The 91324-nt window shown below is 70.4% G+C and carries 88 protein-coding genes, 2 pseudogenes, 1 CRISPR repeat array and 1 riboswitch (1 of these 92 running past the window's edge); of the genes and pseudogenes, 21 read left to right on the plus strand and 69 right to left on the minus strand.

Annotated features, from left to right (window positions below; genetic code table 11):
- A protein-coding gene (locus LX15_RS04145) for an LLM class flavin-dependent oxidoreductase (RefSeq protein ID WP_253668121.1) crosses the window boundary here: on the minus strand, nt 1–1048 show its 5' portion. 113 nt of this gene lie to the left of the window's left edge; the window shows 1048 of its 1161 coding nt (coding positions 1–1048); it begins with the start codon at nt 1046–1048; its stop codon lies beyond the left edge, outside the window.
- Nucleotides 1049–1496: 448 nt separating this feature from the next.
- Here LX15_RS04145 and LX15_RS33435 point away from each other — a divergent pair, with 448 nt between their 5' ends.
- Entirely contained in the window at nt 1497–1826 is a 330-nt protein-coding gene (locus tag LX15_RS33435) for a transcriptional regulator (RefSeq protein ID WP_372502315.1), read from the plus strand.
- A gap of 37 nt (nt 1827–1863) precedes the next feature.
- Here the strand turns inward: LX15_RS33435 and LX15_RS04150 are convergent, their stop codons facing one another.
- From LX15_RS04150 to LX15_RS04160, 3 genes are all read right to left on the minus strand, one after another.
- A complete protein-coding gene (locus LX15_RS04150; protein ID WP_253668122.1) occupies nt 1864–4554 on the minus strand; it encodes an RNA repair domain-containing protein in 2691 nt (896 codons plus the stop codon).
- Nucleotides 4554–6248: an RNA ligase family protein gene (locus LX15_RS04155; RefSeq protein ID WP_253668123.1), complete on the minus strand. Its 1695-nt coding sequence runs from the start codon at nt 6246–6248 to the stop codon at nt 4554–4556. The genes LX15_RS04150 and LX15_RS04155 overlap by 1 nt, the downstream gene beginning before the upstream one ends.
- Nucleotides 6249–6406: 158 nt before the next feature.
- A complete protein-coding gene (locus LX15_RS04160) occupies nt 6407–7171 on the minus strand; it encodes an AraC family transcriptional regulator (protein WP_253668124.1) in 765 nt (254 codons plus the stop codon).
- 94 nt (nt 7172–7265) lie between these two features.
- Here LX15_RS04160 and LX15_RS04165 point away from each other — a divergent pair, with 94 nt between their 5' ends.
- Nucleotides 7266–8069, plus strand: coding sequence for a sulfite exporter TauE/SafE family protein (locus LX15_RS04165; RefSeq protein ID WP_253668125.1), 804 nt, complete (start codon nt 7266–7268; stop codon nt 8067–8069).
- Between the two features lie 355 nt (nt 8070–8424).
- On the opposite strand, the gene LX15_RS04170 is transcribed toward LX15_RS04165, so the two are convergent.
- The 3 genes from LX15_RS04170 to LX15_RS04180 form a co-directional block, all read right to left on the minus strand.
- Nucleotides 8425–9048, minus strand: a complete 624-nt coding sequence (locus LX15_RS04170; protein WP_253668126.1) for a choice-of-anchor C family protein — start codon at nt 9046–9048, stop codon at nt 8425–8427.
- A 406-nt stretch (nt 9049–9454) separates the two neighbouring features.
- On the minus strand, nt 9455–10063 hold the full coding sequence (locus LX15_RS04175; RefSeq protein ID WP_253668127.1) for a DUF1989 domain-containing protein: 609 nt from the start codon (nt 10061–10063) through the stop codon (nt 9455–9457).
- A 294-nt stretch (nt 10064–10357) separates the two neighbouring features.
- The gene (locus LX15_RS04180) at nt 10358–11683 is read right to left on the minus strand and encodes an erythromycin esterase family protein (protein WP_253668128.1); all 1326 of its coding nucleotides are present in this window, start codon (nt 11681–11683) and stop codon (nt 10358–10360) included.
- Nucleotides 11684–11746: 63 nt separating this feature from the next.
- Between LX15_RS04180 and LX15_RS04185 the strand changes: the two genes are divergently transcribed.
- On the plus strand, nt 11747–12295 hold the full coding sequence (locus LX15_RS04185; protein WP_253668129.1) for a helix-turn-helix domain-containing protein: 549 nt from the start codon (nt 11747–11749) through the stop codon (nt 12293–12295).
- Between the two features lie 334 nt (nt 12296–12629).
- Here LX15_RS04185 and LX15_RS04190 read toward each other — a convergent pair whose 3' ends face one another.
- The 31 genes from LX15_RS04190 to LX15_RS04340 all read right to left on the minus strand — a co-directional run bounded on the left by LX15_RS04190 (nt 12630) and on the right by LX15_RS04340 (nt 45908).
- Nucleotides 12630–15071: an eCIS core domain-containing protein gene (locus LX15_RS04190; RefSeq protein WP_301303990.1), complete on the minus strand. Its 2442-nt coding sequence runs from the start codon at nt 15069–15071 to the stop codon at nt 12630–12632.
- Between the two features lie 41 nt (nt 15072–15112).
- On the minus strand, nt 15113–15940 hold the full coding sequence (locus tag LX15_RS04195; protein WP_253668131.1) for a hypothetical protein: 828 nt from the start codon (nt 15938–15940) through the stop codon (nt 15113–15115).
- Nucleotides 15941–15968: 28 nt separating this feature from the next.
- Nucleotides 15969–16292 carry a hypothetical protein gene (locus tag LX15_RS04200; protein ID WP_253668132.1) on the minus strand — a complete coding sequence of 108 codons (324 nt, stop codon included), beginning with the start codon at nt 16290–16292 and terminating at the stop codon, nt 15969–15971.
- 6 nt (nt 16293–16298) lie between these two features.
- Complete coding sequence (locus LX15_RS04205; RefSeq protein ID WP_253668133.1) at nt 16299–18473, minus strand: AAA family ATPase; 2175 nt, start codon at nt 18471–18473, stop codon at nt 16299–16301.
- On the minus strand, nt 18470–19546 hold the full coding sequence (locus LX15_RS04210; RefSeq protein WP_253668134.1) for a hypothetical protein: 1077 nt from the start codon (nt 19544–19546) through the stop codon (nt 18470–18472). Before LX15_RS04210 ends, LX15_RS04205 begins: the two co-directional genes overlap by 4 nt.
- Before the next feature lie 905 nt (nt 19547–20451).
- Nucleotides 20452–20655 (minus strand): hypothetical protein, encoded by a 204-nt coding sequence (locus LX15_RS04215; protein WP_253668135.1) that lies wholly within the window; start codon nt 20653–20655, stop codon nt 20452–20454.
- Nucleotides 20656–21736: 1081 nt separating this feature from the next.
- Complete coding sequence (locus LX15_RS04220) at nt 21737–23023, minus strand: single stranded DNA-binding domain-containing protein (RefSeq protein ID WP_253668136.1); 1287 nt, start codon at nt 23021–23023, stop codon at nt 21737–21739.
- Nucleotides 23024–23052: 29 nt separating this feature from the next.
- Nucleotides 23053–23976, minus strand: a complete 924-nt coding sequence (locus LX15_RS04225; protein WP_253668137.1) for a hypothetical protein — start codon at nt 23974–23976, stop codon at nt 23053–23055.
- 55 nt (nt 23977–24031) lie between these two features.
- Nucleotides 24032–25267, minus strand: a complete 1236-nt coding sequence (locus LX15_RS04230) for a hypothetical protein (protein WP_253668138.1) — start codon at nt 25265–25267, stop codon at nt 24032–24034.
- Nucleotides 25264–26301 (minus strand): hypothetical protein, encoded by a 1038-nt coding sequence (locus LX15_RS04235; RefSeq protein ID WP_253668139.1) that lies wholly within the window; start codon nt 26299–26301, stop codon nt 25264–25266. The genes LX15_RS04230 and LX15_RS04235 overlap by 4 nt, the downstream gene beginning before the upstream one ends.
- A 9-nt stretch (nt 26302–26310) precedes the next feature.
- A complete protein-coding gene (locus tag LX15_RS32960) occupies nt 26311–27654 on the minus strand; it encodes a phage tail protein (RefSeq protein ID WP_253668140.1) in 1344 nt (447 codons plus the stop codon).
- 59 nt (nt 27655–27713) lie between these two features.
- A complete protein-coding gene (locus LX15_RS04245; RefSeq protein ID WP_253668141.1) occupies nt 27714–29678 on the minus strand; it encodes a putative baseplate assembly protein in 1965 nt (654 codons plus the stop codon).
- Entirely contained in the window at nt 29675–30097 is a 423-nt protein-coding gene (locus LX15_RS04250) for a GPW/gp25 family protein (protein WP_253668142.1), read from the minus strand. The genes LX15_RS04245 and LX15_RS04250 overlap by 4 nt, the downstream gene beginning before the upstream one ends.
- A gap of 6 nt (nt 30098–30103) precedes the next feature.
- Nucleotides 30104–30493: a PAAR domain-containing protein gene (locus LX15_RS04255; protein WP_253668143.1), complete on the minus strand. Its 390-nt coding sequence runs from the start codon at nt 30491–30493 to the stop codon at nt 30104–30106.
- Nucleotides 30494–30584: 91 nt separating this feature from the next.
- Entirely contained in the window at nt 30585–31232 is a 648-nt protein-coding gene (locus tag LX15_RS04260; RefSeq protein ID WP_253668144.1) for a phage baseplate assembly protein V, read from the minus strand.
- 11 nt (nt 31233–31243) lie between these two features.
- On the minus strand, nt 31244–32329 hold the full coding sequence (locus LX15_RS04265; RefSeq protein ID WP_253668145.1) for a phage late control D family protein: 1086 nt from the start codon (nt 32327–32329) through the stop codon (nt 31244–31246).
- Nucleotides 32326–33006, minus strand: coding sequence for a CIS tube protein (locus LX15_RS04270; RefSeq protein ID WP_253668146.1), 681 nt, complete (start codon nt 33004–33006; stop codon nt 32326–32328). The genes LX15_RS04265 and LX15_RS04270 overlap by 4 nt, the downstream gene beginning before the upstream one ends.
- 7 nt (nt 33007–33013) lie before the next feature.
- A complete protein-coding gene (locus LX15_RS04275) occupies nt 33014–33208 on the minus strand; it encodes a hypothetical protein (protein WP_253668147.1) in 195 nt (64 codons plus the stop codon).
- Between the two features lie 6 nt (nt 33209–33214).
- A complete protein-coding gene (locus LX15_RS04280; RefSeq protein WP_253668148.1) occupies nt 33215–33655 on the minus strand; it encodes a phage tail protein in 441 nt (146 codons plus the stop codon).
- On the minus strand, nt 33648–35330 hold the full coding sequence (locus tag LX15_RS04285) for a phage tail sheath family protein (protein WP_253668149.1): 1683 nt from the start codon (nt 35328–35330) through the stop codon (nt 33648–33650). The genes LX15_RS04280 and LX15_RS04285 overlap by 8 nt, the downstream gene beginning before the upstream one ends.
- A complete protein-coding gene (locus tag LX15_RS04290; protein ID WP_253668150.1) occupies nt 35327–35776 on the minus strand; it encodes a phage tail protein in 450 nt (149 codons plus the stop codon). Before LX15_RS04290 ends, LX15_RS04285 begins: the two co-directional genes overlap by 4 nt.
- A gap of 28 nt (nt 35777–35804) precedes the next feature.
- Entirely contained in the window at nt 35805–37391 is a 1587-nt protein-coding gene (locus LX15_RS04295) for a phage tail sheath family protein (protein ID WP_253668151.1), read from the minus strand.
- 183 nt (nt 37392–37574) lie between these two features.
- Nucleotides 37575–38189, minus strand: a complete 615-nt coding sequence (locus LX15_RS04300) for a Pvc16 family protein (protein ID WP_253668152.1) — start codon at nt 38187–38189, stop codon at nt 37575–37577.
- The gene (locus LX15_RS04305) at nt 38186–39379 is read right to left on the minus strand and encodes a hypothetical protein (RefSeq protein WP_253668153.1); all 1194 of its coding nucleotides are present in this window, start codon (nt 39377–39379) and stop codon (nt 38186–38188) included. The genes LX15_RS04300 and LX15_RS04305 overlap by 4 nt, the downstream gene beginning before the upstream one ends.
- Nucleotides 39380–39732: 353 nt before the next feature.
- Complete coding sequence (locus LX15_RS04310; protein ID WP_253668154.1) at nt 39733–40401, minus strand: LuxR C-terminal-related transcriptional regulator; 669 nt, start codon at nt 40399–40401, stop codon at nt 39733–39735.
- A gap of 238 nt (nt 40402–40639) precedes the next feature.
- A complete protein-coding gene (locus tag LX15_RS04315; protein WP_253668155.1) occupies nt 40640–40954 on the minus strand; it encodes a DMT family transporter in 315 nt (104 codons plus the stop codon).
- 29 nt (nt 40955–40983) lie between these two features.
- Nucleotides 40984–41047: riboswitch (guanidine-III (ykkC-III) riboswitch) on the minus strand.
- A 90-nt stretch (nt 41048–41137) separates the two neighbouring features.
- Nucleotides 41138–41437 carry an Imm1 family immunity protein gene (locus LX15_RS04320; protein ID WP_253668156.1) on the minus strand — a complete coding sequence of 100 codons (300 nt, stop codon included), beginning with the start codon at nt 41435–41437 and terminating at the stop codon, nt 41138–41140.
- A complete protein-coding gene (locus LX15_RS04325; RefSeq protein ID WP_253668157.1) occupies nt 41428–41649 on the minus strand; it encodes a hypothetical protein in 222 nt (73 codons plus the stop codon). The genes LX15_RS04320 and LX15_RS04325 overlap by 10 nt, the downstream gene beginning before the upstream one ends.
- Nucleotides 41650–42074: 425 nt before the next feature.
- Nucleotides 42075–43538: a M60 family metallopeptidase gene (locus tag LX15_RS04330; RefSeq protein WP_253668158.1), complete on the minus strand. Its 1464-nt coding sequence runs from the start codon at nt 43536–43538 to the stop codon at nt 42075–42077.
- A gap of 367 nt (nt 43539–43905) precedes the next feature.
- Entirely contained in the window at nt 43906–44244 is a 339-nt protein-coding gene (locus LX15_RS04335; RefSeq protein WP_253668159.1) for a hypothetical protein, read from the minus strand.
- 467 nt (nt 44245–44711) lie between these two features.
- A complete protein-coding gene (locus tag LX15_RS04340; RefSeq protein WP_253668160.1) occupies nt 44712–45908 on the minus strand; it encodes an MFS transporter in 1197 nt (398 codons plus the stop codon).
- 139 nt (nt 45909–46047) lie between these two features.
- Between LX15_RS04340 and LX15_RS04345 the strand changes: the two genes are divergently transcribed.
- The gene (locus tag LX15_RS04345; RefSeq protein WP_253668161.1) at nt 46048–46503 is read left to right on the plus strand and encodes a MarR family winged helix-turn-helix transcriptional regulator; all 456 of its coding nucleotides are present in this window, start codon (nt 46048–46050) and stop codon (nt 46501–46503) included.
- A gap of 119 nt (nt 46504–46622) precedes the next feature.
- Here the strand turns inward: LX15_RS04345 and LX15_RS04350 are convergent, their stop codons facing one another.
- The 3 genes from LX15_RS04350 to LX15_RS04360 form a co-directional block, all read right to left on the minus strand.
- Nucleotides 46623–47258, minus strand: a complete 636-nt coding sequence (locus LX15_RS04350) for a response regulator (RefSeq protein ID WP_253668162.1) — start codon at nt 47256–47258, stop codon at nt 46623–46625.
- 246 nt (nt 47259–47504) lie between these two features.
- A complete protein-coding gene (locus tag LX15_RS04355; protein WP_253668163.1) occupies nt 47505–47675 on the minus strand; it encodes a hypothetical protein in 171 nt (56 codons plus the stop codon).
- A gap of 141 nt (nt 47676–47816) precedes the next feature.
- Nucleotides 47817–48527, minus strand: coding sequence for a nucleotidyltransferase family protein (locus tag LX15_RS04360; RefSeq protein ID WP_253668164.1), 711 nt, complete (start codon nt 48525–48527; stop codon nt 47817–47819).
- Between the two features lie 150 nt (nt 48528–48677).
- Between LX15_RS04360 and LX15_RS04365 the strand changes: the two genes are divergently transcribed.
- Complete coding sequence (locus tag LX15_RS04365; protein WP_253668165.1) at nt 48678–49001, plus strand: hypothetical protein; 324 nt, start codon at nt 48678–48680, stop codon at nt 48999–49001.
- Here the strand turns inward: LX15_RS04365 and lysX are convergent.
- Nucleotides 48982–50484, minus strand: coding sequence for a bifunctional lysylphosphatidylglycerol synthetase/lysine--tRNA ligase LysX (lysX, locus tag LX15_RS04370; RefSeq protein WP_253668166.1), 1503 nt, complete (start codon nt 50482–50484; stop codon nt 48982–48984). The two genes, LX15_RS04365 and lysX, sit on opposite strands and share 20 nt — an antisense overlap.
- A 132-nt stretch (nt 50485–50616) precedes the next feature.
- On the minus strand, nt 50617–51177 hold the full coding sequence (locus LX15_RS04375; RefSeq protein WP_253668167.1) for a CGNR zinc finger domain-containing protein: 561 nt from the start codon (nt 51175–51177) through the stop codon (nt 50617–50619).
- Between the two features lie 84 nt (nt 51178–51261).
- Between LX15_RS04375 and LX15_RS04380 the strand changes: the two genes are divergently transcribed.
- Complete coding sequence (locus tag LX15_RS04380) at nt 51262–52134, plus strand: alpha/beta fold hydrolase (RefSeq protein ID WP_253668168.1); 873 nt, start codon at nt 51262–51264, stop codon at nt 52132–52134.
- A 104-nt stretch (nt 52135–52238) separates the two neighbouring features.
- Here the strand turns inward: LX15_RS04380 and LX15_RS04385 are convergent, their stop codons facing one another.
- The 4 genes from LX15_RS04385 to LX15_RS04400 all read right to left on the minus strand — a co-directional run bounded on the left by LX15_RS04385 (nt 52239) and on the right by LX15_RS04400 (nt 57808).
- Nucleotides 52239–53489, minus strand: coding sequence for a siderophore-interacting protein (locus tag LX15_RS04385; RefSeq protein ID WP_253668169.1), 1251 nt, complete (start codon nt 53487–53489; stop codon nt 52239–52241).
- A complete protein-coding gene (locus LX15_RS04390; RefSeq protein WP_253668170.1) occupies nt 53486–54346 on the minus strand; it encodes an ABC transporter substrate-binding protein in 861 nt (286 codons plus the stop codon). Before LX15_RS04390 ends, LX15_RS04385 begins: the two co-directional genes overlap by 4 nt.
- A 348-nt stretch (nt 54347–54694) precedes the next feature.
- Nucleotides 54695–56186: direct repeats of the CRISPR family, unit length 28 nt; unit sequence GTCGGCCCCGCCCACGCGGGGATGGCTC.
- A 129-nt stretch (nt 56187–56315) separates the two neighbouring features.
- Nucleotides 56316–56927, minus strand: a complete 612-nt coding sequence (locus LX15_RS04395; protein WP_253668171.1) for a TetR/AcrR family transcriptional regulator — start codon at nt 56925–56927, stop codon at nt 56316–56318.
- 11 nt (nt 56928–56938) lie between these two features.
- Nucleotides 56939–57808, minus strand: coding sequence for a 3-hydroxyacyl-CoA dehydrogenase family protein (locus tag LX15_RS04400; protein WP_253668172.1), 870 nt, complete (start codon nt 57806–57808; stop codon nt 56939–56941).
- Nucleotides 57809–57977: 169 nt separating this feature from the next.
- On the opposite strand from LX15_RS04400, the gene LX15_RS04405 reads away from it, so the two are divergent.
- The gene (locus LX15_RS04405; protein WP_253668173.1) at nt 57978–58712 is read left to right on the plus strand and encodes an acetoacetate decarboxylase; all 735 of its coding nucleotides are present in this window, start codon (nt 57978–57980) and stop codon (nt 58710–58712) included.
- Nucleotides 58713–58866: 154 nt separating this feature from the next.
- Nucleotides 58867–60024 carry an alkaline phosphatase family protein gene (locus tag LX15_RS04410; protein WP_253668174.1) on the plus strand — a complete coding sequence of 386 codons (1158 nt, stop codon included), beginning with the start codon at nt 58867–58869 and terminating at the stop codon, nt 60022–60024.
- Nucleotides 60025–60181: 157 nt separating this feature from the next.
- Here LX15_RS04410 and LX15_RS04415 read toward each other — a convergent pair whose 3' ends face one another.
- From LX15_RS04415 to LX15_RS04425, 3 genes are all read right to left on the minus strand, one after another.
- A complete protein-coding gene (locus LX15_RS04415) occupies nt 60182–60589 on the minus strand; it encodes an arsenate reductase ArsC (RefSeq protein WP_253668175.1) in 408 nt (135 codons plus the stop codon).
- A 74-nt stretch (nt 60590–60663) separates the two neighbouring features.
- Complete coding sequence (gene arsB, locus LX15_RS04420; protein WP_253668176.1) at nt 60664–61782, minus strand: ACR3 family arsenite efflux transporter; 1119 nt, start codon at nt 61780–61782, stop codon at nt 60664–60666.
- Nucleotides 61779–62165 (minus strand): ArsR/SmtB family transcription factor, encoded by a 387-nt coding sequence (locus LX15_RS04425; RefSeq protein WP_253668177.1) that lies wholly within the window; start codon nt 62163–62165, stop codon nt 61779–61781. Before LX15_RS04425 ends, arsB begins: the two co-directional genes overlap by 4 nt.
- A gap of 230 nt (nt 62166–62395) precedes the next feature.
- Between LX15_RS04425 and LX15_RS33440 the strand changes: the two genes are divergently transcribed.
- Nucleotides 62396–62941: a GNAT family N-acetyltransferase gene (locus LX15_RS33440; RefSeq protein ID WP_372502262.1), complete on the plus strand. Its 546-nt coding sequence runs from the start codon at nt 62396–62398 to the stop codon at nt 62939–62941.
- 102 nt (nt 62942–63043) lie between these two features.
- Here the strand turns inward: LX15_RS33440 and LX15_RS04440 are convergent, their stop codons facing one another.
- Nucleotides 63044–63247: a hypothetical protein gene (locus tag LX15_RS04440; protein ID WP_253668180.1), complete on the minus strand. Its 204-nt coding sequence runs from the start codon at nt 63245–63247 to the stop codon at nt 63044–63046.
- A 34-nt stretch (nt 63248–63281) separates the two neighbouring features.
- On the opposite strand from LX15_RS04440, the gene LX15_RS04445 reads away from it, so the two are divergent.
- The 3 genes from LX15_RS04445 (at nt 63282) to LX15_RS04455 (ending at nt 67268) form a co-directional block, all read left to right on the plus strand.
- Nucleotides 63282–66182 carry a M48 family metallopeptidase gene (locus tag LX15_RS04445; RefSeq protein ID WP_253668181.1) on the plus strand — a complete coding sequence of 967 codons (2901 nt, stop codon included), beginning with the start codon at nt 63282–63284 and terminating at the stop codon, nt 66180–66182.
- Between the two features lie 256 nt (nt 66183–66438).
- Nucleotides 66439–67035, plus strand: coding sequence for a glycosyltransferase family protein (locus tag LX15_RS04450; protein ID WP_253668182.1), 597 nt, complete (start codon nt 66439–66441; stop codon nt 67033–67035).
- Nucleotides 67032–67268 (plus strand): hypothetical protein, encoded by a 237-nt coding sequence (locus tag LX15_RS04455; protein WP_253668183.1) that lies wholly within the window; start codon nt 67032–67034, stop codon nt 67266–67268. The genes LX15_RS04450 and LX15_RS04455 overlap by 4 nt, the downstream gene beginning before the upstream one ends.
- Nucleotides 67269–67307: 39 nt before the next feature.
- Here the strand turns inward: LX15_RS04455 and LX15_RS04460 are convergent, their stop codons facing one another.
- Nucleotides 67308–67952, minus strand: coding sequence for a phosphoribosylanthranilate isomerase (locus LX15_RS04460; protein ID WP_253668184.1), 645 nt, complete (start codon nt 67950–67952; stop codon nt 67308–67310).
- A gap of 192 nt (nt 67953–68144) precedes the next feature.
- Here LX15_RS04460 and LX15_RS04465 point away from each other — a divergent pair, with 192 nt between their 5' ends.
- Complete coding sequence (locus tag LX15_RS04465) at nt 68145–68756, plus strand: LysE family translocator (RefSeq protein WP_253668185.1); 612 nt, start codon at nt 68145–68147, stop codon at nt 68754–68756.
- A 51-nt stretch (nt 68757–68807) separates the two neighbouring features.
- Complete coding sequence (locus LX15_RS04470) at nt 68808–69500, plus strand: B3/B4 domain-containing protein (protein ID WP_253668186.1); 693 nt, start codon at nt 68808–68810, stop codon at nt 69498–69500.
- Nucleotides 69501–69579: 79 nt separating this feature from the next.
- Here the strand turns inward: LX15_RS04470 and LX15_RS04475 are convergent, their stop codons facing one another.
- The 5 genes from LX15_RS04475 to LX15_RS04495 all read right to left on the minus strand — a co-directional run bounded on the left by LX15_RS04475 (nt 69580) and on the right by LX15_RS04495 (nt 73173).
- On the minus strand, nt 69580–69909 hold the full coding sequence (locus tag LX15_RS04475; protein ID WP_253668187.1) for a hypothetical protein: 330 nt from the start codon (nt 69907–69909) through the stop codon (nt 69580–69582).
- A gap of 315 nt (nt 69910–70224) precedes the next feature.
- On the minus strand, nt 70225–71046 hold the full coding sequence (locus LX15_RS04480) for a glycoside hydrolase family protein (RefSeq protein WP_253668188.1): 822 nt from the start codon (nt 71044–71046) through the stop codon (nt 70225–70227).
- 179 nt (nt 71047–71225) lie between these two features.
- Complete coding sequence (locus tag LX15_RS04485; RefSeq protein WP_253668189.1) at nt 71226–71660, minus strand: VOC family protein; 435 nt, start codon at nt 71658–71660, stop codon at nt 71226–71228.
- A gap of 502 nt (nt 71661–72162) precedes the next feature.
- The gene (locus LX15_RS04490) at nt 72163–72375 is read right to left on the minus strand and encodes a DUF397 domain-containing protein (RefSeq protein WP_253668190.1); all 213 of its coding nucleotides are present in this window, start codon (nt 72373–72375) and stop codon (nt 72163–72165) included.
- A gap of 108 nt (nt 72376–72483) precedes the next feature.
- Nucleotides 72484–73173 carry an NsdA family TPR-like regulatory protein gene (locus tag LX15_RS04495; RefSeq protein ID WP_253668191.1) on the minus strand — a complete coding sequence of 230 codons (690 nt, stop codon included), beginning with the start codon at nt 73171–73173 and terminating at the stop codon, nt 72484–72486.
- A gap of 313 nt (nt 73174–73486) precedes the next feature.
- Here LX15_RS04495 and LX15_RS04500 point away from each other — a divergent pair.
- A pseudogene (locus LX15_RS04500) lies at nt 73487–73663 on the plus strand (aldo/keto reductase); the annotation flags it as partial.
- 256 nt (nt 73664–73919) lie between these two features.
- On the opposite strand, the gene LX15_RS04505 reads toward LX15_RS04500, so the two are convergent.
- Together LX15_RS04505 and LX15_RS04510 are read right to left on the minus strand one after the other, a co-directional pair.
- A complete protein-coding gene (locus LX15_RS04505) occupies nt 73920–75116 on the minus strand; it encodes a tetratricopeptide repeat protein (RefSeq protein WP_504977394.1) in 1197 nt (398 codons plus the stop codon).
- A gap of 169 nt (nt 75117–75285) precedes the next feature.
- Nucleotides 75286–76644, minus strand: a complete 1359-nt coding sequence (locus LX15_RS04510; protein ID WP_253668193.1) for an NsdA family TPR-like regulatory protein — start codon at nt 76642–76644, stop codon at nt 75286–75288.
- 249 nt (nt 76645–76893) lie between these two features.
- Here LX15_RS04510 and LX15_RS04515 point away from each other — a divergent pair, with 249 nt between their 5' ends.
- The 5 genes from LX15_RS04515 (at nt 76894) to LX15_RS04535 (ending at nt 83403) form a co-directional block, all read left to right on the plus strand.
- A complete protein-coding gene (locus tag LX15_RS04515) occupies nt 76894–77073 on the plus strand; it encodes an FxLD family lanthipeptide (protein WP_253668194.1) in 180 nt (59 codons plus the stop codon).
- A 65-nt stretch (nt 77074–77138) separates the two neighbouring features.
- Nucleotides 77139–79193, plus strand: a complete 2055-nt coding sequence (locus LX15_RS04520; protein WP_253668195.1) for a lantibiotic dehydratase family protein — start codon at nt 77139–77141, stop codon at nt 79191–79193.
- On the plus strand, nt 79190–80263 hold the full coding sequence (locus tag LX15_RS04525; RefSeq protein ID WP_253668196.1) for a lanthionine synthetase C family protein: 1074 nt from the start codon (nt 79190–79192) through the stop codon (nt 80261–80263). The genes LX15_RS04520 and LX15_RS04525 overlap by 4 nt, the downstream gene beginning before the upstream one ends.
- Nucleotides 80264–80305: 42 nt before the next feature.
- Nucleotides 80306–82354 carry a methyltransferase, FxLD system gene (gene fxlM / locus LX15_RS04530; protein ID WP_253668197.1) on the plus strand — a complete coding sequence of 683 codons (2049 nt, stop codon included), beginning with the start codon at nt 80306–80308 and terminating at the stop codon, nt 82352–82354.
- 140 nt (nt 82355–82494) lie between these two features.
- A complete protein-coding gene (locus tag LX15_RS04535) occupies nt 82495–83403 on the plus strand; it encodes a hypothetical protein (protein ID WP_253668198.1) in 909 nt (302 codons plus the stop codon).
- Between the two features lie 274 nt (nt 83404–83677).
- Here the strand turns inward: LX15_RS04535 and LX15_RS33445 are convergent.
- Both LX15_RS33445 and LX15_RS04540 read right to left on the minus strand, forming a co-directional pair.
- Nucleotides 83678–84193 (minus strand): annotated as a pseudogene (locus LX15_RS33445) (sugar phosphate isomerase/epimerase family protein); the annotation flags it as partial.
- A gap of 414 nt (nt 84194–84607) precedes the next feature.
- On the minus strand, nt 84608–85003 hold the full coding sequence (locus LX15_RS04540) for a hypothetical protein (protein WP_253668199.1): 396 nt from the start codon (nt 85001–85003) through the stop codon (nt 84608–84610).
- A gap of 347 nt (nt 85004–85350) precedes the next feature.
- Between LX15_RS04540 and LX15_RS04545 the strand changes: the two genes are divergently transcribed.
- Entirely contained in the window at nt 85351–86682 is a 1332-nt protein-coding gene (locus LX15_RS04545) for a helix-turn-helix domain-containing protein (RefSeq protein ID WP_253668200.1), read from the plus strand.
- Nucleotides 86683–86783: 101 nt separating this feature from the next.
- Here the strand turns inward: LX15_RS04545 and LX15_RS04550 are convergent, their stop codons facing one another.
- The 8 genes from LX15_RS04550 to LX15_RS04585 form a co-directional block, all read right to left on the minus strand.
- Nucleotides 86784–87089, minus strand: coding sequence for a MazG nucleotide pyrophosphohydrolase domain-containing protein (locus tag LX15_RS04550; RefSeq protein ID WP_253668201.1), 306 nt, complete (start codon nt 87087–87089; stop codon nt 86784–86786).
- A gap of 78 nt (nt 87090–87167) precedes the next feature.
- Complete coding sequence (locus LX15_RS04555) at nt 87168–87668, minus strand: nucleoside/nucleotide kinase family protein (protein WP_253668202.1); 501 nt, start codon at nt 87666–87668, stop codon at nt 87168–87170.
- A complete protein-coding gene (locus LX15_RS04560) occupies nt 87665–88321 on the minus strand; it encodes a hypothetical protein (protein WP_253668203.1) in 657 nt (218 codons plus the stop codon). The genes LX15_RS04555 and LX15_RS04560 overlap by 4 nt, the downstream gene beginning before the upstream one ends.
- Nucleotides 88318–88482, minus strand: coding sequence for a DddA-like double-stranded DNA deaminase toxin (locus LX15_RS33450; protein ID WP_372502270.1), 165 nt, complete (start codon nt 88480–88482; stop codon nt 88318–88320). Before LX15_RS33450 ends, LX15_RS04560 begins: the two co-directional genes overlap by 4 nt.
- Before the next feature lie 187 nt (nt 88483–88669).
- Complete coding sequence (locus tag LX15_RS04570; RefSeq protein WP_253668205.1) at nt 88670–88885, minus strand: DUF397 domain-containing protein; 216 nt, start codon at nt 88883–88885, stop codon at nt 88670–88672.
- A gap of 303 nt (nt 88886–89188) precedes the next feature.
- Nucleotides 89189–89452: a DUF397 domain-containing protein gene (locus LX15_RS04575; protein ID WP_253667637.1), complete on the minus strand. Its 264-nt coding sequence runs from the start codon at nt 89450–89452 to the stop codon at nt 89189–89191.
- A gap of 97 nt (nt 89453–89549) precedes the next feature.
- On the minus strand, nt 89550–89756 hold the full coding sequence (locus tag LX15_RS04580; RefSeq protein ID WP_253668206.1) for a DUF397 domain-containing protein: 207 nt from the start codon (nt 89754–89756) through the stop codon (nt 89550–89552).
- Entirely contained in the window at nt 89749–90591 is an 843-nt protein-coding gene (locus LX15_RS04585; protein ID WP_253668207.1) for a helix-turn-helix domain-containing protein, read from the minus strand. Before LX15_RS04585 ends, LX15_RS04580 begins: the two co-directional genes overlap by 8 nt.
- Nucleotides 90592–91324 lie beyond the last annotated feature (733 nt).

Genomic DNA, 91324 nt, shown 5'->3' on the forward strand with positions numbered 1-91324 from the left:
CGTGCGTCGGGGCGTCCGGCACGTGCGCCGGCTTGAGGGCGGCGAACTCCTTGCGCAGCACGGGAACGACCTCCTCGCCGAGGATGTCGAGCTGTTCGAGCACCGTCTTCAGTGGCAGCCCGGCGTGGTCGATGAGGAATAGCTGACGCTGGTAGTCGCCGACGTAGTCGCGGAAACCCAGCGTCCGCTCGATGACCTGCTGCGGGCTCCCGACCGTCAGCGGCGTCTCCCGGCTGAACTCCTCCAGCGACGGGCCGTGGCCGTAGACCGGCGCGTTGTCGAAGTACGGCCGGAACTCGTTCACGGCGTCCTGGCTGTTCTTGCGCATGAACACCTGCCCGCCCAGGCCCACGATGGCCTGGTCGGCCGAGCCGTGGCCGTAGTGCTCGAACCGGCGGCGGTAGAACTCCACCATTCGCTGGGTGTGCTCCGGCGGCCAGAAGATGTGGTTGTGGAAGAAGCCGTCGCCGTAGTAGGCGGCCTGCTCGGCGATCTGCGGGGAGCGGATCGAGCCGTGCCACACGAACGGCGGGACGCCGTCGAGCGGCCGCGGCGTCGAGGTGAAGCCCTGGAGCGACGTCCGGAACTGCCCGGACCAGTCGACGACCTCCTCGTCCCACAGCCGGCGCAGCAGCGCGTAGTTCTCGATCGCGAGCTGGATGCCGTTGCGGATGTCCTGCCCGAACCAGGGGTAGACCGGGCCGGTGTTGCCCCGGCCCATCATCAGGTCCACCCGGCCGTCGGCCAGGTGTTGCAGCATCGCGTAGTCCTCGGCGATCTTCACCGGGTCGTTGGTGGTGATCAGGGTCGTCGACGTCGACAACTGGATCCGCGTCGTCCGCGCGGCGATGTAGGCCAGCGTGGTGGTCGGCGAGGACGAGAAGAACGGCGGGTTGTGGTGCTCGCCGAGGGCGAAGACGTCGAGCCCGACCTCCTCGGCCTTCTGCGCGATCGCCACGATCGCCTTGATCCGCTCCGCCTCGGTGGGCGTGCGGCCGGTGGTGGGGTCGGTGGTGATGTCACTGACCGAGAAGACGCCGAACTGCATCTCGCCCTCCGAGTGGATGACCTGTCATGTACACCCCCCAACCTACATGACACGTCATCTATTCCAGGCCGGGGAGTCCCCCACGGCCACCTGCGGAAACCCACGCTCAGCTACTACCTACCGTCACTGCCGATGCACACAGTGACGACGCTCAACGCCGTCGCGGCTGGTCTTCCCTGTCATGCGGAGTCGCGGAGTCTGATTCGCCGCTGGCCCCTCCCCCTGAGGCCCGGACGCGGCACCACTCCCGCCCCGACGCGAGTCAGGCGGTCTCCGTGGGCGTCGGGTCGGGCCAGCGACGCCCGGTCACGTCTTCGCGCCCGTGCCGCCAGGGCACGCCGCGGTGCGGCTCTCCAGGTTCGCCTTCTCGTCCATGAGCGTGTACGGCATCGTCGGGTCATCCGGCTTCCCCTGGGCATGGCGGTCGTCGGGACCAGCGCGAGGCATCATGATCAGGCCCCGCTTCGACGAGCTGATTCATGCCCCGAACCGCCTCCAGGTCTGCGCGGTGCTCGCCGCGGTCGGTTCAGCGGAGTTCGCGACCGTCCGTGACACTGTCGGCCTCAGCGACTCGGCGCTGAGCAAGCACGTGAAGCTCCTCCAGGAGGCGAAACGGGCACGTCCCCCAGGTCAACCCTTCCCACGCTGCGGCAGCGGCCGGCGCGCTGAGTCTGGCGACCATCGCCACCACGACGAGCACCCGTGCGAACACGCTCCGAACGCTCTGGCCGCCATGGTGGTTGGCACATCAGGCGTTCCGGGAGAACGAACCTGGTGATGACCCGGCGGCACCCAGGGACGACCCAGGTTCCGTCTCACCGCAGGGTTGGCACCGCACCGCCGTCCGCCCAGTCGACGGTCACTCCGGGCAGACCTCCTGCCCAGCCCCGCACGAGGTCGCGCAGTCGCGCCCGGTCGGGCGGAGTCCGGCCGAGACCGACCGCGTAGCGCACGAACCCGTCGCCGATCTCGGCTGGGCGGGGCCAGGCGTGCGCGTCGCGCACCCCGCCCGCCTCCAACGCCGTGAGCAGCGCACGCATCCGGCCACGCACCCGCCCCTTCACCGCGTCGAGGTCGTCGCCCCGCACGTCCACCACGGCCCATGCGGCGTGCCGGCGGTGGAGCGGAGGCGACGCCGTCCACGGCTCGCCACCGGCCTGAACGATCTCCCAAGCGTCGTACAGCTCCTGGGTCAGCAGGTCCCGCATGCCCTCGCCGACCTGCTCGGTGCACAGCCGGAACGGCGCGGACGGCGTCACGACCGACACCGCCGATGACGCGTCCACAGTGGACGAAAGAGTGATCTGGTCGCGCCAGTCCCACACCGCCCAGGTGCCGAAGAAGTGGGCCAGCAGGTCGCGTCCGGCCAGGCTGGGCGCGTCCACGACCGTCAACGCGGACAGCACCGACCACGCCAGGCCCGGCAGCCCGCCGTGTGGTGCGGAGTCCAGCCCCCGCGCGCGAGCCCACGCCTTCACGCGCAAGGCCAACCACGCGAACTCCTCCCACCGCTGGCCCACGAACGCCAGGACCGCTTCGGCGTCGCTCACCGCGCTCAACGCCACGGCGGCAGCCGGCTCCAACTCGGCGCGCCGGGCCACGGCCTCAGCCGGATCGATTCGGGTGCTGACCACCGCGAGGTCGACGTCCGTTCCACCGACCCGGAAGCGCACGCCGGGAACCCGCGCGCCGAGCACGGGCCGCATCCCCGTCGCCCCCGGCACCGCGATCCGGTCCAGCTCGACCTCGCCCGGCACCACCGCGACGAGGTCCAGGTCCGCGCCCGCGAGCGCGCACCCCATCCGCCGCGATCCCACAACGTGCACGACACCGTCCGGGAGGGCGGACGACACCAGGCGGACCACCTCGGAGTCCTCCTTGGCGGGGTGCGGCTCCACGCCCGGCGACGTGTGCCACCGCACCTCTCCGGAGCCCAGCGTGATCGTGGCACGCGGACGCATCGGCTCGTCTCCCCGACGCGAGAGCACCACCACCTCACCGACCTCGGCGTCGAAGGGCCCCACACCGCCGGGGTTGACGCCGCGACCCACCGTGAGGTGCGGTGTGAAGCCTCGACCTCGACAGCCTGGGAACCGCCGCGCCAGCGCGTCCCACAACGCCACCCACGGCGCGGAACCACCCGCGGCCGGGTCGAGCCACACCGTGCCGTGCTCGAACGACCGCACCCCGTCCAGGCGCGCGGTGAACGGACGAATCCCGGCGGCCTCCTCCGCGAGCAGTGTGACCGCCCGGTCGAACTCCGCCTCCGGCACGAACCCGAACACCAGGTTGACGTGGGCGGGCCACCGGTCGAACGCCGGGTCGTGTCGCCGCCGGACCTCGTCGACAGCGTCGGCGACCGCGGGTGGGGGCAGCCAGGCCACGGCGGTGCGGTGGGTCGGCGGAACGTCGAGCACCTCGCCCGACGCCTCCTCCCCCAGCACGAGGTCCACCTCCACTCCGTAGTGGTCCGACACGAGCGCCGTCGTGCCGCGCAGCACCGCCCGCCGCGCTCGCAACCCGTCGCCGCGCAGGAAGACCCGGTCCAGCCGTGCGGCCTGGCCGGACAACGACGAGACCGCCGCCAGGGGGTTCACCCGAGGGTCGAACGTCGGCGTGTCGTCCTCGGCTCCGTGGACCTCCGCCCACGCGTCCCGCACGCCCAGCACCCGGACGGGCAGGTCGGTGCCGTCGTTGAAGTCCCCGAGCAGGACGAGTGGACAGTCCATATCGGACAGACCTTCGGCGAGGTCCGCCAGCTCCGCCGACCTGCGCGCGCCGCCTCCGGTGTGGTCGCTGGTCAGGTGCGTGCACGCCACCGCCACCGGCCCGGACGCGGTGTCCACCACCAGCGCCGCGACCGCCTTGTGCGGCCCGAGCACGTGTCGGCCCGCCTCCAGCACGGGGACCCGGCTGAGCAGCACCAGACCGTGGTCGTCCACGTCCCGTCCGGACGGGTGGACGTCGACCGCGTAGCGCGCCCGCACCCACGGCTCGGCCAGCAGCATCGTCACCAGGTCGCGTTCGACCTCCTGCAACGCGATCACGTCCGCGTCGGCGCGCGCCAGGTCCGCCAGCAGCAGGGGACGGCGGCGCGCCGTGTCGATCCGCTCGCGGTCGTACCGGTCCCACAACGTGTTCCACGTCAGCACCCGCAGCCGCTGTGGTGGCACACCGCCGGAACCACCCGGAGTCCACGCCGTGCCGTCCCACGAAAAGTGCCGCGCGGAGGTGAAGAACGGCGCGCGCAGGCGGCGCGGCGCGCGTGCTCGCCCGGCCGTCGAGGAGTCGATCCGGTCCACGCCCGTGGCCCGGTCCCAGACCAGTTCGCCGTCGGCCTCCACGAACAGCACCCGGTGCCACGGCACGTCGCCGCCCGGCACGAACGACGGCAGCGGCACCCGTTGCGGCTCCGCGCCGCGCGCGGCGATCCCGAGCACGAATCGGGCCGGGTCGAACCGGGGGTCCCAGCGCACCCGGTGGTAGATCTGTTCGCTGGTTCGCATCACGACTCCTCGTCCAACGACCCGGCCACGTCGGCGACGATCCCGTCACGGTCGACGTACCAGGTGCGGTGTGCCTCGCCCGGGTACGGCGGCGAGAACCGCGCCAGTTGCGCGGCGACCACCTCCGCCGGCACCGCGTGCAATCGTTCGGCGTTGCGCCGCATGACTTCTTCTTCGTCGACGACCATCACCGCGAGCGTGACGAGCGCGCCGTGCCGGTCCGCCACGTCGCGCACCACCTGGCGCTGATGCCGGTTCAACGACGTGGCGTCCCACACCGCCGTTCCCCCGCGCGCCAGCGCCGCGTCGAGCCGCCGCAACCCGGCGCGCAGGACGTCGCCGTTGGCCCGTTGGTCGGACCGTGAGCCTCGGGCCTCGCGCAGGTCGTCCAACGAGATCACGTCGACGTCCTTGAGGGTGCGGACGAACGTGCTCTTGCCGGCGCCCGCCGGTCCGGTCATCGCGACCAACCGGGGAAAGCTCCCCGCACGCCACCGCCAGGTCAGCGCGACCGCCTCCTCCGCTGTGGTCAGCCGGCCGGCGGCGAACGCCTCCCGGGCGTGGGCCCAGCATCGGTCCGCCACGTCGGCATCGTGGTCCCGCAACGCCTCAAGCAGCCCGGATCGCACATGCGCCAACGGGTCCTCGCCCAGCAATCCGGCGTCTTCGGCGTGCAGGGCGGACCAGGCGACCTGGTCTCGCGCGTCGGCATCGGGCGCCGTGGCTGCCGCGACCGCGTGCAGAACACCCAGATCGGCCGCCGCGCTCAACCGCACGAGACCCGCGCGCCGCTCGGCGTCCGGAAATACCCGGTGCAACACGGAGTGCAGCCCGACAAGATCGGCGACCCGACGCGCCAACCGCATGCCCACGGTTCCACTCAACCTCGGCAGCAGGCGTGGCCGAGGCACGTCGTGCAACAGAGCGGCGAGGATCCCTGCCAGCCTCGCGTCACCGGTGCGGCCCAGCAGGTCCAGCCGCGCCAACACCTCGTCGGAGCCTTCGGTGAAGCCGACCGCGGCGAGCACGGTTCGCGCGTCCACGGGCAACCCCGCTCGCACGTCCCACAGCGCACCCGCAGCACCACGCCCGTTGGGCACGACCGGTCCCGACATCCAGTGCTCGTCCGTGCGCACGTGATCGCGACGCACCCACTTGGCCACGCACCGGGCGAACTCCGCGCGGTCGAAGCCGTCGACCGTGCGCACCACGTATCCCTCCTGGCGCGTGAGGTCGAGCCGCAACGCGCGCAGGGCGCGCTCGTCGAACACGCCCCGCCACAGCACACGAGGCACCGGAACACCGAGACGGCGGGCGAACCGCACTGTCTCGTCCCATCCCAGACAGCGATCCCCGTCCCACACCGAGAAGGCGTAGAACCAGCTCTCCAGGTCGCGGTACTCAATGGAGTGCCGGGCGTACAGGTTCTCCCCGCACACCCGCCAGCCTGGTGGAATTCCCGCCGCCACGGCGCCGTGCAACGCCTTCACCCACGCCCGCGACGGGTGGTGCGCCGAGTCGAGCGACCGGGCGTGCAGCCCGTCGCGGTAGAGCGTGGTGTTCTCGCCGTCGAGCTTCTCGGTCACCACGACCTCGCGCCCCGCGAACCCGCCGAGGTCGGCGAGCCGCACGTCGTCCGCCGTCGCACCCGGCGACCACGGCAGGTGCGACGTTCGCGGATAGCGCACCCACATGATCCCGTTCCTCCCGACGACGCGACGGGATCGTAGGAACACGTCGGGCACCGTCACCAGTCAATATCGTCACAGACCTGCGCTAAGGAGGGGATTACGAAGAGGCGTTCGTGGTGCGCGCACCCGAGTTCTGTCCTGTGTGGACGATCGCTGAGTCGCTACCCGGGCCGGAAGGAACTTGGCGTGGTGCCGGTCTGCTTGCGGAACATGGCGGAGAAGGCGGCGGGTGTGTCATACCCCAGCGCTGTCGCGACCTGCGTGACTGTCTGGCCCTCGGACAGCAGGCGGATGGCGTGCAGCACACAGGCGCGCTGCCGCCACCGCTGGAAGCTCAGCCCTGTCTGGGTGCGGAACATCCGGTTGAACGTGCGGGTGCTGACGCGCAGGGCGGCGGCCCAGGAGGCCGGCTCCTCCCGGAGGTTCGGCGCGAGCTGGAACGCCTCGCACCGCTCGCGCAGCTCCGCCCGCGGCGGCAGGGGGAGGTCGAAGGGCAGCGGCGTCAGGGCGCGCAGCTCGTGCAGGATCAGCTCGATCAGCGTGCCGTCCCGGCCGTGCCGGTCGTACTCGGCGGGCAGGTCCACGGCGGCGAGCAGCAGCTCACGCAGCAGCGGCGAGACCTCCACCACCTGACAGCGCGTCGGGAACCACGGCACGGCGGAGGGTTCGAGGTAGAGGCTGCGGGTGCTGACCCGCTCCATCAGCACCTGGTGGTCGGTGGTGGGCGGGATGAGCACGGCCCGGTGCGGCGGGACCGTCCAGCTCCCGTCGGCCGTCTCGACGCGCATGATCCCGGTCGCGCCGTAGAGCAACTGCGCGCGGCGGTGCTGGTGCACCGGCAGCAGGTGCCGCGGCGGGTAGTCGGTGCCGATCGCCAGCACGGCGCGGTCGATGTTGTCGACCTCGTCCACCACCAGGTTCCGCACGGGCTCGACACTACGCGCGCTCCTGGCGCGAACTCGATGGGGACTGGCAGATCATCGAATGCGCGCCACCCGCCGCCGACCCTACGTTGGTCGCGTGTTCGCCCTGATCCTGCTCGGTTCCGGCTGTCTGACCGGCGTGACCACGGTGTTGTTCGGCTTCGGCGGCGGCTTCATCACGGTGCCGGTCGTGTTCGCCGTCGTCGCCGCCACCACCGGCGCCGACGCGATGCACACCGCTGTGGCGACCTCCACCGCGGTGATGGTCGTCAACGCGTCCTGGGCGACGGTGACCCAGATCCGGTCCGGCCGGCTGCGTCGCGAGTATCTGCACCCGCTGATCACGTTCATCGCCGTGGGCTCCGCGCTCGGCGCGCTCGCGGCGAACTCGGCGTCCGACACCGTACTGCACGTGCTGTTCATCGCCTACCTCGCGGTGACCGTTGTCGACAGCGTCGTGCGCCGCGGTTTCACCGACGACCGGAGCCGCTCCGAGGAGGTGCGCCCGCTGAGCCGGTTCGCGTCCACGGCGGGCGGCGTCGGGATCGGGGCGGTCGCGAGTTTCCTGGGCGTCGGCGGGAGCGTCATGACGGTGCCGCTGCTGCGCCGGCGCGGGCTGCCGATGGCCGAGGCGGCGGCGATGGCCAACCCGCTCAGCGTTCCCGTCGCCCTCGTCGGCACCCTGGTGTACGCGCTGGGGGCGCGGCCGGAGGCGCATCACCCCGGCCAGGTCGGCTACGTCAACCTGGTCGCGGCGGCGGCCCTGCTCTGCGGCTCGCTGCCCACCATCGCGATCACCCGGCGCGTGGCGGGGCGGGTGCCCGACCGGGTGCACGCGATCGCCTACGTCGGCTTCCTGGTGCTCGTGCTGGTCGCGATGACCATCACCGCGGTCGTCTGAACCCAGCGACTGATCGACGTGTGGACCCGCGCTCGTGATCCGCAGTCTGACCAGCGGTATCCCCATCGGCGGAACCCGCCGCCCACGGATCCGATCGTCATCCGAGCCGTACGACCACCGCGACGACCCACCTCCGCGACCTCACCGTGCTACCCGGCCTGGGTTTCAGTGGCTGATCAACCCGGAGCACGCGCCGTCCGGCGACGACGGGCGAGCCGGGTAGGCACCGCTCGCGAGACGAAGATGAATGAGGGGCCGAGGCGTCCGCGAGTCAACGCGACGCCTCGGCCCCTTTTGTCAAGCGTGAATTCACCGAATTACCGGCGGCCGGGCGAACTGAGCGCCAGAATGCGCCTCAGCCGCAGTTCGGGCACGGCGTGCAGGCCCGCACCCTGACGTCGTCGACGACGGGCCCGTGTGCGCTGTTGGGCGTGGTGCTGGCGAATGCCAGCGTGGTGGAGGAACCGCGCGCCACGAAGGTGAACTGCCGGGTCACGTAGCCCATGTTCGCGGCCGTCTTGCCGGTGATGTCGAAGGAGAAGTCCTGGAAGTTCTGCCCGTCGACGAGCGCCCTGCCCGTCTTGAGCGGCACACCGCCGGGGTTCCCGGCGAGCGAGTACGTCACCGTGTACGTGGTCCCGGGAACCGTGGTGAAGGTCTGGGACACCGTGCCGGGGCCCTGGCCGTTGAGGTCGACGGACTGGTCCCCTTCCGCGGCCTGCCAGAACCCGGCGCCGATCAGGTCGACGCTGCCGCTGGCGACCTTCCACGGGCCGATGGACTGGCCGCTCGTCAGGTACTGGAAGGTGCCCGGATTGACCTTGGGCGTCTCGAAGCTGCCATCGTCGAAGTGGCTGAGGGCTCTCGGCGAGGCGGCGAGCGCGGTTTCGGCGGCGTTGGCGGGGACGGCGACGGCGGACGCGCCCGCGAGAACGACACCCACGGCGACGACGGCGGCGAAGAAACGATGAGAGGCCATTAACCTTCCTCAGGTAATGGCGCCGAGTGGCGCGCGATCAATTTCGAGGGCGACGATACTGACGCGGGACAATTCCCGAGTATCCGCCAGGAGCGGGATACACGATCGGGTGACAGCGCGGGTCCACGGTCAGATTGTGGCGTTTTCGTTGGGCCATGAGGGGGATTTCACCCTCCTCGGACGGACGTCCGGAATGTGGTGACTACCGGCACCCTCGTTCTTTCCGCCGAGAAACCGACCCAACACTCCCGCGCACGAGAAAGTCGACGTCAACCGGCGCGGAGCCGGACACATCACCGGCTCACGGCCACGGCCCTGACACCGGCACCTGTGTCCAATGAGGACAGTAACGGCGCGTCACGGGGAACCCGGCGCGACGGGCGGGCCGGCAACGGACAGGAGCAGCTCAGCCGGCGGTGACGCGGTAGTGGACCTCGGTGGGGGTGAGCTGCCGACCGTTGACCGGGAGCACGTCCTGCGGGCAGGCCGACAACACGACGACGAGGTCGACCTCGGCGCGGAACCGGACGTGGTCGCCGGGCCGGGCCGGCGGGGCCTCGAACGACAACTCGCCGTCCTGGCTCCACGGCACGTTCATGAACAGGTTCAGCGGGGCCGGCAACGCCGACGGCGGCGCCAGGTCGATCTCGCGCAACGCGCGGTGGAAGTTGTCGTGACAGTTGTCGTGGTGGCCGACGCAGCCCAGGAGGCGGTATCGCTCCGCGTCGCAGGCGGCGATGAGGGTGTCGTGCACCCCGGGACTGGTGTCCTCCAGCAGGGTCAGCAGCGGCCGGCGGCGGTTGCTGACCAGGGCGTCCCCCGGCCGGGCGGACAGTCGGCCCAGCGCGGTGCGGGTGTGTTCCATCGACAGGTGTTCGTCGAGGTCGGGCGGGCACAGCGCCCAGGTGTCGACGACCTGGTCGCCGGTCGGGGTGATGACGTCCAGGACCGCTCCGGCGGCCAGGCGCACGGCACGGCCGGAACGGGCGGGCACGACGTGGACGGGTGCGCTCATCACGGTCCTCCCCGCACCGCGGTCCGGTGCACGCGCTCGAAGCCCTGTCTTGATCATGAACACCCGGCGGCCGACGCGCAACGCACGCGGTTCGGCGCCCCGTCCCTCCCCCGGTGCCCCCAAGACGGGCCGAACGCGGGTTCACCACGGCGTTCGGCCTCGGTGGCAGCGCGCAGCGGTGGGATCGCCCTCGCACACGACGAAGGCGATCCCACCGGAGGATGAGGCGAACGTTCTCCGCTCAGCCGAGCCCGCTGATCGCGGAGGCAGGACACTCCCCCGCCGGCGCGGACGTCACCGCCGCCGCCACAGGGCGAACGCCTCCCGCACGTCCTCGGGCGAGTGGGCGAGGGCGTCGTCGTCGGGGTCGGCCGCGGTGACGTGAGGGAGGTGGATCACGGCGTCGTAGGCGTCCAGCGGGCTGATCTCGCAGTAGAAGGTGCTCAGACGCTGTTCGGAGACGGCCAGGACGGTGGCGGCGTCGGCCGGTGACAGTCGGCGGAGGTCGGTCGCGAAGAGTCCGTCGTGGCTGGCGGCCATGAGCGCGTCGAGGCTGCCGGGTCGGGGTGGCTCCAGCTCGGTGAAGAACCTGCCCTCGGCGAACCCGGTGTCGCTGAGGCTCTGGCCGGTTCCCGAGGTCGTGCCGATGACCCGGTAGTCCTCGCCCAGCCGGTCGGCCAGGTGCATGCCCATGGGCGTCACCGGTGGCATGCCGGGCAGGGTGGCGGGCCAGCGCTGGACGTGCCCGTTGTGGGCGGCCAGCACGATCCGGTCCTCCCGGCGCAGGATCCACTCCACGGTGTCCGCCATCGCGGCGTCACGGTTGAGGAACGCCACCTGCTGGTCACCACGCGCCATGCCACGGAACAACGAGTCCACGGTGACCGCGAGCCGCAGTGAGCGGAGCGCGCGGTCGAAGTCCTCCGCCGAGGTCCGGCGCACGTAGTCCAAGCGGCGTGCGGTCATCCGCGCGGTGAGGTCGGCGAGGCTGGCGGTGAGCGCGTCCCGCCTCTCGACCGCGAGGTTTCCGTAGGCGGAGAACGCGGTGGGGATGGCGAACGCGGAGGAGGCGGCGAAGGAGGCCGCGGTCTCCCGGACACCGGGGTCGAGTGCGAACTCGGGATCGGCCCGCTCCAGGTAGGCGGTCGCGGCGTCCAGGGCCGGCAGCGGGGACGCGTTGGAACCGCCCAGGTCGATGCCGTAGAAGCCGACCGGGTGCTCGGCATCGTGGTTGTGCCGTCGCAGCCACTCCAGTTGGTCACGCATCTGGGTCCACAGCCCCATCAACGACGTGAGGCCGTTGGCCAGGACGTGGCCGAGCTGGTCGTCCTGCCCGCCGCGCACCCACCGGTCGGTGGTCCAGCCCTCGGGGAAGCCGCTCTCCATCGCGTAGGCGCCGAACCCGTGCCGCTCGACCAGGTAGCGCAGCAGGCGGTGACGGAGTTGGTAGAACTCGCCGTTGTAGTGCGAACTCTCGCCGATCGCCACCACGCGCGCGTCGCCGATCACCTCGTCCAGCCAGCCGAGGTCGTCCAGCGGCCCTGCCGGGTCGAGTGTGGACAGCGGGATCACCGCGTCCTCGCCGAGCCGGGCGGAGCCGGTCGGGGTGTTCCTGGTCATCGCAAGCCCCCTCGCTGATGTTCCCAACTTTGGGAACAGTACCAAAGATGGGAAAATCGGGAGGTGGACACGCTCGACCTGCTCCTGCACCCGATCCGGTTGCGCATCGTCTCGGCCATGTCCGGCGGGCACGTGCGCACCACCTCCGACCTGTGCGCGAGCCTGCCCGACGTCCCCAAGACGAGCCTGTACCGCCACGTCGGCCTGTTGGCCGAGGCAGGGGTGCTGGAGGTTGCCGACGAGCGGCGGGTGCGCGGCGTCGTCGAACGCCGCTACCGGCTGCGCCAGGACCGTGCCGTGATCGACGCCGACCGGGCCGCGTCGATGTCCCTCGACGACCACCGGCACGGGTTCGCGGCGGCCATGGCCGCCCTGCTCGCCGAGTTCAACGCCTACCTCGACCGACCAGGGGCCGACCCGACCGCCGACTCCGTGGGCTACCGGCAGGGCACCCTGTGGCTCAGCCAGGAGGAACTGGCCGAGATGATCCACGAGTGGGGTGCGGCCCTCGCCGCACGCGCCAGGAACCGGCCCACGCCGGAGCGCCGGCCCCACCTGGTGAGCGCCATCTTCTTCCCGACCGGGGAACCGCCGACCACGTCCTCGTCCTGACCCGAAGGACCCGGACCGCGACCTGTCCACGCCGGCCGGAGACTCCAGGGAGGGAGTCCAGCTCGGTGGGGTCATCCAGCGCCGGACCGACGTAGATCTTCTTGAACGCGGGCACCGGATCAGTGCGTCGCCGGGGACGGATCTCGGGCTGTCCGCCAGCGAGTGGGAGCGGGTGGGTCGGGAGAGCTGGACCTCAGCGGGGTCGTAGTCGGGCTCTGGTGACCGCCGGAGGGGGCGGAACTCCGGCGAAGACCACGGTGCCAGAGCCGCCCCTGTCCGGGGTCCCGCACGGGAGCCGGTCAGCATCGGGGACGACAGACGCGTCGGGCTCGTCCTATAGCCGGAGGATGTGGGTGGCCACGGTTCCGAACTTCTCCAGCAGGGGAACCACTTCGGCGGCGTAGTCCGGCGCGTCGATGGTCACCTCGTAGTGGTGGTCCTCCCCCGGCGTCTTGAAGAGGTAGTTTGCCGTGACGCTCCGGGTCCCCACGAACCGGAGTTCCACTCCCGCCGGCCAGTCACTGCCCTGGAAGAGCGGCCGGTAGGGCTCGCACCACGAGGGCAGGATCAGCGTCGTGAAGCCCCCCTCGCCTGGTGGAAGGACGTCCGAGGGCACACGGGACTCGTACAGGGAACTCCTTTCCCCGGACATCGCCACACGCTCGGCCGGCTCGGTCACCACCGCCATCGCCGTGTTCCGCACCCGGGCTTCCAGCTCGTGTCGACGGCTGCGCAACAGCTCCTCCCTGGCCCTGTCGGTGAGTTCCCGCAGGATTTGCGCGCGCATGGCGGCGACCAGAGACGGGTCCTCCTCCAGCTTGGGCGCGCTCAGCTCCGGCAGTTCGGGCAGCCCTTCCAATCCGGGCAGCGCCTCCAGTTCCGGCAGTTCCGGCAGCTCGGGCAGCCCTTCCAGTTCTGGCAGTCCCTCCAGTTCGGACAGCTCTTCCAGCGAGGAGAGCCCCGCAGGCTCCTTCGCACCGCCCAGGTCCCTCAGCCGCCGCTCCAGCTCGTCCAGCTCGTTCTTCTCCTGGGCCCTGGCCCCTTCCTCCAGCCTGGCCCGTACCGCCTGCTCCAGCTCCTGCTCGCTGATCGACAACGCGGAACCTTGCAGGAGTTCCGCCAGCCGATCACGGCCCTTCTGCTCCATGGCGACGCTGAAGCTCCCGTGCATCGGCACGGTCAGCGACTGCTCCACGACCTCGCGAGCGGCCTTCGCGCGGTTCTCGGCCGCCGCGACGTCGAGGACGTTGACCGCGAGAGCGGTCTCCTCCCCCGTGTCCACCGACCCCTTGTAGCCGATGTTCCGCGCCGCCAACGTCTTCCGACCGAGAATTCCCTCCCGGCAGATCCCCTGGACGAGGTCGACCATGGCGGCGACCTGCTCGACCTGACGTTGGAGGTCGGCCGCGTCGGTCGCGCTCAGGACCGCGCCCTGTCCCTGCCGGACGAGGAAGTCCAGGACGGCGCGACCCCGGTCGGTCAACGTCGCCGGGTCGGGGAGATGCGCGATCGGGTCCGTCACCTCCTGGCCACCCACCTCGACCAGGCGTTGGACTCGTGGCGCCGTGGCTGGCGCCCTCGCGGTCCCCTTCCCGGAGCCTCGTCCACGCTTCGCCGGGGGCTGCCCTTCGGTTTCCTTCGCGGCGCGCTTCTGGCCGGTCGGAAGTCCGACACCGAGCGCGCAATTGATGTCCACCACACCGGAGGGAAGCTTTCCTTGCAGCCTGGCCGGCAGCGGTTCGTCCGGGGCGTTGGGAACGCGGTCCCGGGAGACCAGTTCCGCCCGGGCCTTCACCTGCTTCCCCACCGCCTTCAGCGCCTTGTCCTTCTCCGCCGGCCACGTCTGCCCCTCCACCTCGACCTGGTAGTGGACTCCCCACAGCTTGTTGTGCCGGAAACCGCCCTGGGGAGCGGTCTCGGCGGCCAGGGAGTCCGCCGCGTCGATGGTGTCCTTGACCGGTTTCTCGAACCTGTTCTTCATGTCCATGTTCGCGTTGTGGCTCAGCGGTGTCAGGTTCTTCGACTCCCCCGGGCCGCCGACGTTGTCGTTGAGCAGATGCCCCTTGATCCACAGGTGGGAGTCGCCGTAGAGCGTGCTGAGATCCTCGACCGCCGTACACTCGCCCCGGCGCGGTGGGGAGCCCAGACCGGACTTTCCGGCGCCCGGTCCGAGCTGGACGTCGACGCTGGTTCCGCCCTTGAACGTCGACTGGGGCCTGCCGTAGACGGGTCCCGCCCAGAAGACGTGGTCGGCCGGGGTGTACCGGGGCACCCGCTCCCGGGTCGACTGCCGAACCCGCTGCACGACCGGCACTTCCGGGCTCACGTCCGGCGCGCCAGCCGCGCGGCCCGCAACCCCGTGCTCCGTGTCGGAAGCCATGGCGTGGGCCGCGCGCTCCCCCGCGTCGCCGGGATCGCTGATCACGAGCCCGTCGGCGGTGGGGGTTCCGGGGACCGGCCCCTCGCGTTGCTGGAGCACGTGGCTGAGTTCATGCCGGAGCACGGCGTGGTTGGTCATGTCGACGCCGGAGCCGAGCACGACGTGCGACCCGGACGTGTAGGCGAGGGCGTCGACCGCCCTGGCCGACTGGTGCGCCAGCGAGTCCGAGTGGACCCGCACGTCGGACAAGTCCGCGCCGAACCGGCTTTCCATGTCATCACGAACATGTGCGGGGAGAGGGCTGCCCGACTGTTGGAGCACGTCCCGCACCAACCCGCCTCGATCACGCACGGACGAACCGTCCTGTCCGGACTGCCGCTTCCCCGCCTTGTCCATGTCCGTCGTCTCCCGTCGGTGCTGGGCCGGAGGTGGTGGGATCAGGGGTTCACGTAGACGCAGTACAGCTTGTCCTTCAGGGGGGCCAGTCCGGCCGCCGTCTTCGACACGAGCCCGGTCCACTGGTCCTGGCTCCACCCGTCGCCCCGCGACGTGCTCCACACCAACGACGTGCCGTCGGTGTCGACGTGGAAGCAGTGGAGCAGTCCGGAGTAGACACAGAGCGCCGGTTGCGAGCCGTCGACGTACTGGGGGAAGTCCTGCTGGAGACGCCACGACGGCTCCACGTACGTGCTCCAGTTCAGGCTGGAACCCTCCTCCCTCCCCGGGTAGGCACACCACAGGCGCGCCTGGTACGCCGCGAGCGTGGGTGATCCCTTCACCTCGCCGCTCATGGGCTTTTCGGTGTCTTTCCACTGTTTCCCGTCATTCACCCACAGCGCGACCTCGGCGTCCGTCTTCTGGTAGGCGCAGTAGACGTTGCCCCTGTACGCCGTGAGGCCGGGACCGAGGGGCGAGGACGCTCCGCTGATCTCGATCCTCTCGGACTCCCACGTGTTGTTGCTGAACGTCACCGAGTACAGCTTGGTGTCACTGGCCCCTCGGTGGACGCAGTACAACTTGTCGTGTGCGACGGCGAGGGCAGGTGCTTCGCCAGACGTGAAGGTGGAGATCGGCGTTGCCGGCGACCAATTGCTCCCGTCCCACCTCGTCCAGTACAGGGCCTTGTTCTTCCCGGTGAACACACAGAACAGCACGTCCTTGTAGACGGCCAGGGCGGGCGCGTGCGATGTCGTGGCGTTGCCGATCTGTCCCTTCCGGGGCCAGACGTTGCCGTCGAACTCTGCCCAGTACAACTCGTCGCTCACGGCGTTGTCCTCCTCCTGTTCCGGCAGGTCATTCGAGTGAGAATCCGACGGCGACGAAGCTGAAACCCCTGGCCAGGGGATGCCCGTTGGGAGCGCCGGTCTGGATGCGGAACCTGTCTTTGGTCACACCCAGGATGACCAGGTTCGCCAGCGTGTTCACGATGGTGGTGCTGGTGGGGTCGTCCGGGTAGAGCTGGGTGGCGACGACAGCCGGAGGTTCGAGGAAGTGCGCGCCGTTCACGAACAGAACGTCGAACATTCCGGTGTGCTTCTCGACCTTCTGGACGAAGAACCCCTCGCCGCGTGGCTCGCCCTGCGCCGTGACGGACCCGAAGATGATCTGCTGCCCCATGGCCACCTACTCTGTTTCGTCCGGGTTGAGACTGCTGTGGAGAGCGGCGCTCGTGTGCGGCTCGCCGTCCGGTTCCGGTCCGCCGTGGAGAAGAAGCTCGCGCTCGACCCAGCCGTAGAAGCGCTGTCCGAACTCGCCTGGAGTGATCGGGAGCCCGAACTTCTGGTACTCCCGCCCCATCGAGACGACCAGGTCGTGGGTGCTGACCGTCCTGGCGCTCGGGTCCGCGCCCAACGCGCGGAACGTGCCGGCGAGCACGACATTGCGGATCAACCCGCCGGCGACCGCGAATCTCGTGGCCAGTTCGGTCAGGTCGTCGTCAGGCGGTGGGGCCAGGGACGCCGGGAACAGGCCACGCCAGATGCGGAGCCGGGCGTCCGCGTCCGGGACGGGGAAGTCGACGAGTGCGTCGAGTCGCCGCAGGAAGGCGGAGTCGATGTTCTGCCGCAGGTTGGTGGCGAGGACGAGGACGCCCTCGAACTCCTCCACGCGCTGGAGGAGATAGGACACCTCCAGGTTGGCCCAGCGGTCACGGGCCTCGCGCACCGTGCCTCGGCGGCCGAACAACGCGTCGGCCTCGTCGAAGAACAGGATGGCGTTGCCGTGCTCGGCGTCGGTGAAGACGCGGTCGAGGTTCTTCTCGGTCTCCCCCACGTACTTGCTGGCGATCGCCGCGATGTTGACCTTGTGCAGGTCGGTGCCCTGATGCCGGGCGAGCAGCTCGGCGGCCGTGGTCTTGCCGGTGCCCGAGGCGCCGGTGAACAGGGCGACGACGCCACGGCCGAGGGCGAGCCGCCGCCCGAAGCCGAGCGAGTGGTGCACCTGGCCGTGCAGGCTGACGCGTTGGACCAGCTCGTCCAGTTGGCGACGGCTCGCGGCCGGCAGCACCAGGTCGTCGAGGGTGAGTTCGCTCCTCGGCTCGATGCGCCGCGCGTAGGCGACGGAGTGCCCGCACTGGCGTCGACATCCTTCGTCCAGGTCCTCGCGGCGCAGGCGCGGCACGGCGGGCTCCCGGAGCGTGGCGATCGTGAGCGCGGCGTCGCACGCGTCCCGTGTCTGCCCCGGCGTGAGCCGGAAGGTGTTGGCCAGTCGGGTGGCCACCTGGTCGCGGTCGGGGCTCGGCTCCTCCCAGGCGTCGCACGGCGGCAGGGTGGCCAACCACAGGCGACGGCGTTGCTCGAAGTCAGGAAGGCCGAGGGTGACGTGGAGGAAGCGACTGCCGCGCCACGTCACCTCCGGGGCGTCGGCCGTGGTCAGCAGGGTGAGTCCGGGGAAGTCCTCCGCCGCCGTGACGAGGTCCGTCCACAGTTCACCCCGCCCGGGGCCGTGCAGGAGGTCGATTCCGACCCAACACAGCGCGGCGCCCCGCAGTCGCGCCTCCCGGTAGCAGCGGCGCACGACCTCGGGCCACTCCCGACGCAGCGCGAGGCCGACGTCGGCGCGCAGCAGGGGGATGCCGGCGTCGGCGCAGAGCGCGGCGGCGACGGACCGACGCCCGGAACCCGGCCGGCCGTGCAGGGAGATCACGACCGACCGCGGGTCGTCACGCAACCACTCGGCGAGCCGGCCGAGCTGCTTGTCCAGTTCAGGGGGAAGGATGAGATCCGCGAGACCCGGTGGTCCGCCCACCACGGAGACCACTCCGGCAACGGTCTCGTCAAGCGCGTCGTCGTCCATCAGGTACCGGGCGATCCTGGGGTCCGGACGCACCGTGCCGTCCTGGCCCAAAACCACCAGATGGTGTCTGAGGAGCGGCCCCTCGCGGGCGAAGACGCTCCACGCCTGGCTGGTGCCCGCCAGGTGTGGGGCCGCGACCGCGAGCGCGGCGCGCACTGTCAGACCGTCATGGCCCTCGTCGTCGGCGAGTGTCGCGACCAGGCTCGCGTACCGGGGATCGACCTCGGACAACAGGCACAACAGCAGCACGTCCCGGTGGCACTCGTCGAGGCCGAACCGTTGGGTCAGGGTGTGCAGCCGCAGGGGAACCGAGGTCGCCGCCAGGCGCTCGGCGACACGGCCCGCGAGGTCCCGTGCGACGGCGCGGTACTCCTCGGGAGAGGAGTCCACACCGGACTCGTAGTCCTGGTTGGACGCCGCGACCTCGGCGCAGAGGAGCTGGGAGACGCGGGTGAGTTCGTCCCGCAGATGGGAGAGGCTGTCGTGGTAGCCGGTCTCGGTCATGCCGCCTCCATGCGGTAGGTCACCATTCGGCCGTCGAGCCAGGGCACGTGGGCGAGCGGGGCGTCGTAGCCGGCGAGGCGCACCACGACGTCCAGCGGTCCGGGCGCCAGCTCGACGACGAGTTCTCGTTCCGAGAGCCGAACCCGCCCTGGCCGGCGTGCGAAGTGGGTGACCAGGTAGGGCACGCTCGATCCGGCGAACTTCCCGAGCCACCGGGACCAGGCCCGCACCACGGCGAGCGCCAGCACGCCGAGCGCCTGGTCGGCCTCGGGGACGCCGAGTCGGCCCTCCTCCAGGACGTCGCCGTCGTCGAGCTGGTCAGGAGCGTCGACGACGCGTTGCGCGAGGACGGCGTCCAGCACCGCGTCCCGCATCGCGGCACTCTCGTCCTCGGTGATCTCCAACCAGGGCAGGAGCAACTCCTCGGGATCACCGGTCGGCATCCCGGCGAAGGCCAGGACGGCGGGGTCGTCCGGTGGCGCTCCGGTGAGTCGGGTGGCGAGGGCCAGCGGCGTGGCGGTCAGGGCGTGGCCGAATCCGGCCCGGGTGAGGATGCCGGGGAGACGGAGGTCCACGACCGCTCGGAGCAGGAGCAGTACTCCCGCGCACGGACTGTCGGTCGCGTCGGTGCCGGTCGATGCGCGGGCCGACACCAGAGCGGCGACCAACCGGTCGGCGTCGCTGTCGTGTCCGATCCCAGTTTCGTCGTGTCCGATCCCAGTTTCGGGGACGCCACGAGCTGTCGACGCTGACGCGACGAGCGCCCTGGTGGCCGATGTGTTTGCCCTCGCCGACCGCCTCAGCCGCACGTCGTCTGGTTCCGTGTCCTCCTGTCGCGGGGTTGCCACGGCTGGCCGCCCGCCCGCGAGCGCGAGCGCCTCCGCCCAGCGACGCAGGACGTGCGTCGTGATCTCCTCGGCGGCGGGGCTCGACGCCCACTCCGGGTGTCGAGCCGCGAGGGCTGCCCGGAGCAGGAGCAGTGAATAGGGGCCTGGTCCGGCCGCCGCGAGTCGTGTCCTGAGTTCCGCCGCGCCCGCCTCGTTCGTGACGAGGTGCAGCAGTGCCCGGAGCACGGCCGTCTCCTCCGGTCCGATCGCTTGGTCTTCTCGTCCTGTGCTGATGTTCTGCTGCGTCGTCGCCACGCCGTCGTCTGCTCCTGGTGTCTCGGGGCCCGCGTCGCTGCTGCTCGGGGCATGAGCCGAGGTGAGAGAAACGCCGTCGAACAGCGGGATGTGAGTACGTGAGGGCTGCCCAGGGACGAGGGGCGTGGCGAGCGCGAAATTCACACCTTCCGACCGGGCTCCGTCGAGGAGGTCAGGAAGCACCGATCCCGTCACCGGCGTGACCAGGCGGGACCCCGAGGTCGTGTTCAGTTCACCGCTGGACAGGAGCGCGTCGAGTTCCGAAGGTGGCGGCCACTCCGGTCTTGTCCCGGTGCGGAGTCGGGGGACACCGCTTGCTCGGCCCGGCAGCTCGGACCAGGTGATCTCCCCGCGTGCCAGTGCGACCGCCCAGGGCTCCGGGAGACCGAACCCGAGGAGAACACGGACCAGCTCCCCCAGGCTCGCCCTGCCACGGCGAACGAGCGTGAGCAGGCGCGCGATCTCGGGGTGCCTCACAGTCCGGCCCGAGTAGAGGTGAGAGGGGGAAGCCGCCTGTCCCGGCACCAGCAAGGTGGCATCAGCGGGGCGCGGGGCACTGACGCCGAACCCGCCAGCGATAACCACACCGCCAGCACCCCACACGGCGCCAGCACGGCCCGCCCGGGCCGCAGCGCCGACACCGGGCACACCTCCAACCGCACCGGCCGCAGCAGCACCCCAGGCACCGTCCGCACCTTCCACAGCGCCGACACCTTCTACCGCAACGCCAGCACGGCCCGCCCGGGCCGCAGCGCCGACACCGGGCACACCTCCAACCGCACCGGCCGCAGCAGCACCCCAGGCACCGTCCGCACCTTCCACAGCGCCGACACCTTCTACCGCAACGCCAGCACCCGGCACCGCATCCCCCGCAACGCCAGCACCTTCCACGCCGTCCCCGCCGGCGGCACCTTGAAAGGCTGCGGGACCGGCCATACCTCCGATAGCGGGGGCACCGCAGGTACCGCCCACATGAGCCGCAGCGCGCGCACGGACCACACCTCCCACGGCGCCGTCCGCACCCTCCGCACCGGCAGCACCTGGCGCACCTCCCGGGCTGGCCGTACTGGTGGCGCTGGCGGCGTCCCCTGTGGCGTGCTCGGCGATTCGACGACGATCGCGACGAGTACGAGGGCCGGCTGGTCGGCCCGAGGGCGCGAAGAGAGGAGGAGGAAACCCCTCTGTTCGCCGCTCCTCTTCCTGGTTGGCTCGACTCTGCTCCATTGGGAGCGACTCGTGGGGGCGTTGGCGCAGGCGCGCCTCCAGAAGGGGAAGGTTCAGCCACTCCAGTTCGGCCCGCAACGATGTGGGGATCTCAGCCGGAGGCAGGCGCACCGCGCCCATCTCGGCCAGGTAACACAGGAGATCGGCGACGATCTCGGACAACGAGTCGGGGTCCAGCCAGTCCGGAGAGGACGGGCGCTGTTGGCGCCGGGCGACGGCCAGCGCTGGTTGACGGGTACCGGTCCACAGCGAACAGGCGTCGGCGAAGCGCAGTGCGACGCCGACGAGAGGGTCCATTGTGGAGGCTTGTCCCAGAAGAGGGCGCGGCGCTCCAGGACAGTCCACTGAGGACTGTGAAGCTGAGGCGAGTTCCGCCACCGCCTCGCGGTCCAGGGCGTCCAGGACCTCGGTCAGCGCGCCCTGTCCGTGCAGGGCCGCGAGCACGGGCACGACGTCCTGGGCGGGCACCGCCTCACGGATCACCACGCTGACCGGGCTGTGGTGGAACCGGCCCAGCGGACGGTAGTACCACTCGTCCCATGCCGATCCCCTGACCCGCGCGAGCAGGTAGGAGGCGAGGTACGCGGCTTCGTCGGCGAAACGGACGACGGCGTCGTGGTCCCGTCCGCCGTGGGTGATCGCGGCGACGACGGCTGCCCCGAGTTGCCGCGCCCACTCCCGCGGCAGGTTCGGCGCCCGCGTGTCGAGCCGGACCTCGGCGACCAGATCGCGGATCAGGTACACGGCTGGGTCGACGTCGAGCACCGGGGCGAGTTCGGCCTCCAGCGCGGTGGCGAGGTCCGTCCGCGCCACCTGGTGAACCCGCTCGGCGACCAGGGGATCACCCGCGTTGACCAGGTACTCGCAGTGCAGTGTCGCGATCTGGGCGTCCACCGGTCACGCCCCCTGCTGCCCGTGGCCGTACTGACCGACCACGTCCTTCAGGATCCGCGCCGCGTGCTGATGCCGTTCCCACAGCAGGTGGACGAACTGCGGGATGAGGTCGGGACTCGCCCCGAACAGGGCGGCGACGCCCGCGGCCAACGACTCCTCGGTCGGAGTGGGCAGGGCGGTCGGGGCGGCTTCCCCGGACGCCCCGACCGCCCCGGCCGCCCCCACCTCCATGGCGGCTCCCACTCCGCCTTCGAGTTTGCCGTTCACGACCAGGGTGCCGTGGACGGTCACGGTGTTGTCCGCCCCGACGGTGAGGAACGGACTGAAGCCGTTCTTCTCGACGGACCAGGAACCCACGACGAGCGCGCTCGTGCGGTCGCCGGGAAGCTCGACGCGCAGTTCCTGCTTGTTGGTCTTCGCGTCCTTCGCCGTGTACACCTTCCACGGGAGTCGTGTCTTGGGTTCGACTGTCCTAGCAGGGAAGGCCAGGGCGCCACCCTCGATGCGCACCTCACCGGTGACCGACATCCCCTTGGGAAAGCGCGCCCCCTTCTCGCTGACGCCCAGAAGCTCCTGGTCCTGGTCGCTCTTCCGCAGGACGACTCCGAAGTCGCGTTTCGGCTCGGTCTGGGTCGGTGTGAGGTCCAGGCGCACGTTGTCGTCCGGATGCCGCACCGATCCGGCGCGCGCGCCCGCGTAGCGCCGGCTTCCGTGGTCGACGACGAAGGACTGCCCGGGCTGTCCTCCGGCCATCACCCTGGCGAGCAGGACCGGCCACTTGGCGGCCTCGTCGGGTGAGGGGTGGATCGGCCCCAGTTTGAGGTCACCCTCCGGGACCTTGGGCGGCTTGTCCGGATTGGCCGGTCCCTGCGCCGGCGTGACCAGGACTCGTGGTTCCTCGACCCACCGGTAGTAGTTCGACCACGGCACGTTCTTCTGGGGGCAGGTGGCGTATCCCGGAGGCGCGGGGTCGGCGGCGTAGCAGTAGTAGTACAGCCAGACGTCGTAGGTGCGCACCTCGTCGACACTGGGTTGGATCGGCACGTCCGCCGGTGACAGCAGCACGAGTTCCCTGCCGTAGCCGTCGATGGCGAACCCCGGCAGGACGACCAGCCGGTCCCTGTCCTTCTGGAGGTCGAGTTTCAGGCCGGCGACCACGCCCCAGGTGTGGCCGGTCCGGTTGTGCCAACGGCGCATGCGCACGTGGTAGTCCTGTTCGGCCTGGAAGTCCTCCAGCCGCAGGTCCTGGCCGTCCGAGTAGCTGACCCGTTTGACGCGGTCCTCGTCCACGGTGCCCCTCCCTGGGAGTCAGACAGGCCTCAGGCGTTGTCCTTGAGCTGCCACTCGGCGACGCCGCACCCGTGGCAGAGCTGTCGGGTCGGCAGCACACCGAGCACGTTCGCCACGACACGGGCCGGCCCGGTGGCCGAGACCTGGACGTCCTCCTTGGCGACGGCGGTCCCGCGGGGCGGCAGGTTGGGCTTGGTCTGGAAGAGTTGTGCCTTGGTCGCCTGGATGTTGTTGGACGGCACGACGGTCACCACGATCGACGCCCGCGGCACGGGGAGCGGCCCCGTGTTGGTGATGGTGACCGTGACGGTCAGCTTGTTCTTCTCACTCTGTTCGGGCTGGACGGTCACCTGGAGCGCGTTCTCCGGCGGGGCGGTTCCCGGTGGCGAGTTGAGGACGATCATCCCGTGGACCTTGAGTGAACCGTGGACCGTGGTGACCCCTCCGGCGTTGACGGTGAGCACCGGTGTCCGAGCCCCACCGGACGCGACCGTCCGCACGCTGATCTGGTTCGGGTCGAGGACCCCCTCGGCCAACGGTGTCGGCAACTCGATGCGCCACTCGGGGTGTGGTGGCGCCTTGTCGTCACCTTCCTCTCCGCCCTTGAGCCGGTACCAGTGCCACGGCTCGGAGCCCGACGGCGGCGAGGGGCGCTCGCCGAAGGAGACCGGTCCCTGGCCGCCCAGCTCCAGCCCGCTCGTGACGACGGCCCCGGTCACCGCGCAGTTCTGGTCCCTGCCGAGGCTGAGGCGACGCGTCGGCCGGCCACCGTCGCCGGGAACGTCGACGGCGAACGCGACCGCCGCGTCCTCCCGTCCGATGAGGACGGTGGTGCCGGTGGGCGAGATCAGGTTCGCGGCGACGAGCGCTCCGTCGGGGTGGACCCTGTCGTCGTGTTGGGCGCGTGCCTCGGCGCGGTAGTGTCGCTCGCCCTCCCAGATGGCCGCGTCCAAGACCTGCCCCTCCACGTACCGCGGCCGTTCATAACGTCGAACCGATGGTGACACGTCACCCCTCCTTGACGAGATTGGTCATGCCCACGATCCACCGTCGACCCTTGGGAACCTGAGAGAGATTCGACTGGATGTAACTGAGGCGAACGAGCGCGCCCTTCTCCGCACACGGGGCGTTCGCGAACATCTGCTTGAGCTTCTGGTTCGTCTCCGGAACCCACTCAACCCATTCCGACACGGTGACGCCATGTTGAGCGAGCACCCCGTCGATCTCGTCCATGTCGCCGCCCAGGATCTCCGTCAGATTGGTCTGGCCGGAGGGTGCGGGTTTCGTGGGTGACCCGAACAGGGTGCGATAGGGCCGAGTGGTCCTGATGTCGTGGATCTTCCAGAGACTCTGGTCATTCGGCCGGGTCAGCCAGACCCGACCGAGTCGGACGTCGCCGGCCTGTTCGGGGGGGACGGGTCCGCGCACCAGACGGTCGATCTGCTCGAGCACGATCCACAGGAGCAGTTCCAGACAGTTCCGTTCGGACATCTCCGCCTGCTCGACCGCCAGGGGGAGAAAGGCGTACCGGTGTGGCGGCTTCGGCATCACTGCCTTCAACCAGTCCCGACGTTTGTTCACGGGTATGTCGGCGGGGAACTTGTCGTCGATCGCCTTCTGAAGTGGACGGACCGCCTCTTCGTAACGCTTCTTCCACTCCTTCCAGTCGGGGAGGTCGCCCTCTCCGGACACTGGCCTCACATCGACGCGGTACTTCTCAGCCATGCGCGAGTCGTGGCAGTCCCCGCCGCCTCCCCCTTCTCCGTTGACCGACCCGCATGTGCTGTCCTGAGCGGAGTGCGGGCTGGGCGGGCGGAGCCCCCGGGTCGGCCGGAACGACTTCTCGTCGTAGCGGAGCACGAGGTCGACGACGCAGGACGTGTCGCTCCCGCACGCCTTGCTGAGATCCTCGACGTGTGCTTTCGGCACGACCACATCGTCGCCGTTGGCGGTGACCGCGTGCCCCGGACCAATGTTGATCGTCGCGTCCTTATCGGCCGACAGTTCGAGCCCTCGGACCACACCCCAGCCCTGTCGGAGCGAGGCCAGCCAACGCTTGTTCCTGACCCAGGTCACGAGCGTGGTCAGGTCGTCCTCGGTCAGCATCTGACCGGCGAAGAACAGGGGCCGGGTGAGTTCCTCGAACGACTTCTGCTTCGACGCATCCTCGGACGAGCGCTGGTCCTCATCCTGCCCGTGGGTGGAGGCGCCGAGGGTGTTGGAGGTGTTGCCCGGGTCCGTCATGTCCGCTGCTCCTCACCCTCACCACGCCCGCCACTGGCCACGAACCAGCTCCGGAAGTCGCCGCCCGGTGTGCCGTTGCCGCTGGGAAGCCGCCCCAGCAGGAACGTCCCGTCCACCGCCAACCCGCGTTCGTCCTCCAGGAAGTCGCAGTACAGGGTCACGTGGATCACCGTTCCCGGCCGGAGTTGTCGGACGAAGTCCGGGTGCACCTCGTAGACGGCGCTTCGGCGGGACGCCTCGTCCAGACGGGGTGGTCTGAGGAAGGGGACGGGCCGGCGTGCCTCCTTGGGGTCAGTGGAGTACTCCGCGAGGAAGGTCCACTGGTTCACCCCGCGAGCGCCGTCCTCCGACGCCCGCAGCGGGCGCTCGAAGTCGACGCGCAGTTCCCCTTCGAGGGTCGACTCGCCGCCGTGCGTCCAGTTGAGGCCGGTGACCCGGGTCAACCTCCTCGACAACGGGGTGTCGACCGACTCGATGTCGTAGTTCCCGTTACCCCTGGGCACGATCTTGGCGAGCGGCACCAGTTTCTCGTCCTGGGTGTTCAGGTCGGCCGTAGGCAGCTTGACCGCGTCCCGGTACCGGTTGTACTGCTTCTTGTCCGGGTCCGCCGCGCCTTCGTAGAAGGTCGGGACCTCCTCGGCGAACCGCTGGTCAAACTCCGCGCAGAGGAGGAAGGGCGTGTCCCGCGACTGCTGACTCCCGCAGGACGACGGCCCCAGGGGAAGGCGGACCGGCTGTCTGCGGGTGAGCACCAGTTCCCGTCCCAGGCGATCGATGGCCCACCCCGATTCCACCACCGCCCAGTTCTTGCACTGGTCCTTGTTGGGGTGGTGCTTGACCGTCATCCCGTGCACGACGCCCCAACCGTGGAAGGCGCGATTGTGCAGCCGCAGACGGCTGAGCAGGTAGTCGGTGTCCGCCGCGAAGTCGTTCGCGGTCATGAACTTGCCGGCGTAGTACAGATTGCGTTCGGTCACCGGCAGCGGGACCTGGGGCGCGGGATCTTGCAGATGTCCACTGTGGTCCTGGGACATGCCGACTCCTCAGATCGTCGCGCAGGGGTCGTCGTCCTGCGCCGGTGACGCGGCAGGCCGGGTGGGTTCCACTCGCGGCAGTGCCACGACCGTGTCGACACCGACGGTCGACTGGACCTCGACGCGCAGCGCCGCGCTGGTCCAGCGCAGCTCGTACTCGGTGGTCGCCGGCCGCTCCTCCTCCAGCAGGCGGCAGACGGCCTGCGCCAAGCCCGGCTTCTCCTTCCACTCCAGAAGGAGGTACACCTGGAACCGCTGGCCCACCGTGTTGACGCTGGCGGCCATGTCACTGGTGGGATCGCCAGCGTTCAGCAGCCTGGCCTTGCCCAGTTGGGAGTACGCGCCGATTCGGAGGCGCCCGATCATCGCCTCACTCCACAGGTGGAGTGGCCGGCCCAACGTGGACTGCCCGGGGATGTTGAGCGCCAGCCAGGCGCCCTGGCCAGCTTTCCCCTCGACCACGCGAGGGAACCCGCTGCCTTCTGTGCGGATGCCGAACCGGGAGTGGAGCAGCGCGGAGATCAGGGCGCGGAGGGCGTCCGGGGTCCCCCGACGCCGCCGTACGTCGAGGTTGGCCCGCACCCACCGCCTCGGGTGGAGGTCACCTTCGTCCAGTCCGACGCCGAACCAGCTCGCCAGCAGCCGGAGCATCGCCGAGGAGGGCGCGGACTCGGGTGCGTAGAGCGCGGGCAGGTGGGTGATCGTGTCGGACAGGTCGTCCCAGACTCCCAACAACGACATGAGGAAGCGGTCGAGGAAGTCCCGGCTGTCGGGGGCGGACCGGTAGACCTCGGGCAGGAAGTCGAGGTGGGACGCGCGGGGGTAGTGCGCGCGGAGCGCACGGACACGCGGGGTGCACCACCCGGGGCCGCGCAGGCACAGCCGGACGGCGAGGTACCGACCAGGGCGGCTGCGGACCGGCCAGTCCACGGCGCCGCCCGTCGCGGTTCGTCCAATATGGACCGCCTGTCCCGCCTGCCCGCCGCACCGGCTCCACTCGATCAGCGCGTCGGGTCCCGGCGGTTCGTCGAAGGTGGTGGTGTCGACGGTCACCGACGTGCCGGGTGGAAGTCGGACGTCCAACGCGACGCGGTCCCAGTCGCACCGGTGGACCCGGCTGTCGAGGAGGAGACTGGTCCACCACCCTTTCCTGACGTAGGTCCGGCGGACGCGGGAGGGCGCGGCCGCCAGCGGGGCCGTGAGGTGCGCTGGCCTTCCCGTGGTGGCGCTTCCGCCGGGCGGCACTCCTCCGGAGAGTCGCAGGTTGTGGCGGACGGTGATCCCGTCGCTCGCCTGTGTGCGCCAGCCGGTCCGGCCGTCCAACAACCAGTGTGTGGGTCGCTGTGGTCGCACCGCGCCTCCTCACCGTGTGCCCTGGGCTTCTGACTGGTCAGGTCGTGACTGGTCACGCGCTAGGCGTGGACGTCGATGTCGTGATCGCCGTAGGTGACGAGTTCGTGCGGCGCGAGGGGGATCGGCTTGAGCAGGTCCTCGACGGTCTGGTCGCCGATGCGCACGGTCAGGTTCTGGACCGTGAGCACCCCGGGCACCGCCGCGAGCAGTCCGGACAGCCTGGCGGGCAGGAACCACTGTTGGAACCGGGCGCGTCGTCGTTCGCCCTCCCACTGGAGCGGGGCGAGGAAGGCGTTCACGGCGGACTTCGCCCGCTCGCACACCACGTCCCTGCGGTCCTGCCGCTCCACGACCAGGGTCGCCTCCACCGTGATCACGACGAAGGCGGGCGCCCGCACGTAGAGTTCGGTGGCCACCAACCGGTGCGGTTCGAGGTGCGCGCAGACGGCCGCGACCAGGTCGTGGCCGGGTTTCGGTTGTCGGTCGTCGGTGTCGGCGACGATCACCACGGTCACCGCGCCGGGGACCTTCTCCCCTGGGTGCTCGGGGTGGGTCAGGGGCAGGGCGACCGCGTCGGCCACACCGGGCACGGCGCGGGCCAGTGCCGCGTAGTCCTCGGCCGTGACGGCGCGCTGCTGGTGCCGCAGGAGGGCCGGCGCCTCCCGTTTCAGGTCGGCCAGCGACTGCTGGTCGGCCCCGCCGGTGGCCGACCGCGGATTGGTGACCGCGTCGACGCCGGGCAGTTCGGACAGCAGGGTGGTGATCGCCCCGGCGGGGACGTTCCCGGCCGCGCCTCCGCCATGTCGGTAGGTGACGGCGATGATCTCGGCGCCCACCGGCGGAATCCGTCCCCGCCGGCCGTCGCCGAAGGACACCGTCCCCCTTGCACCGTCCACTGTGTAGTGTCGGTCTCCCGGCTTCGAGGCCAGGAAGTCGTCGACGCGCCGCCAGGGCGCGCGCGGTTCGGCGGCCGGGTCGAGGTCCAGCTCGGGGTCGGTGCGGACCTCGATCTCGACGCTGCTGGCGGCGACGGGCGAGTGCAGCAGCCGGTAGGACTCGTCGGGGTGCCCCTCGCTCTGCCCGAGCAGCTCGTCGCGGACGGTGACGAGGTTGTGCACCGTCGCCGTGTTCGGCGTGATGCCCTCGATCTCCGGCTCGCGCCCCTTCGGGTAGCGACCACCAGCGAGCCGGCACCGCACCCAGTAGCGCGGCCCGATCCCCTCGACGGCCCGGGTGGGCCGGATCGCCCCCGGACCCTCCACCGTGAGGTAGCCCTCGACGGTGAGCTGGGCCGTGGCGTCGGTCAGGACGGGCAGCGGGCGCCACCAGGTCTCGTCCTCCCTGCCCCAGTACTCCCACACCAGCCGCACGTCCGGCGCGACGGCCGCGACCGGGGCGGAGCACCGGCGGGCGAGGCCGGCCCGGACCGAGGGCGGCAGGGTCACGTGGAGGCGCAGCCGGGCGGGGAAGCGACCGGCGGCGTTGTCCGGCGCCCCGGGCGGTGGGGAGAAGCCGAGGTACAGGGCGTTGCCCACACGGGGGATCCAGCCGAGGGGCCGGAACGCGCCCGGTTGGCGCACGCCCTCGGTCAGGACGGCGACGCGGCTGCGCCCGTCCACCACGACGATGTCGGTGAGCGCGTGCGGGACGAGGTCGCACTCCTCGTCGCACTCGAAGACCACGAGGGCGTCGCCCGCCGTGGCGGCGACCTGCGTGCCCGCCGGCACGACGACCCGTTCGGCCTGCGGGTTGGGGGTGAAGGTCACCTCGGCGCGCGCGGGGAGGGCGGGGCGCGGGCGCAGCCCCACCAGCTCCAGGAACTTCAGGTAGGCCCGGTCAGGGACCTGGTTGAGCTCGTAGAGCATCGTCTCGGTCAGCCACGCGAACAGCTCGACCAGGGTCACCCCGGGGTCACTGGGGTTGAGGTCCGTCCACTCAGGACAGAAGCGGCGGATGCGGCGGTGGGCCTCGGCGACCAGGTCCGCGTAGGTCCGCCGGTCCAGCTTCGGCGTCTCCAGCGTCACACCGCGCTCCCTCCGACGCCGGTGGCGGCGCCCTCGCTCAGGAAGAAGGGGTAGACCACGTTGTGCGTGGTGTTGTCGGACCGGACGCGGTAGCTGACCCGCACCAGCAGGCAGTCCCGCGTGTCCGCCGGCACCTCCGTGGCCACGTCGAGCACGTCGACGCGGGGTTCCCACAGGGTCAGCGCGGTCCTGACCTTCTCGGCCACGACACCGTGCAGCAGGACGGTGTTGGGTTCGAAGAGCAGGTCGTGGACGCCGCAGCCGAAGTCGGGCCGCATCTGCCGCTCGCCGAGCCTCGTGGACAGGATGAGCCAGATGCTCTGCCGCACCTTCTCGGCTCCGGAGGACCGGCGCAGTCCCCCGCCGGGTCCCGGTCGGATGGGGAAGGCCAGCCCCTGGCCGAGGATGTCGCCGTCCACGTCGCCTCACCCGCCGATCCGCACCGTGCTGACGGCGATCACCCGACCGACCGGGAGGTCGACGGGGTCGTTGCAGGTCATGACCAGGTCGCCGGCGCGCACGGCGGGCTTGCCGTTGATCCGGACGGTGAGGCTGCCGAGGATGACCCGGCCCTGGTTCGTGGGTGGCTTGACGAACGTGCCGCCCTGCGGGATGTGCGGCGGGATGTTGGTCGCCGTGCTGCCGAGGATCGCCGCGGGGCGTCGTTCGATCCGCACGTTGCGGGAGAGCTGGCCGAGCAGCATCCCGTTGAACGGGTGCGGCACGGGGACGGGTGGCGTGGTGCCCGGCGGCTGGATCAGGTGTGTGTCCAGCGCGGTCACCCGGTCGCCGAGCTTGGCCGCGGGCTTGCCCATGGTCGGTCCCCTCTCGCGTTCGCCTGGTGCGGTGGGTCCTCGGTCTGTCGTCGCCAGTCCTCGGTCTGCGCGGCGTCCGTGGACGACGCGCTCAGTTGATGTCCACGGTGGCGCCCCGGATGGTCAGCCCGGTGCCGGCGGACAGCGACAGCCCGAGCCGGGAGCTGACCTTGACGGACGTCCCGCCACCGACCTCCACGGTGCGCTGGCCGTTGATCTTCACGGTGGTTGTGGCGTTCAGCTCGATGGTCTTGGCCGAGAGCCGGATGGTGCCGGAGGGCGCGGAGATCTCCACGTCACCCTCGGTCGCCTCGATCCGGACCTTCCTGCGCGCGCTGTCGATGGTCACCCGGCGCTTCGCGCTCCGGTCAACGATCTCGATCTTCTCCTTGCCCCTGGTGTCGTCGAACCGGATGACGTGGCCGCTGCGGGAGGTGATGAACCGCCAGTTGTTCTCCGACGGTTTGCCGTCGTCGGGCGGCGGCGGGTCCGGCGCGCTCCACACGCTGCCGAGGACGTAGGGCGCGCGCAGGTCCCCCTGGAGGAAGCCGACCAGCACCTCGTCGCCCTTCTCCGGTCGGAACACCGCGCCGCGGTGCTTGCCCGCCATGAGGGTCACCAGGCGGGCCCAGTCGCTGCGGGCGTCGCCGAGTTCCGGGTAGCTCACCTTGACCCGGCCCAGTTTCTCCGGGTCGTTGAGGTCGACGACGACGCCGACGAGCAGTCCGTGGTCCGCCATGTGCTGTCCCCTCAACTCTCGCGACGACACTCGAAGGAGGTCCGGTAGCCGGAGTCGTTCTGGACGTGCCGGGTGCCGGTGGCGAAGTAGGTCCCGTCGAAGCGCCGGCCGAGGCCGTCGATCCGCAGCTTGCTGCCGGCGCGGAGGTCGGGAAGGCCGACGGTGGACCCGCTGGCCTGGATCATGTCGTGGGCGATGTCGCGCAGCCGGTCCTGGGCGATCCGGTTCGCCTCCTGCTCGTTGGCCACGACCACGGAGGTGACCTCGGCCCGTTGGGCGAAGGCGCGTTCCACCTCCTGGTCGGCGTGGCCGCCGATGTCGGCGCGCCGCGCCGTGGCCTTGATCTTCTTCTTCAGGCGTCGGTCCCACGCGTGGACGACGACCTGGTTGACCTGTCGGGCGATCGTCAACGTGGGCTCGAACTCCAGCAGGGACTTCCCCCAGGTCAGGCGGTAGGCGACCCGGCGGAGAGCGGCCGACGGCTCGAAGTGCAGCACGCTGCGGCCGGACCGCTGTTCCTCCTCGACCCACAGGTCGTAGCCGATCCTGCGGGCGCGGTCGAGCAGGAACACGATGTCGTACTCGTTGTCCTGGAGCAGGTACGGGTAGGGCTGTTCGTTCCTCGGCGCGGTGTGGACCTGGACGCCGAGCCGGTCGCCGATCTGCTTGGCGATCTGGCTGTCGGTCTTCTTCTCGTACACCACGGTCTGTTGCCGGTCGCGGAAGCGGTGCAGCACGTTGAGCGCGGTGACCGCGAGCGTGGGCTGGCCGGTGGCGGGGAAGCTGGGGCGCAGCGAGGTGATCTCCCCGGTCATCAGCCGGCGCAGCCCGGCCCCGCCCCGGTAGCCCATCCACAGCTCCAGCTTCCGCCCGGGCAGGAAGGTCGCGCCGTCGCTGTACTTGAACGCGCGTGTGCGGGCGTCCCAGTTGTTGACGGTGAAGGTGAAGCTGTCGATCTGGCTGATCCCGTCGGCGTAGCTGACGTCGATCACGTCGTGCAGCACGTCCCTGGCCATCCGCCGGCCCGGCGGGTTGACCTCGAAGGTCGGGACGTAGAAGTCCTGGCCGGGGTAGATCGGTTGGGCCGAGCTGGTCATGGCGCGCTCCCGGGGGCCAGTGGCGGGATCTCCAGCACGGTGCCGGGGCGCGGGCGGCGGGGGTCGACGCCGGGGTTGCGGTCGGCGATCGCCCGCCACGCGCGGGGGTCGTCGTACTCCCTGGCGGCGATCGTGGCCAGGGTCTCCCCCCGGCGCACCGCCCTGACCTTGGTGTGGTCCGGCGACTGAAGCTTCAGCTCCGCGAGCTGCCGTTCCAACGTCTTGTACTCGCGCATCGCCAGCGTGACCGTGGCGCGCAACGGGATGCCGCTGGGGCTGAACAACGTGAACCGCTGCTGGACCTGCTCGGCGATCGCGGTGAAGGACAGGCCCTTGCCCCAGGTGACGCGGAACCGGGGCGGGGCGTGGGTGGCCGGCTGGATCTTGACGAGCTGGTAGACCTGCCGGGTCAGGGTGCGCACGTCGGTGGCCTTCTCCCCCATGCCGGTGGCGGTGGTGTCGAACAGCAGCTCCAGCGTCAGCCGCTCGTCCTGGCCCCTGACGAACTGGAGGACGGGCGAGTCGACGCCGGGGATGCCGATCTCGGCGAGCTGCGCGCCCTTGACCAGGGTGTAGTCGGTGGGGTTGAACTGGGCGACGAACCGGTCGGACAGGCCTCGGGCCCGGTCGACCGCGGCCTTGTCCAACACCTCGAAATGGATCTTGGTCAGGCTCATCGCGTCCTCACCGGGCGATCGGGTCGCTCGGCATCGCGTCGCGGCGCAACGCGGTCTCCTCGGCCAGTCGCGCGGCCTCTCGCTGGTCCCTGGCCAGCCGGGCGCTGACCAGGTCCACCAGCTCGTCAAGCTGCGCCTTCGTCCACCGCGTGCCCGCGTCGAGGTGGACCCGGCTGGTCAGGTTCTCGATGTGCAGCGGCATGCGGCGTCAGCTCCTCCGCTCCAGGCCCTCGTGGGCCAGCTCGATCGTCTCGACCGCCACCTGGTTCCGCGTGGCGTCCAGCTCCGGCCCGGTCCAGCTCACGGGGAACGCCCTGCGGAAGTGCCAGGAGGCCACCACGCGGCTCCCGTCGGCGTCGTGGACCAGGATGGTGCCGTTGCGCCGGCGGACCAGGCCCTTGGCCAGCTCGCCGTACCAGTCCCACAGCACGCGGTCGGCCACCCCGCGCCGGAGCTGGATGTTGCTCTGCCTGGTGCGCACGGGCAGCTTGTGCACGTAGGTGTTGACGCCGCCCTCGGCGTAGTCCTGCACCTCGGTCTCCATCCGCAGCCCGCCGCACTCGCTGAAGCCGGCCACGGTGATCTCGTCGACGCGGACCTCGAACCGGAACGCGACGAACGGGTACCGGGACCGGCCCAGCTCAACCACGGCCGCTCCCCGGTTCCTCGACCTGCACGCCCGCCGGGGTGCGCACCACCCTGAGCACCACGAACTCCGCCGGCGCCGGGAGGTTGACCTCGACGAGGCAGGTCAGCCGCCCCTCGGCCAGCTCGCGGTCGGGGTTGACCTCGGCGTCGCACCGCACCCGGTACGCCTCCTCGCGGGTGCCCCCGGCCAGCCGCCCCGACCGCCAGACGTCCTCCAGGACCCCGCTGACCACCCGTTCCAGCTCGCCGCGCAGGTTGGGCGAGTTCGGCTCGAACACCGTCCACGCGGTGTCCGCGGTGATCTGCTTCTCCAGCGCGAGCATGAGCCGCCGGACGTTGAGGTGCCGCCACTCGGAGTCGGCGTCCGCCAGGGTCCGCGCGCCCAGCACACGGACCCCCTGGGTCGACCGGATCACGTTGACTCCCCTGCTGTTGAGGGAGCCGTGGGTGTCGTCGTCCACAGAGGACGTCGTGTCGACCGCGAGGCGGAGCACCTCGCCGGCGGGCGCCCGGTGCACGCCCATCGTCCGGTCGGTCCGCGCGCACAGCCCGGCCACGTGACCGCTGGGCGGAACGGCCGTGGTGTCGGCGCCCCGGCTCCTCGGGTCCAGCACGACCAACCACGGGTGGTACAGGGCGCCGTAGGCGCTTCGGAACTGGCGACGCCAGGCCATCACGTCGTTCGGTGTCAGCACCGCCCCGCACTCGGGCGACGGCGGCGCGTCCAGCAGGGCCACGCGGTCGGCGCGTCGCTCGCAGTGGCGCAGCACCGCGTGCTGGAGTTCGGCGACCTCCCGCGCGGTGAACGCCGCCGGCGGCTCACCACCATCCACAGTGGAGAAACGAGTTACCGGGGCGAGCGCGCCGCACAGGTCACGTGGCGTCCGTGGTCGACGCACGGGGGTGGCGCGGCGGGGCCAGCAGTCGGGCACGCTCACGAGCGCGACGTCGTCAACGTTCGTCAACGCGCCGAGCCCCCAGTTCTCCGTCTCCGACGTGAAGTGCTCGGGGCGCAGCGTGGACAACCCGTCAGCGCCGCCGGAGAGCCGGCCGTTCCCCGGCAGTGGCGGCGGCGCGTCCTCCGGTGGGCGGGACCAGGCCACGGTGACCAGGCGGGACCCGGTGACCGGATCGTTGAGCGCGCGCTCGGGGTCCCGTCCTCCCACGGCGTCCGCCCGGACCGACAACCCGTGCCACACCTCGACGACCTCGCCGAACCGGAGGGTGAGGGTGAACCGCTCGGGGCCGACCGGGCCGACCCGGTACTCCACGCGGTTCCCCCAGCCGCCGGGGCTGCTGGCCCGCAGCGTCAGTCCGGCGATCCCGTCGGAGCCCGGCAGGGACGCGGTGGCCATGGCGGCGGTCACCGGGTCGGCGACCCGCACCACCCAGCACTGGCTGCCGCCGTTGGCGAAGAACCCCTCGACCGCGTAGGCGAGGTGGGCGTGCGCCAGGTGCCCGCCGAACACACCCCGGAACTGGTCCCAGCCGTCCACCCGCACCGCCCGGTGCAGCGGACCGCGCTCGGCGATCCCCACGAAACCCGCGACGTCCGTCCGCACCGCGGCCCGGGACTGCGGCGCGGCGTCCAGCCACTCCAGACGGACACCGGGCGCGCGGTGGGTCCCGAGCGGGGCACCCCCGGTGGGGGCGGACCGGCGGGCCGGGGCGGTCACTTGGCCCCCTGTTCGAGCTCCAGGCTCTCCACAGCCAGCACCAGCTCCTCGACGGCCACCTCGTTCGTCGTGCCGCTGAGCGTGGGCGCCGCGTACCGCTTGGGCCAGGCGTTGGTGAACTTCCACCGCAGCGCGGGCTTGCCCGCCTCGTCGTTGAGCACGATGTGCCCGCTGCGGCGCACCACCTTCCCCTGGAGCACCGCCCGCCGCCACTCCCACAGCTCGCGGTTGGTGGTGTAGCCGCGTTTGAGGGTGATGTCGCCGAACTTCTTCAGCCCGGGGATCTTCACCACGGCCGCGTCCATGGTGCCCTCGCGGTACTCGATCACGTCCTGCTCGGTGTTGGCGCCGCTGCACTCGGAGAACCCGTGCGACCCTGACAACCCGTCGATGTCGAGGGTGAAGTTGAACGCGGCGTACGGATCGTTGCGTTGGCCGGTGGGCATCGCCGTTCCTCCTCACTCACCGCCCGGCTCAGGCGGCGGCCTCGGCGGTCTTCTGGGAGAAGCGCAGGATCACGAACTCGGCCGGTCGCACCGGCGCCATGCCGACCAGACAGATCAGGCGGCCGTTGTTGATGTCGTCGTCGGTCATGGTGGAGCGGTCGCACCGCACGAAGTACGCCTCCTGTTTGGAGGTGCCCATCAGCGCCCCGTCACGCCACACCCGTTCCAGGAACGTGTCGATGGTGCGGCGCACCCGCGCCCAGGTGGGGTCGGAGTTCGGCTCGAAGACCACCCACTGGAGTCCCTTGTCGACGGACTCCTCGACGAAGGTGAACAGCCGGCGGACGTTGATGTAACGCCATTCCGCGTTGTCGGAGATGGTGCGCGCGCCCCAGACCCGCACTCCCCGTCCCGTCGACCGGAAGTCGCGGATCACGTTGATCCCCAACGGGTTCAGGATCGCCTGCTGTCCCTGGCTGACCGTGAACTCCAGTGGTCCCTCTCCGGGGCGGATGTCGCTGGTGAGGATGCCGCGGACCTCGTAGTTGGCCGGAGCCTTGTGGACGCCGCGCGTCACGTCGTTGTAGGCGTAGACGCCGGCGACGAAGCCACTGGGCGGCACGAGCACCGGCTGGCGGCTGGTGGGGTCGAGGACGCGCAGGTGGGGATAGTAGATGGCGGCGTAGTCCGACCTCGCCGGCACCTGGATCGCCGGATTGGCCGTGATGTTGGACTGGCCGGGCTCGATGTCGAGGACCGCGAACCGGTCGCGCAGGTCGCGGCACTGCCGGAGCATCTTGTTGACCACGGTGGTCCGGTCGGCCTTGTTCGGCAGGAGCACGGTGTTCACGGCGTCGGGCACCGCGAGGATGGCGACCTCGTCGATGGTGGCGAGCGCGCCGAGGCCGGTGAACCTGTCGGGTGTGCGGTCCTTGGTGCCCTCGAACTCCTCGGCCGTCAACGGATCCTCGCCGTCGTTACCGTCCACGAGCGGCCTGGGCTCGGGCTTCTCGGGAATGGTCGGCAGGCCGGGTGTCGGCGTGGGCCATTCCAGGGACACCAGGTACGAGGAGGCGTTGACCACGGTGCTGGCGAACCGGCTGTCCTTGGGGTCCGCGCTCAGGTCGTCGAACTCCTCGGTCACGTCGGGCGGGTTCTTGCGGATGTCCAGCGGCGGCTCGATCACCCGGTCCCGGTAGTAGTAGATCGTGAGCCGGAACTTCTTCTCGCCGCCCATGCTGGGTTTGCTCACCTGGACCCAGATCCGGTTGCCGTAGGCGCCGGGGCCGACGGCGCGGACCTTCGGCGCGCCGTCCCCTTCCAGGGTCAGCTCGGCCCTGGCCGCGTTCTTCCGCGTGATCCGGGCGACGTAGACCCGCTGGCCACCGTTGGCGAAGAAACCCTGCACGGAGAGGGGAAGGACGGACACGCGTGGGGGGACGATGTCCCCGTACCAGCGTTGGTACTCCAACCAGGACGTGACGAGGGTGGCCTGGAGGGGACCGCGCTCGGTCAACCCGACGAAGCCGGCGGTGCTGGTCCCCACCCCCTCGATGGGCACGACGTCGCCACGGACCTCCTCGACGTAGGTGCCGGGAGCGAGGTACTCGGGCATCGGAACTCCTCAGGCAGTAGTCGTCAGCAGTCGGCAGTAGTCGGCAGTAGTCGCGGTGTCTGACCCGGACGCGGGGTCGGGCGCTGTGTCGGACTCGATGTCGGGCGCTGTGTCGGGCGCGGGCGTGGGCACGGGGTGTGGTCCGCCGCGCGTGGTCGTGTCGCGCCAGGGTCTGTGCGGGGCCTAGTCCACGGGCTCGACGTCAGCGACGTCGGGCGGCGCCGGGACACGGGTCGTGTACTTCGCCGTGGCCTCCCAGACGATCGGGTGCTCCTCGAACCGGGTGCTGTCGATCCGGACCACCCTGGCCAGGTAGCTCACCGACAGCCGGTAGGGCTCGTGCAGCGCCTCCCAGATCCTGGTGAGGTCTCCCAGGTCCGGTCGGCCGAGGAGGACCTGGATCTCGTCGACCACCTGGTTGTCCTCGTCGTCGATGCGCAGGACGGCGTTGTCGTTGAGGATCTGCATGGTCCGCCCCAACACGACCTGGTCGCTCCACGCGGCCCCGGTCATCGGCGTGACGAGGTAGTGCAGGTTCAGCGCGAGAGGAGGGAACTGACGTCGCGTCGGCTCCTCGGGGACGACGGGGTGGTTGCGCACGAACTCGTCCTCGCTGACCCGGTACAGCCACAGCGACACCTTGTTGGCGGCGTCCTTGGCCGCGCGGGCGGGGTCGTCGAGCACGATCTCCGTCTCGCTCAGCACCACCCCGCGGAGCACGGTGTCGCCCTGGCACGCGCGGTAGATCAGCTCCTGGAGTTTCCTGGTGACCGCGTACAGGGCGAGGGCGCCGCTCACGTCGTGTCTCCGCCGCCCTCCTCCGTCTCAGCGCCGCGGTCCTGCCGCCCGCGCGTGTCCTGGTCGGCCCCCTCCTCGTCGATCTGCCTCATGCGCTGGTCGAGGTCGCGGATCTCCCGTTCGATCGCGGCCTTCCGCTCCTCGTCGTCCGTCGCGTGATACTCGCCCTCCAGCTCACGCTTGCGGGTCTCGGCCGCTCGGCGTTCCTCGCGCAGCGCCTCACGCCGCTGTTCGCGGTCCCTGGCCTGCGCGTCGTCCTGGTGGGACTGGTCGTCGGGCCGTCGCCCGGTGTCCGAAGAGGACCCGCCGTTGGCCGGGGCCTCCCCCTCGGGGGGCGGGACGGGCGTGGCCAGGTGCTTCTTCCAGCGACGGCGCACCTCGCCCAGCGGATCGGTGCGCCATCCGCTGGGCTTGCCGTCGAGGAGCACCGTCAGCTCCTCCACCTTGGCCTCGGCCTCGCGGCAGGCCTTGTTCTGCTCCCACACCCCTTGCTGCGCCTCGTAGACCACACCCCACTGGTTGATCAGGTCGACACAGAAGTAGTCGGGCTCCGGGTAGGCGTCGAGCAGTCCCTGGTGGCGGCGCAGGATCTCCTTGCAGTGCAGGTAGGCCTCGACCGCGTCGTTCTTGGTCATGGCGTCGTACATGCCCTTGTGCAACTTCTCCAGCTCGGTCAGGGGAGCCTTCGAGTTCGCCTCGGTGGCCAGCATGTTCTGGAACGTGCCCTTCTCGGCCGCGAGGTACTCGTCGGCTTCGCGCTTCTGGGACCGGGCGACCTTCAGCTCGATCTTCGCGGTTTCCAGGTCGTCCGCCTTGTCCGCGACGTCTTTCGCGAACTTCTCGAACAACTTGTACAGCTCGTGCGCCCTGGACTTCCCGAGACTCTCCTGCACCTTCTTGGCCAGGCAGAGCAGCTTCTTGTCGGCGTCGCAGTGCGCCTGTTCGACCTTGCTCCGAGGATTGGCGGCCCGGTAGCTGTCGCAGGCCTTTTTGATCTCGTCCCGGTTCTTCCCGAGATCGGCGATGGCGACGCCGACCTCCTTCAGGTCGGTCTGGAGGCCGGTGACGAGGACCTTGTCCTTGGCCTCCCGCTCCCGCAGCTTCTGGAGTTCGGACTCGGGATCGACACGGGGCGGAGGAGGTGGGGGGCAGGGATGCGGTTTGTCCTGGGTCTGCACGGTTTCGGTCATCGTCGTCTCCCATGCCGTGACGGTGATCCTCCCCTCCACCTAACGGCGTCCCCGCCCCTCGGAGCAATGAACCCTCGGGTTCATTCCTGGACCGACCGATCCGGATCGTCCGCGTGCGCCGCCGGCCGTGACGCCGGCGCGGCCGGGAGCCGACCTGGTTCTCCTCCGGGGAGAGGACCCCGGTCCTCCCCTCCCTCGGGACCAGATCCCGTGCGGGCGGAGGGGGCGGAACGTCCTGAGTGGAGGGTGCCGGCCCTGGAGCGGTGCCGAAGGTGGGAGCCGGTGCCGGAGGGCGGCGCCAGGCTCGGTGGCGCCAGGAGACCGCCGCGGCCGAACCGCGCGGAAACGCCGATCTAGGCCCAGGCCCTGGCCAGCCCCACGACCTCGGTGCGCCGGCGGACGCCGAGCTTCTCCAGGATGTTGTGGACGTGGTTCTTCACCGTGCACAGTTCGATCCCCAGCTCGCGGGCGATCTCCCTGTTGGCCATCCCCGCCGAGATCAGGTCGACGATCTCCCGTTCCCTCCTGGTCAGCGACGCCGCCGACCGAGTGGGTTGACGCTCCCTGGTCAGGGTGGCCACCCTGCGCATGAGCACGGCGGCCATCTGCGGCGAGCACACCGCCTCACCCCGGGCCACGTGGCGCAGGGTGGCCACCAGGTCGACGAGCGAGCCGTCCCGGGGCACGTACCCGACGACCCCGGCCTCGGCGCAGGCCAGCACGTCGCTCTCGGTCTCCGGCACGGCGAGCCCGACGATCTTCGCGGAGGGGACCAGGCGCGTGAGGGCGCGGGCGGTCTCCGCGCTCTCCCGCATGGACATGTCGAGCAACGCGATGTCGGGGCGGAACTCGCGCGCGCCGGCCAGCGCCTCCTGGCAGCTTCCCGCTCCGGCGACCGCGGCGACCTCCGGTCGGTTGCCGAGCGCCGCCACGAGACCCTCCCGGTACAGGCAGACCCCGGTGACCACGAACACGCGCAACAGTGGACGTTCCTCGGTGGGACTGGACGACAGGACCCGCATCGGTGACTGACCTCCCGTTCACCGACCTGCCCTCACGTGACTCCCCCGGGGTCCGGTCCGGGCGGTCTGGATCGACGTTCGACGGCACCTCGTGCATACCGCACCCCGAGCGCCACCGGACCCGTTCGGGCGGTCACATCACTCGACAGAACGGTTCCGGCACGAAAGATCGCCGACTGAACTTGATCTTTCGGGGAGAGCGCACTAAAGAGGCCGCCGGGGAGGGCGCGCACCTCCGTCAGTGGAGCAGCTTGAGCCCGGCGACGCCGGCGACGATCAACACCAGGCACACGATCCGTCCCACGGAGGCGGGCTCGCCCAACGCGACCATGCCGTACACGGCGGCGCCGATCGCGCCGATCCCGACCCACACCGCGTAGCCCGTGCCCACCGGCACGGTCCGCAGCGCGTACCCGAGACCCACCATGCTGATCAGGAGAGCGACGCCGAACACCACGCTCGGCACCAGCCTCGACAACCCGTGGGACGCGCTGAGCGCCGCGGCCCACACCGTTTCGAACACACCAGAGACGACGAGGACCAGCCACGCCATGACGACCTCCGCAGCAATGCGACCACATCACCGCGTCGTCTTCGCGTAACCGGGTACGACGCACTCGTCCGGGGCCGTGGAACCACGACCGAGACCCAACGTAGCACGTGGCGCACCGACATCCGCGCGGCCGAGAACGACAGGTGGGGCCGACGGGTTCGCGCGTGGTTCGCGAGGCTGGGGCTACCCGGTGGTCTGCCAGTCCACGGCTGTGGGGCGGTCACCTTCCGTGGTGAGGTACTCGATCACGGCCGCTTCCACCGCCGGGAACGGGACCTCGGCGTGAGGGGGGGGGAACTCGGTGTCAGCCGAGATGTAGTTGTAGATCACCGGGGCGGGACTGGTCGGCGTCGGACTCTTGCTGTCCACGCCGTGGGGCGGGGTGTCCTCTCCGGCGTAGTGCAGGACGCCCTTGTCGCCGTCGATTCCGACGCTGAGTTCCGATTTCCACGGGTCCTCGGCGACGACCACGGTCAGCAGCACAGGGTTTTTCCGCCCGGGTAGGCGTCCCTGACCACGGCGAGGAGCGCGCGCACCTCGTCCGGTGTCGTCACGGTGACGGGGTTGTCGGCGTGCTCGGCCTTGTAGTGAACGTTCAGCGCCTGCGCCACGGTGGTGTAGCCCCTCCCCCAGTAGGTCTTGACGAAGTTGTTCGGCCCGGACACGGTCGGTGTGCGCCCCTCGGAAAGCAGCACCGGAACCAGTTCGTCACGGCCGCAGGGGCTGGGACAAGGCGAATTGTTGATCACTACCGGGCCGGCCGTATCCCGTGATCGCGCATGGAGGCCCCCGACTTCATCGCCATGCGTTCCCGTGCTTTCGGGGACGACGAGGCGGGAGTGGTCGGCCCCCGTGCCGCCACCCCCGCCTCGTCACCTCTGCCCGTCAGCCCTGGAGGACGGGTCCGAGGACGCGACGCGGTTCCCCCGACGAAACCTCCGGACTTCCCCTGGCCGGCCCCGACCCGGCCCCTGGGGCGTGTCCCCGTCGCTGTATCCAGATTGGCTCGGCCGGCGGCGGCGCGCCGTGGACGAAAGTCCCGAGCTGCTGACCGGAAGTCCCGGCCACTCCGCGGGGGCGCGCCACCGCCGTCTCGTGGTCCCGGTCCCCGTGGCGGCCGCTACTCCGTGGCCCCGTAGACCGGGGTGCGGGACAGGTCGACCCTCGGCGGGGGAAGCCGGAGGTTGGCGATCTCCATCCGGGCCCTGCCGCCGTCGGCGTCGAGCTGCTTCACCCATCCCCACTTCGTGAAGAAGTCCGTGAGGTCCCTGCCGGAGATCTCGCACGCGGCGGTCATGAAGAAGCGCTGCCGGTCGAGGTCGGAGGCCTCGGGGTCCTGTCGGCGCGCGGCCCTGTGGATCTCCTGGTAGAACCCGTCGCCGAAGGCCACCCGGAGCTGCTCGAACATGACGAGGCGCTCCAGGGCGTACCAGTAGTAGTCGTCGTCATCGACGGGTTCCTTGTTGAAGTCCAGGTTCTCCGTGCGCACCTTCTCCAGGAACGCCTTGGCGTTCTCCCACTCCTGGAGGGTGCCGTGCTCGGGACCGGGACCCTCGCCGAGGAAGCGCCGTTGCACGGCCAGCGAGTGGACGTTGACGAAGACCTCCTGGATGGCCGGCCAGTCCATGGTGCTGAGCTGGTGGTGGTGGCCGATCTCGTGCCAGCCGCCCCAGTACTCCCGCAGCCCCTCGACGGTGAGGAACGAGCGGGCGCTGTCCGGCGGGAAGCTGACGACCTTGTCGCTGGCGTAGGGAAAGCCGGGCTTCTGGGCGGCTTCGACCACGGAGTGCCGCAACGGGGTCGGCGTGTCGGCGGGTGTCGACCCGTCGAGGCCACTGATCGCCTCTTCGGCGCCCACGATCTCGTCGTAGGTCGCCAGCAGGGCGCCGGGGCTCGTCTCGGCGTGCGCGCGGAAGGTGGAGGTGCGCGCGGTCACGATCACCCGCTCACTCAGGAGCTGCGCGTAGGGCGCCTCGGTCCGGTCGATCATGGCGCGCCACTCGCGCTCGTCACTCTGGCCCAGCACGTAGAGCGGAAGCGGCTCCGCCGCCTCGTCGAACCGGAGCGTGACGCGCGGGATCGCGCGGTCGAACAAGCCCTTCTCCGTCACGTAGCGCACTGACAGGACGCCGCCGTGAGGGTCGCTCAGCGTGGTGGTGCCCTCGCCAAGGGCATACGTCCGCGCGGAGTGAGGTTCCTGCTCCGGAGAGTCGTGCTCCACCAGGCCGGGGACGCCGACCATGAGTTCCAGCTTGGTCCCCTTCCCGACGCCGGGGGGATGCGCGGTCACCGTCAGGGAGCGGTTCGGTGGCAGGTAGAAGCCGGTGGGCTGGAAGTCGGCCCGCTGGAGCGACATCCGGAGCCGGCGCAGTTCCGACTCGGCGGACGGCAGCGCCGGCAGGGTCAGTGTGTGGGTGCGGGCCGAGGGGGGACTCGCCGCGGGGTGGAGAGGTGTGTGTTCCGCCGCGATGGTCGCCCCCGGCGACGCGGCGGCAGCGGTGGTCGGAAGCAACAAGCCCGCCACGCTGATCAGCAACACGATCAGTCGTCGACGCGGACGGATACCGGCGCGGGACAGTCTCACCTGTCGTCACCCCCGTGGGAAGAGCGGCTGCCTGGGGTCCTGCGCAAGGCAGTCTCACCAACCTCCGCACGGGTCGCCGGGGCCAGCCGGGGATCGACCACTGATCGAGCCAGGGATGCCGCCCCTCAGAGTGACCTTGGTCAGCCGGTCCGGGCGGACCGGCCCCGCGCGGCAGCGCCTCCGCCGTGGCGGAGTGGGCGGGGGACGGCAGCGCGGGGTTCGCGGCGTCGGCGCTCGGGGTGGCGTGGGGCGCCCTCGTGCTGCGGCGGGCGACTCGGAGTGCTGTTTTCTCCGGCCTCAGTGGGTTGTTTCCTTCGAGGTGCCGTTTCCTTCCGTCAGGGACGCCTGTTTCCGGGCAGGGCGACTCTCAGTGGTGGGAAACCCAGTAGGTCTCGACGAACCAGTCGGTGGCCGATGTCGGGCCAGGACACCAGGCGACGGAGTCCTCGGAGCCGGCGTGCCTCCACGGTCCGGTGTAGTACTCGCCGTCGGTGCAACGTACGACCGCGCGGTAGTCGTACCTGGTTCCGCCGCAGTAGGCCCAGGAGCCGACTTCCCGGTGGTGGGAGTGGGAACGGTCGGAGTAGACGAACCCTCCTCGGCATTCCGAGGGGTGGTCTCCTCCTGCGAGCGCCGGGCCGGCGCCCAGCAGACCGGTCACGGCTCCCACGGCGGCCACGACCAGAAAGCGCCACGAAGACCGCATGACGGGGCCCTCCAACTTCTTCCGGTGGGACGGGAAACGCGTTCGCCCCACACGCTCCGCCCGACCCACCCGTCTGGGCAACCTTCCTGCCACCATCGGGTGTCCTGTTTTCACGGCCTGTGAAAGTGTGCTTCTGGAACGGAACGACTTCTGTTTCCCCCACGACCGTTCGGGCACTGATGTGAGTGCTCATTGTTGCCCGTGCCAGCATTCAGCCAGTACCAGGGCCGGTGCCAGCACGATGCTCGATCGCTTGGCGCGCAAGGACTTCGTGCGCCGGGAACCGGGACGTGGACGCGCAGGCCAGGCGCCTGCTGTTCGCCGTGATCCTCGTGTGGACGCCGACCCGCTTCTGCGCGCTCGCGATGCTCACCAGAATTGACCAGAGACGCCGACCGCCCCCGACCGGACGGCGTGAGGGTTCACGTCGGCTGGTCGGGGGCGGTCAGTACGAGGTTCTTCCGCGATCAGACGTTGACGCGCTCCTGCTCGCCCGTGCCGTCCGCGCCGGACCCGCGGGCGGCGTTGCGTTCCAGAACGGCCGAGACGACGGCGAGCACCAGGGCGGACCCGGCCAGCACCGCGCCGACCCAGTTGGGCGCGGTGTAGCCGAAGCCGGCGGCGATGACGATCCCGCCGAGCCAGGCCGAGAGCGCGTTGCCGAGGTTGAACGCGCCGATGTTGAGCGCCGAGGCGAGCGTCGGCGCGCCCGCCGCCTGGTCGAGGACGCGCTTCTGCAACGGCGGGACGGTCGCGAAGCCGAGTGCCCCGATCAGGGCGATGGTGACCGCGGACGCGATCTTGTTGTGCGCGGTGAGCGTGAACAGCGCCAGCACGACGGCCAGACCGCCCAGCGACACGTACAGCATGGGCATCAGGGCGCGGTCGGCGAAGCGCCCGCCGACCAGGTTGCCGCCGACCATGCCCAGTCCGAACAGGACCAGCAGCCAGGTGACGGAGGTGTCGGCGAACCCGGCGACGTCGGTCATCATCGGCGCGATGTAGGTGATGGCGGCGAAGACCCCGCCGAAGCCGAGGACGGTCATCGCCATCGCGAGCAGCACCTGGACGTTGCGCAGGGCGGCCAGCTCGTGGCGGACCCTGACGCCCTCGGCCCGCGGCTGTTCCGGCACCAGCCAGGCGACGCCGAGCAGGCCCACCACGCCGAGCACGGCGATGAGCAGGAAGGTGACGCGCCAGCCGATCGCCTGGCCGACGAGCGTGCCCAGCGGGACGCCGACGACGTTGGCGACCGTGAGGCCGGTGAACATCATCGCGATCGCCCCGGCCCGCTTCTGGGGCGCGACCAGGTCGGCCGCGACCACCGAGCCGATGCCGAAGAAGGAGCCGTGGGCCAGCGAGGCGACGAGCCGGCCGGCGAGCATCACGCCGAACACCGGGGCGAGGGCGGAGAGCGCGTTGCCCACGACGAACAGGCCCATGAGCAGCATCAACATGCGCTTCCGGGAGACGCGGGTGCCGAGGACGGTCATCAGCGGCGCGCCGACGACGACGCCGAGGGCGTACCCGGTGACCAGGTAGCCGGCGGTGGGGATGGAGACGGCGTAGTCGGCCGCGACCTGGGGCAGCAGGCCCATGATCACGAACTCGGTGGTGCCGATTCCGAAGGCCCCGATGGCGAGGGCCAGGAGCGCGAGAGGCATCGAGGAGGACCCTTAGTGATTGCTGGAGCGGGTTACAGGTGAAGACAATAGTTGCACACGCGGATACTTGCAAGCGCCGGCTATCGCGGGTGTGCAGTATCCTGGTCGAGTCGCCGCCCGCCGCGCAGCAGGAGGAGCCATGACCACCACGGACGCCGCGCCCACCGGGCTCGCCCAGGGCTGGTGCGCCCTGTCCCTGCTGCACAACCGGATCGAGGCACACGTCGAACGCGCCCTCCAGGCGCGGCACGGCCTGAGCGTGCGCGAGTACTCCCTGCTCAACGTGCTCAGCCGCCAGCACTCGGGTGACGGAGGCCACCTGCGGATGTCCCAGGTCGCCGACGCGGTGGTGCTCAGCCAGAGCGCGACCACCCGCCTGGTCTCCCGGCTGGAGGACAGAGGGTTGCTCTCCCGCTACCTGTGCCCGACCGACCGCCGAGGCATCTACACCGACGTCACCGAGGCCGGACTGCGGCTGCTCACCGAGGCCCGCCCGACGAACGAGGCCGCGCTGCGCGAGGCCCTCGACCAGGAGGCCAGGAACCCCGAACTCGCGCCGCTGGTCAGGGCCGTCGAGTCACTGACCACCGAGTGACCCTCAGGAGGTCTCGCGGGCGGTCAGCGGACGGTCAGGAGGTCTCGCGGGCGGTCAGCGGACGGTCAGGAGGTCTCGCGGGCGGTCAGCGGACGGTCAGGAGGTCTCGCACAGGTACGTCAGCACCGCCAGCACCCGGCGGTGGACGCCGGGGGCGACGGCCAGGCCGAGCTTGTCGAACACCGAGCTTGTCGAACACGGTGCCGATGCGCTGGGCCACGGCCGCCTCGCTCACCGTCAGGCTCGCGGCGATCGCCCCGTTGCTCTGACCCCTGCGCCATCAGGTCCACCACCCGCCGTTCGCGTTCGGTGAGCCGCGCCAGGGCGGGCCGCTCCCGGTTCCGCGCGAGTAGCTGCCGCACCACCTGCGGGTCGATGACCGTGCCACCGGCCGCGACCCTGCCGCACCGCGCGGGCCAGGTCTCCACGTCGCTGGCCCGGTCCTTGAGCAGGTACCCGACACTGGCGGACTCCGCGCCGAGCAGCTCTGCGGTGTACGTCTGCTCGACGTACTGGCTGAGAACCAGTACCGGCAGGTCGGGCTGTTCCGGACGCGGCTCCAACGCCGCGCGCAGCCCCTCGTCGCTGTTGCCAGGAGGCATCCGAACCTGGGTGATCTTCGGGTCCTGCGCCAACTTCCGCGTCGCGGCCACCAGTTCCACGGCGGCGCCCACCCGCGCGACCACCTCGCGGCCGTGGAACTCCAGGATGCGCGCCAAGCCCTCCCGCACCAGCACGACGTCCTCGGCCAGCACGATGCAGGCCGGTCACGACACGACCTCGCTCTGGACGCTCACCCGCGGCACCGTCGGTCCGCCGTGCGGGCTGGCCAGTGCCGCGCGGCACGCTGACCGTGCGCCTGAAGGTCGAGCGGGGACGGTGGCGCCGGGAGGTGTGTCCACCCGGGACAAGGCTGGGCGCCGTGTCCGGCCAGCGGGAGGACGGCAGCCGGCGTACCGGCCGCAGCGCCATTGCCGAGGCGGTGACGGACGACACCAGCGTCACAGCCAGATGGCCCGTGACGATGGTGAGCAGCGAACCCAGGGCAGGGTGAGAGAAATCGTCAGCCCCACGTCGCGGAGCATCCACCAGAGCCCGCTGACGGACACCACGAACGCCGCCGTGCCCATCGCGACACCGGTCGCGATCCCCATGCCTTCCCAGAGGGTCATGCGCAGAACCGAGGGCGGAGTGATGTCGCGCCAGGGATCACCCCCACCCCCTGCGCGATCCACAGTGGACTGTCCTCTGGGGACGCTCGCGACGCCTTCCCGTCCGTGAGCCCCGACCCCCGCCCTCGGCGCGCTCGTCCGTCACTCCGCGGTCGAAGCCAGGTCCCGTTCGGCCTCCTTCAGGTCCTTGGCGGTGTCGATCGCCCGCCAGTAGCCGTCGATCGGGTACGCCGCCAGGCGCCGCGCCCTGGCCAGCTCGGGGAACGTGGAGCGCTCGTGGTCCCCCACGTCCGGCAGGAGATCCACGATCTCGGGCGAGAAGACGTAGATCCCGGCGTTGACGAAGTAGGGCGAGGGCGGGGCCTCCACGAAGTCGGTCACCCTGCCCAGCTCGTCCACGTCGACCACGCCCCACGGGATGCGCGGGCGCGCCAACGCCAGCGTGGCGACCGCGCCGCGCTCGGCGTGGTGGGCGGCCATCCGTTCCAGCGAGAACCGCGTCCAGACGTCGCCGTTGGTGGCGAACCAGGGCTGCCCGGGAAACGGGAGACGGCGGGCGGCGAACTTGAACGCCCCACCCCGGCCGAGGGGCTCCTTCTCCACCACCGTCTCCACCACCAGTGGTTGGGGCCGGGAGGTCAGGTGCTCGACCAGGACCTCCGACAGGTACCCGGCGGAGACCACCGCGTGCTCGACCCCGGCGGCGGCGAGCCAGTCGATCTGGTGGTCGATGAGGCACCTGCCCCCGACCTCGACCATGGGTTTCGGGCGGTGGTCGGTGTAGGGGCGGAGGCGGGTGCCCTGTCCCCCGGCAAGGATCACGGCCTGGCGAACGCGCGCGTCATGTGCCACGACCCCGCACCCTAGTGACCATCCGACCACTTTCTGTAACCTGCGGGCTGGGCACGGTCCGCCTCACGGGACTGTCAGCACGCCCCGCTCAATCTTGCGTGCCGCGAATACCTGCGCATCCCGCAAGTTTTGTAACTTGAGCGCGCCGGCGTGCTCACCTTCTCCAACGACCGGCTGCTCCCCATCGACCTGGCGGTCCGGGACTGGGCGCGGCGCGACGAGGCGGTCGCCGCGCGTCTCCGCAGGGTGGACGAGCGACGCATGGCGCTGCTCCACGAGACGATCAGCACGTTCTGCGCCGACCCCGACGAGGTCGAGGCCCGCGCGCTGCTCGCCTTCTGCGCGGCCATCCGCCAGCACTTCCTCGTCGCCCACCACGGCGAGCGCACCAGGGTCCAGGTGCTCCGCCGCGCCGCCGACCTGCTCCTCAACCGCCCCGCCAACCAGGAGAGCACTACCCGCGAACAGGCCTGACCATCGGGAACAGGATCGTCTCGCGGATGGGGAGGCCGGTGAACGCCATCAGCAGCCGGTCGATCCCGAGCCCCACGCCCACCACCGGGGGCATCGCGTACTCCAAGGCGTCGAGGAAGTCCTCATCCAGACTCATCGCCTCGGGGTCCCCGCCGGCCGCGAGCAACGACTGCTCGGTGAGTCGCCGCCGCTGTTCGATCGGGTCCGTCAGCTCCGAGAAGCACGTCCCCAGCTCCATCCCGAACCCGATCAGATCCCACTTCTCGGCCAGCGCCGGGTTCTCCCGGTGCGGACGCGCCAGTGGGGACGTCTCCACCGGGTAGTCCCGCACGAACGTGGGCTGGACGAGGGTGTGCTCCACCAGGTGTTCGAACAGCTCCGTGACCAGTTTTCCCGACCCCCACGGGGTTTCCCAGTCGAGGCCGACCGCGTCGGCGTGCCGGCGGAGTTCGTCGACCCCCGTGGCGGTGGTGATCTCCTCCCCCAACGCCGCCGACACCGCGCCGTGCACCGTCACCTGCCGCCAGTCCTCGGCGAGGTCGATCTCCCCGTGGTCGGCCGTGGGGACCACCGTCGTGCCGAGGACGGCGACCGCGGCGTCCCGAACGAGCTGCTGCGTGATCAGCACGCCGTCGTCGTAGTCGCCGTACGCCTGGTAGAACTCCAGCATCGTGAACTCGGGGTTGTGCGTGGAGTCCGCGCCCTCGTTGCGGAAGTTCCGGTTCAGCTCGAACACCCGCTCCAGACCGCCGACCAGGCACCGCTTGAGGTACAGCTCGGGCGCGATCCGCAACGAGAGGTCGAGGTCGTAGGCGTTGATGTGGGTGGTGAACGGCCGCGCGTTCGCTCCACCGTGGACGGTGTGCAGCATCGGGGTCTCGACCTCCACGAACCCCCGCGCGTAGAGGCCGGCCCGCAGGGTGCGCAGCAGTTCCGACCGCGCCATCACCACGCGGCGCGCGTCCCTGTTGGTGATCAGATCGAGGTGGCGGCGGCGCACCCGCGCCTCCGGGTCGGTCAGCCCGAGGTGCTTCTCGGGCAACGGCCGCAGGCACTTCGACGTCAACGCCCAGCGGTCGACCATGATCGACAGCTCACCCCGGCGCGAGCTGACCACCTCGCCCTCGACGCCCACGTGGTCGCCGAGGTCCACGTCCGACTTCCAGTCGGCCAGCCGCCGCGCGCCCACCCCGTCGAGGGCGAGCATCACCTGGATCTCCCCGGAGGCGTCCCTGAGCGTCGCGAAGCACAACCTCCCGCTGTTCCGCGACAACATCACGCGACCGGCGACGGCCACGCGGTCGCCGGTCGTCGAGTCCGGCGCGAGGCCCTCGTGTTTGGCGCGCACCTCTCCGATCGTCGCCGTCCTGGCGAAGCCCGCCGGGTACGGGTCCACCCCGGACGCCCGCAGCCGCTCCACCTTGGCCAGGCGCACCCGCACCTGCTCGGGAGCCTCGGGAAGATCACGCGCATCGACCGTCATGAACACGGAGAGTAGCGAAGGTCGGGCCTGGCGATGTCAGGGACACGGGTTCAGCGCGTGATCTTCTGAGTGGCTCGCGCTCGGCAATTGCGTGATGTTGACGGCGCATCAGACGGCGGCGGGTGGGCGGCCTCAGGTCTGACGGTGGCGCTGGTAGTGGCGGGCGACGCGGACGCGGTTGCCGCAACGGGCGGCCGAGCACCAGCGGCGCCGTGGGTGTGCGGGCAGGAACAACATCACGCAGTCCTCGGCCTCACACTGGCGAACCTTGGTGACCTCCGGGCCGGAGAGCAGTTCGGCGGCGGCTTCGGCGAGCGCGGCCACGAGTTGCGCTCCCACCGGCCCGGTGCGCCGGCGGACGGCGTTGGTTGTTCCGTCCCATGTCAGTTCGAGGATCGCGGGTGCGGCGCGTTGGGCCTGGTTGAGCGCCTGGAGATCAGCCTCGGGCGGCCGGCCACCGTGTCGGGCGAACTCCAGCGCGGTCGCCGTGTGCTGGCGGACGGCGCGCACGGAGGTCAGGTCCGCGTCGGTGAGTTCGGCCGTGCGCGTCCCCACGTCCGGGAGCCGGTCGGCCTCCAGGGTCACCCAGGCCCTCAGCTCGTCCAGGGTGGTGAGCAGATCACCGATCGACGGATGGGTGTTGACCAGGTCCAGGGCCAGCGGCTCTCCGGTCATGGGCACGAGACCACTCATGGCCTAATGGTACTTCACGGGGTTGACGCATTAGGTTGATCGCTGTTAGACCTCGTCCGTCCTCCCCCGTCCAAGGAGTTGGCCGTGATCCCTCCGATCGCCCGCACCGCACATCGCCACATCGACGTCGACGGCGTCCGCGTCTTCTACCGGGAGTCCCTCCCCGAGCGACCCGACGCGCCCGTGCTGCTGCTCCTGCACGGGTTCCCGTCCGCCTCCCACCAGTTCCGCCGCCTCATCGACGTGCTCGGGTCCCGCTACCGCCTCGTGGCCCCGGACTACCCCGGCTTCGGTCACACGGAGGCGCCGAGCGACTTCGTGTACACGTTCGACCGCGTCGCCGAGGTCACGCGGGGCTTCGTCGAGCGCCTCGGGCTGGACCGGTTCGTCATGTACGTCTTCGACTACGGCGCGCCGGTCGGCTTCCGCCTGGCCGAACACCACCCCGAGCGGATCGCGGGCCTGATCGTCCAGAACGGCAACGCCTACGAGGAGGGGCTGTCGGAGGCCGCGCGCGCGTTCGTCGCCCTGCGACCGGACACCCCGGGCGCCGAGGACGTCGTCCGCGGCCTGATGACGCTCGACGGAACGCGCTCCCAGTACCAGGGCGGCGTCGCCGATCCCGAACTCCTCACCCCCGACAGTTGGACGCTCGACCAGTACTTCCTCGACCTCCCCGGCCGTCAGAAGGCGCAGGTGGCCCTGGCGCTCGACTACCACACCAACGTCGAGCGGTACGGCCGGTGGCAGGCGTGGCTGCGCGAGCACACCCCGCCCACGCTGATCACCTGGGGCGGCAACGACGCGTTCTTCCCCGAACCCGGGGCCCGCGCCTACCTCCGCGACCTGCCCGAGGCCGAACTCCACGTCTTCGACACCGGCCACTTCGCCCTGGAGGAGCACCTGCCCGAGATCGCGCCGCTCGTCGCCGACTTCCTCGACCGCGTCTGGCACTGAGGGCGCCGATCGAGGCTGACGATGCTCGGTAATCCGGATGGGGCGCGGACGCGCCGCGCCCCATCCCTCCCCGCCCGGGTCTTCTGTCTACTATGGACAGAGCTTCAGTCGTCGAGGTCGACGTCACCGTTGAGGATCTGCGCCTCGGTGACCTTGCCGGCCGCCAACGCGGCGCGCAGCTTGACCATGTCCTCGGCCGCCCACTCGTCCGTCGTCCTCCCCTGACGCCAGTACCCGGTCGCCCGCAGGAACCGCCGTTCCACGCCCCGCTCGCGCAACAGGTGCCGGCGGAGGTCGCGCACCATGCCGGCCTCTCCGGCCACCCACGCGGAAACCAGCCCGGACGGCCACGCCATCGCGCGCACCGCCTCCGTCAACGAGGGCGTTCCCGCGCTCTCGCGGTGCAACCAGTCGATCTGGACGGCGGCCTCCGTGCGCAGCTCCTGCTCCTCGTCGCGGTCGGCCACCTCCACGATCACGCGCACCGGGACGTCGGGCCGCATGTGCTCCAGGATCGTCGCGATCGCCGGCAGCGCGCTCTCGTCTCCCACCATGAGGTGCAGGTCGACGTCCGGGGAGGGCAGGAAGCCGCCCTTGGGGCCCGCGATTCCCAGCCGGTCGCCTGGCTTGACCGACCGGGCCCACTCCGAGGCCCTCCCGTGCCCGTGGATCACGAAGTCGACGTCGAGTTCCTCGGTCAACGGGTTGTAGCGGCGCACGGTGTAGCTCCGGGCGTGCGACGGGGTGACGCCCTCCGGGTACCGCAGGCCGTCCAGGGTGAACGTCGGCAGCACCGGCACGCTCCGCCCGGGAGCGGGGAAGATCAGCTTGATGTGCTCGTCGGCCTGCTGGCCGCCGGCGAAGCCGGCGAGTTCGGGACCGCCGACCCTGACCCGCGTCATCCTCGGCGTGAGCTGGTCGACCCGCAGCACGGGAGCGACGTAGGTCTTGATCTCGGCCATCCGCCGCCGGATCTCCTCGCCGAACTCGGCGACGGGCGTGGACGTGCGTTCGGTCATGGCGGAGTCCTTCTCCCGGTCCTGATACGGGTTCTGGTTCTGGTTCTGGCCCTGGTCGAGGTTCTGGTTCTCGTCGCGGTCGTGGTTCTCGTCGCGGCCCTGGTTTCGGTCGCGGTCGCGGTTTTCGTCGCGGCCCTGGTTCTGGACGGGGCCTGGGTCGTGGCGCTGGCCGTTGTTCTGGCCTTGGTCGCGGCCCTGGTTCTGCCCCTGGTCGTGGTTCTCGTCTTCGTCGTGGTCTGGGTCGTGATCTTGGTCTTGGTCGCGGCCCTGGGCGTCGTTCTGGCCCTTGTCGCGGTTCTGGGCGTGGGTGCTGTCGTGCACTCCGCGCTCGGTCATCCCCCGGCCGCCTTCGCGAACAGCGGACTGATCCGCTCGATGAGCCAAGGAATGTTGGCGACCGTCGGGTGTTGCAGCGCGCTGGTCGCGTTGATGTCGATGCCGAGGTAGGAGCCACGGCGCACAGCGCCGAGTTGTTGGAAGAGCGGATGTTCCTCGACGGCCTTGCGCGCGTCCGCGCCCGGATACCCGACCAGGACGAGGTCGGCGTCGAGCAGGCCGAGCATCTCCGGGCTGACCGGGCTGCCGGCGGGGCCGACCTCCAGTTTCGCCATGGCTGGCGCGGGCGCGAGTCCGAACTGCCGCAGGAACCGCGTGGTGTGGTTGGCGTCGTCGGCGATCGTGGCCATCTGGTCGAGCCGGTAGGCGAACGTGTAGGTGTAGGTCCTACCCGCCAGCGCCGGGAACCGGCTCTTGGTCGCCTCGACCGCCTTCTCGGTGTCGTCGACGAGCTGCCGCGCCTTGTCCGGCACACCCAGCACCCGACCGAGGAACGTCACGCGCTCCTGCCAGGTGTCGACGTTGTAGCCCCGCTCGTAGCCGATCACGGGCGCGATCTGGGACAGCCGGTCATGGTGCGGGCGCACGAGCGGACCGCCGCCGACGATCACGTCGGGCCGCAACGCGGCGATCTGCTCCACGGGCAGGTTGTTCGGGTCCACCAGGCGGGTCTTCGCCGGGTCCAACCGCCCCGACAACCACGGGGGCACGCCGTCCTGGCCGAACTGGTCGCGGTACGCCGCGACCGGCGTGATGCCGAGCGCGAGCACGACGTCGACGTCCGTGGGCATCAACGCCACCACGCGGCGCGGTGCGGCCGGCACCTCCGCCGTCCCGAACTCCTGCCGCACGGACATGGGGAACCCCTCGCCCGCCGAACCCCCGGTCGGGGACGGATCATCCGCCCCGCTGGTGCAGGCCGCGCTCATCAGGACACCCGCGAGCGCCACGGCCCACAGGGACCGCAGGGTGGGTCTTGTCCGCGTTCGCCGCCACTGTCGTCGTGGCATTCACGTCCTCCGTCCACAGCTCCTTTTTTGTACGCGTATAGTAAGGTAAGCCTTACCTGAAACAAGAGGGTGTGATCGAGACCGCGCGACCAGTGCGCGATCATGGAGCGACGAACAGCCCCGCCCGCCCTACGGATCGCGACAGCAAATGGTCAAAACCCGCGCCCCAACCAGATAAACTGCCAGGTCAGCAAGGTCGGCCCCGCCCACGCGGGGATGGCTCGGTGGCGCGGCGGCAGATCGCCCGGGACCTGTAGTCGGCCCCGCCCACGCGGGGATGGCTCGGCTCCCGCCCCGCGCATCCTGCCCACCGTCGAGTCGGCCCCGCCCACGCGGGGATGGCTCGGGCGTCCCGTGGGACAAGGTGGGCGCCTGGTTGTCGGCCCCGCCCACGCGGGGATGGCTCCATGACCCGCGCGGGTATTGGCGGCCCCGACTAGTCGGCCCCGCCCACGCGGGGATGGCTCTCGAGACCAGACAGGGAGCCCTGACCATCATGAGTCGGCCCCACCCACGCGGGGATGGCTCGGGGGCTTTGGAGGGGTTTTCCCTTGTGGGACAGTCGGCCCCGCCCACGCGGGGATGGCTCCCCGGTCAGGCGGCCCAAACCCACCCACCCCCCGTCGGCCCCGCCCACGCGGGGATGGCTCCTGGTGGGCACCGATGTTCGAGCGCAACCGGTTGTCGGCCCCGCCCACGCGGGGATGGCTCGGGGGAGCCCCCGGCCTGCCACCGGGGGCTCCCGTCGGCCCCGCCCACGCGGGGATGGCTCGCCGGTCGCCTGCCCCGCGCCTGCGGTCTCAGCGTCGGCCCCGCCCACGCGGGGATGGCTCCCCCCGAGGACCCGACCGGCCGGATGCCGCGCCGTCGGCCCCGCCCACGCGGGGATGGCTCGCGGTGTGGAACCCGGAGAAGCGCCAGTGGGTCGTCGGCCCCGCACACGCGGGGATGGCTCGCGCCTCGCTGGCGAGCGCTGGTATGTCGACGCGTCGGCCCCGCCCACGCGGGGATGGCTCGCTTCGACGTAGGAGGGCGGCAGGGCGGGTCCGGTCGGCCCCGCACACGCGGGGATGGCTCGGGCTAGTCCTCGGTGGTCTCGTCGGGGTGGGTGTCGGCCCCGCACACGCGGGGATGGCTCCCGGCACCGGGCGAAGGCCGCGTACAAGCGGAAGTCGGCCCCGCCCACGCGGGGATGGCTCCCCGCCTTCCTCCTGGAGCGGCGCGCAGCGGTCGTCGGCCCCGCCCACGCGGGGATGGCTCGTGGTCCTGCCTCATAAACCGGGCGGTCAGCATGTCGGCCCCGCACCCGCGGGGATGGCTCCCACTACCCGCAGGCCGAACCGACCTCGACCACGTCGGCCCCGCCCACGCGGGGATGGCTCCGTTTCGGTCGACACCCGCCAGCAGATCGGCGCGTCGGCCCCGCCCACGCGGGGATGGCTCGACCCGACCGGACCTCCGGTCCGTCGCGGGCTAGTCGGCCCCGCACCCGCGGGGATGGCTCCGTGTCCGGCCTGCGACCCGCTCCCCCGCCCCCGTCGGCCCCGCCCACGCGGGGATGGCTCCAGCAAGCCGCTCTCCTGCCACGCAGCGCCCGCGTCGGCCCCGCGTAGGCGGGGATGGTTGCGACCACATCCACTTCGTCGTGGGAAAGGTCCGGTCGGCCCCGCACACGCGGGGGTGAGTCACCGGCTTCTGGGTCAGCCGGCTGTCTGAGTGTCGCCGCGCCGGTCACCAGTCGTCGCCGAGTGGCCTGGCTATCGCCACGGCTCCCACTTCCCACTTCTGTCCTTTGAGGACAGTGGGTGGGGGGCAGCTAGTCGGCGGGGGTGGTCATGGCCGTGGTGATGGTGTCGATGACGTGCGGGAGGACGCGGGCGCGGAAGGCGGTGGCCGGAGCGCCGTGGATGAGTTCCTGCGCGGTGGCGCCCTCGTGCAGGGCGGTGACCAGGCGGGCGACGTCCCTCGCTGTGTCCGGTGTGGACTGTGGGAGCAGGCGGGCGAGGAGGTTCGCGATCCCGGTGGTGAGACGGTCCTCGTGGGGGGCGAGTTCGGCGGCCAGGTCGGGGTTCCGCGCCGCGTGCAGCGTGAACTCCATGGACACCAGGAACCACTGCCGGTCGTCGCGGCGGTGCGCGGCCAGGTACTCCAGGAGCCGCTGGACGGGGTGGGCGTCGCCGTCGGTGATGTCGCGGGCGGCGCGTTCGAGGTCGCCGAGGATGCGGTCGACCTCGGTGTCGTAGAGGGCGAGGAAGAGGTGTTCCTTGCTGGGGTAGTTGGAGTAGAAGGCGCCTCGCGTCAGGCCCGCGTGCTCACAGATGTCGCTGATCGAGGTGGCGTGGTAGCCGTTCCTGATGAACAGCGCGCGGGCGCTGGTCATCAGGGCGGCCACCGTTCTGGGGCGGGTCTTGGTGGGCGACTTCGGCATCGGGTTCCTCGTCAGGCGTCGGGGTAGTCATCGTAGAACCCGGCGCCGGTCTTGACCCCGAGTCGTCCCCGGGCGATGTAGTCGCGCAGCAGCGCGCGCGGCGCCTCCGGGTACTCCGGGTGCTCGGCCGCGTAGTGCTCCTCGATGTCGAGGACGACGTCCAGCCCGACCTTGTCCATCAACCGGAACGGCCCGCCAGGAAGACCTGTGTTGACCTCGAACATCCGGTCGACGTCCTGCGGGGTCGAGACGCCCTCGGCCACGACGGTCAGGGCCTCGCGCTTGATGGCGGCCCACACCCGGTTGAAGATGAATCCGGTGCTCTCCTTGCGGGCCTCGAAGGGGTGCAGCCCGAACTCGGGGAACGTGGCCATCACGAAGTCGAGCACGTCCCGGTCGGTCCTGCCGCAGGACATGACGTCGACGGCGTTCTGGGTGGGCGGCATGTAGAAGTGGGTGTTGAGCACCCGCTCGGGCCGCTGGACGTGGTCGAGGAACAACCGGCTGGCGTACGAGGAGGAGTTGCTGCCGAGGATCGTGTCCTCGGCGACGATGCGGTCCAGTTCGCCGAAGATCCGCTTCTTCGGTTCGAGCCGTTCCGGGATCGCCTCGACGACCAGCCAGGCGTCCGCGACGGCCTCGGCGAGGTCGCCGGTGGCGACCACCGTGCCGGGGGTTCCGTTCTCGATCCGGCTGGCGACCTCGGCGACGTTGCGCTCGACGTAGTCGACGGCGGCGTCGCGCTGGGCCTGCGACAGGTCGTGGATCCGGACGAGGCCGCCGCGCGTGGCGAACATCAGCGCGATGCGGCGGCCCAGTGTTCCGGCGCCGATCACGGCGACCGGGCGCGACGCGTGGTTCGTGGGGACGGCGAAGCTCATGGCGAACGCTCCTTTGGGGGCCTTCTGGCGCGGGCTGGGGCGGGGTGGCCAGGTGTTCCGGAGGCCACATCGGGGTTGCGCCCCACCCTCAAACGAGTACAACCTGTATCCGATACATACCGTACTCGTTTGAGGGGGCGCGTCAACCAGCCCCCGCCGAAGGAGAGACATGCGACCCGAGCAACTGCTCCGCGCCCCGGTGACACCGCTGGCGGCGCCGCCGTACCCGCTGCGGGCGACCCGGTTCCTCGACCGGGAGTACCTCAACGTCGTCTACCGCACCGACCCGGACGCCCTGCGCGCCGTCGTCCCGGCCCCGCTGGAGGTCGTCGAGCCGCTGGTGCGGTTCGAGGTCATGCGCATGGGCGACGTCGACGGCTACGGCCCCTACACCGAGGCGGGGCAGGTGATCCCGGTCCGGTTCGACGGCGAGGACGGCGAGTACCTGCACGCGATGCACCTCGACAACGTCGCGGCCATCCTCGCCGGCAGGGAGCTGTCGGCCTACCCCAAGACCTCCGGGTCGCCGCGCCTGTTCGTCGAGGACGGCGCCCTGGTCGGCACGCTCGACTACGGGTCGCAGCGGGTCGCGACCGCGACGATGGCCTACAAGCACCGCCCGCTGGACCACGAGGAGGCGCGCCGGCAGATCACCGTGCCGACGTTCGCGGTCAAGGCCGTCCCGGACTACACCGGCGGCCTGCGGGTCTGCGATCTGGTGCGCACCCAGATCACCGACATCACGGTGAAGCAGGCGTGGGAGGGTCCGGCCCGGCTGCACCTGGTCGACCACGTCATGGCGCCGCTGGCCGACCTGCCCGTCCTGGAGATCGTCTCCGCCTCGCACGTGCTCACCGACCTCACGCTCGCCCCGGCCGTGCCCGTGCACGACTACCTCGCCTGACCGCGAGCCGACGACGGTCTCCGCCCGCGCCGCCCGACGGCTCGCGCACGCGTCCGCCATTCAGCGGCAGACCCCGTCACAAGATCGGCAGGAACATGGCGGTGACGGACACGCGTGGCGTTTCATCACTGATGGAACGCGAAGGAGGCAACGCATGGAGTTCCTGCTCCCGACCTACAGCACGGGCACCCTCGCCGACGTCGTGCCGTCGTTGCTGGCGGGCCTGGGCGTTCCGGGCACGAGCGACGTGCTCGGGCTCCCGGGCGCGCCGAGGGTGTGTCTGCTCCTGGTCGACGGCCTCGGATGGGAACTGCTGCGGTCACACGCGGCCGACGCGCCGTTCCTGTCCTCGCTGGCGGCCGAACGGGACCCGATCACCGCCGGCTTCCCCGCCACGACCGCGACCAGCCTCTCCACCCTCGGCACCGGCCGCCCCTCGGGGGAGCACGGGATGGTGGGGTACTCCTTCGCCCCGGACGACAACGAGGTCCTCAACGTCCTGCGCTGGCAGCGCCACGGCGACGGCGCGCACGTCGATCTCCGGTCCCAGTACGTCCCCGAGCAGATCCAGCCCCACCGCACCGTGTTCGAGCAGGCCGCGGACGCGGGCGTCGAGGTCCGGTTGGTGGCGCCGGGCGCGCAGGACGGCAGCGGCCTGACCCGGGCGGTGCTGCGCGGCGGCCAGTTCCGCGGCACGTACGCGCTGGGCGACCTGACCACCCACGTGCTGGACGCGCTGAGCGGCCACCCCCGGGTCCTCTGCTACGCCTACCACGCCGACCTCGACATGCTCGGCCACATCTACGGCGCGGGGAGCACCCCTTGGCGGGCGCAGCTTCGTTACGTCGACCAGCTCGCCGCGACGATCGCCGAAGGGCTCCCGTCGGACAGCATGCTCGTCGTCACCGCCGACCACGGCATGGTCAACGCCGGCGAGCAGGACCGCGTGGACATCGACACCGAGCCGGCGTTGCTGGACGGGGTCCGCATGCTGGGCGGCGAAGCGCGCGTGCGCCACGTCTACACCGCTCAGGGCGCGGTGGAGGACGTGCGGCGCGCCTGGAGCGAGGTGCTCGGCGAGCGGGCGCTGGTCCTGCCGCGTGACGAGGCGATCAGCGCCGGCTGGTTCGGTCCGCGGGTCGACGACCGCGTCCGCCCGCGCGTCGGCGACCTCGTGGTCGCGGCGCTGGGATCTTTCGTCATGGTGCGCTCGCAGGCCGAGCCGCAGCTCAGCCTGCTGCCTGGTCAGCACGGCTCGCTCACCAGGGAGGAACAGCTCGTCCCGCTGTTGACCGCCACGAAGGACGACTGAGCGCCACGAGAGAGGTCCAACCGTCACGAGAGAGACAACTCACCGACACAGATGACAACCGACTGCCACGAAGGACGACCGCGTTGCGAGAGACACCTCGCCGACACGGATGTCAATCGACCGTCACGCACGACAACGCGTCCTGACCGTCCCGTGATCAGGTCGTGGGGAGGAGTTCGGAGAGCAGTTCCCGCACGCGGCGGTCGATCTCGTCGCGGATCGGCCGGACCTCCTCGACCGGCCTGCCGGCCGGGTCCGGCACCCGCCAGTCCAGGTAACGCTTGCCGGGGAAGACCGGGCAGGCGTCGCCGCAGCCCATGGTGATCACGACGTCGGCGGCCCGGACCGCCTCGGTGGTGAGGGGCTTGGGGAACTCCCGGGACAGGTCGATGCCGATCTCGGCCATCGCCTCGACGACGGCGGGGTTGATCGTGTCCGCCGGGGCCGACCCCGCCGAGCGCACCACGACCCGGCCGGCGGCGTGGTGGTGCAGCAGGGCGGCGGCCATCTGGGAGCGGCCGGCGTTGTGGACGCAGACGAACAGGACCTCGGGCGTGGGGTTCATGGCGGTTCCTCGCAGCCTCGCGGTGGTGGTCAGGCTCGTGGGCGGGTCGTCTGGCAGGGCGTTCCTCCGCCGTGTCAGGGCGTGGGAGGAACGGGCCGGGCGTCGGCGGACTCCTCGGCGGTGGCGGGTGGGGCGGGGAAGAACCGGCGGGCCGCCAGGGCGGCGTACACCAGGGCAACCAGGACCGGGACCTCGATCAGCGGCCCCACGACGCCGGCCAGCGCCTGCCCGGAGGTCGCACCGAAGGTCGCGATCGCCACGGCGATGGCGAGTTCGAAGTTGTTGCCGGCGGCGGTGAAGGCGAGCGTGGTGGTGCGCTCGTAGCCGAGGCCGACCAGCCGTCCCAGCGCGAACCCACCCGTCCACATGAGGGCGAAGTAGGCCAGCAGCGGCAGGGCGATCCGCACAACGTCCAGCGGGCGGCTGGTGATCTCCTCGCCCTGGAGGGCGAAGAGGACCACGATGGTGAACAGCAGCCCGTACAGCGCGGCCGGGCCGATCCGGGGCAGGAAGCGGCTCTCGTACCAGTCCCTCCCCCGGCGCTCGCCGAGGCGGCGGGTCAGGTAGCCGGCGACCAGCGGGACGCCGAGGAAGACCAGCACCGACTTCGCGATGCCGAGCGCGGAGACGTGGAGGTCCGCGGTGGGCAGGCCGAGCCACGACGGCAGGGCCGAGAGATAGAACCAGCCGAGGCCGGCGAACGCGACGACCTGGAACACCGAGTTCAACGCCACCAGCACGGCGGCGGCCTCCCGGTCCCCGCACGCCAGGTCGTTCCAGACGATCACCATCGCGATGCAGCGGGCCAGCCCGACGATGATCAGGCCGGTGCGGTACGCGGGCAGGTCCGGCAGCGTCAACCAGGCCAGGGCGAACATCAACGCCGGCCCCACCACCCAGTTGAGCGCCAACGACGACACCAGCAGGCGCCGGTCGGAGGTGACCGCGTCGAGCCGGTCGTAGCGGACCTTGGCCAACACCGGGTACATCATCACCAGCAGGCCCAGCGCGATGGGCAGGGAGATGCCGTCCACCTCCACCGCCGACAGCGCCCCGCCGAGGCCGGGGACCCAGCGGCCCGCCGCCAGGCCGGCCAGCATCGCCAGCCCGATCCACACCGGCAACAACCGGTCCAGAGTGGAGAGCCGGGCCACCACGGGTTCGACGGCGGCCGCGTCGCGGGGCGCGCTCATGCGCCCGCTCCCGCGACCGTCGCCGGGCGCAGGGCCTCCGCGAGCGCGGCCAACGCCTCGGGGATCGCCCGGTAGTAGACCCACGTGCCGCGCCGCTCGCCCGTGACCAGCCCGGCCTCCCTGAGCACCTTCAGGTGGTGGGAGATCGTGGGGCCGGTCAGGTCGAACGCTCCCGACAGCTCGCACACGCAGACCTCGCCGCCGTCATGGGAGGCGATGAGGGACAGCAGGCGCACCCGCACCGGGTCGCCCAACGCCTTGAACACGCGCGCCAGTTCGGCCGCCTGAGCCTCGGTCACCGGCTGTTCCCGGAGCACCGCCGGCTCACATCCCGCTCCGACCTCCGCCGCGCCACCGGCCGCGACCACCCGCTGATTCGACATGCGTCTATCTTGATAGACATCGAATCAGTGGCGCAAGTCCGCCCGGAGGGGCCGGGGCGCCCATGCATCGAGATCGTTCGTCCAATGTGGACATCGATCGCGGATCGTCGTGCCGCTGAGCTGGTGAAGAAGCTCAGGGATCGAGACGTCCGTGACGCCCGAAACCCGCCTCGGGAAGCCACCGCCGGCTGCTGACGGCGGGGCACGGAGCTGGCACACTCGGCGCCACGGTGTTCCGCTCCACGCCGCCTACCGCGACGCCACGTTGTCGAAGACCACGCGAAGACCACGCGAGGAGCACCGCGAGGACGTCACCGCATGACCAGCATCGAACTCCGCCCGGCGACACCAGCCGACGCCGAACTCTGCTACCAGGTGCACCACGCCGCCATGCGCGTCTACGTCGACGCGATCTGGGCTGGGACGACGGCGAGCAACGCGCCTACCACCAACGCGACTTCGACCCCGCCCGAACGCGCATCGTCACGGTGGACGGCCACGAGGCCGGGGTGCTGATCGTGGAGTACCAGCAGGACGAGATCTGTCTGGGGCGCGTCGAACCGCACCCGGACTTCCAGAACCGGGGCGTCGGCGGCCACCTCATCCGGCAACTCCTCGACGAAGGCGCCACCCGTCGCCAACCCCTGATCCTCGACGTGCTGACCGTCAACCCGCGCGTGTACCAGCTCTACCGACGGCTCGGCTTCCACGAGGTCTTCCGTCACGGGGAGAACAACGTCAGGATCCGGATGAGGGCCGAACCGCCCCTCGCCTGACCTGAACCGGCCAATCCCCACGCCGTCCTCGCGCTCGGTTCAGCCGTTCGGACGTGTTCCGCCTGATCGACCTCGGTCAGGGTGGTGAGCCTCCGGAGTGCTTCAGCCGGGGGCGTCACGAACCGCGGGGGGCGGCATGGCTTCTGAAGCGACTTCGACCGGCGGGCGCGACGCGACACCGGACGCGACAACCGACTCGACGACGGACGCGAGGGCCGAGGCGACAACCAGCACGACAACCGAGGCGACAACCAGCACGAGAACCGACGCGACGCCCGGCACGACCAGCGCCCACGAGTCGGTCACCGGGTTCGTCCCACCCCGGGTCGACGAGCGGGTGATGAGCGCGGGCACGACCGTGCGGTTCGCGTTGCTGGTGGCGCTCCTGCTGGTGACCAGCGGCGGGTGGATGTTGTCGGTCACCAGGGGGCTCTCCGGGTCGGGAGCCTGGGGCTGCTCGCTCGCCGCCGGCATCGACCCCCTCAACGGGTCGGATCTGGCCGTCGCCTTCCGCACCGGGGCCCAACGGGCCGCCTACGACGCCTGCCTGGCCCGGTACCAGCGGCTGCCGCCGGAGTGGGTGATCGTCGTGTGGCCGGCCCTCGTCCTGGTCACGGCCGGCGGCCTGTTCTGGGCGCTACCCCGGTGGAGGTCGCGGCGCGGCCGGGTCGTGCCGCTGGAGAAGGTCGACCGGGATGGCGAGGTCCGCGACGCGGTGGAGGAGCTGGCGACGAGGATCGGGCTCAAGCAGACGCCCCGCGTCGTCGTCGACCCGCTGGCGACCTCGGCCAGCGCGGTGGTGTTCGGCAGCAACAGCCGGCCCACGGTGTGCCTGCACGGCGGTCTCCTCCTGCGCAGGGCGGCCGACCCCGACGGCTTCCGGGCGGTGGTTTTGCACGAACTCGCCCACATCCGCAACGGCGACATCACGGTCACCTACGCCACCATCGCGATCTGGCGGGTGTTCCTCGCCATGGTCCTTCTCCCCTACCTGGCCTGGTACGCCCGCCAGTTCGCCAGAGGGTTCGAGTCGCCGTTCTGGCCCAGCTACGCGCCCACCGTGACGTGGAACTTCGCGGTGGCGATGTTCCTGGTCGTCCTCATGTACCTGGCGCGGTCGGACGTGTTGCGCAGCCGGGAGATCTACGCCGACCTCGCGGCGGTGCGCTGCGGCGCGAACCCCCGCAGTTGGGCCGCGCCCGCGCCGGGGGCGCCGCCGGGCGGGCTGAGGCGCACGCTCGCGGCCTTCGCCGAGTTGTGGCGCAGCCACCCCCGCTGGGACCTGCGTCGGGCGTCGCTCACCGATCCCGCGCCCCTGTTCAGCGTGCCGGCCCTGCCGATGTTCCTGACCGGCGCCGCCATCACGATGATCATCGCCGAGGTGACGGGCTACCTGAAGCAGTACGACCTCGGGTACTACGGCATGGCGGGGTCGTGGGAGGCGCAGGCGGTCCAGTTGTTCGCCCCGCCCGCGCTCGTCGTCGGGGTGGCCGGGGTCGCCCTGTGGCGGGCGGTGGCCTACGCCGTGCTCACCTCGGGCCGGGCGCCGTCGGGGGTGCGGGCCGGCCTGTGGCTGGGCCTCGGCATGGCCGTCACCGAGCTGGGCATGCGCGAGGCCACGATCTACCAGTGGGTGCCGTCCCGGATGGAGGCGCTCGGGCTCGTCGTGCTCGTGGCCGTCGTGATCACCTGGTGGATCGGGCAGTGCGCCCAGTTGTGGGTCAGGACGTGGCGCGGGCGGACCATCGGCCCGTGGATGCGAATGACCCTGGCAGCGGCGGTCCTCGCGCTGGCGTCCTGGTTCGTGTGGTGGCAGTTCCAGGGCACGCTGCTCCTGGCCGGAGTGCGGCTCGCTCCCGACGAACTGCGTCGCGTGCTGACACAGGAATACCCGGCGGTCGCGGCGGATCACCCGCTCATGACGTGGGCCGTCAACGTCGCGCTGTCGACGTTGAGCATCACGCGCCGCTGGCCCCTGTTCCTCGCCGCGATCACCGCCCTGTGGGTCGTGCCGCTGCTGGCCTGGGTGCTGCGTCCGAGAACGACCAACACCACGAGTTGGGTGAGCACCGCCCTGTCGGACAGCGACGACGCGGAGCCGCCCGCGGAACCGTTGCCCACGCTCCGCCGCGTGCTGCTCCCCGGGTTGCTCGGTGGAGTGCTCTGCTGGGCCGTCGTGGCGGGCGTGCATACGTACATGCACGGCTGGCCCGCGAACCAGCGAAACGCCCTGTACCTGCACATCTACCTCATGTGGGCGCTGCTGGCGATGGCGGCCTCGGCCGCGGTGGCCGCCGCCGTGGCGAGCGTTTTGGCGCGCCACTACAGGCTGCTCGTCGCACTGATCGCGGGGCATGTCGCCACACTGGTGGGCTTCGCGGGGTTCTTCGCGCTCGCTTCGTTCGACGGTTGCGTGCAGCCCCTGAGCACCCTCTTCCCCGAGTGCGCCTGGCGTCCGGGCCTGACGTGGTCGATGTCCAGCCCCTACCTCGCCCTCACGCTCGTCGCGAGCACCGTCGTCGCCATCGCCGCCGCAGCGGTGGTGTCCATGGCGCGCAGGGTGTGGAGCACGACGGCCCTACCCCTCCCCCGCCCTCCGGCGCAGATCCGCAGGACGACCGCCCGTCGCGTCTGCGTGGCTCTGACGTGCGCCGTCGCCGTCGCCCTCACCGCGACGCTGGCCATCGACTGGGACCCGCGGAGAGCGCCCTGGTGGTCCGGCGAAGCGTCGCCGGACAGCGACGAGGACGCCGCAGGAGCCCCCGATGCCGCCGAAGCCTGGGAACGGCTCGCGCGGTCGACGAACCCCTTCGAGGAGAAGGCGCCGTCCGAGCTGACCAGGACGATGCAGATGGCGGCGTGGCGTGACTACGGCGGTGAGGAGTTGTTGGGCCGCTTCGGCCACCACTGGGGCCGCCTCACCGAGGCCCTGCCCAAGCCGGCGACGTGGGCACAGCCCGGCCACGTCGACCTGTCCGGCGTCCGTCCTGTCTGCGCCGACATCGGGCAGACCGCGCGGGAAGCCCGGCGCTACTTCCGCATCCCCGACTCCGAAGGCCAACAACACTGGCAGTGGCTGATCGCGCGGGCGGAAGTAGGCAGCAGGAGCTGCGAGACGGCCGTCGCGCGCCAGGATCGGGCGCTGTTCCTCCAGTCGATCAAGACACTCACGCAGGCCGCGGACTCCGGCCTCGAAGCGTACAAACGGGTGGAGGCCGTGTCCCGGCGTCCCTCCTCTTAGGACAGTGACCACGCCACTCCTCGGCCGATCTCGCGCGGGGAAGTGCGCCCTGCCTCGGCGCATCCGGCATTGAGGAAAGGCGGACCGTCCCATCTGGTCCGCTTGTCGCGCCACCGCTCCACCACGCCACCGCTTCACCACATCACAGCTTCACCACGTCACAGCGCCTCCGCACCACACCACACCTCGGCACCACCGCGACGCCGTGGACGAGGGCTGCTGATAGCGTGGCCCGGCGACGACGTTGGGGGACGACATGGCGCGGATCCTGCTGGCATCACTGCCATTCGCCGGGCACGTCGGCGCGATGACGGCGGTGACCGAGGAGTTGGCGCGACGCGGTCACGAGGTCGTGGCGCACATCGGAGCCAAGTACCAGCGACGGTTCGTCGCCGCCGGAGCGACCTGGCTGCCCTGGACCCGTGCCACCGACTTCGACGACAGCGACCTCGCGGCCACCTTCCCCCGCGTCGGGAACGGCAAGGGGGTCCGGGGCGGCAGGGCCAACATCGAGGACGTGTTGGTGGGAACCGGCGCCGGGCAGGCCGCCGACGTCCTCGACGAGGCGCGACGGGAGCCGTTCGACCTGATCGTGACCGACCACCTGGCGTTCGGCGGGGCGCTCGCCGCCAAGGTCCTCGGCGCGCCGTGGGCCTCGGTCGCGGTGGCCCCGTTGACGATGACCAGCCGGGACCTGCCGCCGCCGGGGATTCCGCTGCCGCCGGCGAGGGGCCGGCTCGGGCGGACGCGCGACGCGGTGCTCCCCGCGCCGGGGTGCCCCTGGTCGTGGCGGCCGGCTCGCTGGACAAGCCGGAGGTGGCCCGCCGGGTCGCCTGGTCCGGAGCGGGGGTGAACCTGCGCACCGGGCGGCCGAGCCCCCGTGCCGTGCGGGACGCCGTGGAGCAGGTGCTGAGCCAGCCGCGCCACCGGCAGCGGGCACGGGAGCTGGGTCGGCTCCTCGACGAGGCCGGCGGGGCCGACCGGGCCGCCACCCTGCTGGAAGGGCTCCTCACGCCCGGTTCGTCGGCCAGACCGGACCAGGCGGCCAGACCGGACCAGGCGACGCCCTCCGGCACGGGTCAGTGACCCGGGACCGCGACTTCCCGCAGGGGTGACCGGGCCTGGCTACCCGCTCACGGGCACACCGGACGACTGATGGGCCAGGCGTTCGGCCGCCTCGCGGGCAGCCGCCACGAACTCCCGCATCAGGCCGTGGTCCTTCACGCCACGACGGGACTCGACACCGCTGGACACGTCCACACCCCAGGGCCTGGCGCGCTCGATGGCCGCTCCCACGTTGCGCGGCGACAGACCGCCCGCGAGCAGCCACCTGCCCTCTGGACGTGCCGCGTCGAGTCGGCCGAGGTCCCACTGGTGGCCGGAGCCGGCGACCGGTGAGTCCAGCAACAGCATCTCCTCGCCGTAGGCGCCCACACGGACGTCGGTCTCGGCGGTGAGCGCCGTCGCCCGGATCAGCGTCGCTGGCAGATCGGACAACGCCTCGAACGCCGCGCGGGGGTAGTCGCCGTGCAACTGGATCGCGCCGATGCCCGAGGCGGTGGCGAGCTGGCGCACCCTGTCCGCGGTCATCTTCGCGAACACCCCGACGGTGAGCACGTGCGAGGGCACCTGCGCCACCAGCCGCCGGGCGGTGTCGAGGTCCACCTGCCGGACGCTCTCCCCGAACACGAACCCCACCGCGGAGGCTCCCGCGTCGACCGCCGCCGCGACGTCCGCGTCGGTGCGCAGCCCACACAACTTGACATACATGCCGGCGACGGTAGCGGGTCGGGCCACCAGACCTGGTGCTGTCCCGCATCAGCGTTCGCGCTTTTCGGACACCGTGCTGCTTCCTCGTCCAATTGACACGTCGACCGAGTAGCTTGACCCGGGCGGCGGAACATGGTCGAGGCACTGGGGGTCGGGCATCGCCGCTGTCCGTCGTCCCGTGGAGAGGGCGAAGTGAGTGTCGAATTCCTCGTCACGACCCTGATCGTGGTCGTGACACCCGGTCCTGGGGTGATCTACACGATGGCTGCCGGGCTGTCTCGCGGAACCAGGGCGGGCGCCGTCGCGGCGTTCGGCTGCACGCTGGGCATCGTGCCGCACATGGCGGCGGCGATCACCGGCCTCGCCGCGCTGCTCCACACCAGCGCGGTGGCGTTCCAGACCCTCAAGTATCTCGGCGTCGCCTACCTCGTCTACATGGCGTGGGGAGCGCTGCGCGACAAGGGAACGCTCACGGTGGAGGAGGCCGGGAACGCGCCGCGCTCGGCCGCGAAGGTCATCGCCTCCGGGGTCCTGCTCAACATCCTGAACCCCAAGCTGACCATCTTCTTCTTCGCGTTCCTGCCGCAGTTCGTCAACACCGCGGAGCCGGACGCCTTCCCGGCGATGCTCGAACTGAGCGGCGTCTTCATGCTGGCGACGTTCCTCGTCTTCGTGCTGTACGGCTGGTTCGCCGCGAGCATCCGCGACTACGTCGCCACGCGCCCACGGGTGTTGGGCGTGATCCAGCGCGTCTTCGGCGTCGCCTTCCTCGGGCTCGCCGCCCGACTGGCGTTCGAGGGCTGACGCGGCACGAGGCCGCGTGTGGCGATCCGCACCCGATCACGAGAGGAAACCATGCGCTTCCAGCACTCGACGGAGATCTGGAGCGAGTTCCCCGAGCTGGTGCCCGGGGTGCTCGTCGCCGACGGCGTCAACGCCGAGGTCTCCGTCCGCGACCGGCTTCCCCGGCTGCACCGGGTCGCGGAGGAGCGGCTGGCGACGGCCACCGAGGGAGAGCTGCCGGAGATCCAGGCCTGGCGTCGGGCGTTCTCCCGGATGAGCCTCAAGCCCACGCAGTACCGGTGCGCCTCCGAGTCGCTGTTGCGGAGGTTCCGCAAGGAGCGCTCCCTGCCCGAGATCCACCCGCTGATCGACCTCTGCAACGCCGTCTCGTTGGCCTTCGCCATCCCGGTCGCGGTCTTCGACGTCACCGAGATCGCCGACCACGTCGAGGTCCGGCACGCCAGGGGCGACGAGACGTACCTGGCGTTCTCCGGTGAGACCGAGAACCCCGACCCGCGCGAGGTCGTCTTCGCCGACGCCGCGAACCGGGCCCACGCGCGGCGCTGGACGAACCGGCAGAGCCGGCTGTCCGCCGTCAGGGACACCACCAGCTCGGTGTTGATCGTCGCCGAGGCCCTGCATGAGGGCGCGGCGGAGGACGTCCCCCGGCTGCTGTCCACGGTCGCGGACGAGCTGTCGTCCGTGTGGTCGGTCAGTGCGAAGACCGGGGTGCTGAGCCGGTCCGAGCCCCGCTTCGTCTTCTGAGCACCGGCAGAACACGCGGCGACCTGTGTCGGCCGACGCGCGTGCTCCACGGCCGTGGGCGGTGGGGCACGCGCGTTCCTCAGTCGCACTCCCACGTGGCCTGGTAGGTGTCCACCAGCCCCTGGTGGATCTCCTCGTCCAGCCGCTGGAAGGTCTCGCCCTCCACGACGAGGTCGATCACGACGGACAACGCGGCCTCGTGCCACTCCCACATCTCCCCCGGCGCCTGGTAGGACACCAGGCACCGACGGACGGCGTGCAGGAACGCGAGCAACGCCCGCGCGTCCCCGCCCAGCACCGCATGAGCCAACGGACACAACCGGCCCACCTCGGCGGTCGCGCCGAGTTGGTCGACGAACCGGTGCACCGCGGCGAAGTAGCCACCCAGCACGACCCCAGCACGCGCCATGGGCGGCACCGTAGGCCATCACCACCCCGGACGGGCAGGTTTCACCCATGTGGGTCACCCGCTCGACGTCTCTTCGGCGAGACAGAAGCGCCGATCAGGTGGCACCTTCGCACCACCGGACGAAAACAGACGGAACCGACATGTGTGACGAGGAGGACCAGGCGGACGCGGCCGAGCCCTGTCCACGGCGGTGTGGACAGGGCTGTGAGTCCCCCGCTTAACGGGAACGGACGTGCTGGTCAACGCGATGTTTGGGCCTGGGTGACCCTTGGTCGACTTGTCTCGCCAGTGGCCAGATCTTCTGGCCGGCCCAGGTCAGCGAGCGGCCCGGTAGGCGATGCCAGAGGCGTTGGGTGCGGAGCCGTCGTAGAGACCGGTGGGGCTGGTGGCGGTGGACAACGTGAACCAGGCGAAGCGCTCCACGAAGGGCAGGCTTCGCAGCATCGCGGTGGAGTTCCGCACGAAGTCGACCTGCTCACGCTCACTCGGGTAACGCGGGGTCGGTCCGCTGAAGTCGATCAGACCGTACTCGGTGAGCCAGATCGGTTTGCGGTACCGGTCGTAGACCGCCTGGAGATAGCTCCGCAGATGCCCGACCGCCGCGCCGGAGAAGTCTCTGCCGTACCAGTGCAACGGAATGAAGTCGACCCGGTAGCCCCGGGCTGCCGCGCCACTCATGAACCTGTCAAGCCATCCGCCCGGCCGGGCCCCTCCGGATGCCACGGCCGGGGCGCCCAACCGCATTCCGGTGGCCTGCAACCGCGGCCACAGGTCGAGTGCCCGTTCGACGGAGATGTTCGCCTGACTGGCCAGATCGGGTTCGTTGAAGCCCAACAGGGTGGTGCCGGAGGCCTTGGCCCGGTTCAGGTCGGTGTCCGTCACCGAGCTGGGACCCCAGATCATCGGCACGAACTCGACTCCCGACGGGGCGGTGATTCCTCTGGTGTGCGAGGTCCAGGTGTAGAACCACCCGGCGCGGACGTCGGCGAGGGCCGCGTTGACGCCCGCGACATTCGCGGCGCTGACACCCTTCTTCGTGGCGGCGGCGGCCGAGGCCGGTGATGAGGTCAATGTCGTCGCGCCGAGCACCGTCAGCACGGCCAGGACAAGGGTCACGACCAGGCGCGTTCGTCGCATCTGCTCACTCCTTTCGCGCTCCTCGGAGTTGACCTGACGCTGTTCACGTGATGGGACGATCACGGGAACTCCATCGGAGATCATCCTTGTGCGGCAACGGAAACGACAGAGGTTGCGCGCACCCAAGGGGCGAGAGGCCCCGGGGAGGCGGCTCCCCGCCTCCCCGGCTCAGAGAGTGCTCAGTCGATGCAGAATTCGTTGCCCTCGATGTCCTGCATTACAATGCACGACTCGTTTTCCTCATCGGCATACAGCGTTTGCACATGGGTCGCGCCGAGCGCGACCAGTCGTGCGCACTCGGCTTCGAGCGTGGCGAGGCGCTCGGCCCCGACGAGCCCGGTGCCGACCCGGACGTCGAGGTGCACCCGATTCTTGACGATCTTGCCCTCGGGGACGCGCTGGAAGTACAGGCGCGGGCCCACGCCTGAGGGATCACTGCACGCGAACCACGATCCCCGCTTCTCAGGAGGAAGGGTGCGGTTGAACTCGTCCCAGGTGGCGAACCCCTCCGGCGGTGGCGGGGTGACGTACCCCAACACCTCGCACCAGAAGCGAGCGAGGCGCTCCGGTTCCGCGCAGTCAAAGGTGACCTGGAACTTCTTGATCGCTGACATCGGGCGCACCATACCGAGCACCAGGGGACCCCGCCGCTCATTTCCCCAGGTGACGCCCCCGTGGTCCCCGGGATCCAGCCCTGACCCACCACCCCGCCTGAACGACGAACGAACGGGAGCACTCACGAACAGGTTCAAAACCAGCGACCACCCAAGCTAAAGTCCCAGCTCAGGAAGTATCGTCCCCGCACACGCGGGGATGAGTCCGGGACTGGCCCGACTCTGACAGCGACCGAAACATCGGCCCCGCACACGCGGGGATGAGTCGTGGCATACCGCATGTGGGATTGCCGCGTGTACATCGTCCCCGCACACGCGGGGATGAGTCCGTGTTCGCCGGGGCGGAGGTAAAAACGTAAACTATCGGCCCCGCACACGCGGGGATGAGTCCGCGCTCCACGCGCCGAGGGCGGCGAGGTCGGCATCGGCCCCGCACACGCGGGGATGAGTCTGCGACGGCGGGGCCAACTCGTCTGGCCCCCGCCGTCGGTTTCTGTCCAGGTCAGCTCAGGTCGAGCCGACCGGTCTTCACGGTGTTGACGAACGCGGTGAACGCGGCCGGGGCGAAGACGAGCGCCGGCCCGGCCGGGTTCTTCGAGTCGCGAACGGCCGCAGCTTCAGGCAGGCTTCCGGTGACCTCTACGCATGCCTGTGCTCCGTTGGAACGGCTGGACTTCCGCCACCCCGTGGCCGATGAAGCTGCTAACTCCCACATCGCAACCACTCCCCTCGACCCGAGTCAGATCCGATGGTCCCCCACGACAGGTCGCCGAACGAGGGGCCAAACGAACGCGGGCGGGGGCCAACGGCCCCCGCCCTCGGTTTAGGCCGCTGACCGCAGCGCGGTGACATCATGGGCGAGCTGGTGAACGGCGCTGTTCTGCCGGTGTCGCTGGGCTTGGTCCTGCAATGGTTTCAGGTGGTCCCGCAACCGGGTGGAGGCCAGCTCGCGCACCGCCTTCACCGCCCGCTGTCCCCGCTCCGCGCCAGCGTCGTACTCGCCTTCGGCAAGCAGGCACGTCGCCAGCCACGCGAGGTTGAACGCCCGCTGACGCGCGTGGTCGGCGGGGATGTCGGCCAGCGCCCGCTCCAGGCGCGTGATGGCCTCAGCCCGATGGTGTTCATCGGTCAGTCCGAGCTGGCTGTGCACCCGCGCGGCCGCGGCCTGAAGCGCGGCCTGGTCGAAGAACCGCGCGAACCCGGGATGCTCCTCGTCCCGGTCGGCGGCGTCGGCGAACTCGTCCTCGGCGCGCCGCAGCGCGGTGACCGCCTGTCCGGCATCACCCAGGTGGGCGTAGGCGACGGCTTCGTTGGCCAGCAGGAACGCCACCGCCAGGTGCGAGCGCGAGTCCTGGGCGGCGATCTGCCCGAGCTGGAAGAACGTCAACGCCTCGCCCGGATCGCCGTTGTCCAACGGCACGCGGCCGAGGTGGTGCAGCACGATCGCGGTGTGCGCCGGGTCGCCGGCCTCCTGCGTGTCGCGGACGGCCTGGCCCAGGTAGCGGCGGTCCACCCGGCCAGGGTCTTGGTCTCGGCGACCGCCGTCAGCAGGCGGGGTCGAAGCGTGTCCGGGCAGGCGGTCAGCAGCGATTCGGCCCACTGGGTGTGGGCCAGGATCGCGTCACGGCAGGAGCCGCCGCCGTGGGCCAGGTCGTGGGCGCGCAGGCCCGCGGTGAGGGACCGCACCTGGTCGACCTCGGCCACGCCGACCCGGCCGGCGGTGGGGGGTGGGGACGGGGGTCACGGCGAGCAGGTCCCGTTCGGATGAGGTGAGCGCAGCACCCATGACAATCTTGCTGACCAGTCCGAGGAAACCGCGACGTTCCATGAAGTCGTTGTCCTTCGTGCCGTGGGGAGCGGGTGTCGCGGACCAGCGTCGGGCAGCGGGGGGCTGGGACGACGTCGACCCCCAGCTCGCCTACGCCGCGCTGGCGTACGCCCACGAGCTGGGTGTCACCCTGTTCGACACCGCCGACGTCTACGGCCTGGGCCGCTCCGAACGCCTGCTGGGACGGCTGTCGCGGCAGGTGGATCGAACCGAGGTGGTGGTCTCCAGCAAGGTGGGCTACTTCGCCGGCACCCTTACCATCCGCGCCAGGTCACCCACCAGCTCGCCACCACCCTGGACAACCTGGGCACCGACCACCTGGACGTCGGTGAACACCGCCTTCGCGCCGGTTGCGCCACACCGCCCGGGACATCCGATCAGGGCATCACCAGAGCCCAACACCTGGCGCCGACAAGGCCGTTTCCTTCCCGTCACGCTGACGAGGGTGGGATCTGGTCGAGGAACTCCCGCACCACCGGGGTTCGGTGCCGCGCCAGACGTGCGCGGAGCGCGGCCAGGGTGCGGTCGGCGCGCGCGGAGTCGATGCTGTCGTGACAGCGCACGGCTTGCAGACACAGGTCCGCGGCGGCGTCCGGGTCCCCCAGCGCCAGGTGAGCCTCGGCCGCACGCGCCAGGTAGATGACCGCGCCCGCCGGGTAGGTGGCGATGTCGAAGGAGTCCTTGGCGGTGGTGAAGTGGTGGACGGCACGGCGCGCGTCCCCCAGATCCAGCGCGCAGGACCCGGCGAGCATGTGCAGCTCGGTGGTGTTGATCCAGTAACACCAGGACGGTTCGTGGTCGCACCCCTTGGTGATCGCGTCGAACGCGGCGTTGAGGGCCGTGGCGCAGCGGGACTGGTCGCCGAGTTTGGACAGCGCTCGCGCTTGACGGGCGTGCAGGATCGCGATGGTCTTGGGGGTGGCACGGCCCCGGATGGAACGCTGGGCGGTCTCCACCAGGGCGACGGCGTCCTGGGGGTTGCCGCGGCTGTAGAGCTGGATGGCCATGAACGCCATCGTGTTCGCGCCGACCAGGGTGTCGCCGGCCGTGGCGGAGGCACGCAACGCGGTGAGGTAGTAGCGCTGGGCGGCCGCGTGGTGACCGGAGTCGTAGGACAGCCAACCGCACAGGCGTGCCGCTTCGGCGGCCAGGCCATACAGTCCTTGCTCGACCTCGGTGGTGTGGGTGGTGTCGGTGATCAAGCCGGTGAGCAGACGGAGTTCGGCGGCGGCGAGATCACGGAGTTTCCCGCTGCCCCACACGTCGTCCAGTCGGCTCAGGTGAGCCAGTCGGGTGGACAGGCTGGTGATGGCCTCGGAGCCGATCCTGGGATAGGGGTTGCTCGCGGCGCTGGCGGTCGCCGAGGACCAGGCCAGGGCGGTGCCGGCCAGTGACGCGCCGGTGGTGATCAGGAATCCTCGCCGGTCCATCGGGCCTCCCGCTGACGTCTCGATCAGGGCGTGCCGCGTCCCCTCGCGGGTCCATGGCACGCTCGTCAGGGCGTCACCGTCAAGTGCCAGCAGCAGCCAGTGGGGCCACCCGAGGCGGTGAACCGCTTCCTCGGGGATGCCCCCGTCGACCAGCCCAGCGCCCGCACATCCAAGCCCTTGTCGGCGCGGGGCACACACAGCAGCTCACACCGCCCTTCAAGGTGGCGGGTGTCCGCGTCATGGTCACGGCCAGCAGCGTGGGCGCCGCGTCGTCGAGGACACGAGCGTCGGCGGGCGCGGAACGGGACGTCGACCGGGACGGCGGACCGCGCAGCATCAACAGCGGTGCAACGACAAACCCTGGTGTTCACACTGTGAAGCGAAGTCGACGGATGTCGTGGGCGAGTTGGTTGAGATCACTGTCGCGCTGGTGGCTCTCGGCTTGGGCCTGAAGTGGCGCGAGGGCGTCGAGCAGCCGGGTGGAGTTCACCTCGCGGGCAGCGGCGAGGGCTTGGTGGCCGATGTCGGCGCCAGCAGTGAGGTCCCCGTCGGCGAGAACGCAGGTCGCCAACCACCCGAGGTTGAACGCGCGCTGCCGGACGCGTTCGGCGGGGACTTCCTCGACCGCGGTGAGAAGCCGGGTGATGGCTTCCTGGCGGTGTGTGTGGTCGGTGAGGCCGAGCCGGCTGTGGACGCGGGCGGCGCTGGTTCGCAGGGCGCCGTGGTCGAAGAACTTCAGGAACTCGGGCCCTTCGTCATCGTTGGTGGTGTGGGCGTATTCGTCCTCGGCGCGCCGGAGCGCGGCGAGGGCTTGGCGGGCGTCACCGAGCTGGGCGTAGGCCAGGGCCTCGTTGGCGTGCAGCAGAGCGACAGCGGCAGTGCAATCGGCGTCTTGGGCACTGATCTGGCCGAGTTGGAACAGTTTGAGCGCTTCGCGTCCGTCCCCGTTGTCCAGCGGTATCCGGCCGAGGTGGTAGAGCACGATCGCGGAGTGGGCAGGGTTGCCGGCCTCCTGAGTGTCTTTGACCGCCTGGGTGAGGTAGCGGCGGGCTTCGCCTGTCAGGCCAAGGTCGTGTGCCGTCCAGCCGGCCAGGGTCTTGATCTCGGCGACGGCGGACAGCAGCGCGGGGCGAACCTCGTCGGGGCAGGAGGCGTTGAGCAGCGCCCCTGCCCAGTGTGTGTGAGCGAGGATCACGTCGCGGCAGGAGCCGCCACCGTGGGCGGCGTCGTAGGCGCGCAGGGCCTTGGTCAGGGCCCGGAGCTGGGTGACCTCGGTCCAACTGACCCGGGCCGGCACCGGGGTGTGGAACGGGGCGACGGCGAGCAAGTCGCGTTCGGTGGGGGACAACGCCGCCCCCATGACGATCTTGCTGACGATGCCGAGAAACGTACGCCGTTCCATGAAGTCTTCCTTCGACGCGCTAGGCGTGGCGAGCCGTTGGGTCGCGGCGTCGGAGAACGCGAGCCCCATGTAGCCGCGCGGGATGGACAAGCCGTCGGCGATGCGGACCAGAAGGTCGTAGGCCTGGACCTGGCGTCCTTGGACGATGTCGCAGATCTCTGACTGGCTCTGACCGGTCAGCGCGGCGATCTGACGTTGAGAAACCCCGGTCCTGCCCAGCAGGCGGTAGACCTCGCTGATGTCGCGCCGCGCTAGGGCGACTCGCATCCTGGGGTGCTCCCAGAGCGCCGGGTCGATTGGCCGGTCAGCGGGCAGGACGTTCATCAGTGCCCTCCACTCGTGTCCGGTGATCACGGTAGCCAGCGCCCGGCAGGGACGCGGCGTAGTGATCGGTCAAGCCGATCGGCAGCACCGATCACGGCGGAGGACAGCCATACCGAACAGGTTCGCCGCTCTCACCCAGCGTGACGTCCCGGCACAGTCGTGGGGCACACAGCGTCGCCAGACCGCACGGGACAGCACCGCCGGCTGGACGACGTCACGATTCTTCCAGCAAGGGTCAGGAGTAGGCAGATGAGTACGCCGACCACCGAGCGAAGCAGCGAGTCCCAGCAGGCTGCCGACACCGTGTTCGATCCGTTCGACCTCGACATCACGTTCATCGAGAACACGCCAGCAACCGAGACGGTGCTGATGTGCAGCACCGGCGACAACTGCGGGAGCTCCTGCCCGAGCGCCTGCACCACCTCGTAGCCCAGGTCAACCCCAGGGCGCGGGTCCGACAGACCGCTCCGTCGGGCCCGCGCCCTTTCCCCGGCATGAACGGAGTGTGGGTGATGACGCGCGGGCGACGCAGTCTGTACCGGGGCGTCGGCGGGGGCATGCTGCGCGCTGCGGCGAACCGCAGTGGGCCGGACATGCCGGCTTGGCCGGGGCCCGAGGCTCCGCTCGAACGTTGGCGTTCGTGGCTGGCCGCGGTGTGGGCCGATGACGCCTTTCGGAACGCTGTGTCCAGTGCCAGCCCGGGCCTGGAACACCAGGTCGAGGCAATCCTGGGCGGGCGTTCATCGAAGGTACGCCGGGCACGCCGGGCCGCGCTGGCCACCGCCCGATATGCGATCAGGTACACGGGCCGCTCCACCCCGTTCGGTCTGTTCGCCGGCGTCGCGCTGATCGAGTTCGGTGACATGGTCGAGGCACGGTTCGGACATCGAAACACGGCTTGGACCCGGCCGGATCCAGCGGCGCTGGACGCCGCGATCAGCACCTGGGAAGCCGACCCGGAGCGGATGGTCGACGTCGGGGTCTGCGTCAACAACCTCGCGCGTCGGCGGGGTGGGCGCGTGTACGTCCCGTCTGAGGGAGCCTCGGAGTTCTCGCTCACGGTGACGCCTGTGGTCGCGCTGGTGCTCGACGCCGCTCGGTCGCCGATCCGATTCGCGGACCTCGCGGGAAAGATCGCCGCCGAGTTCCCGGAGGTGGGAGAAGGCCCCCGGGTCGGCCTGCTCGCGCAGTTGCTGCGGGTCCGGCTGCTGCGGTCGGCATTGCGGGCACCGGCGACCCTCGTCGATCCGGCCGCGCCCCTGCCGCCGACACTGCGAGAGGAGGCACGAATCAGGGTGGCGGCCCCGGATTTGCGACTGGACGCCGCCGTGCGGCTGCCGAAGGCGGTGATGACGGAGGCTGAGACCGCCGCGACCGTCCTGACCCGGCTGGCCACGCACCCCACGGGAACTCCGGCGTGGCGCCACTACACCCAGCGGTTCACCGACCGCTACGGCGAGGGCGTCGAGGTGCCGCTGGATCTGGTGACGGATCCCGAAAGGGGTCTGGGTTTCCCCGATGGGTTCGGCCAGGTGTCCGAGCCGCCGCGACCGATGACCCGCCGGGATAGGCTCTTGCTGGAGCTGGCCGGTACCGCGGCCGTCGAGGGCCGCAGATCGGTGGTGCTGTCCGACGCGGTGATCGAGTGGTTGGAGGCCGCTGCCGGCAAGCCCACGCTCACCCCGCCCCATCTCGAACTGTGTGCGCAGGTCCAGGCCCACTCGACGCACGCCCTGAAGCGGGGAGACTTCCGTCTTCGGGTGAGCACCGTCTCCCGCGCTGCCGGGTCGATGACGGGCCGGTTCTGGCATCTGTTCCCCCATCTGGGCGCTGGCCACGCTGGCCTGCCCACGGTCGAGCCCGGGGCGGAGCTGGCCCAGCTTTCGTTCCACGCCAGCCGAACTCCGGCGGACCTGCTCACCCGTGCTCCGCAGGTGCTGCCCCGTTTGGTCAGTGTCGGGGAGTTCCGCCGCCCCGGGAAGGGGGTGCTGTTCCCGTCCGATCTGGCTGTCGGTGTGGGCGACGACCGCCTGTACCTCACCGAGGCCACCACCGGCACGCACCTGGAGCTGCTCGCACCGACGGCGATCAACTTCCTGTGGAACAACTACACCCCGCCTTTGGCCCGGTTCCTCGCTGAGATCAGCCGGGCGGGCGCTCCGCAGGTGACGTGGTTCGACTGGGGGGTGGCGTGGGCCCTTCCGTTCACTCCGGCGCTGCGCTACAGGCGTTCGATCCTGGTGTCCGCACGGTGGAAGTTGAGGGCCCGGGACCTGCCGGGCCGCGGTGTCACGCTGGAGGAGTGGGCCGAGAGACTGCATGACTGGATGGTCCGGTTCGGTGTGCCGAACCGTGTGCTGCTGGTCGAGGACGACCAGCAGTTGCCGCTCGATCTGCACCAGGACCTGCACCTGGACCTGCTGCGCACCCACCTTGCCGCAAGCCCGACCGGTGTCGCGGTCCTACACGACGCGCCACCGCCGGATGCCAACGGCTGGACCGGCGGGCGCGCCCACAGCATCGTCGTCCCGCTGGTGACGCGCTCATGACCGAGACGATGGCCCTGCCCAGAACGCAGGACTTGTCCGAGGGCGCGCTCGGGATGGCGCTGCTGCACCTCGAACGCGGGGACCTCACCTCCGCGCGCGGCAGCCTGGAGAGGGCGGTTGCGGCCGGCGTCAGCGCGGGAGGCAACGCGTCGTTGTTCCACGGCGCCCCGGCGCTGGAGTTCGTACTCAGCCGCGTTGGGCCCGCCAACCGTGATGTCCGTGAGGTCGTCGACCGTGTCGTGGCCGCTCGACTGGCTGCGGCCCGTCGGCGGCTGGCGTCCGGCGCGTTGCCGCGTTTGGCGGAGTTCGACCTGATCCGGGGATTGACCGGGCTGGGTGCGCTGCTGCTGAGTCGTGGGGAGTCCTCGCCCCTCCTGAAGGAGGTGCTGGCCTACCTGGTCTCCCTGTCACGGCCGATTCGTGTCCAGGGCCGAGAGCTGCCGGGCTGGTGGACGGGGTTCGGGCCCGCTGATGAGGAGATGGCCGGCGGGCACGGGAACAACGGTGTCGCGCACGGAATCACCGGTCCCTTGGCCGTGCTGTCCCTCGCCGCCCGCCGAGGTATTTGGGTTCCGGGACATCACGACGCGATCGACGTCTTTGCGCGCTGGCTGGACAGATACGGGTGCCACTACTGGATCACGCGCGCCGAGCTGTTCGCCCCTGAACCGCCCACGCCGGTGCCCGCGCGTCCGTCCTGGTGCTATGGGCAGCTCGGTATCGCCCGCGCCCAGCAATTGGCCGCGATCGCCTTGGGCGACTCGGCTCGTCAGCTCGCGGCAGAGGACATTGTCGTGAGGACGCTGGCCGACCCGGCCCATCTGGGTCGCATCAGCGATGCGTCGCTGTGCCACGGCTGGGCTGGTCTGCTGACCGTCACCCGCGCCGTCGCCGACGACAGCCCCGCTCCGGAACGGTTCACGCGCCTGATCGACGACCTGTCCATGCGCTTGACCTCCGACCTGGACCGGCTGTCCAAACCCGGGTTCATGGAAGGTCGGGCTGGCGCGCACTTGGCGGTGGACGGCACGAACACCACCGGCTGGACCCACATCCTCCTGATCACCTGAGCGTCACCCACGCCCACCCCTGGCGCAAGGAGAGGCACGACCATGGACTTGGACAACGAGAACCTTCCGATCAGCGCCGAGAAGGGATGGTGGCATGCCACCGTGTCGTTCCCGAGTTCCGGTGTGAGCCCGGAGGCCGCGCAGGCGCTGTCGTCCGCGCTGCGGAACCAGCGGTTCCACTTCCTCCGTAAGGACGGAGGACTGAGGCTCCGCACCGAACGTCCCGTGGCCGACCTGCTGGACCAGCTCGTCGCTGATGACCTGGCCATCGGTTGGGTCGACGGTGTCTACGAGCCGGAGACCGAGGCGTTCGGTGGCGCCGAAGGTATGGCTGTCGCGCACGAGGTGTTCTGCGGGGACAGCCCTGCCGCCCTCGGTGAGGGCGGAAGCCCAGGAGCCCGGGAACGCTGTGTCCTGCTGCTCTCGACCCTGAACCGTGCCGCCGGGCTGGACCCGTTCGAGGTCGGCGATGTCTGGGCGAAGCTCGCTTCCCTGCGACCACCGGTCGACCCACCCTCCGGCGCCTCCTACGACCGGGCGGTCGCGGCGATGCGGCGCCTGATCAACGCCGACGCCGCCCGGCGCCCGCACGCCGAGCCTGGCTGGGTCGAGCGTGTCGCCGTGTTCGAGGACGCCGGGCGTCAACTGAGGCGGCTGGCCAGCGCCGGACGCCTGACACGAGGACTCCGCGCGGTGCTGGCCCACCACGCGGTCTTCGCGTTCAACCGTGCCGGGGTGCCTGCCGTCGCGCAGGCCGACACCGCCTGGTTGGGCCGTCACATCGCTTTCGCTGACCCGGAAACCGTGGTCGTGTCGACCCGACGGCCGGCCGTGTCCGCCCCTACCCTCGCCCGAATGGAGATCACTGTGGCCCCTGACACCGACCCCGCCGACCTGCGTGAGGCACTGGTGACCCGCCTCATCAACGGAGGGCACCTGCGCACCCCCGAGGTCATCGCCGCCTTCCGCGACACCGAACGTCACCGTTTCCTCCCCGGCGTCGACCTCCACGCCGCCTACGCCGAGGACGCGGTGCCCATCAAGCACGACGAGACCGGCGAGATGCTCTCCTGCATCTCCGCGCCCTCGATCGTCGCCACCCAACTGGAGCAGTTGGGCGCCCAGCCCGGCCACAAGGTCCTGGAGGCCGGGGCGGCCACCGGCTACAACGCCGCGCTGCTGGGCCGGCTCGTGACTCCCGGCGGGCACGTGTGGACGATGGACGTCGACCAGGATCTCGTCGACCGCGCCGCGAAGAACCTGGCGCGGGCCGGGATCTCGACCGTGTCGGTGGTGCTGGGCGACGGCGCCGCCGGGCTTGCCGAGCACGCCCCCTTCGACCGGATCCAGTTCACCGTCGGCGCCGGCGACGTCCCGGTGAAGATCCTTGACCAGCTCGCCCCCGGCGGGCGTCTGGTCCTGCCGATGCGGATCCGCGGCAGCGTCTCCCGCAGCTTCGCCTTCGAACGCGACGGCCAGACCTGGAAGACCGTCTCGTGCCAGATGGCGACGTTCGTGCCGTTGCGCAAGGGCGTCTGCGACGACATCTACACCGTGGTCCCCATCGGTGAGGGCGATGTCCGGTTGGAGACCTTCAGCGAGCAGGACGTGGACCGCGAGGCGATGCGCACGATCCTGGACCAGCCCTCCACCACGGTCTACTCGGGTGTGAGGTTCCGCCAGGGCGACGCCTGGCAGTGGCTGTACCTGTACCTGGCGTGTGTGCTGCCCAACGGCCTGTCCCGGATGCCCGGCTCCCGGCCCGGCTTCATCCCCCACTTCGCCTGGGGCTCCATGGCCGCCCTGGACGGTGACACCCTGGCCTACCTCACCGTCCGCGAAGGCGACGACGCACAGGGCAGGTACTGGGAGATCGGCGTCATCGGCCACGGCCCCCACGCCGCCACCCTGGCCGACCAGGTCGCCACCGAGATCGGCCAGTGGAACCGCGGCTGGGGCAACAACGCCCCGGAGCCCAGCTTCCGCATGGCCGTCGGCGAGGCCCGCGACCGGCTGACGCCCACCCCCACGCGGTTCGTCGTCGACAAACCCCACAGCCGCCTCGCGGTGGACTGGCCACACCGGAGCTGACCGATGACGGTTCCCGCGATAGCCAGCCGCATCCCGCTGGTCCGCCGGCCCAAGGCACCCGGGCTGCCGTTGAGCGAACGCATCACCGAGCTCACCGCGGGGTCCTCAACTACGCCGCGCTGATCGCCTCCGACGTGGGGATGCCCGATCTGGCCGCCCGATTATGTTGGAGGCAGCACCGGGTGTTCGCCGACGCCGGGAGCCTCACGGGAGACATCGCCGTGATGGCCCTCATGCCCGTGGTGAACATCGCCTGGCTCCTGATCCGCGAAGGTGATGGTGAGGAAGCCCACGACATGCTCCGACGGCTGTTCCGCGCCGCCCAACGGCGCGAGACAGCCAGGATCCATGACCACGAGGTGGATCTGTCCGCCCTGACCCGAACCGAGCAGGATCACCGGAAGGTCCGCGAGGAGCTGTGGGTCGCCGTGCTCGTCGACGGCGCCAGGGCGCTGGCGCGGATCGGCCGCTGGAGTGAGGCCGCCGAAGCCATGACCATGTACCGCGGTGTCGGCAACCGGCTCCTGGACGGCCGCCAGATCCTGATCATGTCGTTGATGGAGCGCGGCCTCGACGAACAAGCCCATGCCGTGATCGAGTCCACCACTCCTGCGGAACCATGGGAGAACGCCGTCGCGGCCCTGCTACACCTGTGCTGCCGGCCCCAAGCGTCACCCGCGCCGCAGTCGGAACTGGAACGCGCTCTGCGGGCGGTCCTCACGCTCAGCACCCCGCCCGACCCCGCCACCGCGGCCTTCCAGGCCCGCATCGGACTCGCGGCACTCGACCTGACCCGAGACCGAACCAGCCACAGCGCCGATCCCCTGTGGGAAGCCCTCGTCGACGTGGCCATGCTCGACGCCTACGCCGCCCGCGAGGTCCTGAACCACCCACCCTCGCACGCCCGCATGACCAGCGCCCAAAGACAGAAACTCGACGCCGTGCTCGCCGCATCGGGGCTCGGCGCCGGAACGCTCTCCACAGCCCACAGGCAAGCTCTTGCCGACGCCGTGAACACCGCTGAAGACACACTTCGCCGGCTTCTGTAGTGCGCGCAACTACCCACCATCCACCCCAAGGACCGCGCGGTCCTGGCGGCGAGCGCGTCGGCGGGTGTGTCTCGCACGTGGGTCTCGAGCGCGTACGGCAGCGCCGGCCGAGCCGTGTGCAGCAGCGGCAGCACCATCTCGTACGGCACAACGCCCTCACCGGCGGGGCAGAAGGACCGGCCGCCGTCGGTGGTCCGGTAGTCCTTGACGTGCACGTAGCCCACGTACGGGGCCAAGGCGCGGACCACCGTGGGGTGGCCTGGCCGACTTCGTGGAGATTCGCCATATCCAGCCACAGCCCCAGGCCCAGGCCCTGCCCGTGATACCTCTCCAGGACCTGAAGCAGCGGGTCGGCGTGGGCGACAGTGCACACCGGCTCGTTCTCCACCAGCAGCCGCACCCCTGCGGCATTCGCCAGCTCCAGGGCCTTGGCCAGCAGCGGGTCACCGAGCAACTGCTCGGTCAGCTCCGGCTCGACACGCAGGTGGGAGAAGACCCGCACGATCGGAGCGCCGAGAATCCGCGCGGCCTCGATGGCCCGCTCGATCCAGCCAAGCCTTTCCGCGGGCGGGACCTGGGTGGGGAAGCCGAAGGTGTCCACCCGGCCCGGCTGGGCCTCGGGTCGGCACCACTTCCACAGCGGCGAGGCCAGCGCAGCCACCGTCAGGTCTCGCTCGTCGGCGAGGGCACGGATGTGCCGCAGCCGATCGGCGGGCAGCGTCATCGCGTTGGCGCCTTCGGCCGAGCGGATCTCCAGATGCCTGATGCCCAGCTTCACCGCCAGGTCCATGCCCGGCGCCGGGTCGGGGCCGAGTTCGTCAGGGTTGAGTACCAGCGTGCTCGCCGGCGTTGCGTCCACGGCCGTCTTCTCCTTCGGGGCGCGGGTATGGGAAGGACACCCCCGTGCCGGGGCGCCTGCTTCCGACACGGGGTGCCCAGGGCTGTCAGGGCAGGCTCAGTTGCCGCCGCCCGGCGGGGCCGCTGCGGGGGCAGTGGGGACGGAGGAGGGGGGGTGGGCTGCGGGTTTCCTTGCCGGGTAACGCCTTTCGAGGCTTACTCCATCTGGCGCAGGCCCCGGAGAACCCTCTCCAGCAGTTCCGGGTCCGCGGTGGCGTACACGGGTTGCGTCGGCGGTGGGATGGCACCCGGTTCCCGTCGGGGCAGTTCAGCGGTGGCCGTGGCTCCACCGGCTGGCAGGCGGGGGTCAGGCATGTCGTCCTCGATCGTGGGCAGCACGGCCGTGGGCCACGTGATCGACTGTGGCCACGCCGTGCGGGTCGGTGGCGGTGGCCGGCCAGTTCAACCGCAGCGCCCGGCCTTCGGCCGCGGTCCGGGCAAGCAGCTCGGCCACGGTCACCGCGTTGTCGTGATGGCCGTCGTGTCGGCCGATGTCGGCCCGTTCCGGGCTGGAGCGCGCCGCGATGGAGATCGCGTCGGTGTACTGGCACGCCGAGCTGCTGCCGACCAACCCCATCAACTCGTGGTGCTGGTCGACCAGGGGCCGAAACACCCACCCGGCGTCGCGGATGTCCATCAACCGGGCCAGCTCCGGGTACTGGCGTACCGCGTCGGCCTCGGTGATCGTCCTAGCGTCGTCCACGCCGCTCTCCCTCCGTTCACCGCCATGACGCCGATCGGCGTAGCAAGCGCCCGGTGCCGGGGTCACTCGGGGTCCGGCCGGTCCACGCACCCCTGCCCACCGTGGGGTAGAGGTCGGGGGAAGCTGACCAACCGGTGCTCGCTCCGGCACCAGGCGCCCTGCCTTCGAGCCTGCTCACCAGCACCAATGCCGGAAACCGAGCCGAACACGGAGATCACAACCACACCTCGCCCGGCGAAGTGGCCCCGTGAACCCGGAGGAATAGGCGGAGACTTCGCCGCCTGGGCAACCATTCGCCCTACAGGAGAGCTACCTTTCGGAGTTGAGCCGTCGCGGAGGGATGGGATGTGGTCGGCGAGCCGAATGATCTGCTGCGGGGCGCCCGCGAAGCCGCGAACCTGACCCAAGGGCAGCTCGCGGAGCTGGCGAACACCCTGGTAGAGCAGGCCACCGGCAGTCCGGGCGCGATGGACGCCGACTACATCGGCAAGCTCGAACGAGGCATCCACCGATGGCCCAACCGGCACTACCGCACCGCCCTCCGGCATGTGCTCCGCAGAGACACCGACGCCGATCTCGGCTTCTTCAGCACCCGGTCGCGGGCGGCTACCGTGGATTCATCCCGCCCACACCCCGATGGAGGTGACGACGTGGAACGCAAGACCTTCCTGCGGGTGCTCGCCGGATCGGTCGCCGGGATGGCCTTCACCGACCCGATCAGTGGCTTCACCGCCGTCGCCACCACCAGCGGCGGGCCACGTCGGGTCGGGCAGGCTGACGTGGACCAGGTGCGCCACCTCGCACGCATGTTCGCCAGCCAGGATCATCTGTTCGGCAGCGGCCTGTCCGCCGACGCCGTGGTCGCCCAGCTCAGCACCTCCGCCCAACTGCTCGACGGCCGGTTCAGCGCCGAGACCACCCGCCAGCGCCTGTTCTCCGCGGTCGCGGACCTGGCCGACATCGCCGGCGGCATGTGCTTCGACGCGGGCTCCCACACCCAGGCCGAGCGTTGCTTCCGATTCGCCGTCGGCGCTGCCACCGAGGCCGGGGACTGGGCCATGCGCGCCAAGGCCCTCTCCGGGCTGGCCAACCTCGCCGTCCACCAAGGCCGCGCCGACGACGCCCTCAGCTACGCCGAGGCCGCCCTTGTCCGCGCCGACCGGCTCACCCCCGTCGTCAAGGCCGTCGCGCACACCCGCCACGCCCGCGCTCTCGGGCTGGCCAGCGCGCACCGCGACGCCGACTGCCTCACCGCCACCCGCCACGCCCAGGACGCCTTCACCCGCGCCAACGGCGACGAGCCTGACTGGATCGCCTACTACAGCCAGGCCCACCTCGAACGCGACATCGGCCGCGCCCTGCTCCACCTGGCCCTGGGCGGCGGCGACCACACCGCCGCCCAAGCCCACCTCACCGCCGCCATCGACCGCTTCCCTCCACAGAACTCCCGCGGCAAGACCCTGGCTCTGGCGAATCTCGCCCACCTCACCATGGCCCGCGACGACCCCCACCACGCCGTCACCCTCGGCCACACCGCCCTCGACGGGCTCGGCCCCATCCGCTCCGACCGCGTGTTCGAGGCACTGCGCCAACTCCGCACCGCAGGCCGCCGCCACCGCGCCATCCCCGCCGTCCGCGAACTCAACGCCCGACTAGACAAGATCCTCACGGCCTCCTAGCCGTGCCCCTCGGCTACCGAACCGCGGTGGCCAGGCCTCGTCTGCGAATGACCAATCGGTCGACTCTGCGAATCGGAATTCGGCTCACGCACGAACGACCCTCAGTGCTCGCTTGTCCGAATCTGCGCTCCATGCTCGTTGCGCTCGTACGTACGCCGCTGGTTCTTCTCGATCTTCCGGGTCACCTCTGCTTCGAGGTCCACCCCGTTCATTTCCGCCAAGGCCGTCACGTAGAGGAGGACGTCGGCCAGCTCCTCCCCGAGGTCGGGGAGCCCCATACGCCATGCGGTGAAGGCTTCACCGACTTCGGCGGTGAGGAGACCGAACTCCAAAGCCACGTCGGTGGTGTTGAACCCCTTGAGGGTCTTGTTTTCCCAGGCGAGCTTCTGGGCGGCTCGGATCTCCAACGCTCCTCCAGCGGCGGTACAGCAGATGCCGTAGAAGCCGATCGGGAGCGGTGTGCTGGCGCGCTGCTCCGTGAGCCGTCACCCCGTTGAGGGGAGGTGGTCGAGGCGCGAGGTGTCGAGCGTGAGCACAGGGGTGTAGTCGGCGAGCGTCGAGAAGACCCTTGCGTACCCCGTCACCAGGGCGGAGATCTCCTCCAGGTGTGCCGCCGCACCATCGCGTGCCAGAAGCCGCTGGCGGATGATGGCAGGCGGCGCGGTCAGGTGGACGAGCACGCCGGCCCGCTTGATCACGCTCTCGGCCAGGTCGATGGCCTGGGACCAGTTGATCCGGGAGCGCCCCCGGTGAAGCGGCCCGTAGACCAGTTCGCTGATGAAGCACCGGTCGAAGAGAATCTTGCCCTCTCCGGCAAGGAGAGTCCTGTAGCGGGTGGCCAGATCGAGATGGTCGGGAGTCCTCGGGGAATGAACCAGAGTGAAGCCGTGGTGTGTCGACAGACGCTCGCCGAGCGTGCTCTTGCCCACTCCGTCGCAGCCCTCCAGGACCACGGTCCGGTAACCGGCGAACTCGTCGGGGTTCATGCGTTCAGCCAGGACAGGACGGCCTCGTCATCTTCGGGGTGCGCCTCGCAGGCGTACTGGATCATGAGGTTTCGCCAGTTGGGCTCGCGACCGTGAGCGTGCGTGTATGTCGGGCGCGGCTGGTAGGCAGCGATCCGTACGCCGCTGGCCAGAGCCGCGCCGATGAGCAGGGCGGTTCCCGGCGGTGTCTCAGGGCCGGACACGTCGGCCAGCAGACGGGCGGACGATCGCGCGGCAGTCAGGTCGACCAAGGCGCCCGCGACCGGATCCGATGCTGTGAAGCGCTCGGGCACGACCACGGTGTGGCCGGCATCCACACAGGCTTTCACCAGATGGTCTCGGCCCCATGACGTGTACGGCGACGCCTCGACGTACACGGGTGTGCGGTTGACCGCGGGCGAGTCCATGGGGAGGGGCGCACGAGTCGGAAGTTCGAGCACGGCGTCGACGGCCGCGTCGAGGGCTGTGTTCGTCTGGGCCACGTTGCGTGCCCGGAAGCCCGGAAACCGGGACTGGTCTTGAGTCTGCTGAAGGGTCACGGGACCGAGCTTGGCCATCCGCACGAAACGGGTGGCCACGGCTTGGAGGAGGGGGTCGGGGAATTCGAGGTGGGTGCCATCGCGGTGGTAGTACACGTCAAGGGTGTAGCTCACGAGATGGTCCTTCCACGGAAGACCCGGGTCTGTTTCGGATCGCGCACGATCAACGTCTGGCCGGGTAACAGCAAGATCGGCAACAACGCGAGACAGGACATCGGCCCCCGGCACATCTCGTTGTTGATCACCAGTTCCGCCGCACGCCTGGAGAAGGTCATCGCCGATATCGGAGTGGAGTTGGGGCCCCGGGTTCACCGCGGCTACCCGCACATCCTCCTCGGCCGCGACCACTGAGCAACCACTGCCGGCGATCGCGGGGCCAGCCAGCCTTCCTCCCGGAAGCGGGGAAGGCGGGGCCGGGCAGCCAACCAACCGCCCGGCCCCGCCCTCAGCTCCGGACCGCACTCAGCTCAGGTCGAGCCGACCAGCCTTCACGCTGTGCACGAACGCGGCGAACGCGGCCGGGGCGAAGACGAGCGCCGGGCCGCTCGGATTCTTCGAGTCACGGACAGCCGCAGCGGTAGTGCCGACAGCGGCGACTTGAACGCAAGCATTGCCGTTTGGACTGCTACGGCTGCTCTTACGCCACGCAGCGCCCACTGAAGCTGCTGACTCCCACATCGCAACCACTCCCCTCGACCCGAGTTGGGCCTGATGGTTCCCCACGACAGGTCGCCGAACGAGGGGCCAAACGAACGAGGGCGGGGGCCGACCGCCCCCGCCCTCAGTGCATGCTCACAGTCAGCTCAGGTCGAGCCGACCCCGCTTCATTGTTGTTGCTTCGCGTGGCGGTGTCCGCTCACCCGCCGAATCAGACACGATCGAGCCGGCGGGTGGACCAGGTAGGTGTGGGCCACCTGGTCCCCCGCCCTCAGCAGTGTCTCGCCATGCCGTTGGCGGAGAGAGCGACCACCACCCAATGGCCTAGACGAGGTGGTCGAACTCGCCGGCCTTCGCGCCGGCGATGAATGCCGCCATCTCCTGCGGGGTGAACACCAGGGTCCGGCGCTTGCGCTCGGCCTCGTCGAGCTTGTCGTCCTGAAGACCGATCAAACCGCCAACCACGGCGAACGAAAGGCATCCACCGTTGCCGCTGCTGTAGCTGCTCTTCTGGTAGGAGGCCTCGACCACCGCCTGGTACTGGGCATCGTCAATCTCGTTGTACGGGTTGGAAGGCTGAGCCGCCACGGTTACAACTCCTTCATGACCTGGTTGATCAACGCCAGGCTGTCCCTGGCACTGAGGACGGGGACCGTCGGCCCCCGCCCTCGGTGCACACTCACGGTCAGCTCCGGCCGAGCTGACCAGACTTCACACTCTCGACAAACGCCGCAAACGTCGCTGGCGCGAACGTCAACACCGGTCCGCTCGGATTCTTCGAGTCACGGACTGCCGCTGCGTCGGAACCGACAGCGGCCACTTCCACACAGGCATTGCCGGACGGGGTGCTGCGACTGCTCTTACGCCATACCAACGTCGTCATGTCAACCATGGTCCCTCACTTCTTGGATCAGATCGACCGTCTCCTGCGGACTGAGCGCCACAGTCTCGATGTGGTCCCACATCGTGTTGTAGAGACCAACCTCCGCAGGGGCATCCAACGTCACCTCACCCGCAACCCCTTCCATGTAGGCCACATCCCCTCCAAGATCGGAGAAGGACAGTACGGTAAACCTGCCGGCACCACCGTGATACTGACCAGCCGCGAAAGGCACCACTCGCAGTGTCACATTCGGTTCCGCCGCCATCTTGATGAGGTGGTCAAGTTGGTCGCGCCATATCCGAGCGTTCGCGACAGGACGACAAAGCACCGCTTCGTCGAGGATGGCGTCCAGTCTTGTGCCCTGCGCCAGAATCTGGGATCTCCGCACCCTTACATCAACCAATGACCTCATGGTCTCGTCATCGCGAGAAACGGGGTAGAGGTCTGCGATCTGATGGGCGGCGTAGAGCGGAGTCTGAAGCAGCCCAGGGATGAGAAGCGGCTCGAACACCCGTAGCCGAGAGGCCGTCTGCTCCAGGTACAGGTAGTCACTGAAACTTGATGACAGGAAGTCACTGTAGGGCGTCCACCAGAACCGCTGCCGTCGCTGGCGGGACAGTCGGACCAAGCGCTCTCGATGCGCTGGGTCTGTCACGCCGTACAAGTCGAGGAGCGCGAGCAGCTCCCGATAGGCGATCCCGACATGCCCGTTCTCGATCTTGCTGATCTTGGGGTGGCCGCACCCCAGGTACTCGGCCGCGTCGCGAACGTTCTTCCCCGCCGCCTTGCGGAGCTGAGCGAGTTGAGCCCCGAGGCTACGGCCGGACGCTGAGGGAGTTGCCATGGCGCGCAGTTTGCCACCTGACCTCGGGTTGACTCGACCACTCTCGTCTCACCTGGAGCGACGCCACAGGGGCCAAGCCGCCGCTAGTTCGATCGGGTGGTCATCTTGGAACAATGTTCCGCAGGAACATTGTTCTGGTGCACACTCGCCGTGACGGCGACCACACAGAGGAACAGCGGGCGCCATCTTGACAGCCACAGGTCTCAGCGCCGCATCCCCCTCGCGCTGCGGCCTTGACCCCTTCCTCAGCTCTCATCCAGGCATGCATGGGAGGTCATCCCGTGATCCAGCTCGTCACCTGCGGCAGTCTTGCAGCACTCCTCGGCGGCCTGATCTTCGCTATGGCCCGACCCGCACCGGCCCAACCCGTCGGCACGCCCTCATCCCTGCCCCGCCACGCGCTCCGGCCCCACGGCGATGGTGTGCCCGCTTCCGACCTTCTCCGCCGTCACCGGTGGAACCGTCCACACCGGACCTCTCACGCGAGAAACCCAGACACCACCGAAACTTCCGCCGAGACTCAACGCCTGATCGAACGCACCCTGGACCGGCTTCACCGCCTCGGCCCCACCCCCACCCTCGGGTCCGACCCGGAGGCCACCACACCCCTGCCCGTGCTGCGGGAGGGCTAGCCATGGTCGTGAAGTGGCGTCCCCCGCAGCCGTTGAACTCCACCCGACACCTGGTGCGGCTGTTCCGCATCGAACGCGGCCAACGCGTCCTGCGCTTCGAG

The organism is Streptoalloteichus tenebrarius, from assembly GCF_024171885.1.
Classification (GTDB): Bacteria; Actinomycetota; Actinomycetes; order Mycobacteriales; family Pseudonocardiaceae; genus Streptoalloteichus; species Streptoalloteichus tenebrarius.

Bases quoted from the DNA above. Each gene is read 5' to 3' on its own strand.
- LX15_RS33435 (WP_372502315.1), top strand. From the start codon at position 1,497: ATGATCAGGCCCCGCTTCGACGAGCTGATTCATGCCCCGAACCGCCTC.
- LX15_RS04150 (WP_253668122.1), bottom strand. From the start codon at position 4,554: ATGCGAACCAGCGAACAGATCTACCACCGGGTGCGCTGGGACCCCCGG.
- LX15_RS04155 (WP_253668123.1), bottom strand. From the start codon at position 6,248: ATGTGGGTGCGCTATCCGCGAACGTCGCACCTGCCGTGGTCGCCGGGT.
- LX15_RS04170 (WP_253668126.1), bottom strand. From the start codon at position 9,048: ATGGCCTCTCATCGTTTCTTCGCCGCCGTCGTCGCCGTGGGTGTCGTT.
- LX15_RS04175 (WP_253668127.1), bottom strand. From the start codon at position 10,063: ATGAGCGCACCCGTCCACGTCGTGCCCGCCCGTTCCGGCCGTGCCGTG.
- LX15_RS04180 (WP_253668128.1), bottom strand. From the start codon at position 11,683: ATGACCAGGAACACCCCGACCGGCTCCGCCCGGCTCGGCGAGGACGCG.
- LX15_RS04190 (WP_301303990.1), bottom strand. From the start codon at position 15,071: ATGGACAAGGCGGGGAAGCGGCAGTCCGGACAGGACGGTTCGTCCGTG.
- LX15_RS04200 (WP_253668132.1), bottom strand. From the start codon at position 16,292: ATGGGGCAGCAGATCATCTTCGGGTCCGTCACGGCGCAGGGCGAGCCA.
- LX15_RS04205 (WP_253668133.1), bottom strand. From the start codon at position 18,473: ATGACCGAGACCGGCTACCACGACAGCCTCTCCCATCTGCGGGACGAA.
- LX15_RS04230 (WP_253668138.1), bottom strand. From the start codon at position 25,267: ATGACGGACCCGGGCAACACCTCCAACACCCTCGGCGCCTCCACCCAC.
- LX15_RS04235 (WP_253668139.1), bottom strand. From the start codon at position 26,301: ATGTCCCAGGACCACAGTGGACATCTGCAAGATCCCGCGCCCCAGGTC.
- LX15_RS04255 (WP_253668143.1), bottom strand. From the start codon at position 30,493: ATGGGCAAGCCCGCGGCCAAGCTCGGCGACCGGGTGACCGCGCTGGAC.
- LX15_RS04260 (WP_253668144.1), bottom strand. From the start codon at position 31,232: ATGGCGGACCACGGACTGCTCGTCGGCGTCGTCGTCGACCTCAACGAC.
- LX15_RS04265 (WP_253668145.1), bottom strand. From the start codon at position 32,329: ATGACCAGCTCGGCCCAACCGATCTACCCCGGCCAGGACTTCTACGTC.
- LX15_RS04270 (WP_253668146.1), bottom strand. From the start codon at position 33,006: ATGAGCCTGACCAAGATCCATTTCGAGGTGTTGGACAAGGCCGCGGTC.
- LX15_RS04275 (WP_253668147.1), bottom strand. From the start codon at position 33,208: ATGCCGCTGCACATCGAGAACCTGACCAGCCGGGTCCACCTCGACGCG.
- LX15_RS04290 (WP_253668150.1), bottom strand. From the start codon at position 35,776: ATGCCCACCGGCCAACGCAACGATCCGTACGCCGCGTTCAACTTCACC.
- LX15_RS04295 (WP_253668151.1), bottom strand. From the start codon at position 37,391: ATGCCCGAGTACCTCGCTCCCGGCACCTACGTCGAGGAGGTCCGTGGC.
- LX15_RS04305 (WP_253668153.1), bottom strand. From the start codon at position 39,379: ATGACCGAAACCGTGCAGACCCAGGACAAACCGCATCCCTGCCCCCCA.
- LX15_RS04310 (WP_253668154.1), bottom strand. From the start codon at position 40,401: ATGCGGGTCCTGTCGTCCAGTCCCACCGAGGAACGTCCACTGTTGCGC.
- LX15_RS04315 (WP_253668155.1), bottom strand. From the start codon at position 40,954: ATGGCGTGGCTGGTCCTCGTCGTCTCTGGTGTGTTCGAAACGGTGTGG.
- LX15_RS04335 (WP_253668159.1), bottom strand. From the start codon at position 44,244: ATGCGGTCTTCGTGGCGCTTTCTGGTCGTGGCCGCCGTGGGAGCCGTG.
- LX15_RS04340 (WP_253668160.1), bottom strand. From the start codon at position 45,908: ATGCCTCTCGCGCTCCTGGCCCTCGCCATCGGGGCCTTCGGAATCGGC.
- LX15_RS04345 (WP_253668161.1), top strand. From the start codon at position 46,048: ATGACCACCACGGACGCCGCGCCCACCGGGCTCGCCCAGGGCTGGTGC.
- LX15_RS04355 (WP_253668163.1), bottom strand. From the start codon at position 47,675: ATGACCCTCTGGGAAGGCATGGGGATCGCGACCGGTGTCGCGATGGGC.
- lysX (WP_253668166.1), bottom strand. From the start codon at position 50,484: ATGACGGTCGATGCGCGTGATCTTCCCGAGGCTCCCGAGCAGGTGCGG.
- LX15_RS04375 (WP_253668167.1), bottom strand. From the start codon at position 51,177: ATGAGTGGTCTCGTGCCCATGACCGGAGAGCCGCTGGCCCTGGACCTG.
- LX15_RS04385 (WP_253668169.1), bottom strand. From the start codon at position 53,489: ATGACCGAGCGCGGAGTGCACGACAGCACCCACGCCCAGAACCGCGAC.
- LX15_RS04390 (WP_253668170.1), bottom strand. From the start codon at position 54,346: ATGTCCGTGCGGCAGGAGTTCGGGACGGCGGAGGTGCCGGCCGCACCG.
- LX15_RS04395 (WP_253668171.1), bottom strand. From the start codon at position 56,927: ATGCCGAAGTCGCCCACCAAGACCCGCCCCAGAACGGTGGCCGCCCTG.
- LX15_RS04400 (WP_253668172.1), bottom strand. From the start codon at position 57,808: ATGAGCTTCGCCGTCCCCACGAACCACGCGTCGCGCCCGGTCGCCGTG.
- LX15_RS04405 (WP_253668173.1), top strand. From the start codon at position 57,978: ATGCGACCCGAGCAACTGCTCCGCGCCCCGGTGACACCGCTGGCGGCG.
- LX15_RS04410 (WP_253668174.1), top strand. From the start codon at position 58,867: ATGGAGTTCCTGCTCCCGACCTACAGCACGGGCACCCTCGCCGACGTC.
- LX15_RS04415 (WP_253668175.1), bottom strand. From the start codon at position 60,589: ATGAACCCCACGCCCGAGGTCCTGTTCGTCTGCGTCCACAACGCCGGC.
- arsB (WP_253668176.1), bottom strand. From the start codon at position 61,782: ATGAGCGCGCCCCGCGACGCGGCCGCCGTCGAACCCGTGGTGGCCCGG.
- LX15_RS04425 (WP_253668177.1), bottom strand. From the start codon at position 62,165: ATGTCGAATCAGCGGGTGGTCGCGGCCGGTGGCGCGGCGGAGGTCGGA.
- LX15_RS04445 (WP_253668181.1), top strand. From the start codon at position 63,282: ATGAGCGCGGGCACGACCGTGCGGTTCGCGTTGCTGGTGGCGCTCCTG.
- LX15_RS04450 (WP_253668182.1), top strand. From the start codon at position 66,439: ATGGCGCGGATCCTGCTGGCATCACTGCCATTCGCCGGGCACGTCGGC.
- LX15_RS04460 (WP_253668184.1), bottom strand. From the start codon at position 67,952: ATGTATGTCAAGTTGTGTGGGCTGCGCACCGACGCGGACGTCGCGGCG.
- LX15_RS04470 (WP_253668186.1), top strand. From the start codon at position 68,808: ATGCGCTTCCAGCACTCGACGGAGATCTGGAGCGAGTTCCCCGAGCTG.
- LX15_RS04475 (WP_253668187.1), bottom strand. From the start codon at position 69,909: ATGGCGCGTGCTGGGGTCGTGCTGGGTGGCTACTTCGCCGCGGTGCAC.
- LX15_RS04480 (WP_253668188.1), bottom strand. From the start codon at position 71,046: ATGCGACGAACGCGCCTGGTCGTGACCCTTGTCCTGGCCGTGCTGACG.
- LX15_RS04485 (WP_253668189.1), bottom strand. From the start codon at position 71,660: ATGTCAGCGATCAAGAAGTTCCAGGTCACCTTTGACTGCGCGGAACCG.
- LX15_RS04490 (WP_253668190.1), bottom strand. From the start codon at position 72,375: ATGTGGGAGTTAGCAGCTTCATCGGCCACGGGGTGGCGGAAGTCCAGC.
- LX15_RS04510 (WP_253668193.1), bottom strand. From the start codon at position 76,644: ATGAACGTCCTGCCCGCTGACCGGCCAATCGACCCGGCGCTCTGGGAG.
- LX15_RS04515 (WP_253668194.1), top strand. From the start codon at position 76,894: ATGAGTACGCCGACCACCGAGCGAAGCAGCGAGTCCCAGCAGGCTGCC.
- LX15_RS04520 (WP_253668195.1), top strand. From the start codon at position 77,139: ATGAACGGAGTGTGGGTGATGACGCGCGGGCGACGCAGTCTGTACCGG.
- LX15_RS04525 (WP_253668196.1), top strand. From the start codon at position 79,190: ATGACCGAGACGATGGCCCTGCCCAGAACGCAGGACTTGTCCGAGGGC.
- fxlM (WP_253668197.1), top strand. From the start codon at position 80,306: ATGGACTTGGACAACGAGAACCTTCCGATCAGCGCCGAGAAGGGATGG.
- LX15_RS04535 (WP_253668198.1), top strand. From the start codon at position 82,495: ATGCCCGATCTGGCCGCCCGATTATGTTGGAGGCAGCACCGGGTGTTC.
- LX15_RS04555 (WP_253668202.1), bottom strand. From the start codon at position 87,668: ATGAACCCCGACGAGTTCGCCGGTTACCGGACCGTGGTCCTGGAGGGC.
- LX15_RS33450 (WP_372502270.1), bottom strand. From the start codon at position 88,482: ATGACCTTCTCCAGGCGTGCGGCGGAACTGGTGATCAACAACGAGATG.
- LX15_RS04570 (WP_253668205.1), bottom strand. From the start codon at position 88,885: ATGTGGGAGTCAGCAGCTTCAGTGGGCGCTGCGTGGCGTAAGAGCAGC.
- LX15_RS04580 (WP_253668206.1), bottom strand. From the start codon at position 89,756: ATGGTTGACATGACGACGTTGGTATGGCGTAAGAGCAGTCGCAGCACC.
- LX15_RS04585 (WP_253668207.1), bottom strand. From the start codon at position 90,591: ATGGCAACTCCCTCAGCGTCCGGCCGTAGCCTCGGGGCTCAACTCGCT.